Genomic DNA, 110,897 nt, shown 5'->3' on the forward strand with positions numbered 1-110,897 from the left:
GACGCCCGTCGCCGTCTCGTTCTGGGTGGTGAGCACAGCCTTGATCTTGTGCTCCTTGTCGGCCTTCAGGATGTCGTGGAAGGTCTCGACCGGAACGCCCTCGCCCCACTCGCACTCGACCACCTGGGTGTCGAAGCCCATGCGCTGGCACATGTCGGCCCAGAGCAGCGAGAACTGGCCGAACGTGGAGATCAGCACCTTGTCGCCCGGGTTGAGCGTGTTGGTGAGCACGGCCTCCCAGCCGCCGGTTCCGGACGACGGGTAGATGAACGCCTGGCCGGTCTCCGTCTTGAAGACCTTCTTCAGATCCGCGAAGAGCGGCAGCGTCAGCTTCGGGAAGTCCGGCGAGCGCATGTCCTCCATGGGGAGGTTCATGGCCATGCGCACCTCGTTGGGGACGTTGGTCGGGCCGGGGATGAAGAGACCGGGATGATACCGCATGGCGTTCCTCGATGACGTGGCCTAAGACAGAAACCGTCGTTCCGGGACGGCACACAACCGGGCCGTCGGACGGGTCCTTGTTCGTAACGCGACCATGGGCACCGGCATTACCGATGAAAACGGCAAGAATGTTTATACGGGCATGAGGTGGGGTAATGGCTTCGCTGCGGCGCACACTTCCTCCGGTGAACAGCCTCGTGATTTTCGAGGCCGCCGCGCGCCACCTCAACTTCACGCGGGCCGCCAGCGAGCTGGGTTTGACGCAGGCCGCCGTGTCCCGCCAGATCCAGGCGCTGGAGGCCTCCCTGGGGGCCCCGCTGTTCCAGCGGCAGGCCCGCGGCCTGACCATGACCAAGGACGGGACGCGACTCCATTACGCAGTCACCATGGGCCTGGAGTACATCGCCACCGTCTGTGTCGACATCCGCCGGCGCCGCGGACCGAAGGACCTGACCGTCTCCTCTTCGGTGACCTTCGCGTCCTACTGGCTCGTGGCCCGGCTCGCCAATTTCCGGGCCGCCCATCCCGACGTCGACCTGCGCCTCGTCGCCTCCGCTCCGGTCTCGGACCTTGTCTCCGCCGGGATCGACGTGGCGATCCGCTACGGCTCGGGCCAATGGCTGGGGGTCGTCTCCGAGCGGCTCTTCGGTAACGAGATCTGGCCGGTCTGCTCGCCGAAATACATGGTGGGCCGCGAGCCCCTGAAATCCGCCGAGGAGCTCCTCGACGAGACCCTCCTCCACCTCGGCGCCTTCGACCGGAACTGGGTCACCTGGGACCACTGGTTCAAGGCGCTCGGCGTCACCATGCGGCCGACCAAGCGTGGATTCACCTTCGACAACTACTTGATCTTGCTGCAGACGGCGATCCGCGGGGAGGGCATCGCGCTCTGCGGCCAGCGCCTCGCCGAGGACTTCATCGCGCGCGGCGACCTGATCCGCCCGATCGAGACGGCGCTCGTCTCCGACAACGCCTTCTATCTCGTCTATCCGACCGACGTGCCCCTCTCCGACAGCGCCCAGCGCTTCCGGGACTGGATCCGCGCAGAGGTGCGCTGACAGCCGGGCCAAGGCCCGGCGACGGGGCCCGGAGGGGCGGTGCGAAGAGATTGGCGAGTGCCCGTTTTGGTCGGTGGAACCGCCGTGAGCCGGTTGGCCGAGAACCCGGCCCGTCCGTCCGACCGCTTCGGGAGGGCGTCGCCGACCGGCGGGAACGTTCGCTCCCGCGCCCGTCGGGCGTCGTCTCGGAGCCCCGCCGCCCCCAAGGGAGTCCGGCATCGCCCGTCTCTGGGTTCCACGCCCAGACCGCCCAGGGCCTTTCGGATCGAAGGCAGCCGACCGACGCCCGGTGGAGCGCGGCGACCCTGTTCCGGAAGTTGCGCCACAGCCATGAGCCGCGCTCATGGCGACGCACCCGCCCTGCCGGCAGGCGGGGCGACGCGGATCCCGAACCATGAAGCAACTCAGACGCGCACAAGGCGGCACATTGGAACATCATCCTGCCGCGCCTCGTTGGGATCACCTATGCGACATCTTGGCAGGACCTTTTCGGCCAGCCCTGCTGCCCTAGTTTCTTCGGCACTGCACAACGGAGTTGTCAGAGAAATGACTGCCCGGACCGAAGTCATGGACGATTTGCCGCGCCCCGGACGCTGGTGGATGCTGGCCGCCTTCGTGGCGTTGACGCTCTTGTTGGGCTTCCTCGCGGGCCTCGCGACCCAGCCGAAGATCCCGACCTGGTACGCCTCCCTGCAGAAGCCCTGGTTCAACCCGCCGCCCTTCGTCTTCGCGCCGGTCTGGACGATCCTCTACGTGATTATCGCCTGGGCGGGGTGGCGGATCTGGGAGAAGCCGGCGAGCGCGGCGCGGACGCGCGCGCTCTGGGTCTATGCCGTGCAACTCGCGCTGAACCTCGCCTGGTCGCCGGCCTTCTTCACCGCCGAGAGCCCGCTCCTGGGCATGGTCGTGGTCATACCCCTCTGGCTGTCGGTGCTCGCCAACATCCTGGCCTTCCGGCCTCTCGACCGCGCCGCCGCGCTGTCCCTGCTGCCCTACCTGGCGTGGGTCAGCTTCGCGGCCCTGCTGAACGGCGCCATCCTCGCCCTGAACTGACCCCTCAGCTCGCCTTCTCGAGGAAGGGCGAGAGCAGGTCCGGCGTCGGCCCGGCGAGGAGCGCGTCGCCGATCGACGTGTGGTCGAGCAGGTCGACCTGGGCGTCGTAGATCTTCGCGAAGACCCGACGCAGCTCGCAGCGCGTCTCGTCCGCGCAGTCCTCGCAGCGCCGGTAGGCGGTGCGCGACAGGCAGGGGAGCGGCGCCACCGGTCCGTCGATCAGGCGCAGCACCTGGCCGAACGAGACGGTGGTCGGGTCCTTGATGAGCGTGTAGCCGCCCTCGCGCCCGCGCCGGCTGCCGACGATCCCGGCGCGCTTGAGGTCGAGGAGGATCTGCTCCAGGAAGCTTTGCGGGATCGATTCCCGGCTCGAGATCTCGCGGGCCTGCAGGCTCGCCCCGTGCCCTTCGCGGGCGAGGGCGATGAGGGCCTTGAACGCGTACCGGGCCTTCTGCGAAATCATGGGCTTGGCAATCCAGCAGGTCTTTGGGGCGAGCTACACCGAACGCCCGCCCGGGTCAAAGCATTCGAGCCTTGCCGCCCGAGAATAGGTGCCGGCGGGTTCATTTTTCCCGAACGTCGAGGCAAATCCGCATGTCGAAGCGCAATCTGGCCCGTATCGCCGTGTTCAGCGGCTCCAATTTCGGTCGCGGCGAGGACTACAGGGCGGCTGCGGCCGAACTCGGGCGGGAAATCGCCCGTCGCAAGATGGAGATCGTCTACGGCGGCACCCACAAGGGCCTGATGGGCGTCGTCGCCGATTCGGCGCTCGCCGCCGGCGGCTCCGTCCACGGCGTGATCACCGAGCGCCTCCTCGGCAAGGGCCATCTCCACCCCGGCCTGACCTCCCACGAGGTGAGCGCCCACATGCGCGCCCGCAAGGCCCGCATGGCCGACTGCGCCGACGCCTTCGTGGCGCTCCCCGGCGGCATCGGCACCCTGGAGGAACTCGCGGAGATCTGGACGCTCAACCAGCTCGGCGACATGGACAAGCCGCTCGGGCTCCTCGACACAGCCGGCTACTGGCGGCCCTTCATGGGCTTCATCGACCACATGATCGCCGAAGGCTTCCTCCCCGGCGCCCACCGCGGCTCGATCGTCGTCGAGGCCGACCCGTCCCGCATGATCGAGGCCCTCGCCGCGGCCGAGGCCATCACCGTCCCGAAGTGGATGTGAGTGGCCTGTCACTCCAGGAGGCATTCCGGAACGATAATGCATACGGAACGATCTCGGAATCGCGCGGCGGGGGCACTAGTCTGACCGGCGCGCCGAACCTTCAGGTCGAGTGACTCGAGGGGCGGCTGGACCCGAACCGGAACCCGCCCGTGATGAGAGCCATCGCCGTCGCCGACGCCCTCCTGGGCCCCGAGTACCGGGCCTCAGGCCCCGTCCGCATCGCCGTCGAGGACGGCCGGATCGACTCCGTCACGCCCCTCGTGGCGCCGCCTCCCGGCCCACGCCGGCTTGCCCTTCCGGCCCCTGCGGATGCCCACAACCACGGCCGCCCGCTTTCGACCACCTCTTTCGCAGCCTCCGGCAAGCCGTTGGAATCCTGGCTCATCCGGCTCGCCGCCATGCCGTCGATCGACGCCCGGATATCGGCTCTCGCCTTCTTCGGCCATGCCGCCCTCGGCGGTGTCGGCGCGGTGATGATGCACCAGACCCGACCCTCGGGCCGGCTGCCGCTGCCGCAGGAGGTGCGCACCATCGCGGACGCCGCCGCCGAGGTCGGCATCCATTGCGCCTATGCGGTCTCGGTGCGCGACCGCAACCCGCTCGTCTACGGCCCGACCGAGGAGGCGACCGGCGCCCTGCCGCCCGCCTCGCGCGCCGCGGTCGAACGCCTGTTCCGCAGCCCCGACCTCTCGCCGTCCGACCACGTCGCCCTCGTCGAGGAGGTCGCCGCCGCCGCCGAACGTCCGGGCTTCTCCGTCCAGTTCGGACCCAACGGCATCACCTGGTGCACGCCGGCGCTCCTCGAGGCGATCGCCGAGGCCTCGGCCCGGACGGGCCGGCGCGTGCACATGCATCTCCTCGAGACCAGGTATCAGCGGGCCTGGGCCGACCGCCATCATCCGGAGGGCGTCGTCGCCTTTCTCAAGTCGATCGGCCTGCTGTCCCCGCGCCTGACCCTCGCCCACTGCGTCTGGGTCCGGCCGGACGAAGTGGAGATGATCGCCGAGGCTGGCGCGACCATTTCGGTCAACACGGCCTCCAACCTCGTGCTCGCCTCGGGCATCGCCCCGGTCGCGACCATGGTCGGCACCGCGGCCACGGTCGCGCTCGGCCTCGACAACTCGGCCTTCGACGAGACCGACGACGTCTTCCACGATCTCCGCCTGTTCAAGCACCTCCACGCCGGCTGGGGCTTCGAGGACGTGGTCACGGCGCCCGGGGCCCTGCGCTTCGCGGCGGCGAACGGACGCCGGTCGCTCGGCCTGCCCGGCTCGGGCGTCATCGCGGCAGGCGAGCCGGCCGACCTCGCGCTGCTCGACCTCGACGCGCTGGACTGGGATTCGATCCTGCCGGTCCCTCCGATCGAGCTCGTCTTCACCCGTGCCACCAAGGCGCACCTCGCCGAGCTGATCGTGGCCGGCCGCACGGTGGTGGAGGACGGCAGGCTGGCGGGGCTGGATATTGCCGCGATCGAGCGCGAGGTGCGCGCCGCCTACCGCGCCGGCCTTCCCGACCGCGGCGACTTCCTCGCGGCCTGGGGAGACCTGGAGCCGGCGCTCGCCCGCTTCTACCGGGAGCGCCTCGGCTGCTGCTAGACGACGGAAAACGGGCCCGGTCAGGGATCCGGGCCCGTCTTCAGGTGGGGTTCGCGCCGGGAGGAGGGGAGCGCGTCGCCCCGGAAACCTCAGTGGCAGACCTTCTTCCAGTACTGGTTGCCGTAGTAGTCCTCGACCAGCACCTTCTTGCAGACCGGCACGTAGACCGGCTCGGCCGGGACGACGTAGGTCGGGCCGTAGTAGGGCTGGGCGTAGGCCGCGCTGGCCGCCACGCCGCCGAGGATGAGGCCGCCGACGAGGCCGCCCACGAAGGCGCCGCCGCGGGCTTCGGCCTGGGTCGTGGTGCCGACCGTGGCGGTGGCGAGCGTGAGGGCGGTGAGGGCGGCGGCGGTGACCTTGGCGAACATGGCTCGTGTCCTGGGTTAGTCGGGGCCGGCTCTGGGTCCCCGTCGTTTCGATGATCCGAGACTAGACGCCCGCTCATGCACCGAACCCGAACGCCCCTTGCAGACTCCGTTCATGTCGGGGGCCACCGATCACGCCTCCGTGATCGCGCGTCAGGCCTTTCGGAGCGAAAGGGGGCGTCCGCCACGCTGCCGCCGCAAGCCCGGCCCTGAATGCGGCCCCCTGGAGGACTATCCTTGACCATCGCCGCCGCGGCCCCCTTCGCTCGCTATCGCCCGCCGGCCCCGGAACCGCTCGAGCGGCCCCTGGGTACGCTGGCCTTCCTCCGCGCCCTGACCTCCAACCCGCTGAACGTCTGGACGCGGCAGGCCTACGAGGAGCCTTTCGTCGACCTGCCCGGCAACGTCATCGGGCCGCGCCTTCTCGTGAACGATCCGGAGGCGATCCGCCGCATCCTGGTCGAGAACGAAGGCAATTACCTGCGCGACGATCTCCAGTTGCGCATCCTCAGGAGGACCATCGGGCTCGGCCTCTTCACCGCCGAGGGCGCAGCCTGGCGGGCCCAGCGCAAGGTCGTCGCCCCGCTGTTCAGCGCGCGTGCCGTCTCCGGCTTCCTGCCCGCCATGGCGGCCGCCGCCGAGGCGGGCATCGAACGCCTGTCCGCTTCGCCCGACGGGACGGTGCTGGACGTCGCTGAGCAGATGAGCACGATCGCGCTCGACGTCCTGGAGCGCACGCTCTTCCGCGACGGTTTCCGGACGCCGCTCGCCGAGGTCGGGCGGCATTCGAAACGCTTCGTCGACGGCGCGGGGGCGGTCACCATCCTGGACGTCCTCGGCCTGCCCGAGTGGATCCCGGGTCTGCGCCTGCTCCGCGTCCGCTCGGACCAGCGCGCCCTGTCGGCGATGGTCGACCGGATGATCGCCGCGCGCCGGGCCGCGCCCCCGAAGCCGGACGGGGAGGGGCCCGAGACGCGCGACATCCTCTCCGCCCTGCTCGCCGCTGCCGACCGGGAAACCGGCATCGGCCTCTCCGAGCGCGAGGTGCGCGACAACGTCCTGACCTTCATCGGCGCCGGCCACGAGACGACAGGCTATGCCCTGTCCTGGGCCCTGTTCCTGCTCTCCGGCGCCCCGGACGTCCGCGCCGCGGCCGAGGCCGAGGCCGACGCCGTCCTTGGCTCCGACCGGGAGGCCCCCGCGGGCATCGCCGACCTGCCGCTCGTCCGCGCCGTGATCGAGGAGTCCATGCGGCTCTATCCGACCGCGCCCTTCCTCAGCCGGGTCGCCCGCCAGGACGATGTCATCGGCGGACGGCCGATCCGCGCGGGCAGCCTCGTCCTGATCGTTCCCTGGCTCCTGCACCGCCATCGCCGCCTCTGGTCCGACCCGGACGTCTTCGACCCGGGCCGCTTCCTCCCGGACCGGCGCGAGAGCGTGCCGCGCTTCGCCTATCTCCCCTTCGGCGCCGGCCCGCGGGTCTGCATCGGCTCCGCCTTTGCGCTCCAGGAGGCGACCCTCGTCCTCGCCCGAATCCTTTCCCGGTTCCGGTTCGACCTCGCGCCCGGCCACGTCATCGAGCCGGTCCAGCGCATCACGCTGAGGCCCCGCGGCGGCATGCCGATGATCTTGAGGCACCGGGCCGCGCCGACATCGGGCCTTGCCGGAGCGGACACGCCGCGATAGCCCTCCCGCCGCGGGTTCGCGACGGAGCGGCATGCCATGACGGTCCTCGACACGATCGTGATCGGCCTCGGCGCCATGGGCGCGGCGGCCCTCGACCATCTGGCCCGGCGCGGGCAGCGCGTGCTGGGCCTCGAACGCTTCGGCCCGGCGCACGACCGGGGCTCCTCGCATGGCCGCTCCCGCGCGATCCGGCTCGCCTATTTCGAGGACCCCTGCTACGTGCCGCTGCTCCGGCGCGCCTACGAGAATTGGCGCGACCTGGAACGGCGGACCGGCACGGCCCTCCTGACGGTCACCGGCACCCTGGAGATCGGCGCGCCGGACAGCGAGGTCGTCGCCGGCTCGCTCGCATCCTGCCGCCAGCACGCCCTGGCGCACGACCTGCTCGATGCCGCCGCCCTGCGCTCCCGCTGGCCCGTCTTCGAGCTGCCGGGTCACTACGTCGGTCTCCTGCAGCCCGAGGGCGGCTACCTGCTCCCGGAGGAGGCCATTCGCGCCAGCCTCGCGGCCGCGACCAGGGCCGGCGCCATCGTCCGCTTCGACGAGCGCGTCCTCGGCCTGGAGCCCCGTCCCGGGCACGTGGTCGTGGAGACCGGGCAGGGGACCTACGCGGCGGGCCAGGTCGTGGTCGCGGCCGGCGCCTGGGCGGGCGGCCTCGTCCCCGGTCTCGCCCCGTTCCTGCGCCCGACCCGGCAGGTGCTCGGCTGGTTCCGCCCGCGAGACCTCGCCCCCTTCGCCCTCGGCCGCCTCCCGGTCTTCATCGTCGATGATGGACCGGAAGGCGATCATTACGGCTTCCCGGCCTTCGAGGACGCGTCCGTGAAGATCGCCCGCCACGGCCACCTGGACGAGGTCATCGACCCGGAGGCGCCGTGCGCGGCGCCCTCGGCGGCGGACGTGGCGGTGCTCCGCCGCTTCCTGGCCCGCCGCATGCCCGCGCTCGACGGCGAGCCGGTCCGCCTGGCGACCTGCACCTACACCGGCCTGCCGGGCGGCTTCTTCCTGATCGACCGCGCCCCGGCGGACGAGCGCATCCTGGTCGCCTCGCCCTGCTCCGGGCACGGCTTCAAGTTCGCGAGCGTGGTCGGGGAGATCCTGGCGGACCTCGTGGCGCAGGGCCGGACGGCGCAGCCGATCGCACCCTTCTCCTGGCACGCCATGGCGGCGCGCGCCTGCCTCGAGACCCTGACGGATCCGTAATCTGTCCAAGCGGACAGCCCCGGATCGCGCCATTCCGCATGGCGCGAGGCGCGCGCCTGCTGCACTCTGATATCAGTCGCCGCGTCGGCGCTGCTGTCCGGGCACCCCCGCGGGCGGCCTCTCTGAAAGGGGAGCGAAATGTCCCCCTGTTCCCGTTGCCGCTACCGACCGCGCTGCATCCGCTACGGCTGGCTGTCGCCGTCCGGGTTCTGGTTCGAGAGCCACGTGGTGATCACGCCGCTTCCCGGCTGCCGGGGTTTCGAGGAAAGCGGCGCCGATATAGCCACGCGCTTCAGAGAGGTGGTCCGGTCGCCGCCCCAACTCGGCTGCTGACTGACCGTTGCCTGTCCGAAATGCGCTCTCGCGCGGAACCATCCGCCAGGGTCGAGGTTGACCACCCGGCGGCCGGGCCCGGCCGGATGGACCGCGACCGGTCCTCCGCGCCCGCATATCGGCCGCGGCAGGCGGGGCGCATCCCGCCGTTTGGTTCTCGGAGCCCGGCGCCGGCCTAACGGACCGGGACGGACAGGAGACATCCAATGCAGCAGCGGACCCTCATCATCGCCGGCGTGGTGATCGCCGTCCTGGTCGTCCTCTTCCTGGCGATCGGCCGCGACACGACCACGACGGCGACGCGCACCGACGTGCCGCCCAACCCGACCACCTCGGCGGCGCCGCCCTCCACCACGAACGTTCCCGGTACACCCGGCGCCACGGGCGCGGGCACGCCGACCACCGGCACGGTTCCGGCCCGGCCGCCGGCGACCAGCCAGTAAGCAACGGAATCGCAGCTTTCCGAAGGAAAACGGGCGGCCGAAGGGCCGCCCGCCGCATTTTGGATGCCGCCGTGGCGGTCAGGCCGCCTTCACCTCGCTCAGGAACCCGTCGACCTCCCGGCTGACCTCGGCCGACCGGGATGCGAGGTCCCGGGCCGCGTCCAGGACCGCGGAGGCCGCCCTGCCGGTGGCGTCCGCATGCTGCCGGACGTCCCCGATATTGCCGCTCACCGTCCGGGTGACCGCGGAGGCCTGGTGGACGTTGCGGCCGATCTCCTTCGCCGAACGGCCCTGCTCGTCGATGTCGGCGGCGATCTCGCCCGCGATCCGGTTCAGCTCTCCGATCACCTCGCCGATCGACCGGATCGCGATGACGGCCTCGCCGGTCGCCGTCTGGATATCGCCCACCTGCGCGGCGATCTCCTCCGTGGCCTTCGTGGTCTGGCCGGCCAGCGCCTTCACTTCGGCGGCGACCACCGCGAAGCCGCGCCCCGCCTCGCCGGCCCGGGCGGCCTCGATGGTGGCGTTGAGGGCGAGGAGATTGGTCTGGCCAGCAATGTCGTTGATGAGCGCGATGACGTTGCCGATCCGCTCCGCGCTCTGCGACAGCTGCTGCACGCTGCCGTCCGTCCGCCGGGCGTCCTCGACCGCGCGCCGCGCCATGGCGGCGGATTCCCCGACCTTCGCCGCGATGGCGTCGATCGACCGCGACAGTTCCTCCGAGGCGTCGGCCACCGCCGCCACGTTCGCGGAGGTCTGTTCGGCCGCGCTGCCCACTTCCATGGCCTGCCGGTTCGTCGCATCCGCCGTGTGGCTCATGGACTGCGCGGAGTGCTCCATGCCGGCCGCCGCCGTCCCGAGCGCGGCCGTCAGGTCGGCCATGCGGGCTTCGAAGCGGCGTGCCAGGCCGTCCAGCCGCTGCGCCCGCCGGACCTTCGCGTCTGCCTCCGCGGCGGCCGCCTGCTCGGCCTCCGCCTTGGCCCGCAGGGCCGCGCGGAAGGTCTTGAGGGTCGCCGCGATGGTGCCGATCTCCGTCCGGGGCGCCATGTCGGGGACGGAGACGTCGATGTCGCCTTCCGCGAGCCGGCGCATCGGGTCGATGACCGAGCGCATGCCGGCCCCGATGCTGCGGATGAAGAGCACGCCGCCCGCGAGCGCCAGCAGGGTGGCGCAGCCGATCATGACCGCGATCGTGAACGAGGCGTTCTCCGAGCTGGCGAGGAGGGTCAGGCTCGCCTCCTGGGCCCCCCGCGTCTTCAGCGCAGCGATGTCGTCGAGCGCCTTGAGGGCCGCCAGCATGGCGGGCGCGGCGGTCTGGTTGTAGAGCGCGCCGGCCGCCTCCTTGGCGAAGGCGTTCGAGTATTGCAGGATCTGGGGAACCGTGCCCGAATAGGTCGACCAGCCCGTCTCGAAGCGCCGGAAGGCCGCGCCGGTCTCGTCGCCGCCCGCGTAGGTCGGCGCCAGGGCCCGGGCCTTGTCGAGCCGCGTGATCGCGGTGCCGAACGCCGCCTCCGCGGCTTTCATGTCGTCCATGTCGGTCGCGATGATGTGCCGGAACACGGCGCTCCGGGCGTCCCCCGCCGCACTCTGCAGGTCGTTCGCCCATCCGAGCCCGGGCAAGAAGCTGCCCTGAAGGTCCGCCACTCGGTGCCCGACCGCGCGAACGCCGGCAAGATTCACCGCGCCGATCGCCAGCAGGCACAGAACGAAGGCCGAAAACGCCGCGACCAGACGCGCCTTGATGGACAGAGCCGTCATGGTTCCTCCCGAGAAACCCCATTATGATATTCAAATGTGACAGCTGCAGGTTAAGTTTCCCCAAAACGTTGAGAGGCCCATCGGGACGCGTCACACTTGGTGCGACCGTCGGCAACACCGGAACCCACAGGCGGGCCTCGGCATTTGTCCGGAGCCGAAGCTGGAGGGTCACCATGGCGAAATACGCAATTCACGTCGTTCCGGCCGACGAGGGCTGGGTGGTCAGGCGGGGAGGGGAGGTCGCCCCGGTCGCCGCCTACCCGAACAAGGCCGCGGCGCTGGCGGCCGGCCGCGAGCTCGCCAAGGCCGAGAAGGTCGAACTTGTCGAGCACGGCCGCGACGGCCGGATCCAGGACAGCGACAGCTTCGGCAACGACCCGCGCGCCATCAAGGGCTGACGGGCCTCTCGCAGGGCCGCCGTGACTTGGCCGGCGTCGGGCGGAAACTACGCCCCCGTCCGATGCCGTGCTTGCCTAAGGTCTTGCGGTCGTCTATCAACCCGACCCGGACGGCCTCGTGGCGGAGTGGTTACGCAGCGGACTGCAAATCCGTGTATCCCGGTTCGATTCCGGGCGAGGCCTCCAAATCTCTGATTTATAATTGAAATTTACGCCAGCTCCGACTGCGCGATCACCTCACCCCTCCAGCACCAGCTCGACGCCCCCCTCCTCCAGGATCGCCCGGGAGCGCGGGAAGGCCGCGCCCCAGACCGGGTCATCGAGGGCGGGGGCGGGGGAGACGAGCCGGGTGATGCCGGACTGGACGATTGCCCGGGCGCAGTCGATGCAGGGGAAGAACGTGCTGGCGATCGTGGCGCCGGCGAGGGCGCGCCCCTGCCGCGCGGCCGCGAAGATCGCGTTGCGCTCGGCGTGCTCCATCCAGACGAACCGCCCGTCGCCCTCGTGCCGCCAGTCGAGGTCGGCGACCCCGCGGGGAAACGTGTTGCAGGCCGCGATCGGGCCGCCGCCGTCGCACAACAGGACGGCCGCCCCGACCTGCCGGACGCGATTCGGGCTGCCGCCCGCGGCGGCCCTGGCCAGGTTCATCAGTTCGTCGAGCGTCATCGCGCGTTCCCCCGTCTCGCCCCAGCATCCCCGCCCGCCGGACCCATCGTCAACCGCACGTGGCAGGGTCGGGCGGAGCAAAGAATCGACAGCTGGCTGACTTTTCATCGCGTGCGATAATTTCGAACGGATCTCTCGAAACTTGATTGTATGGCGCACGCCCGACTGGTGCTTCACTGCCCCCGGCGGCCCCGGTGGCGGCCGTTTCCAAAGCACGGGGGGGTAGCGTCGTGGCACTCATCGATCGTCGTCACCTGATCAAGGGCGCGGGTGCGGTCGCGGCCGGCGCCGCGGGGCTCGGCCCGCTCCTCACCATCGGGGCCACGGCCCAGGGCAAGCCGGTGCTGAACCTGCAGCTCGGCTGGCTCCTGTCCGGCAACCAGCTCGGCGAAGTCTGCGCCAAGGCGCTCGGCTACTACGACGCCGAGGGGCTCGACCTCAAGTTCCAGCCCGGCGGCCCGAACATCGACGGCGTTGCGGTCGTCGCCGCCGGCCGCTTCGAGGTCGGCCAGGTCTCGTCGAGCCCGTCGCTCATGCTCGCGGCCTCGCAGGACATCCCCATCAAGTGCTTCGCCACCGGCGCCCAGGTCCACCCCTACACCTTCTTCTCCCTGAAGAAGAACCCCGTGCGGGAGCCGAAGGACCTGGTCGGCAAGAAGGTCGGCATCCAGGCGACCGGCGTCATCCTGCTCCGCGCCCTCCTCGCCAAGAACAAGATTCCCGAGAAGGACGTGACCATCGTGACGATCGGCGCCGACATGGCGCCCTTGATGACCGGCCAGGTCGACGTCGTCACCGGCTGGCTCACCAACACCACCGCCCTCAAGGTGCTCGGCGACCAGCGGGTCGAGATGCGTCTCTGGGACACTGGCGTGCGGCTCTACGCGCTGCCCTACTACGCCACCGCAGACACCATCGCCAAGCAGGGACCGGTGCTCGGCAAGTTCCTCACCGCCACCGGCAAGGGCTGGGCCTACGCCCGGGAGAACCCCGAGAAGGCGGTCGACTTCCTGGTCAAGGAGTTCCCGAACCTCGTCAAGGCGGACGAACTCGACGCGGCCGCCATCATGCTCCAGTACGCCTTCTCGGAGAAAACCAAGACCGAGGGCTGGGGCACCATGGACCCGGCCGTCTGGCAGGACCAGATCGCGCTCTACGCCGAGCTCGGCCAGTTCTCCAAGCGCGTGCCGAAGCTCGAGGAGGTCATGACGATGGAAATCCTCAAGGCGACCGCCGATTCCCGTCCGAAGGTCGGCTGAGGCGGCCGGCCCCATGGCTTCCCCCGCCGTTGACTGCCGAGACCTGTCGGTCCGCTTCATCAGCGAACGGCGCACCGTGACCGCGCTGGAATCCGTGTCCTTCTCGGTCGAGCCGGGCGGCTTCACGAGCCTGCTCGGCCCGTCCGGCTGCGGAAAGTCCACGCTCCTCCGGGTGGTGGCCGACCTGGTCGCCCCCTCCGAGGGCCGCGTCGCGGTCCTCGGCACCAGCCCCGAGGAGGCCCGCAAGGCGCGCGCCCTCGGCTTCGTCTTCCAGGACGCGGCGCTCCTGCCCTGGCGGACCGCGCTGCAGAACGTCGAGCTGCCGCTCGAGGTCGGCGGCCGGCGCGCCCTCGCCCCCGGAGCCGCCACCCCGCGCGAACTCCTCGCCCTCGTCGGCCTCGCCGGCTGGGAGAACAGCTTCCCGCACGAGCTCTCCGGCGGCATGCGCCAGCGCGTGTCGATCGCCCGGGCGCTTCTCGGCGGCCCGCGGCTCCTCCTCATGGACGAGCCCTTCGGGGCGCTCGACGAGATCACCCGCGACCGCCTGAACGGCGAGCTGCGCCGCATCTGGGCCGAGACGGGCACGACGATCCTGTTCGTCACCCATTCGGTCTACGAGGCGGTCTTCCTCGCCGAGCAGGTGCTGGTGCTCTCCGCCAACCCCGGCCGCGTCGCCGCCCTCGAGACCATCGGGCTGCCCCGCGACCGGGATCTCTCGATCCGCGACACCGCGGAGTTCGTGGCCATCGCGGCGCGCCTGCGCGCCCATCTCGGGAGCGCCCATTGAACTCCGCCCCGGACAACGCCGCCTTCCTGGCCCGCGCCGAGACGATCCGCCTCGCCGAGGAGGCCTTCCTGGCCGATCTCAAGCGGGCGCGCCTGAAGCGCCGCATCCTGCCGGCCGCCGGCATCGCCGCCATGATCGCCACCTGGGCGCTCCTGGTCTACGTCCTGAAGGTCCCGCCCTTCGTCGCCCCCTCGCCGCAGCTCGTCGGGGTGACGCTCGTCTCCCGCTTCGACGTCCTGATGACGAACCTGCTGCCGACCGCGATCGAGGCCGTCTCCGGCTTCCTGCTCGGCAACCTGGCCGCCATCGTGATCGCCACCGTGTTCGTCCACAAGAAGTCCATGGAACAGGCCTTCTTCCCCGTTGTGGTGCTCATCAACACCATCCCGGTCGTCGCCAAGGCCCCGATCCTCGTCCTGCTGCTCGGCAACGGCATGGAGCCGAAGATCGCCATCGCGGCGCTGATCTGCTTCTTCCCGACCCTCGTCAACATGGTGCGCGGGCTCGAATCCGTGAACCCGCAGTCGCTCGAGCTGATGAAGGTGCTCTCCGCCTCGAAGTCGGAGATCTTCTTCAAGCTGAGGCTCCTGAACGCCGTCCCCTATCTCTTCTCGGCCCTGAAGATCGCCGCCTCGACAGCGGTCATCGGCGCGATCGTCGGCGAGTGGATCGGTTCCACGACCGGCATCGGCGCCCTGATCATCCAGTCCACCTACAATTTCGACAGCGCCATGCTGTACGCGACCGTGATCGTCGGCTCGGCCTTCTCGGTCCTGTTCTTCCTCGCCATCTCGCTCGCCGAGCGCCTCGTGGTGCGCTGGCAGCCGCCCGTCGCGACCTGACCGGCCGATCCGAACGCCCCAACCGACACGGGAGAGACCCATGCCGCCTCTCGACCTCATCCCCGAATCCCCGGGCTCCGTCCCGGTCGTGGCGCGCGCCGACGTGGTCGTCGTCGGCGGCGGCCCGGCCGGCTTCGCGGCGGCGGTCGCGGCGCGGCGCGAGGGCTGCTCGGTCGTCCTGATCGAGCGCTACCCCTATCTCGGCGGCCTCGCTTCCGGCGGCATGGTCCTCGTGCTCGACGACATGAACAACGGCCAGGAGGTCACCGTCACGGGCCTCTGCATGGAGATGATCGAGCGGATGGCCCGCATCGGCGCCGCCGTCTATCCCCCCGTGGAGGACCGCCGCCAGGGCTGGGACGTCTACCGCACCTGGGCGCCCTGGGGCCTCTTCGACTTCCGCACAGACTCGAAGCCGAACGCCATCGTGATGGCCGCCGCCTTCGACCCGGACGGCTGGAAGCGGGTCTCCAACGAGATGATCGTCGAGGCGGGCGTCGACGTGCGCCTGCACTCGTGGTTCTCCAAAGCGATCGTCCGCGACGGCCGGATCGCGGGCGTGATCTGCGAGACCAAGGCTGGCCGCCAGGCGATCCTTGGCGATGTGGTGATCGACACCTCCGGCGACCTCGACGTGGCCGCCGCGGCGGGGGCGAAGTTCACCGACGGCGCCTATATGGTGACGACGGTGTTCCGCCTCGGCGGCGTCGACACGGAGGCCGCCGAGCGCTTCCGCTACGAGGATCCGGACGCCTTCGCCAAGGTCGACAAGCAGGCGAAGCGCACCATCGGCGGCTCCTGGGACCGCTGGTGGCTGAAGACCCCGCTGCCCGGCATCGTCTGGTGCAACTGCCCGCACATGACCGGCCTCGACGCCATGAAGGTCGAGGACCAGACCCGGGCCGACTTCGAGGGCCGCCGGCGCATCTACGCGCTCGTCGACTTCGTCCGCGCCAACATGCCCGGCTTCGAAAGGTGCTACGTGGTCGACGTCGCCCCGCAGCTCGGCGTCCGTCAGACGCGCCTGCTGGAGGGCGAATACGTGGTCACCAAGGACGACGTGAACCACCGCGTCCACTTCCACGACACGGTCGCCCGCGGCCGCGACTACTACACGCCCTACCGCGCCATGCTGCCCAAGGACGTCGACGGCCTGCTGGTCGCCGGCCGCCACTATTCGGCGACCGAATCCGCCCAGAAGCTGTCGCGCGAGATCCCGCCCTGCATGTCCATGGGCCAGTCCGCCGGCGTCGCCGCCGCGCTCGCCGTCTCCGCCGGGATCGCGCCGCGCAGGGTCGACCCGAAGGCGATCTGCGCCCGCGTCCGCGCCCAGGGCGGCGACCCCGGCGACATCCCCTCCGACAACGCCCGCATCATGGAGACTGCCGCGTGAGCGCTCCCGCCGACCTGCCGCTCTCCGGCATCCGCGTCGTCGATTTCACCCAGGTCATGATGGGGCCGGTGGCGACTCAGATGCTTGCCGATTACGGTGCCGACGTCATCAAGATCGAGAAGCCCGGCACCGGCGACCTGTCCCGCACCGCCTTCCCGAACGACCCTGCGGGCCTGCTCGGTCCCGTCTACTGCTCGCTCAACCGCAACAAGCGCTCGATCGTGCTCGACACCCGCTCGCCGGAGGGCCGCGAGGCCGTGCTGCGGCTGATCGGGACCGCCGACGTGGTGGTCAACAACTTCCGCGCGGGCGTCATGGAGCGGCTCGGCTTCGGTTACGAGGAGCTGGCGAAGCTGAACCCGCGCCTGATCTACGCGGTCGGCACCGGCTTCGGCCTGGTCGGCCCCTATGCCCACAAGGGCGGCCAGGACGTGCTGGCGCAGGCCATGTCGGGCGTCATGCACCGGCGCTCGGACGCGCACCTGCCGCTCTCCATCTACCCGACCACCTTCGCCGACTATTCGGCCGGCATGCACCTCGTCCAGGGCGTGCTCCTCGCCCTCCTGCAGCGCGAGAAGACGGGCAGGGGACAGCGCATCAGCGTCTCGCTCCTCGATTCCATGCTCGCCGCGCAGACCCAGGAGGCGGCCGCCCACCTGATGCGGGGCCGCGAGGTGAACTGGGGCGCCATGCCGCTCTCCGGCGTCTTCGAGACGACCGACGGGGCGGTGGTCCTCGTCGGCGCCTTCAAGGCCAACCCCTTGCGCGACATCTCCGCCGCACTGGAAATCGACGACCTGTCCCAGGACCCGCGCTTCACCGCCCATCCCGAGCAGGTCGCCAATAAGGCGGCCCTGCACGCGATCTTCCGCGCCCGTTTCGCGACCAACACGACGGCCCACTGGCTCGGCCGCCTTGAGGCCCAGGACCTTCTCTGCGCGCCCGTCCGGACGCTCGCCGAGGCGCTCGCCGACGAGCAGACCGCGATCAACGGCATGGTCATGGAGGCGGACGGCGCGGTCGAGCGGATCCGGGTCGTCGGCTCTCCCGTCCACATGGAGGCCGCGCCCGTCACGATCCGCCTCCCGCCCGCCCATCTGGGGCAGCACACCCGCGAGATCCTCGATGAGATCGGTCTCGGCGCGGCACGGGCGGCCGAGTGATGCCGGTCCGCTTCGAGATCCTCGACCATGTCGCCCGGGTGACGATCGACCGCCCCGAGGTCCTGAACGCCGTCGATGCGGCCACCGAGCAGGAGCTGGATCGGATCTGGTCGGCCATCGAGACCGACCGGTCGGTGCGCGTCGTCGTGCTCACCGGCGCTGGCGACCGCGCGTTTTCCACCGGCGCCGACATGAAGAACAGCGGCGGCTCGTCCGGCCTCGACTACTGGGCGGCGGCCCGGCCGAACGGCTTCGGCGGCATCGCGCTCCGCCAGACCCTGGACGTGCCCGTGATCGCCCGGGTCAACGGCCACGCGGCCGGCGGCGGCTTCGAGATGGTGCTCGGCTGCGACATCGTGGTGGCCGCCGAAGAGGCGACCTTCAGCCTGCCCGAAGCCCGCGTCGGCCGCATGCCGCTTGACGGCGGCATGACGCTCCTCCAGCGCCAGATCCCGTTCCGAGCCGCGATGGGCATCATGCTGACCGGACGGCGCGTGAAGGCGCCCGAGGCCCTGGCGCTCGGCATCGTCAACGAGGTCGTGCCGCGCGCCGACCTCGACGCGGCCACCCACCGCTGGGTCGCCGACGTGCTCGCCTGCGCGCCCCTGTCGATCCGGGCCATCAAGCAGACCGTCCGGCGCACCGCCCATCTCACCGCCGCGGAGGCGCAGGGCCAGCGCCTGCCGGCGCTCGTCGAGGCGCTCCGCTCCGAGGATGCGGAGGAGGGGGTCCGCGCCTTCCGGGAGAAGCGCAAGCCGGACTGGAAGGGACGCTGAGAGGCGCGATAAGCTCGGCGTTCCCTTCCGGTGACCCGCCCAGGACGCCATGCTGCACGCCGCCGCGCTCTACTACTTCCGCGAAGTGGCCCGCGTCGGCTCGATCCGCAAGGCGGCGAGCGCCCTCAACGTCGCGGCGAGCGCGCTCAACCGGCAGATCCTCAACCTCGAGGCAGACTTGGGCACCGCGCTGTTCGACAGGGTGCCGGGCGGCATGCGCCTCACCGTGGCGGGCGACCTGCTGCTCCGCCACGTGACCGACACGCTGCACGACTTCGACCGCCTGCGCGTCGCCATCGACGATCTGAAGGCCGCCCGCACCGGCCACGTCGCGGTGGCCGCGGTGGACAGCCTTCTGGTCGACTTCCTGCCCCGCGCCATCCACCGCTTCCGCGCCGACTTCCCGGCCGTGACCTACACCGTCATGGCCGTGCAGCCGCCCGAGGTGGCGAGCCTCGTCGCCTCCGGCGAGATCGACCTTGGCTTCACCTTCGTCGGCAAGGTCCCCGGCTCGCTCCACTTCATGGCCGAGATCTCCGCACCGATCGGCGTCGTGATGCGGGCCGACCATCCGCTCGCCTCGCGCATGGTCATCGAGTTCGACGAGGTCGCCCGCTATCCGATCCTGACCCAGTCCGGGCCGCTGCCGAGGGGCGCCGACGTGGACGAGGCTTTCGGCACCTTCAAGAACCAGCTCAGGCCGACGATCCAGTCGAACTCCATCCAGATGCTGAAGCTCGCCATCATGCTCAACATGGGGCTCGCCTTCTTCACCCGGCTCGGCTTCCTGCACGAGATCGAGCAGGGCGACCTCGCCTGGCGCCCGCTCGCCTCGGCGGCCATCAACACCTTGCGGCTCGGGCTGCTGGTCTCCCCCCACCGCGACCTGAGCCCGGCGGCCCAGCAGCTCGCGCGCCGGCTGTCCGAGGACCTGCACAAGTTCGCGGCGATTTGACCGGTGTGCCCGGGCGGCCGCCCCCGGCGGCGTGCCTCCCGTCTCCGCCCGATTTCCTACTTGTCCGCGCCCGGACCGGGGGCTAATGATCCCCGCGCCGGGCCCGCGCCGCGCCTGAAGCGGCCGGGACGATCCGCCGAGCCGGGGGACCTCATGACGAATTTCGCCAAGGCGCGCAGGACCATGGTCGACAACCAGCTGCGCACCAACGACGTGACGGATCTCCGCATCCTCGACGCCTTCGACGCGCTCCCGCGGGAGCTCTTCGTGCCGCGCGCTCTCGCCCCGCTCGCCTACATCGACGAGCACCTGCAGGTGAAGGCCGGCCCGCCGCCGCGCTACCTCATGCAGCCGGCCCCGCTCGCCCGGCTCATCCAGCTCGCCGCCGTCCGCCCGGGCGAGAAGGTGCTCGTGGTCGGCGCCGGCACCGGCTACGCCGCCGCGCTCCTGGCCCGCCTGGACGCCAAGGTGATCGCGCTCGAGTCCGATCCCGATCTCGCCGCCGAGGCCCGCAAGGCGCTGGCGGTGGCCGGCGCGGCGGACGTCGAGGTCGTGACCGGCCCGCTCGCCGAGGGCGTGCCCGCCGCGGCGCCCTTCGACGTGATCCTGCTCGACGGCTCCGTCGAGGTGCTGCCCGAATCGCTCGGCCGCCAACTCGCCGAGGGCGGGCGCCTGGTCGCCGTGGAAGGGCGCGGTCTCGCCGGCAAGGCGCGGATCTGGATCCGGACCGGCGACGAGATTTCGCCTCGCATGGCCTTCAATTGCGCGGCCCGCCCGCTGCCCGGATTCGAGAAGGTTCCGGCCTTCGAGTTCTGAGCCGGGCGACAAAAATCAGGATCTACATGCCCTTACGGAACGCGGTCGATCCGCCGGCGCGTGCCGGGCCGAAACGTCTCGGCCGGACCTGTCGCCCACTGTTGCGTGAGGGCCGCACTGCATCAGATTTGTCTTTGCCCCCCGGCCCTTGAGGCGGCATGGCGTCCCCGATGATGCTACAAATCGGGGCGCCTTGGAATCGATGCGTTCGGACTCTGTCGAACGGACGGGAGTTGGGCACTTGAAGGTTAAGCGGTACCTCCAGTCCGGCGTGTTGGCCCTCCTCATGGCCGGGACGTCCGGTTCGGCCATGGCGCAGACGCTTCTGGACGCGCTTTCCCTCGCCTATTCCAACAACCCGGACCTGAACGAGCAGCGCTCGCGCACGCGCTCGGCGGACGAGAACGTCAACATTGCCCTGTCCGGCTACCGTCCCCAGATCAACCTGAACGCCTCCTCGGTCTGGACGTCCAGCCGCACCAACCGGTTCACGAACGCGCCGGGCAAGACGACGCCCCCGCTCGACGTCAGCGCCGACACGAGCGGCCTCCAGCGGAACATCCAGCTGAGCCTGGTCCAGCCGATCTTCTCGGGCTTCCAGACGACGAACTCCGTGAAGCAGAACGAGGCCGCCGTGCTGGCCCAGCGGGAGTTCACGCGGAACACCGAGCAGCAGATTCTCTTCGATGCCGGCACGGCCTTCATGGACGTGATCCGCGACACGGCCCTGGTCGGCCTGCAGGAGACCAACGTCAAGTTCCTCACCGAGCAGGTCCGCGCGGCGCGCGACCGCTTCGCCGTCGGCGAGGGCACGCGCACGGACGTCGCGCAGGCGGAGGCCCGCCAGCAGCTCGCCGTCTCGCAGCTGAACAGCGCCCGCGCCCAGGCCAACTCGAGCCGCGCCCGCTTCCGCCAGGTGATCGGCGTCGAGCCCGGCCGGCTGACCGGATCCGTGCCGTTCGAGAGGCTTCTCCCCAAGAACGGCCCGCAGGCGGTCGACATCGCCCAGGTCCGTCACCCCGCGATCCTGGCGGGCGTGCACAACATCGACGTCGCCTCCTTCAACATGAAGGTGATCGAGGGCGACCTCCTGCCCCAGGTCAACCTGCAGGGCGCCGTGTCGCGCACGCTGAGTGAATCCAATGCGACGGGCAGCCTCCAGCCCGGACGCACGCGCTCGAACACCAACAACGCCCAGATCGGCATCAACGTCACGGTGCCCATCTACCAGGGCGGCGCCGAATACGCCCGCGTCCGGAAGGCCAAGGAAGACCTCGGCACGGCGCGGATCCAGCTCGACTCGACGCGCGACTTCGTCCGCCGCACCGCGATCGCCGCCTTCGGCCAGTATGAGGCCGCCGGCGCCTCGATCATCGCCGCCCGCGCCCAGGTCGAAGCGGCGCGCCTCGCCCTCAACGGCGTCATCGAGGAGCAGCGGGTCGGCCAGCGCACCACCCTGGACGTCCTGAACGCCCAGGCCGAACTCATCGACGCCCAGGTCAACCAGGTTCTCGCCGAGCGCAATCGCGTGGTCGCCGCCTTCGCGCTGACCGCCGCGATCGGCAAGCTGGACGCCGAGAACCTGAGCCTCAAGGTCGTCAAGTACGATCCGGTCCAGCACTACGACGCCGTCCGCGACAAGTGGTTCGGCCTGCGCACGCCTGACGGGCGCTGAAGGGCCGCAGCCGTCGCCGGGTCCGGGCGGCCGCCGGCTCGGGCCCTCTCGCCCGCGTGCGGGAAGCCCGGCCGCTTGGCGATCGGGCCGGAAACCGTTCACACCATTGGGAAAAAAGCGCCCGCCGCCCGGGTCCGCTCCGTTTCGGACCCGTGACGGCGCCTGTATGGTGCGACGACCCGCCGATTCGGCCACCGGATGCCGAATCGGCCGGGCTTGCGGACCTGCGGTCGAGGGAGACGGGTATGGCGAAGACGCAAGCGCAGGAACCCTCGATGGAGGAGATCCTCGCCTCCATCCGCCGCATCATCGCCGACGAGGAGAAGCCCACCCCCGCCCCCGATCCGGCCCCCGACGACGACGGGGAGCGCATCTCCGAGGAGGATCTCGACAAGCTCTTCGCCAGCGCCGACGAACCTGAGCCGGAGCCCGAGGAGGACGAGGCCGACGTCCTCGATCTCACCGAGGAGAGCATCGAGGAGCCCGCCGCCGCGATGGCGCTGGAGGACGAGGACCTCGCCTTCGCCGAGCCCGAGCCCGCCCCGGCGCCCCCGCCGCCGCCGCCGAAGCCGGCCCCCGTCCGCGCCGAGGTCCCGCCGCCGCCCCCGCCGCGCCGTCCCGAGCCGGAGGCCCCGGTCGGCCGGATCCTGTCGGACCAGACCGGTCAGGCCGTCAGCGCCGCTTTCGAGAACCTCACCCACATGCTCATCGGCCGCAATCCCCGCACCCTCGAGGACGTCGTCCAGGACATGCTCCGCCCCATGCTGCGCGACTGGCTCGACCAGAACCTGCCCGGCATGGTGGAGCGGATGATTCGCGCCGAGATCGAGCGCGTGACGCGCGGACGCTGAGCCCGCCGTCGGGCCGCCGCCGCCGGTTGACACTCGCGCCCCCGTCTGCCTTATCGGACGCCTCGAAACCACGCCCGGAAGCCGCGCGTGCCGCGGCGCATCGCGAGTAGACGTTCATGCTGGAGAAGACCTTCGACGCCGCCGCCGTGGAGCCGCGGATCGCCGCCGCCTGGGACGAGGCCGGCGCCTTCAGGGCGGGGGCCGGCGCCGAGCCGGGCGCGTCGACCTACTCGATCGTCATCCCGCCGCCGAACGTCACCGGCTCGCTCCACATGGGCCATGCGCTCAACAACACGCTCCAGGACATCCTCTGCCGCTTCGAGCGCATGCGCGGCCGCGACGTCCTCTGGCAGCCCGGCACCGACCACGCCGGCATCGCCACCCAGATGGTGGTCGAGCGCCAGATGTTGGAACGCCAGGAGCCCGGCCGCCGCGAGATCGGCCGCGAGAGGTTTCTCGAGAAGGTCTGGTCCTGGAAGGCGGAGTCCGGCGGCGCGATCGTCAACCAGCTGAAGCGCCTGGGCGCCTCCTGCGACTGGTCGCGCGAACGCTTCACCATGGACGAGGGCCTTAGCCGCGCGGTCCTCAAGGTCTTCGTCGACCTTCATCGCAAGGGGCTGATCTACCGCGACAAGCGGCTCGTCAACTGGGACCCGAAGCTGCTCACCGCCATCTCGGACCTCGAGGTCCAGCAGGTCGAGGTCAAGGGCAACCTCTGGCATTTCCGCTACCCGGTCGAGGGCCGCGTCTTCGATCCCGAGGACCGGTCGACCTACATCGTCGTGGCGACCACGCGCCCCGAGACCATGCTCGGCGACACCGCCGTCGCGGTCCACCCGGAGGACGAGCGCTATCGCGACCTCGTCGGCCGGTACGTGATCCTGCCCCTCGTCGGCCGCCGCATCCCGATCGTCGCCGACGAGTATTCCGACCCCGAGAAGGGCTCCGGCGCCGTCAAGATCACCCCCGCCCACGACTTCAACGACTTCGAGGTCGGCCGCCGCCACGGCCTGCGCCTGGTCAACGTGATGACCGTCGAGGGTGCCATCGACGTCGCCAACAACGTCGACTTCCTGCAGGACCTGCCCGTCAACGCCGAGCTGATGGAGACCATCGCGCGCGTCGAGGGCCAGGACCGCTTCGCGGCCCGGAAGCGCATCGTCGAGCTGATGGAGACCCGCGGCCTGCTCGAGAAGATCGAGCCGCACACCCACATGGTCCCGCACGGCGACCGCGGCGGCGTGCCGATCGAGCCCTACCTGACCGACCAGTGGTACGTCGATGCCGCGACGCTCGCGAGGCCCGCCATCGCGTCCGTCCGCGAGGGCCGCACCGTCTTCGTGCCGAAGACCTGGGAGAACACCTACTTCCAGTGGATGGAGAACATTCAGCCCTGGTGCATCTCCCGCCAGCTCTGGTGGGGCCACCAGATCCCCGCCTGGTACGGGCCGGACGGCACGGTCTTCGTCGAGCTGTCGGAAGCCGACGCGCTCGCCGCCGCCGAGAAGCACTACGGCGCGCCGACGCCTCTGAAGCGCGACGAGGACGTCCTCGACACCTGGTTCTCCTCCGCCCTCTGGCCCTTCTCGACCATGGGGTGGCCGGACCGGACGCCCGAGCTCGCCCGCTACTACCCGACCTCGGTCCTCGTCACCGGATTCGACATCATCTTCTTCTGGGTCGCCCGGATGATGATGATGGGCCTGGAGTTCATGGGCACCGAGCCGTTCCGGGACGTCTACATCCACGCCCTCGTCCGTGACGAGAAGGGCGCCAAGATGTCGAAGTCGAAGGGCAACGTCATCGACCCGCTCGACCTCGTCGACGAGTACGGCGCCGACGCCCTGCGCTTCACCCTCGCCGCCATGGCGGCCCAGGGCCGCGACATCAAGCTCGCCACCTCCCGCGTCGCCGGCTACCGCAACTTCGCCACCAAGCTCTGGAACGCCGCCCGCTTCGCCGAGATTAACGGCTGCGTGATCGCCTCCGACTTCGAGCCGCTTGCCGCCGAGGACACGATCAACCGCTGGATCGCGGTCGAGCTCAATCGCGCCGTCGCCGAGGTCACGGCCGCCCTGGAGGCCTACCGCTTCAACGACGCCGCCGGCGCCGCCTACCGCTTCGTCTGGAACACCTACTGCGACTGGTACCTGGAATTCGCCAAGCCGGTCCTGCAGGCCGAGGGCGACAGCCGCTCGAAGGCCGAGACCCGTGCCACGACCGCCTATGTCCTCGACGAGATCCTGAAGCTGCTCCACCCCTTCATGCCCTTCATCACCGAGGAGCTCTGGGCCGAGAAGGCGAAGGAGGCGGGGCTGAAGCGTCCCTCTATGCTCGTCACCACGCGCTGGCCGAAAGCCGGCGTGACCCGCTCCGAAGCCGCCGACGAGATCAACTGGCTCGTCGACCTCGTCACCGAGATCCGCTCCGTCCGCGTCGAGATGAACGTGCCCGTGGCGAGCCAGATCCCCCTCGTGCTGGTCGGCGCCGGTCCCGTGGAGCGGGCCCGCGTGGCGACCCACCGGGCGGTGATCGAGCGCATGGCCCGCATCGCCTCCATCGGCTTCGCGGACGAGCCGCCGGCCGCCTCCGCCCAGATCGTCCTCGGCGCCACGACGGCCTGCCTGCCGCTGGAAGGCGTCATCGACTTCGCGGCCGAGCGCACGCGGCTCGACAAGGAGCTGAAGAAGCTCGCCGACGAGGTCTCCCGCATCGACGCCAAGCTGAACAACCCCTCCTTCGTGGCCCGCGCGCCCGAGGAGGTGGTCGAGGAGAACCGCGAGAAGCGCGAGGAGTACCTCGCCCGCCGCGCCAAGGTGGAAGAGGCGCTCGCCCGCCTCGGGTGAGCGCCGTCCGGCGCGGCCTCACAGGCCGGCCGGTCCCGCCTTCAGGGCGCGGATCATGCTGCGCGCCAGTTCCTGTTCGCCGATGAGCACCGTGTCGCTGCCGAGCTTGGCCAGATAGTCGGCTGCCTCGGTGCTGTGCGCCCGCGCGATCACCGTCACGGCCGGGTTGGCGGCCTTGGCGGCTTCCACCAGATGTCCCGCCTCGAAGGCGTCCGGGATCGCCGACACGAGGGTGCGCGCACCCGCCAGGTTGAGCCGCTCGAGCAGCGCCGTCTCCCCGCAGGCGCCCGCATAGGCCTCGATGCCCCGCGCCTTCAGGGGTTCGAGCCGGAGCGGCTCCTCGTCGACCACCAGGAACGGCACGCCCGCGGCCGCCAGCTCCGCGGCGATCTCCGACCCGACCCGGCCGTAGCCGACCAGGACGGCGTGGCCGCTCAGCGCGGTCGCCGGTTCCGCTTCCACGGCGGGAGCGGTGGCGGCCGGCGCTTCGGCCGGCGCCTTCGGCCGGCCGCCCGCCGCATCCGGGGCCGTCAGCCGGTCGAGCGCGAAGAAGAGGAGGGGGTTGATCAGGATGGACAGGATGGAGCCCGCCACCACCAGGTCCCGCGCCGCCTCGGGCACGATCTCCAGGTTGACCGCGAGCACGATGAGGATGAAGGAGAATTCGCCGATCTGCGCGAGGCTCGCCGCGATCGTCAGCGCCGTCGCGTGCGGGTGCCCGAAGGCGCGCACGATCAGCCAGGCGGCCAGCGACTTGCCGAGCACGATGATGAGGACCGTCGCCGCCAGCGCGGCCGGGTGCGTGGTCAGGATCGCCGGATTGAACAGCATGCCCACCGAGACGAAGAACAGCACCGCGAAGGCGTCGCGCAGCGGCAGCGTCTCCCGGGCGGCCTGGTGGCTGAGCTGGGATTCCGCCAGCACCATGCCTGCGAAGAAGGCGCCGAGTGCGAATGAGACGCCGAACAGGTTGGCCGAGCCGTAGGCGACCCCGAGCGCGATGGCGAGGACGGCGAGGCGGAAGAGCTCGCGCGAGCCGGTATGCGCGACATAGTGCAGGATCCAGGGGATCACCTTGCGGCCGACCACCAGCATCAGGGCGACGAAGAGGCCGACCTTCACGGCGGTGAGCAGCAGGGTGGCCCACACCGTCCCGACCCCGAAAGCCGCGACGAGCCCGGCGTCGGCGCCGGCCGCCGCCTCCGGCGACGCGCCGCCGAGGAGCCCGGAGAGGGGCGGGATCAGGACGAGCGTCAGGACCATGACCAGGTCCTCGACGATGAGCCAGCCGACCGCCACGCGGCCGCGTTCCGTCTCGATTTGCCGCCGCTCCTGCAGCGCACGAAGCAGCACCACCGTGCTGGCGACCGACAGCGACAGGCCGAACAGCAGCCCCGCGCCCCAGCTCCAGCCGAGCCAAAACGCGAGCCCCATCCCGAGCAGGCTCGCCACCGCGATCTGCCCGATCGCGCCCGGAATCGCGATGGCCCGGACGGAGAGGAGATCCTTCAGCGAGAAATGCAGCCCGACCCCGAACATCAGCAGGATGACGCCGATCTCCGCCAGCTCGACCGCGAGTTTCTGGTCCGCCACGTAGCCGGGCGTGAACGGCCCGACCACCACGCCGGCCGCGAGGTAGCCGACGATCGGCGGCAGCTTCAGCCTCTGCACCGCGAGCCCGAGCGCGAAGGCGAGCCCGAGACCGATCGCGATGGTCGAGATGAGCGGCGTGTCGTGCGGCATGGGCTCTCCGTCCGCCGGGGCGGCCGTTCGGACTGTCAGGGATCGGTCATAGTCTGGGACCGTTCGAGACCACATCCCGGCGGCGCGGGCAAGGGTTCTGCCGTGCTAATCTGGCGCGAACACGACGAAGCCCGGAGGTGCCGGTGTCATCGGGGTTGATCGATCATGTGCGCGAACTGGCCGAGACGGTCGGCGGCCTGCGCTTCCGCCGCATGTTCGGCGGCTGGGGCGTCTTCTGCGAGGCCGGCATGTGCGGCATCGTCAGCGGCGACGTGCTCTTCCTGAAGATCGACGAGGCGAGCGTCGGCCGGTTCGAGGCCGAGGGACTGGAGCCCTTCTCCTACGCCACGAAGAAAGGCCGGCAGACGATCGACACCTACCGCCGCGCTCCGGAGCGGAGCCTGGACGATCCGGACGAGTTCGCGGAGTGGATGCGTCTGGCTGTCGACGCCACCGCCCGAAAGGCCGAGGCGAAGGCCTCGAAGGGCCGCGCCGGCTCCCCGCGTCGAGGCGGCCGCTTGGCGGGACCGCCGCTGTGATTCGGCCGCTGGACATGACAAAGCCGGGCGCGGGCCCGGCTGCGACACGACCGGCGGGACGGCTCAGGCGACGTGCAGGTCGAGCTTGACGTCCGGATCTGATTCGCAGCGCACCAGGTTCCGGCCCGCGCGCTTCGCCGCGTAGAGGCACGAGTCGGCCCGCTCGACCATCTCCTGGCTGGTATCGCCGGGCCGCCAGACGGCCACGCCGACCGAGATGGTGATCCGGCCGAGGTTCTCGCCCGTCGAGCGCTTGACCAGTTCCTTGGACATCACGGACTGGCGGATGTGCTCGGCGACCACCACGCCCTGGCGCAGGTTGGTGCGCGGCAGGATGACGGCGAACTCCTCGCCGCCGTAGCGGCACGCGATGTCCTGGCCCTTGACGTTCTGCTTCACCGCCAGTGCCACGAGGCGCAGCACCTGGTCGCCGGTCTGGTGGCCGTAGCTGTCGTTGAACTTCTTGAAATGGTCGATGTCGGTCAGGAGCAGCGCGAAGGGCTGGTCGGCCTGTTTGGCCTCCATGCAGGCCCGCTCGATCGAATGTTCGAAGTGCTTGCGGTTGGCGAGCGTGGTCAGCTCGTCCGTCAGGCTCTCGTAGCGGATCGCCTCCAGGCTCTCCTGGAGCTCGGCGATCTGGCGGCGGCTGTCGGCGAGCTGCCGCTCGAGCTGGCGGTTGGCGTGCTCGGTCTTCTTGGTGACCGACATCAGGCTTTCGACGACGTGCTTCACCTTGGCCTGGTCGACGTCGCCGGCGAGTTCGCGGGTGGCGTCGTCCAGGGACGAGCGATAGCCGCTCGTGGTCTGGATGGAGGAATCGAGCATCGACATCACGCTGCCGATCTCGCCGGAGAGCTTGCCGCCCACCTCCTCGATCCGCTCGCCGAGCCGGCTGGGGCTGACGAACTGGTCGTAGACCGTGCCCACCTCGGCGGTGGTCAGCCGGCCGCGGGACCGGATGATCTCGTTGATGGCCTTGTTCAGGGAATGATTGAAGCCGGCGGCGTACGTGTACCAAAGCTCGTAGTGACGAGGATAGGCGGGCACCTCGTTCTTCTTCAGGTGGCCGAGCGCGGCCTCCCCGTAAACGATTGTGCGCCGAAAGTCGTCTTGCTCGCTCATGTCCACCCTCGCGCCGGATTTGAAGGCAGCAGCGCCCTTGGTGCAGGCCGTCTCCGGTCTGACCCGACGGTAGCGGGGATGGCTTAAATCCGGGTTAAGGGAGCGAAAGCGCTTGCGGTTTTCACGCTTCCGGTTCGGCGAGCATAAAGCAAACCGGCATTCGATGATAGACGTAACACCGTATAACCATTCGATATAATTTCAGCCCGCGGATCGCACCGGCCTCGTGGGGCGAAGCAGGAACGCGGGCACGTGATCTCCGAGCCCGACCGCCGAGGACTCCTCGGACTCGCGCCGGTCCGGACGGGAATAACGAGGCTCCTGCCGGGGCGAACGGGGCTCGGTCCGGGGTTGGCGGGGCTCCGCGCGCGGCGCGCCGGCCTGGACCGGCTGCTGGTCGCGTTCTCCCGCCGGCTCGGTGCGCTCGGGGCGACGCTCGCGCGGCGCCCGGGTCTCCGTACCCCGTTCGCGGTTGGCGCGGCCTTCGCCGGCGCCCTTGCGGGAGTCCGCGCCGCGGGTCCGTCCGGCTTCGCGGTCGCGACCGCCGCGGCGGCCGTCCGCGCTGCGCCGGCGTGGTTCGGAACTGCCCTCGGATGCCGGCTCGCCGGACCACTCCAGCGTCTGGTTGGTCAGGCGCTCGATGGCCGAGACGTGCTTCTTGTCGAGGTCGGTGACGAGCGTGATCGCCATGCCGAAGCGCCCGGCACGCCCGGTGCGTCCGATGCGGTGGACATAGTCCTCCGCGTGGACCGGCACGTCGTAGTTGAAAACGTGGCTCACATCGGGGATGTCGAGGCCGCGCGCGGCGACGTCGCTCGCCACCAGGAGCGTGATGCGGCCAGCGCGGAACCCGTCCAGCGTCGCCATGCGGGCGCGCTGGTCCATGTCGCCATGGAGCGCGCCGACGTTGAAGCCGTGCTTCTCGAGGCTCCGGTAGACGATCTGCACGTCGCGCTTGCGGTTGCAGAACACGATCGCGTTCTTCAGGTCCTGCGCGTCGCGCACCAGCCCGCGCAGCACGTCGCGCTTCTCGTGCGCCTCGCGCCCCGCGGCGACGAGACGCTGCGCGACCGTGGTGGCGGTGGTGGCCGGCCGGGCCGTCTCGATCCTGACCGGATTGCGCAGGAACGTATCGGCCAGCCGCTGGATCTCCGGCGGCATGGTGGCCGAGAACATCATGGTCTGCCGCGTCGCCGGCAGCATCTTGCAGATCCGCTCGATGTCCGGGATGAAGCCCATGTCGAGCATCCGGTCGGCCTCGTCGATGACGAGGATCTCGACGCCGTTCATCAGGATCCGGCCGCGCTCGAAGAGGTCGAGCAGGCGCCCGGGCGTGGCGATCAGCACGTCGACGCCGCGGTCGAGCTTCTTGACCTGCTCGTCAAGCGAGACGCCGCCGATCAGCAGGGCCACGGTCAACTTGTGGTTGATCCCGTACTTGTTGAAGTTCTCCTCGACCTGCGCGGCGAGTTCGCGCGTCGGCTCGAGGATCAGGGTCCGCGGCATGCGCGCCCGGGCACGGCCCTTCTCGAGCCGTGTCAGCATCGGGAGCACGAAGGAGGCGGTCTTGCCGGTTCCCGTCTGGGCGACGCCCACCACGTCCTTCTGTTCCAGGACGATCGGGATCGCCTTTGTCTGGATCGGCGTCGGCGTCGTGTAGCCGGCGGACGTGACGGCGGAAAGGACCTTCTCGGAAAGACCGAGATCGGAGAAGGTGACGGTCTGAGGCGCCTGTTGCGCCTCCGTGGCAGTGTCGTTGATGGTCATCGTATCCGTTGCTGCATCGCCCCGACCGGCGCCGGAACCGGCTGCGGTTCGTTTCGTTTTCGCATGCGAGGGGCGATCCGCAGAGTTCATGATGCAGTGCGAAAGGCTCCCGGAACATACGGTGCGAAACCAAAAAGTCAATGTCGAAACGCCCGAGGCGTGAACTCGATCCCGATTTCGGCGGCGATTTCTTCGCCGACTTCGACCAACATCGGGAGCCGCCTGATTTCGGAGAGGTCTGCCTTGTCGAATCTTCCGCTTCTCATGATCCCCGGCCTCAACTGCACCGCGTCCCTTTGGTCGGAGCAGATCGATGCCCTCGGCGCCGGGCGGACCCTCGTGGTCGCCGACCAAACCGGCCACGATTCGATGGCGGGGCTCGCCGCCTCGATCCTCGCCGACGCCCCGCCGCGCTTCGCGCTCGCCGGCCTCTCAATGGGCGGCTACATCGCCTTCGAGATCCTGCGCCAGGCCCCGCACCGGGTGGAGCGCCTCGCCCTCCTCGACACCCAGGCGCGCGCCGACACCGACGAGACCCGCCAGTCCCGCCGCCAGCAGATCGAGATCGCCTGGAACGGCGGCTTCGCCCGCATCCCCGACCTGCAGCTCCCGCGCCTCCTGTCGGAGCGGGGACGGGCCGACCCCGCGCTGGTCGCCCTTGTCCGCCGGATGGCCGAGGCCACGGGCCGCGACGGCTTCATCCGCCAGCAGTCGGCGATCCTCGGCCGCCCGGACTCCCGCCCGGACCTCGCCCGCATCGCCTGCCCGACCCTGGTCCTGGTCGGCGAGCAGGACGCCATCACGCCGCCCGATCTCGCCCGCGAGATGCACCAGGGCATCCCGGGCAGCCGTCTCGTCGTCGTGCCGGGCGCCGGCCACCTGTCGACGCTCGAGGCCCCCGAGCCGGTCTCGACCGCGCTCGGCCAATGGCTGGACGCCTGACGGGCGGGGGAGGGCCTGCGCGGGCCCGCGCGGGCCCCAGGCTTCAGTTGCCGGCCTTCTGGAACGTGTAGTCGCCCGGGGCCTTGACGATCGCCTCGTAGGTGCCCTCGGCCGCGCCGCCACCTTCGAGATCGAAGGTCAGCACCAGGCGGTCGCCGTCCATCTCGACCGTGGTCTCCTTGACGTCCGCCCCGAGTTCGAAGACCTCCGCGATCTCCAGGCTCGCCTCCACGGACGGCCCGGCCTGCGTGTAGGCGATCCACTGCACATAGAAGCGGGCCCGGATCTCGGTCGTGCCCGAGCGTGTCACCACGATCCGGTAGGCGCCCGCCTTGCCGGAGGTCGACCACTCGCCGACGAGCCGCATCTCCTCCACCTCGGCCGGGATCTGCGCGATCCGGTCGGAGGCCGGGTCCGCCCGGCCGGGCTGAGCGGCCGCGGCAAGGAGGACGAGGCCGAGGAGGGTGCGTCGGATCATGGGCGGGACCGTCTCTGAAGGCGGCGGATTCGCCGCGCTGGTTTCCGGGCCGGACACGTGAAGACCAGATGAACGGCCATTTCAAGACGGGTTCAAGGCCCGCGCCCCAGGATCGCCACAGTCAGATCCGGGAGACCCGCCATGACCCTCGACCGCGCCCAATGGGGATTGTCCCTCGTCGTCGCGCTGTTCATGACGATCAAGATCGCCGGCCGCCTCTGGGCCCTCGCCCCCGAGGCAAGCCCGGCCATCGTCCTCCTCCACTACGCCGCGCTCGCCGTCTTCCTTGCCGGCGCCATCGCGGCGGGTTTCCTCTTCGTGGAGAGAATCATGCTAGGCCAGCACCCTAAGAGGAATTCGCGTTAAGAGATGGACGGAGAGACCTCACTTCATTTCTCGAGTCTACTCAAACCTTTGCGGTCGAGCTCCAGCGCTGCACCCGTGCTATCGAGCCGGAGCTTAGATGCAGACCCTAGTATCGCCGAGGCAAGGTGGTCCGCTGCGTTTAGTTGAACGGCCTCTGAACTCTGCGGCGTCCGACGGAACAAGTCGTGTGTTATGCCTGTCAATAATGCTTCGGGTATGTCGCTCTGGCGTGCCATCTGCCATTCCAGCGCGGACTCTATCGCCCAACTTGCGCGGTCAATGTCGATCTGCGTTTGTCTAACAACAAACTCAGCTTCGGAGTTTCTCTTGAACCATTCATTCTGCCAGCGAAGATAAAATCCCAACAAGCTCACGAGCACAGCAAAGGCAAGAAGCGAGCGAAGCATGAGCCATCCAATCATGACTAGATCTCGGTCGCGTTCCTGTGAGAGGTACTCATGAACATCCCAGAAACTAAAAATCATTGCACATGCTGATATGCAAATAAAGATGAAGCATGTTATGGTGATAGGGGTCCGAAGACCGACTGTATCTTTACTGAGGGCGAACTTAGAAACCTGAGCTTCCAGAGCAGATTTTATATCCTTCCGGATTTCACGTCTTGCATGAGTATTAGTTCTATCATCTACTTGCCTTCTAATTGCTTCGAGTTCCGATCGCTGAGCCTCAAGCCTGATATTTTGTTCTTCATGCCTCGCTAAAAGTGAAGCGCGTTCAGCTTCGAATTCAGTACTGAGTCGCCTTCGTTCCTGTTCGAGAGTGTTGATGTTATCGACAAGCAACGTATTGTATTTTTCAATTATAGACAGTTGAGTGGCTTCAAGAGCCTGGATCGTTGAACTTACGTTGAGCGTATCAATCTTTCCCTTGTTAGAAGCAAATGCATACTTACCTATTTCCTTATGAGCAAACAATAGAAATGCGAACAGCTGCTCTCGATTCTCAGGTTGCACCCCCCCCATTCTGAGGGGAATTGTGGATCCAATTAGTGTTAACTCTATCAAGAATTGAGTCCGCGTTACTTGTCCTCGCAATCGTGAAAGTAAACCCCGGAACCTGCAACTGCGCTTGATGAATTGCCGAAGAAGAGGGGTGAGCAATCAACATTTCAACTTCAGCACTGGAGAGGCTTATTGATTCAGGGTACCCTTGGACATAAATTGAAGCCGATAGAAGTGGGAATTCCGCAATAGACGCCCTTAGGAATCGAATTATTGAACGATCGTCCAGTCGCGGCACGTGGTAGGTATTGTCACTCAAGAATAGACCCCCTCAGATATCCAGATCGAGATCGCTCGCGAAGGCGGCTTTTTCGGTGATGAAGGCGAAGCGGGCTTCGGGCTTGTTGCCCATCAGGCGCTCGACGGAGTCCTTGGTCGCGTCCTCCTGGCCCTCGATGACCTCGACGCGCAGGAGCGTCCGGGTCTTCGGGTCCATGGTGGTTTCCTTGAGCTGGAACGGCATCATCTCGCCGAGGCCCTTGAAACGGCCGATCTCGGGCTTCTTGTTCCTGAAGACGGACGCCATGAGCTCGGCCTTGTGGGCGTCGTCGCGGGCGTAGACGGTCTTGGAGCCGTGGGTGATCCGGTAGAGCGGCGGCACCGCCAGATAGAGATGGCCGCGCCGGATCAGGTCCGGCATCTCGCGGTAGAAGAAGGTGATGAGCAGCGAGGCGATGTGGGCGCCGTCCACGTCCGCGTCGGTCATCACGATGATCTTGTCGTAGCGCAGGTCCTCCTCGCGCCAGGCCTTTCCGACCCCGCAGCCGAGCGCCTGCACCAGGTCGGCGAGCTGCTGGTTGGCGCCGAGCTTGTCGCGCGTCGCGTTGGCCACGTTGAGGATCTTGCCGCGGAGCGGCAGCACCGCCTGCGAACGCCGGTCGCGCGCCTGCTTGGCCGAGCCGCCGGCCGAATCGCCCTCAACGATGAAGAGCTCCGACCCCTGCGCGGCCGTGTCCGAGCAGTCCGCCAGCTTGCCGGGAAGGCGCAGCTTGCGGATCGGCGTCTTGCGCAGGATCTCCTTCTCCTGCCGCCGTCTAAGCCGCTCGTCGGCCCGCTCCAGCGACCAGTCGAGCAGCCGGTCGGCCTGCGCGCGCGAGCCCGCGAGCCAGTGGTCGAAGGCGTCCTTGATGGCCGTGTCGACGATGCGCAGGGCCTCGGCGGTGGCGAGCTTGTCCTTGGTCTGGCCGACGAACTCCGGCTCCCGGATGAAGACCGAGAGCATCGCCCCGGCCGTCGTCATGACGTCCTCGGCGGTCAGGATGGCGGCCCGCTTGTTGCCGACCAGATCCGCATAGGCGCGCAAGCCCCTGAGCAGCGCGACCCTGAGGCCCTGCTCGTGCGTGCCCCCCTCCGGCGTCGGCACCGTGTTGCAGTAGGAGGAGACGAAACCGTCGCCGGCGAACCAGGCGACCGCCCATTCGACCGCGCCGTGGCCCGAGGTCTTCGCCGTCCGCCCCGCGAAGACGTCGTCGACGGCGAGCCGCTCGCCCTTCAGCTTCTCCGCCAGGAAGTCCTTCAGGCCCCCGGGAAAATGGAAGACCGCCTTGTCGGGCGTCTCGCCGCCCGCCACCAGCTCCGTCGGGCAGGACCACCGGATCTCCACCCCGCCGAAGAGATAGGCCTTCGACCGCGTCATCCGGAAGACCCGTGAGGGGTCGAACTTCGCCGCCGGCCCGAAGATCTGCGGATCGGGGCGGAAGCGCACGGTCGTCCCGCGCCGGTTCATGACCTCGCCGAGCTCCTCGAGCCCGGTCACCGGATGCCCGCGCGAAAAGCGCTGCCGGTAGAGCCGACGGTTCTTGGCGACCTCGACCTCGAGGCTCTCGGACAGCGCGTTGACCACCGAAACGCCGACCCCGTGCAGGCCGCCCGACGTCTCGTAAGCCTTGCCGTCGAACTTGCCGCCCGAATGGAGCATCGTCATGATGACTTCGAGCGCCGATTTGCCCGGATACTTGGGATGCGGGTCGACCGGAATGCCGCGACCGTTGTCCGAGACTGTCAGCGTCCCGTCCGCCTCCAGCCGCACGTCGATGAAGCTGGCATGGCCCGCCACGGCCTCGTCCATCGCGTTGTCGATCACCTCGGCGAAGAGGTGGTGCAGCGCCTTCTCGTCCGTACCGCCGATATACATGCCGGGCCGCCGGCGCACCGGCTCGAGCCCCTCCAGGACCTCGATGTGGGAAGCGTTGTACTCGGCCTCCCCGGGCGTGCCGGACCGCATCGGAACCGCCCGCAGGGGCTTCGGCGCGGGCGCGGCCGGACGCGGCGGGGCCTCCGGCTCGGGGAGCTTCGCGAAGAGGTCTTGGGACTTGGCCATGGGGCTCCGGTCGGACGGCGTCATGGGCGGGTGCTACCACGAATCGCCTGTGATTGTCTCACGGATCAGAGCGCGCCGCGACCAAAATGTTCCGGTTCCGTTCCTGTGGGTCCGCTGCGGATCGTCGGCGCGATCCGGCACCGGGAGCGGGCCGGAGCGCCCCGTCTCGCGCCGCGCGCGATCAGGCGAGGCGCTCCGCTCGGCGCGAAGGCGCTGCCCGGCCTCAGCCGTTGAGCGCGGACGTCGCCGGCATGGCGATCCGGCTCGCCGCCGGGGCACGGCGCGTGTGAGCGGTGACGATCGCGGCGAAGACCAGCATGGCCGAGATGGTGACGAGCGAGCCCGCGATGGCGACCGGTTCCCCCCAGGGCTTCGACAGCACCGCCCCCGCGATCCCCGGCGCGATCAGCACGAGGCCTGTCGTCGCGAGCCCGAGATGCAGGCCCGCCGCCTTGCCCTCCGCCGCCGGCACGACCTTGTAGAAGAGGCCCGCCAGGAACATCGACACGAAGCCGACGAGATTGATATGGGCGTGGACGGGCGCGAGGCTGTGGTCGTGCGAGGCCCCCATGACGATGCCGAGGCCCATGCCCGTGAGGGCCGCGAGCACGCCGAGGCGCAGGAACCAATTCCCGATCATGTACACTTCCTCCGATTGGCCCGGCGCCGGATCGAACCGGCGCCGCTCCCCTGACCATCGGGAGGGCGCGGAATAGCCGCCGCCCCGGAGAGGCGCAAGGCCTTCCGCGGCGGCGAGGGTATCACGATCAGGTGTGGCGCGCGTGATCCCGGTTTCAGGTCCGCTTCTTCAGGAACCACAGCGGCTCGAACGGCTTGCCGGGATCGAGCAGGAACGTGCCCGGCATGGAGCGGACGGCGCCCCGGCTGTCGAAGGCCGGCGAGAGCTTCAGCCGCCGCGGATTGGCGTTGAGGCGGTCGATCGTGCGGATGAGCGAGCCCTCCTCGGCGTGTGTCCGGCCGACCGCCTCGGGCTCCGCGTCGAGGTGCTCACCGAGCAGGCGGTCCCGGATGGCGGCGATGCGCCGGCGGGTCGCCGGGCTCGTCCCCTCGATGGCGATGTCGCATTCCGTGTCGAGGCCGACCGAACGGTTGTTCAGGTTGGACGACCCGATCCGGAGTAGGAGGTCGTCGACGACGACCACCTTGGCGTGCACGTGGATCGGGCACTCCGTCTCCTCCCGCCCGGGCGAGGACGGGTAGAAGACGCGCAGCCGGTCGTGGCGGTCGTGCCGCCTGAGATGCCGGATCAGGCGCTCGCCGTTGATGCCCATCACGAGCTTCTCGAAGAAGCCGCGTGCGCAGAAGGTCAGCACGACCACCACCTCCGGGCCGTCCTCCCGCTTCAGGTGGTCGACCAGGATGTCGCGGATGTAGCGGGCCGTCAGGTACTGCGCCTCGATGTAGATGGAGCGGCGGGCCGCCCGGATCGCCTCCGCGGTCAGGAGTGCCGCCTCGCGCACGGGCTCGTGCGGCCCCCAGGCGGGATGCGTCCGCGCGATGCCGATCGGCTCGCGCAGGAATTCCGGCTCCACGCCTTCCGGCCAGATCCCCGGGTTCCGGACGGGTGCCGGCACGACCTCGCCGGTCGCGATCCGCCAGCGCTCCCGCGCCAGGTCGCCGAGCGCCACCGCCGCCGGGCCGTCGACGACGGCCTGCACGTCGTGCACCGGCCCGTAGGCCTTGCCCTCGTAGGTGACGCGGCGCGGGTCGTCGGCCTCGTGCCGGCAGCTGTCCCAGCGCCGGACGGTCAGGTCCATGCCGCCCACGAAGGCGAGGCTGTCGTCGATGGCGACGAGCTTCTGGTGATGCGCGGCGTAGATCGGGTGCTTGGAATCGAGCCGCACGCTGATGCGCGGGTGGTCCTGCCAGGGCGCCCCGATGAGGAGCGGCAGGGGCGCGCCCGGCGCGTGCACGACCGCGACGCTCCAGACCAGGATCCGCACCTCGAGCTCCGGATGGTCCTCCACGAGTGAGCGCAGGAGGTCGCCGAGCGCGGGCGCGTCCGGCTCGGGCCGCAGCGTGATCTTGCCATCGAAATCCCAGCCCAGGATCGTGATGGACCGGCGCGCCTGCCGCAGCGCCGTGTCGAGGGCGGCGAAATAGGCCTCCGCGTCGACCAGCACGGCGGCCCTGTCGGCCTCCTCGAGGCGCCAGCAGGTCTCGCCGGGGCGCAGGATCCGGTGCGGCTCGCGCCGCTCGTCCTGAACCTCGGAGATGCCGCCGAGGATCGCGGTCTCGGTCTCGCTCAAACGCCGCAGCATGCCGGCTCGCCTCGCATTCATGCCTTCCACCGAAGGACGCGCCCACCGGGACGGGGGCGTTCCCGCGCGCAGCCCAAGCGGACGACGCGCGGGAATCGAATGCGTAACGGCCGCTAAGGTTCCGCCCGGCCAAGGACTTGGCCCGGGCAGAGCCCTCACAGCATGGCGGCGACCAGCGGGGCGACCTCGTGGGTGCCGCGCCAGATCATGTCGAGGGCCACGTAGAGGATCACGGCGAGACCCACATAGGCGATCCAGCGATGCTTCTGCAGCAGCTTGGCGATGAAGCTCGCCGCGATGCCCATCAGCGCGATGGAGAGGACGAGGCCGAAGACCAGCACCCAGGGATGCTCGCGCGCCGCGCCGGCCACCGCCAGCACGTTGTCGAGCGACATGGAGACGTCGGCGACGACGATCTGCCAGGCCGCCTGCGCGAAGGTCTTCTGCGGCGCCCCCGGTGGGCCCGCCGCGATCGTGCCGTCGGCGTTGATGTCGACATCTTCCAGCGCCTCCTCGGCGTCGACCTCCTCGGCATGGGTGGTGCGCAGCTCGCGCCACATCTTCCAGCACACCCAGAGGAGCAGGATGCCGCCGGCGAGCAGGAGGCCGACGATCTGGAGGAGCTGGGTCGTCAGGCCGGCGAAGACGATGCGCAGGCCGGTGGCGGCCACGATGCCGATCAGGATGGCCTTGTTGCGCTGCTCGCGCGGAAGCCCGGCGGCGGCCAGGCCAATCACGATGGCGTTGTCGCCGGCGAGCACCAGGTCGATCATGATGACCTGGAGAAAGGCGGAGATTACTCCGCTCGACAGGATTTCGGACATGGGTCGTACCTCTCCACACGGAATCGCGTCGGGGAGAGGCCCGGCGGGCCGGGGAGGGGAGAGGTCGGCGACACCGTCGGCGCGCGGCGGGAGGGCCCGCGCGCGGAAGGAGCCATGTCGACCCGTCCGTCGAACCGGATACCTGTCGGGCCACTCCACAATGGATCCAGTCCGACATCGCAGCGCCGACGTCGTCGGTGCGCTGCCAGAGGGGCCCGGCCTGGTGACCTTCAGATAGCGGAACGTCGGCCCGGCATCAAGGGTTCCTGACAGGATCGTCAGGCGATTGTCAGCGCCGTGACATGATTGACACGGCGGTAACCTTGCCAAGCGGTTGCGCATGACAGCGAGGGGCCGACGCCGCATCCTGCCGGCTCGCCGCCGAGGATCCCCGATGACCGACCACGCCGCCCGGATCGCCCGAGCCGCTCTCGCCCGCAGCCTTGCCGCCGAGGCGCCGCCCCCGGTGCCCGCCGCGGCCGTGGCCGCCGCCGCGCGCAAGGCGGCCGCCAAGCCCGCGGCGGCCGAGCGCCTGCCCGGGCTCGACGGCCTGCGCGTCGTCGCCGTCCTGGCCGTGGTCGCCTTTCATCTCCTCTTCCGCGGCCCGGTCTCCGGCTGGACCGGCGTCCCGTTCCCCGCCGTGGAGGGGGTCGCGGCCTACGGCTATGCCGGCGTCGACCTCTTCTTCGTCATCTCGGGCTTCGTCATCGCCTGGTCGTCGGAGGGCCGCAGCCCGCTCGCCTTCGCCCGGGCGCGCCTCCTCCGCCTCTGGCCGGCCTTCGTGGTCTGCATGACGGTCACCGCACTGGTGCTGGCGCTGGCGCGCGACCCGAATTTCCCCATCGGCCCCGCCATGTGGGTCGCCAACCTGATCTTCCTGCCGCAGCTTCTCGGGCAACCCTTCGTCGACGGCGCCTATTGGTCGATCGTCACCGAACTGACCTTCTACGGCTGGGTGTTCCTCGCCATGGCGCTCGGCCTCTGGCCGCGCCGGATCGCCGAGATCGGCCTCGTCTGGCTGGCCGTCTCGCTCGTCAATCTGTTCCTCGGCTCGGCCATTCTGGACCGCCTGTTCCTGACCTCCTTCGCGGGCGAGTTCCTGGGCGGCGTCGTCCTCTACCGGATCCGCGCCGAGGGCCAGAAGCCAATCCTGCTCGCCCTGCTGACCGCCTCGGTCTTCGTGGCGGTCGTCCACTCGGTGCCCTATTCGGGCGGCCTCGACCGCCTCTACGGCTTCAAGGCCGACCCCGCGGCCGTGGTGCTGGTCCATTTCGCGATCTTCGGCCTCGTCGCCGCCGCGGCCGCCGCCCGGGTGCCGGCCCGCCTGGCCGGCCTGACGCTCGCCGCCGGCGGCGCGACCTATCCGGCCTATCTTCTCCATCAGAACATCGGCTACGTCCTGATCGACCGCCTCGTCCCGGCCGGCGTGCCCGGCCCGCTCGCGGCCCTCCTCATCACCGCGGGCGTCTTTGGCCTCGCCTGGGTCGTCTGGGCCCGCATCGAGCCCGCCGGCCGACGCCTGCTCGCCCCGATCCTCGACCGCGCGATCGCCCGCCTCCCGGCCGCCATCGGCGGCGGGCGCTGACGCCGCTCTCCCGCCCCTCGACCGGAAAATCTCCTCCCGCGCCCGCTTCGGAATTGCGGGCCCGTCACGGGCCTGCAACACTCCGGGGATAACGAAAACATGACGCGTGGAGGAGACCACCCATGACCCGAGAAGCCCAGATTCCGATCTCCGTGCAGGCCGAGGAAGGCGAGGACCGCGGGTCCAACGCCTCGGCCAACCCGACCATGGGCGACATGATCGCCGAACGCTTCAGCCGTCGCGACCTGATGCGCGGCGTGCTCGCCGTCGGCGCCATCACGGCGACCGTCAGCCCCCTCGCGCTCGCGGCCGGCCGCGCCGAGGCCCAGGCGAGCGCGACGCCGAGCTTCGACTTCAAGGAGGTCGCGGCCGGCAGCGACGACAAGCATTATGTGGCCGACGGCTACGACGCCGACATCCTGATCCGCTGGGGCGACCCGATCTTCCCCGATGCGCCCGAGTTCGATCCGCTCGCGCAGACCGCGGAGAAGCAGAAGCGCCAGTTCGGATACAACAACGACTTCCTCGGCTTCATACCGCTCGACGCCTCGGGCGACCGGGGCCTCCTCGTCGTCAACCACGAGTACACGAACGAGGAGCTGATGTTCCCGGGCGTCGGCATCCAGGACACCAAGGAGAACAACTTCAACAAGACCACCAAGGAAATGGTCGACATCGAGATGGCGGCCCACGGCGGCTCCGTGATCGAGATCCGCCGCACGGGCGGCAAGTGGCAACTCGTTCGGGACTCCCGCTACAACCGCCGCATCACCGCCGAGACCGAGATGTCGATCACCGGGGCGGCGGCCGGCTCCGATCGCATGAAGACCAAGGCCGACCCGACCGGCACCAAGGTCTTCGGCATGTTCAACAACTGCGCGGGCGGCGTGACCCCCTGGGGCACCTGGCTGACCTGCGAGGAGAACATCAACGGCTACTTCTGGGGTCAGATCGCCGACAGCCACCCGGAGGCCAAGGCGATGAAGCGCTACGGCGCCCCCGGCAACCGCTACGCCTGGGGCAAGTACTACGACCGCTTCGCCGCGGAGAAGGATCCCAACGAGGTGAACCGCTTCGGCTGGGTCGTGGAGATCGACCCCAGCGATCCGACCTCCGTCCCGAAGAAGCGGACCGGCCTGGGCCGCTTCAAGCACGAGGGCGCCGGCAACGGCCTGGCCAGGGATGGGCGCTTCGTCGTCTACTCGGGCGACGACGAGCGCTTCGAGTACATCTACAAGTTCGTCACCGAGGGCAAGGTGGACACCGCCAACCCGGCGGCCAATCGCGACCTGCTCGAGAAGGGCACGCTCTACGTCGCCAAGTTCGCCGCCGACGGCACGGGCCAGTGGCTGCCGCTGGTGCACGGCCAGGGCCCGCTGACGGCCGCCAACGGCTTCCGCGACCAGGCCGACGTGCTCATTGAGGCGCGCAGCGCCGGCGACGCCCTGGGCGCCACCAAGATGGACAGGCCGGAGGACATCGACGTCAACCCGAAGACCGGCAAGGTCTACGCTATGCTGACCAACAACAACCGCCGCAAGGACGATCAGGTCGACGCCGCCAATCCGCGCTCCGACAACCGCTTCGGCCACATCATCGAGATCATGCCGGACGGCGGCGACCACGCCGCGACGACGTTCCGCTGGGAGATCCTGGTCAAGTGCGGGGACCCGTCCGTCGCCAAGGTCGGCGCCACCTTCTCGTCGGCGACAACCAAGGACGGCTGGTTCGGCATGCCGGACAACTGCGCGATCGACAGCCGCGGCCGCCTGTGGGTGGCGACCGACGGCAACGACTCCAAGCAGACCGGCCGCAACGACGGCCTATGGGCGATGGAGACCGAGGGCGCCGCGCGCGGCACGTCCAAGTTGTTCTTCCGCGTTCCCAACGGCGCCGAGATGTGCGGCCCCTACTTCACCCCCGACGACACCACGCTCTTCCTCGCCGTCCAGCATCCCGGCGAGAGCGAGGACGAGAAGAACCCCGGAACCTTCGAGAACCCCTCGACGCGCTGGCCGGACTTCAAACCGACCATGCCGCCGCGGCCGAGCGTCGTCGCGGTGACGAAGCGAGGGGGCGGCCAGATCGGCTGACCACGCCGCCGGATGGTGGACGCGGGGCCGCGCCCGGGGTGCTCCCGGCGCGGCCTTTGCGCTATGATGGACCCCGACGGCAGTCCCGAGGGAGCGGCCGGAGTGGCGGCCCCCGCGACGATCGCCGAGGGGAGGGCTGCGTCATGTCGCAGGACCCGGACGTCCGCCGTTCGGAGCTGGAGCGCGCCATGGTGGCGTTCGGGGAGGCCTGGGCGCGGGGCGACGCCGCCGTGCTCGAGGATCTGCTCTCTCCCACCTACACCCATGGCGACTACCTGGGCGGGTCCCAGGGGAGGGCGGACTGGCTCGCCTATGCCGCCGGCCGGACCCGGCTGCACACCACGCTGGCGTTCCGGGAGGTCGAGATCCGCTTCGTCGGCATGGTCGCGGTCGTTACCGGCATCAACGACATCACCTACCGGGCGTCCGGCTCCGCCTCCGTCGAAACCCAGTCTGTGCGGTTCACCCAAGTCTGGGTGGAGAACGGCGGGCGCTGGCTGCGCGAGGCCTTCCAGGCGACCCGGATGCCCGCTCAGGCCTGACGCTCGGCCGCCCGGCGCTGCGCGGCCCGGCGCACCTCCAGGATGAGGAACAGGATCGTGCCGATGGCCAGCGGAACGACGAAGTAGACGAGCCGGAACACGACCACCGCGCCGATCACGTGCGCGGACGGGATGAGGGTCGTCACGACGCTCTCGATGATGCCGAGTCCGCCGGGCACATGGGTCACGAGGGTGGCCACGTTGGCGAGCACGTACACGGAGGCGACGCCCAGGTAGGGCGCCTCGCCCACGGCCGCGAGCGCCTGGTGCAGGCAGGCCGCCACCAGGGCGAAGTTGACCGTGCCGACCGCCACCTGCGCCGCCGCGATCCGCAGGCGCGGGACCTCGAGCGTCCAGCGCCAGAGCCGAATCGGCCGGGGCCTCAGCGCCGCGACCCCGATGTAGAGCGCCGGCACGACGAGGCAGGCCGCACCGACGAGGCGCGACGTCGAGGGCGGCAGTTCGGTGACCCGTTCGGCGAGCCAGGGATCGGCCAGGAGCGCGATGCCCGCCAGGACCGCGAGCCCGAGACCGACCGTCATCCCGCAGAAGACGACGAGCTTGGCGACCTCGGAGAGCCGGAGCCCCCAGCGCCGGTAGAAGCGGTAGCGGATCGCCCCGCTCGACAGGCCGGCGAAGCCGATCGAATGGCCGAGCGAAAGGCTGACGAAGGAGGCCAGCGCCGTCCGGCGGTAGGGCAGCCGGTGGCCGATGTAGCGCACCGCCAGCGCATCGAAGAGCGTCAGGCAGGCGTAGCTCGCCGCGGCGAAGCAGGCTGCCAGCCCGAGCCGGCTTAGCGGGATGGCCGCGACCGCGTCGCGGATCTGGTCCCAGCCGTACTGGGCGAAGGTGCGCCGGATCAGCCAGATGCCGAGTGCCAGCGCGGCGACGAAGAGGAGCCGCGTACCCCAGATCTTCCAGGCCGGCTTCGGCGGCGGCGCGGGATCGCCGTCGTCCGCCCCGGGTGCCTCGGCCCCCGCCTGCGTCCACTGGATCGTCTGCCTGGCGGGCGCGGCGGCACGGGGCCGGGTCTGGACGTTCACGGGTCACCCCTCGCGTGATGGCCGGCCGCCGCAGGAGCGCGGCCGGCCTTCCACCGAGAACCCGGGCGCGGCATGCCGGTTCCACGTCCGGCGGCCCGCGGCACACGCCACCGGTTCAGGCCTAGAGCCTCGAACCAGCCTCGAGCGCCGCTTCAGGAACCGGGTCCAGGCGACTCCCGGCACTGCGCTTCCCCGGGGCGGGCACGAGCCCGAGGTCGATGACGAGCGGCAGGTGGTCCGAGGCGAGCCGGGCGAGCGGGCTGGAGAAGACCTCGGCCTTCGCCACCGCGACGGGCCCGCACGTGAAGGCGTGGTCGATGCGCAGAAGCGGCAGGCGGCTCGGGAAGGTCGCCCGCGCCCTGCCGGCCCCGGGGACCGTCTGGACGTCGGCAAAGCGGGCCGCCAGCGTCCGGTAGGTGCGGCCCAGCGGCGGGGCGTTGAAGTCGCCGACGAGCAGCGTCGGCTCCCGGCAGTGCGGATGGCCCAGCCAGTCGGGGCCGAGGAGGGCCGCGACCTGCGCCCGCTGCTCGGCCGGCACGAGCCCCAGGTGGGTGTTGATCATCTGCAGCTTCGCCCCGTCCACGTCGACCTCGACCCAGAGCGCGCCGCGCGGCTCCGCCCTGAAGCGCGCCCCGAAACTCCAGCCGGGCAGGGCGTCCGCCTTGACGAGCCGCAGCGCCCGCGTCGACAGGATCGCGTCGCCGTAGGCCTCCTCGACCACCCGCAGCGCCGGGTGGAAGGCGACCTCCATGCCGAGCTCGAGGGCGATCGCCTCCGCCTGGTCGATCCGGCCCGTGCGCCGGCGCCCCACGTCCAGCTCCTGCAGGGCCACCACCTCCGCGCCCGTCTCGGCGATCACCTCGGCGATGCGGCGCGGGCTCAGAACGCCGTCGGTGCCGATGCAGCTGTGGACGTTCCAGGTGGCGATGCGGACGGGGGTCATGCGGCTCGTGGTCTCTCCGGGTTGGCCAGGGCAGAACGATCGAGGCCGCCTCCGGTTCGCTCCCCGCGCTCAAGCGCAAGCCGGCAGCACGAAGGCCGCGAGCGCGTTCCAGGCGACCGCCAGGAGCGCCAGGAGCGCGGCGCCGCGGGTGACGCGGACGACGAAGCGCCCCGTCTCCGGGTCGGTCGTCCCGCGTCCGCCGGCGCCCGCGAAGGCCGCGATGGAGAGAAGCGCCGCGGCGGCGGCCAGGGTCGCGCCGGCCACGATCGCCTGGACCGCGGAGAAACCGCCCACGGGCGGGCCGCCGCCGTGGAACGTGCAGAGGATCGTGTTCGCGGCGTAGATCGCCCCGAAGTGCAAGCCCCAGACGATCAGGCCGCCGAGGAGCAGGGTCGCGCGTCCGAGGAAGCCCATCGCCGTCCCCTCAGGCCAGGAGCCGGGCCACGCCGTGCACCAGCGCGAGCCCGGCGAGCCCCTGCGCGGTCGCGGTGTGCCAGAGCAGCATCGTGCAGTCGTAGGTCGCGCGCCGGCTCCGGTCGAGCCGCGACGACAATCCCCGGGCCGCGACGAAGCCCGCCATGAGCGCCAGCACGGCGGCCAGGAAACCCTGCAGGGTGGAGATCGTATAGACGGCGGCCCCGTAGCTCGACGCGTCGGGCCTCAGCCCGCTCTGCCAGTGCCCGGCGACCTCCGCCGCCACGCCGAGCGCCGGCCAGGGCGCGGCGGCAAGCATCAGCGCCGCCGCTCCGCCGGCCCGCAGGCGGGGCCGGGCCGGCAGCAGGCGCCCGGCCAGGACCACGATCGCGCTTCCCGCCAAGAAGGCGCCGGCGGAGAGGACGGGCCAGAGCGGGTCTGCCCGCGTCGTCCCGGGCGGGGGCCAGCGGCCCGGATTGGCCGTCCAGAGATAGAGGTAGGTGGCGACCACGCAGGCGAAGATCATGCCCGAGACCACCATGAGCACCATCATGGCCCACCATGCGTGGCTGACCGGTCCGGTCGCCTGCACGGGGATGCGGATGCCGCCCCCGATGTCGACCGGCGGATGGTAGGGGCCCGGGTCGCAGTCCCACATCCAGACCATCACCGACACGATCGCCAGGACCCCGCACGCGAAGGCCGGCACGGTGAGCTGCACGGTCAGGCCGAGGAAGAAGGCGGCCGTGAAGACGGCGGCCAGGAAGGACGCCCAGCTCGGCCCCGGCAGGGCCAGGATGTACTGCGGGCGTGCCTCGACCGGGCTGGTGACGATCGTCTCGCGCCGGCCCGTGGCCGACCCGGGCAGGTAGTGGTGGCCGGCCTCGACCTCGCGGGCGAGGGACGGGCGGTCCCACACGGGCTCGCGGCTCGCCACGTGGGGGATAGAGCGCGTCTGGTAGTCCTCCGAGGGCAGCCACTCGAGCGTCCCGGCACCCCAGACGTTGCCGGCCCGGCGCCCGCCGAAGGGTCGGAAGTTCAGCACCGCGTCGAGGAGGAAGACGGCGACGCCGGCCGCGATCAGGAAGGCACCTCCCGTGGAGATGAGGTTCAGCGTCCCCCAGCCGACCTCCGGAATGTAGGTGTAGACCCGCCGTGGCATGCCGGCGAGGCCCGTCAGGTGCATGGTGAAGAAGGTGACGTTCACCCCGACGAACATCAGCCAGAATGACGTCTTCCCGAGCGTCTCCGACAGGGGCCGCGAGGAGACGACCGGCGCCCAGTAGTAGAAGGCGGCGAAGAGCGGAAAGACCATGCCGCCGATCAGGACGTAGTGGAGATGCGCGACGATGAAGTAGGTGTCGTGGACCTGCCAATCGTAGGGCATCATCGCCACCATCACGCCCGTCAGGCCGCCGATGACGAAGATGAACAGGAAGCCGAGCAGGAAGAGGGTCGGCGTCGAGTGCCCGAGGCGGCCGGCCGCGATGGTGGCGATCCAGGCGAAGATCTGGACCCCGGTCGGCACCGCCACCGCCATGCTGGCCGCCGAGAAGAATCCGAGCGAGAGGGTCGGCAGCCCGGTCGCGAACATGTGGTGCGCCCAGAGCCCGAAGGAGAGGAAGCCGGTGCCGAGAAGCGCGAGCACCACGAGCCGGTAGCCGACCAGCGGCACGCCCGCCAGGGCCGACACCATCATGGAGACCATCCCGGCCGCCGGCAGGAAGATGACGTAGACCTCCGGGTGCCCGAAGAACCAGAAGAGGTGCTGCCACAGGATCGGGTCGCCGCCCTTGGCCGCGATGAAGAAGGGCCAGCCGAAGGCGCGCTCCAGCTCGAGCAGCAGCGTGGCGACGATCACGGCCGGGAACGCCACGACGATCATCATGGCGAAGACCAGCATGGACCAGGCGTAGATGGGCAGCTTGTCGAGGGACTGTCCCGGCGCCCGGGTCTTCAGCACCCCGACGATGATCTCGACCGCCCCGGCGATCGCCGAGATCTCGATGAAGCCGATGCCGAGGAGCCAGAAGTCCGCGTTGACCCCGGGCGAGTAGTCCTTCGAGGTCAGCGGCGGGTACATGAACCAGCCGCCGTCCGGCGCCAGCCCGAAGAAGAGGCTGGCAAAGAAGGCGAGCCCGCCGATCGCGTAGGCCCAGAATGCGTAGGCCGACAGGCGCGGGAAGGGCAGGTCGCGCGCCGCCTGCATGTTGGGTAGGAGCAGGACCCCGAACGCCTCCACCACCGGCACGGCGAACAGGAACATCATGACCGTTCCGTGCATGGTGAAGAGCTGGTTGTAGGTCGACGCGCCGACGACGTCGAGGCCCGGCTGGGCGAGCTGGACCCGCATCACCAGTGCGACCACGCCTGCGAGCACGAAGAAGAGCAGCGCCGTGCCGATGTAGAGGAGGCCGACGAAGGTGTTGTTCACCGCCGAGAAGGCCCGCCAGCCCCGCGGCCGTGCCCAGACCCGCGCGAGGGCCTCCACTTCGCCGGCCGGCCGCGGCCCCGGGTTCGGAAGCGGCATGGCCCGCTCCCGCAGGCCCGGCTCGGCGCGGACCGGGATGCCGAGGCGCGCGTCGGTCATTTCAGGCTCTCCAGGTAGGCGGCGAGGTCCCGCAGCTGCCGCCCCTCCAGCCGGTCGTAGGACGGCATCCGGTTGCCCGGCTTCAGGTGCTGCGCCGAGGCGACCCAGCCGGCGAGCGTGCCCGGATTGCGCGGGAAGGTCCCGGCCGCGATCGTCGTGCGGCTGCCGAGCCGGGTGAGATCCGGCCCGACCGTCCCCGCCGCCTCGGTGCCCCGGACCGTGTGGCAGGCCCCGCATCCCTGCACCTGGAACAGCGCCGCCCCGCGCCGCTCCGCCTCGGTGACGGGCGCGGCGGCGTCCCCCGCGGACCGGGCCCACCAGGCCTCGAACGCCGCCGGCTCCAGCGCCACCACCGTGAAAGCCATCAGCGCATGCTGGCCGCCGCAGTACTCCGCGCACTGGCCGCGGTAAATCCCCGGCCGGGACGCCGCGATGCGGAAGCGGTTGGTGCGGCCCGGGATCATGTCGAGCTTGCCGGCCAGGCTCGGCACCCAGAAGGAATGGATGACGTCCGCGGTGTTCAGCACCACCTCGACCGTCGCCCCCGCAGGCACGTGGATCTCGTTCGCGTCGGCGAGCCGGACCGCGCCCTTGGAGTCCAGGTAGGCGACCCGCCACCACCATTGCTCCCCGGTCACCTCGACCCGCAGCGCCGGCGCTCCCGTGACGACAAGGTCGCGCGCGAGCGACAGCCCGTGCCAGAGGAGAGCGGAAAGGACGACCACCGGGAAGGCGATGCCGAGCCCGAGCACGAACCATTCATTCCCCGGCGCCCGCTCGTCCGAGCGGATCAGGATCGCCCCGATGGTCAGGATCGCCACCAGCGCGAAGATGCCCACTGCTCCGGTGGTCATCAGCCAGTGCAGGTCCGCGACCGCCCGCGCCTCCGGTCCGGCCGGGTCCAGGGCCGATTGCGCGCCCTTGCAGCCCGGCAAGGCCAGCAACACCGCCCCGGCCGCCGCGGCCCGGGCGCCCCGTTGGGAGAGAAGCCGTGCCTGCGCCCGCGCCGCGCCCCTCACTTCAGGGTACCCAGGAAGGCGGCCACGTCCCGCGCCTCCTCGCCGCTGAGACCGATCCGCGGCATGCCCGTGGCCGGCACCAGCGCGGGCGGATCCTCGACGAAGCGTGCGACCGTCTCGGGCCGGTTCGGCAACTGGCCCGCCAGGAGCGGCCGCGCCGCGAAGCCGTCGAGCGGCGGCCCGACGATGCCCCTGGCGCCCGCCACGCCCGGGATCCGGTGGCAGACCCCGCAGGCGACCCGTTCGACGACGGCGCGCCCGCGTCCCGCGTCCCCGAAACCGCCGGCAGGCTGCGCCGCCGCTGGCGGGCTCGCCAGGGCGAAACCGCCGAGGATCAGGATGGCCGCGCCGCGCCGCGTCGGGTGTCGGGCCACGGCGGTCAGTTCCCGGACGCGGGGCCGGCGGCCGGTTGGGGCGGACGGTCGCCACGCAGGCCGGACGCGCCGCCCCCGGGCAGGAGCGGCGGCTTTTCCCCGGACGACCCCGTCGCCCCCGTCGGGCCCCGTGCCGCCTCCGAGGCGACGGGGGCGGCCCCCACCCCGGCGGGGGCGGGCGCAATGGCGGCATAGTAGGCCGCCACGGCCCGGATCTGATCCTCCGAGAGAGCCGTGGAGACCTGCTTCATCACGTCGAGCGCGTCGCCGCTGCGCCGCCCCTCCTTCCAGGCGCGCAACTGCGCGGCGAGGTAGGCGGCCGGCTGGCCGGCGAGGGCGGGCGAGACCGGCGCCATGCCGATCCCGTTCGGGCCGTGGCAGCCCGCGCAGGCCGCCACCCCGCGTGTCGGGTCCCCGGCCGCCGCGAGCGCGCCGCCTGTCTGCAGGAGATCGGCCGGCGCGGCCGCCGCCGCCGGATGCCCCGCGCCCGTGGCAGGGGCGACCGCCGCGTACCAGGCCGCCACGGAGGCTCGTTCCGTCTCGCCGAGCGCCCGCGCGACCGGGGTCATCACGTCGTTCCGGCGCAGCCCGGAGGCGTAGTCGCCGAGGGTCTTGTAGAGGTACCAGCCGCTCTGCCCGCCGATGCGCGGGACGCCGCCCGACGCGTCCGCCGCGCCGTCCATTCCGTGGCACTGCACGCAGGCCGGCTGCCCCTGGTCCATGCCGGACCCGAGGGCGACCATCTGCCCGCGGGCGATCGCCGGGTCTCCGGATTGGCCCGCCACCGGAGCCGCGGCGGCAGCCAGGGCGGCGGCCGCGAGCCCGACCGTCAAGCTGCTGCGCATGGTCGATCGCCTCGTCATGGTGCCCATGCAGCCTCTCATGCCTGCACCAGCGGTCGCGGGTTCTTCAGGTAGTCCCCGGTGATCGCCTGGAGTGCCCAGTAGGTGAGCGATCCGACGGTGCCGGTCGGGTTGTAGCCGGCGTTCTGCGGGAAGGCGGAGGCGCCCATGATCCAGAGATTGTGCAGGTCCCAGCTCTGCAGGTAGCGGTTCACCACGCTGGTCCGCGGGTCGGTTCCCATGATCGCGCCGCCGCTGTTGTGGGTCGTCTGGTAGGGCGCGATGGAATAGTGGTCGGCGAGCCAGGAGACCGAGATGGACCGACCTCCCATGGCCTGCCCGATCTCGCGCATCTTCCCCGTGAGGTGCCGCGCCATTAGCCGGTCGTTGTAGGGGAAGTCGAAGGTCATCATGCCCAGCGGCTGGCCGTAGGCGTCCGTATAGGTCCGGTCGAGGCCGAGATGGTTGCCAGGGTGCGGCGTCGAGGAGCCGTGCAGGGACAGGGTCACGGTCGAGTTGTAGTGGCGCGCCACCGCCTCCTTCCAGGCCCGGCCCCAGCGCGGGGTCCCGTCCGGGACCGGGTGGTGGTTGATCGGTCGGCCGGAGGTCTGGTTGGCCGCGATGTAGCCGCCGCCGACGAAGCCGAGTCCGGAATGGTCGAAGCTGCCGTTGTTCCAGTCGTCGATGACCGTGCCGAGCGCCCCGGCCCCCATGTAGGGGTTGATGCGCTGCGTCCCGTCGTAGAAGACGCTGACCGCCGTCATGGTCTGGTAGCTGTAGTTGCGCCCGACCGTGCCCTTCCGCGTTGCCGGGTCGTAGGGCTCGCCGATGCCGGACTGGAGCAGCAGGATGGGGTTGTGGTGCGCGAAGGCGCAGAGCACGACCATGCCGGCTGGCTGGAAGACCTCGCGCCCCTGGGCGTCCACATAGGTGACGCCGGTCGCGATCCGGGCGTCCTTGTCGTGCTCGATGCGGATGACGTGGCTGCGCGGCCGGATCGAGAAGTTCGAATTCTTCATCGCCGCCGGCAGAATGGCGATCTGGGGGCTCGCCTTGGCGAAATGCTCGCAGCCGTAGGTCTCGCAGTAGCCGCAATACATGCAGGGCTGCATCTCCGCCCCGTACGGGTTGGTGTAGGCCCTCGTCTGGTTCGCGGAGGGCATCGGGAACGGGTGGTAGCCGAGGCCGGAGGCGGCGTCGGCGAAGAGCTTGCCGGACAGCGGCTGCTTCATCGGCGGGTTGGGATAGTCGTTCTGCCGCGGCCCCTCGAAGGGATTGCCGCCCGCCCGCGTCTCGCCCCGGAGGTTCCCGGCGAACCCGCCGATCCCGCAGACCTTCTCAAAGAAGTCGTAGTGCGGCTCGAGCTCCTCGTAGCTGACGCCCCAATCCTGGATCGTCACGTCGTCCCCGACATGGTCCTTGCCGTAGCGTTCCTCGGTCCAGGACTTCAGGCGGAACCACTCGGGCTGGAAGCGCCAGGTCTGCCCGTTCCAGTGCACCATCGCGCCGCCGACGCCGTCGGCCGGCAGAAAGGAGCCGAGCTGGCGCATCGGCAGCGCCTCCTGGCCGACGAAGTTGCGGAAGCTGAGCGTCTGGGTCGCCGCGTTCTGCATCAGAGCGTAGCGGATCGAGTATTTGAGTTCGTCGTGCATGGACGGCGACTGGAAGTCCGGGACGGTGTCCCGCATCGGTCCGCGCTCGAGCGCCACCACGGTCTTGCCGGCTTCCGCGAGGTGCTTGCCGACGATGGCCGCCGTCATGCCCCCGCCGACCAGCACCACGTCCACCTCCTTCATCCTGATCGGCATGCCGCTCTCCTTCAGGGTCGCCCGGCGCCGGTCGGGGCGGGCATGTGGGACGCGTGCGCCTTGAGGTGCGCCTCGCGCGCCGCCGTGTTGCCGATGCCGATCGGCTCGCGCCGGTACTCGTGGCCGTGGACGTCGACGAGGTCGACGAACTGCGCGTAGGCGCCGGGGAAGCCCACCATCCGCCAGCCCGCCATGCCGCGGTTCCCGCCATAGGCCGGATCGGCGAAGAAGCCCTCGATCGTGTTGGCGAGCAGCGTCTCGAAGAAGACCGCCGAAGGAAGGGAGGGCAGGGCGATTCCGCCGGTCTCCAGCTTGCCGAGGACCTCGTCCATGACGGGTTCGCCGAGGTCCCAGAACTCCTTGCCCCCGTAGGCCTGCCGGCAGTGCTCGCCGATCTCTCCGATCGCGATCCGGTAGAGCTCGGCGGGCGTGAAGCGGAGCTGGTAGCCCTGCTCGGGCGCCGCCTCCGGCTTCCAGGGTCCCTTGAGATACATGCGGTCGCCGGCGCCCCAGGCGCTCGCCAGCTGCCGGTCGATGAAGAAGAGAACCCCCGCGTCCGCCGCGCCCGGCCAGCGCGGATCCTTCGGGATCAGCCGTTCGGCCGCCGCCTCGACGAAACGCGCCTCGGGGTCCGTGAAGAAGAAGAGGACCCGGTCGCCGTCGGCAGGCTCGGCCACCGGAGGCTGCGTCTGCGCCGCCGCGGGGCCCGCTGCCGCCGCCGCACCGGCCGCACCGGCCACCTTGAAGAGGTCGCGTCTCGACAGGGTCTCGCTCACGATGCCACTCCGAAACAGAGAAGAAATTCGTCTACTTGCCCGTCACCTTGGCGAGGCAGTCGGCCTCCGCCGGCGTGCCCGCCAGCCCCTTGCAGAGATCGGCGCCGGGAAGCGGCGGGAGATCGGTCAGTCCCAGCTTGGCGCTCGCGGGCTTCGGCCCGCTGTTGCCGAGCGTGGTCCCGGCGCTCGTGTTGGCCCCGACATGGACGGCGCCGCCCCGGCTGATCCCGCCGGCGCCCGGCTGCTGCGAGAGCTGGTCGGCGGATTGGTTGCCCTGCGCGACGGCCGCGCCCGCCCCGCCGAGGACGAGCCCGGAAAGGACGATGAGGATCGCGGGGAAAGTCGGCCGGGTGCCGGTCATGGACGGTCTCCTTGCCGTTGGCCCGCCGGCGCGCCGCTGGCAGCGGTTCGGTTGCCGGCCGCCTCCGGAACCACGGCCGTGATCGCCGCCACCCCGGAGACGGAGCGCGGGGCGGGTGGCAGGCTCGCGAAGTAGCGGGCGGCCGCGGACACGTCGCGGTCGTCCATGCGCCGGGCTATGCCGGCCATCACGCCGGCCGGATCGCCGCCGCGCCGGCCGGCCTTCCAGGCCTGGAGCTGGCCGCGCAGGTATCCCTCGTGCTGGCCCGCGAGGGCGGGAACGAGCGGCGCCAGGCCGGCCCCGTCCGGCCCGTGGCAGTTCTGGCAGGCCTGGACCCCGTGCTCGGCGGCACCGATGGAGGACAGCACCGCTCCCCGCTGGACGAGGCCATAGTCCTCCGGGCCACCGGCCGGGCGCGCGGCCGCCCCGGTCGGCCCCGGCCCCGTCGGGTCCTGGGTCGCGTAGTGGACCGCGACGTCCCGCCGCTGCTGCTCGGTCAGCGCCTTGGCGATCGGCGTCATGATCTCGTTGGGCCGAACGCCGGAGGCGTAGTCGGCGAGCGCCTTGTAGAGGTAGGTCGCCATCTGGCCGTCGAGCCGCGGGAAGCCGGCTGCGGGATCGCCCCGGCCCTCCAGCCCGTGGCAGGCCAGGCAGGCCTGACGCTGCCCGCCCGGCCCGGCCCCGACCACAACGCCCCGTCCGCGGCCGGGGTCCGCGGGCGCCGTCCCGGATTGGGCACCGGCGACGCCCGTGGCGACCGCGAGCAGCAGGCCGGCGACCGTCACGCGCGGAGGGCGATAGGGCATGGGTCGGCACTCCCGCTCGCGGTCCGGAGCCTTGTGCCGACCTCGTGCCGGCACCTTCGTCCTGCCGCCGAACGAGGACCCGCCCGGGTTGTTCCGTCTCCCGGGCCGTGACCAGGAACAAGCGCGCCGGCCGGCCGTTCCTCCGCTGCACGCCGGCTTGAGGAGGCTTCCATACCCGCATCCGAACCGCTTCCCGGGCCGGCCGCCGTTCCCGCACCGCCCCCCGCCGCCCACCCCCGCGACGAGATCGCCTTCGTCCGCAAGGCCCTGATCGTGCTCGGCGTCTTCGCCCTGGCGCTCGCCGCCTGGCAGGTGCGCGAGAGCCTCCTCCTCGCCTTCGCGGCCGTGGTAGTCGGTGTCGTCTTCGATGCCGCTGCGGTCCCGATCTGCCGGCACACGCGCCTGCGTCGCCGCTATGCCCTGATCGCGGCGGTCCTTCTCGTCATCGGCATGGTCGCGCTCCTCGCCGTCCTGGTCGGTGCCCAGGTGAAGAACCAGCTCGGCGAGTTCGGCCAGCGGCTGCCCGACGTGGTGCGCTACCTGGAGACCCAGCTCGGCATCTCCCTGCCGGCCCTCAACGGCAGCGGCGGTTCCCTGCAGGACCAGCAGGGCGGCGCGGTCGCGGACCTCTCCAAGACGCTGATGGGGCAGATCACGACGCTCGGCACCATGGTCTTCGCGAGCGTCACGAACCTCGTCCTGGTGATCGTCGGGGGCGTTTTCCTCGCCGTCGACCCCAGGATCTACAAGGCGGGGCTGGTCAAGCTCTTCCCGCCGGAGCGCCACGAGCGCATCGAGGACGCCCTCGACACATGCGGCCGCGCCCTGAAGCTCTGGCTTCTGGCGCAGGTCATCGCCATGGGGGTGGTCGGCACCCTGGCGGGCCTCGGCACCTGGTTCCTCGGCCTGCCGGCGCCCGTCGCCCTCGGCATCTTCGCGGGGCTGGCCGAGTTCATCCCGGTCGTCGGTCCGATCGCCGGCGCGGTCCCGGCGGTGCTCCTCGCGCTCACCATCGACATGTCGACCGCGCTGTGGACGCTCGGCCTCTTCGTCGTCATCCAGCAGCTCGAATCGAACGTCATCACCCCGATCGTCCAACTCCGGCTCGTCTCGATCCCGCCCGCGCTGCTTCTCTTCGCCGTCATCGCCTTCGGGACCCTCTTCGGTCCGATCGGCATCCTGGTCGCCGCCCCGATGACCGTAGTCGCCTTCGTGCTCGTGCAGAAGCTCTATGTCCGCGAGACCTTGGGCGAACCGGTGAAGATCCCGGGTGAGCAGAAGGCAGGGGGCTGAGCGCCCTCGGCTCAGCCTTCGGGCGCGGCCAGCCGGGCGACCAGCGCCGTCGCGGCGTCCAGTTCGTCCCGGTTCACGCTGTGGCCCATGCCGGGATAGATCCGCTCGTCGACCGCCGCCCCGCCGGCGGCGAAGACGCCCGCCGTCTCCTTCACCCGCGCGAGCGGAATGTGCGGGTCGACGTCGCTGCAGCCGAGCAGGACGGGCGTCCCCTCGAAGGAGGCGGCCGCGGGCCAGGTCGTCCCGGGCGGGCCGATGAGCCCGCCGGAGAGCCCGATCAGCCCGCCATAGCGCCGCGGGTTGCGCGCCGCGAACTCGAGCGCCAGGCAGGCGCCCTGGCTGAACCCGCCCAGCACGATGCGCTCCGCCCCGATCCCTTCCGCCTCGACAGCGGCCACGAGCCCGCCGACGACCGCCAGCGCCGAGCCGAGCCACGGCTCGTTGCGCTCCACCGGCTCGATGAAGCGGTAGGGGTACCAGGTTCGCCCCTGCGCCTCGGGCGCCAGGAAGGCGATGCCCGGGGCGGCGAGGTGGCGCGCCAGATCCATCATGTCGGACGCGTCGGCGCCGCGTCCGTGCACGAGGATCACCGCCGCCGAGGCGGCCCCGAGGGGCGCGCCGGCGGTGTGGACGGCGAGGCCCCGGTGGGGCCCGGTGACTCCGATCGGCTGGACCATGGCGTCCTCCTTCAGAGCGGCTTGAGGTTCGCCTCGATCGAGGCCCGCCGCGGCTCCAGGAACGGCGGCAGCGACAGTGCCTCCCCGAGCGTCTCCATCGGCTCGTCGGCCGCGAAGCCGGGAATGTCCGTGGCGATCTCGAACAAGATGCCGTTCGGCTCCCGGAAGTAGAGCGAGCGGAAGTAGTAGCGCTCGACCTCGCCCGAGGACGGCACGCGGAAGCCGCGCACGCGGTCGGTCCAGCCCCGGAGGCCATCGTAGTCGGGTGTCCGGAACGCGACGTGATGGACGCCGCCCGCCCCGTCGCGCGCCGGCGGCAGGTCCGGTTCGACCGCCACGTTGAGCTCCGCCCCGGCGCCGCCCGGCCCCATGGTGAAGACGTGCACCGGCCCCGTGAAGTCGGCGTCCCGGTGTTCCGCCCCGCGCGTCATCGCCATGACGCGGGTCAGCAGCACCTCGGTCGGCGCCAAGTCCGGGACGCTGAGCGTGATCCGCCCGAGCCCGCGCAGCTGGTGCTCGCCCGGCACCGGGCTGCGCGACCAGGGATGCGCCACGGAGGCGTCGTCCGCCACCAGCTCCAGCCGCTGCCCCTCCGGGTCCTCGAAGGTCAGCGAGGGCCGGCCCCGCCGCTCGGCGACGTCCCCGGTGGGGACGCCGAGACCGGTCAGCCGGTCGCGCCACCAGCCCAGGCTGTCCGGCGCCACCCGGAAGGCGGTCCGCACGATCGAGTGCGTGCCGCGCCGCGCCGGGCCGACCGGCCAGTCGAAGAAGGTGATGTCCGAGCCGGGGGTCGCCTCCCCGTCGCCGTAGAAGAGATGGTAGGCGCTGGTGTCGTCCTGGTTGACGGTCTTCTTGACCAGCCTCAGGCCGAGCACGCGGGTGTAGAAGTCGAGATTGCCGGATGCGTTCGCGGTCACCGCCGTAAGGTGATGAATTCCGCCCAATGCGAGGTCCATGGCAGCCTCCTGCCGTTGTTGTCGGCCGACATATCGGCTCGTTCCGGAAAATGGCAACTTGATGGATTGTTCGCGCCGGTCGAACGATCGCCCCTTGTCGGCGCGGCTTGCCGGCCCCCGCCGGCCGTGGTCTGCTTCCGGAAAACACCGGGAGGCGCAGGATGCCGGATTTCTCGATCGTCGACGCCCATGTCCACCTCTACGATCCGGCCCGGCTCTCCTATCCGTGGATGGCTTCCGTCCCGGCCATCGACCGCCGCATGCTGCCGGCCGACTACGACGCCGCCCGCGCACCCGTCGAGGTCGACCGCATGGTCTTCGTCGAGGTGGCGGTCGCCCCGGGCGCGCATCTCGACGAGGCCCGCTTCGTGCGCGACCTCGCCGAGGGCGAGACGCGGATCGCGGGCGTGGTCGCCCATGCGCCGGTCGAGAAGGGCAGGGCGGTCGAGGAGGACCTTGACGCGCTCATGGACCTCGGCCGGCTGCGCGGGATCCGCCGCCTGATCCAGGACGAGCCCGACGCCGGGATCGTCCTCGCGCCGGACTTCCTGGAGGGTGTCCGGTCGCTCGCGGCCCACGACCTGACCTTCGACCTCTGCATCCGTCACTGGCAACTCCCGGAGGCGATCGAGCTCGTCCGCCGCTGCCCGGAGGTGCGCTTCGTCCTCGACCACATCGCCAAGCCCGGCATCGCGGAGGGCCTGCGGGAGCCCTGGGCCGCGCAGATCGCCGAACTCGCCCGCCTGCCCAACGTGGTCTGCAAGGTCTCCGGCGTGATCACCGAGGCCGGCCCGGCCTGGACCGTCGCGAGCCTCAGGCCCTACGTCGAGCACGTGATCGAGTGCTTCGGTTTCGCCCGCTGTCTCTACGGCAGCGACTGGCCGGTCAGCGAGCTGTCGCACCGCTACGTCCAGTGGGTCGAGGCCCTGGACGCCATCCTGGCCGGGACTCCGGAAGCCGACCTGCGCCGCTTCTGGCGCGAGACGGCGATCCGCACCTACGGATTGACCTGACCCCTCACGGGCATGTCATCGCGCTTCAAGAGAGTTCATGTGCTCGGCGCGACCGGCCGTGAGACGATGGCTCGGTCAGGGAGCCGACCCATGTCCATCGAAACCGAACTCGCGGCGCTGGTCGCGAAGGCGCAGGCGGGCGATCGCACCGCCTACGAGAGCCTGCTGAAGAGGCTCGCCGCCGATCTGCGCGGCCACGTCCGCCGTCTCCTCTCCCGTGCCGGCCCCGGCCAGGCCGCGGACGCGGAGGACGTCTTGCAGGAGATCCTCATCGCGGTGCACACGCGCCTGCACACCTACGATCCGTCGCGCCCGGCATCGGCCTGGGTCCACGCCATCGCCCGCCACAAGGTGATCGATCACCTGCGCGCCGGCGCCCGTTCCCGCGGCGCGGTTCCGCTCGAGGCCATCGAGGAGGTCGTCGCTGCCCCGGCGGGCGCCCCCGGGGCCGACTTCGACGCCGCCCGGGTGCTGGCGGCCCTGCCGGGGCCCCTGCGGGCGCCCTTCGCCGCGGTCAAGCTCGAAGGGCACTCCATCGCCGAGGCCGCCGCCGCTCACGGCATGACCGAGACGGCCCTGAAGGTCGCCATCCACCGCGGCATGCGCCGCCTTTCGGCGATCTTCGCCGGATGAGACGCCCCCGCTCCGCCGGCCCCGGTCATGGCGGCCATTTTAATGCCGTCTCGAAGCCCTCAAGCGAGATCCCAGCGTGCGCACCGAAGACCTGATCTCGACCCTCGCCGCCGCCCACGGGCCGGTCGACCGGCACCGCACCCGCCGCCTGGTGCTCGGTGCCGCGCTGGTCTCCTTCGCGGTCGCGGGCGTCGCGGTCGTGCTGCGTCTCGGTGCCCGGCCCGACCTCATGCAGATCCTGGCCGAGCCGCGCGCCGCCGCCAAGCTTATCTTCGCCGTCGGCGCGGTCCTCGCCGCCCTCTGGTCCGTGCTGCGTTTGTCGCGGCCCGGCGCCGAGCTCTCCGAGACCGCCGCCGTCCTGGCGCTTCCCTTCGCTTTCGTGCTGAGCCTCGCCGCCCTGGAACTCTCCTGGAGCCCGCCCGAGGCCTGGCCGGCGCTCGTCTTCGGCGCGAGCTGGAGCTACTGCCTCACCTCGATCCCGCTCTACGCCGTCCTGCCCTTTGCCCTCCTCGTGCTGACGCTGCGCGAGGCCGCGCCCACGGACCTGCGCGGCGCCGGCTTCGCCACCGGCGTTCTCGCCGGCAGCCTCGCCACGCTCGCCTACGAACTGCACTGCACCGAGGACGCCATGCCCTTCGTGGCGGCCTGGTACGCCGGGACGATCGTCGCCATCGGGGTCCTCGGCGCGCTAGTCGTGCCCCGCGTCGTGCGCTGGTGAGCCCTCGCTGTCGCCGAAGCGCCACCTGATGACGGACCCGGCACAGTCCCCATGCCCTCCGTCGCACTAGGCTCGACGCTCGACAACCATGAGGGCCGCCCCGGCCCCGAGGAGGAGCCGTCATGACCGACATGCCCGAAGCCGGTGCCCGCGAGGGCCGCCGCGGACGCGAGGCTCGCCGCGCCGCCCGTTCGGCCCGGTCCGGCGTGTCGGTGCCCTACATCACCCGCAACCTGCCGCTGACCGAAGTCCTCTCCGAGGAGGGGCTCGCCCTCATCGAGCACAATGCCGAGACCCTGATGGAGGAGATCGGCCTCGAGTTCCGCGACTATCCCGCCGCGCTCGAGCGCTTCCGCCAGGCCGGCTGCGACGTCCGCGGCGAACGCGTGCATTTTCCCCGCGGCCTCGCCCGCAGCCTGATCCGCACCGCGCCGCAGGACTACGTCCAGCACGCCCGCAACCCCGAGCGCAGCGTCCACATCGGCGGCAAGGACACCGTCTTCGCCCCGGTCTACGGCTCGCCTTTCGTGCACGACCTCGACCAGGGCCGCCGCTACGGCACCATCGAGGACTTCCGCAACTTCGTGAAGCTCGCCTACCAGAGCCCCTTCATGCACCATTCGGGCGGCACGGTGTGCGAGCCCGTCGACCTGCCGGTGAACAAGCGCCACCTGGACATGGTCTACGCGCATATGCGCTATTCCGATAAGCCGTTCATGGGCTCGGTCACGCATCCGGAGCGGGCGAAGGACACGGTCGCGATGGCCGAGATCTTGTTCGGCGCGGAGTTCCTCCAGTCGAACACGGTGGTCACCTCGCTCATCAACGCCAATTCGCCGCTCGTCTGGGACGCCACCATGCTGGGCTCGGCCGAGGCCTACGCCCGCGCCAACCAGGCCTGCATCATCACCCCCTTCATCCTGTCAGGCGCCATGAGCCCGGTGACGGTCGCCGGCACGCTGACGCAGGTCCTCGCCGAGGTGCTCGCCGGCGTCAGCTTCACCCAGCTCGTCCGCCCGGGCGCGCCGGTCATCTTCGGCACCTTCGTGTCGACCCTCTCCATGCAGTCCGGCGCCCCCACCTTCGGCACCCCCGAGGCCAGCCTCGCGATCTACGGCGCCGCCCAGCTCGCCCGCCGCATGAAGCTTCCCTTCCGCACCGGCGGCTCCCTCTGCGCCTCCAAGGTCCCCGACGCCCAGGCCGCCTACGAGAGCGCCCAGACCCTGATTCCGACCATCCACGCGGGCACCAATTTCGTGCTCCACGCCGCCGGCTGGATGGAGGGCGGCCTTGCCTCGTCCTACGAGAAGTTCGTCATGGACTGCGACCAGCTCGGCATGATGCACGTGCTGGCCAAGGGCATCGACCTCTCGGACAACGGCCAGGCGCTCGCGGCCTTCCGCGAGGTCCCCCCCGGCGGCCACTTCCTCGGCTGCGCCCACACCCAGGCGAACTTCGAGACCGCCTTCTACCGCTCCGGCATCGCCGACAACAATTCGGTCGAGCAGTGGATGGCCGAGGGCAGCCAGGACGCCGCCCAGCGCGCCAACAAGATCTGGAAGAAGATGCTCGCCGACTACGAGGCCCCGCCGCTCGACCCGGGCATCGACGAGGCCCTGCAGGCCTTCATGGCGAAGAAGAAGGCGAGCATGCCCGACGCGACGCACTGACGGGCGTCGCTCAGGCGGTGGCGAGCCGCCCGGGCCGCCCGCGCGTCAGGATGAAGGCGGCGATGGCCACGTTGGCGAGGTTCCAGCCGATCCCGTTCAGGAACGCCGCCGCGTAGCTGCCGGTGAGGTCGTAGATCGCCCCCGACAGCCAGCCGCCGAAGGCCATGCCGACCAGCGTCGCCATCAGGACGAGGCCGACCCGCGACCCGGCTTCGCCGGCCGGGAAATACTCCCGCACGATGATGGCGTAGCTCGGCACGATGCCGCCCTGGAAGAGCCCGAACACCGCCGACACCACGTAGAGCGACGTGAGCCCGTCCGAGAAGAGGTAGAGCACGAGGGCGACGCCCTGCATGACCGAGCCGATCATCAGGGTCGCCACCCCGCCGATCCTGTCCGCGACGAAACCCGAGGCGATCCGGCTGACGATCCCCAGCCCGAGCATCAGCGACAGCATCTCCGCCCCGCGCGCCATCCCGTAGCCGAGGTCGACGCAGTAGGCGACGATGTGCACCTGCGGCATCGACATCGCCACGCAGCAGGCGAGCCCGGCGGCGACGAGCAAGGCCTGCATCTGCCCGGCCGAGAGCCCCAGCGCCGAGAGGCGCCCCGCGGCCGAGAGCGCGCCGGTCGGCGCCGGCTGTTCGGGCGGCTTCGGCCGCAGCAGGAGCGCCAGCGGCAGCATGGTGGCAAGGCAGAAGAGCCCGATGCCGATCTGCGTCGACCGCCAGCCCGAACCCGCCATGAAATGCTGGATGACCGGAGGCCAGAAGGTGCCCGCCAGGTAGTTGCCCGAGGCGCAGAGCGCGACCGCGAGGCCGCGCCGCGCACGGAAGAACATCGACACGTCCGCGAGCAGCGGCCCGAACGTCGCCGAACTGCCGAATCCGATCAGGAGGCCCTGGATCGCCGCGAACTGCCACAGCGTCCCGGCGAAGCCCGACAGCACGTAGCCGGTCGCCAGGCTGACGATGCCGCCCATGACCGGGCGGACGATCCCGTAGCGGTCGATCAGCCGCCCCATCAGCACGCCGCCGATGGCGAAGCCCGCCATGGTCATGGTGTAGGGGAAGGAGGCGGCCCCACGCGCGACGCCGAACTCGGCCTGGACCGCCGGCAACACCAGGACGACCGACCACATCCCGACCCCGCCGATCGTCGACAGAACGAGCGCGACCGCCAGCCTGAACCAGGCATAGCTGTCGTCGAAGCCGGCGGCCTGGGTGCGGAACATGGTTGGACTCTCCGGGCGCACCGCCCTCGCCGGTGCTTCCTCCCTTGATGACAGGCGTCGGCACGCGCCACAAGCACCCGGCACATCCCTGACTTGACCGCTCCGCCGGGACCTTGTCCGTTCGGCCGATGCCCGACCTCGTCCTTCCCGACCTGTTCGTCCGACTGTCCCTCGCGCTCGCCATCGGTTTCTTGGTCGGCGTCGAGCGCGGCTGGAAGGATCGCGCCGAGGTCGAAGGCGGACGCACCGCGGGCCTGCGCACCTTCTCGCTGGTCGGCCTCTCCGGCGGGCTCGCCGGGGCCCTCCACAGCGTCGGCCTCGGCCCCGCCGCGATCCTGGTCCTGGGCGGCGGCGCGATCGGCGCGGTGCTGCTGTTCAAGTGGCGCGAAAGCGCGGCGGACGGATCCCATTCGGTGACCACGCCGGTCGCCGCCGTGGTCGTGTTCGGCCTCGGCGTCCTTGCCGTGCTGGGCGACATGAGGGCCGCCGCTGCCGCCGGCGTCGCCACGGCCGCGCTCCTGGCCCTGAAGCCGGTCCTGCACGGCTGGCTGCGCCGGCTGACCTGGACGGAACTCCGCGCGAGCCTCGTCCTCCTCGCCATGACGGTCATCGTCCTGCCGATCCTGCCGGACCGCACGCTGGATCCCTGGAACGCGCTCAACCCGCACGACGTCTGGGCCATGACGGTGCTGATCGCCGCGCTGTCCTTCGCGGGCTACATCGCCGTCAAGCTGGCGGGCGAATCACGCGGGATCCTGTTCGCCGGCGCGGCCGGCGGCCTCGTCTCCTCGACCGTCGTGACCCTCGACAACGGCCGCCGCGCCGCGGAGGCGCCCGCCCTGGCCGCGCTTCTCGCGTCCGGCACGGCGGCGGCCGGCGCGGTCTCGGTCTTCAAGGTACTCTCCATCGCGCTGCTGCTCGCGCCCGGACTGGCGCCGATGCTCGGACCGGCGCTCGGCGGCGCCGGAGCGGCCTTCCTGGCCGGCGCCGCCGTCCTCTACCGCCGCAGCGCCGCGCCCGCGCCCGCGCAGGCCGACCGGAACGGCTTCGCCAACCCGTTCGAGCCCCTAGCCGCCTTCCGGTTCGGCCTCTTGCTCGCCGGCGTGCTGGCCGTCTCCAAGATCCTCGCCGACAACGCCGGCCCGGCCGGATACCTCGCCTTCGCGGCCCTGTCCGGCTTCGCCGACATCGACGCCGTGGTGCTCTCGGCCGGCCGGATGGCGGGGACGTCCCTGACGATGGATACCGCCGCCGCCGCGATCCTCTGCGCGGTCGGGGCCAATATCGTGATGAAGACCGTCTATGCCTTCTGGATCGGGGGCAGGGGCTACGGCCGCCTGATCCTCGCCGTTTCGCTGGCTGCGGCCGGGCTCGGCGCGGTCCTGTTCCGGGTCTTCGCCCCGGTCCTGTGAGTGCTGCGATACACCGCGCCATTGCGTCCTTCGGCCAAGTTGCGGGACGGCGGCGAAGCGCCTAGAACCCTTGCGCTTTCCGGACAGAAGCGAGCGGGGCAGGCCAGACATGTTCAAGAAGATCCTGATCGCCAACCGCGGCGAGATCGCCTGCCGGGTCATGAAGACCGCCAGGCGGATGGGCATCCGCACCGTCGCGGTCTATTCGGACGCCGATCGGGACGCCGTGCATGTCGAGATGGCCGACGAGGCGATCCACATCGGCCCGCCCCAGGCCGCCCAGTCCTACCTGCTGATCGACAAGATCGTGCAGGCCTGCCTCGACACCGGCGCCGAGGCCGTCCACCCAGGCTACGGCTTCCTTTCCGAGCGCGCCGCCTTCCCGGTGGCGTTGGCCGAAAAGGGCATCGTCTTCATCGGCCCGAACCCGCGCGCCATCGAGGCGATGGGCGACAAGATCGAATCGAAGAAGTTCGCCAACGCCGCAAAGGTGTCGACCGTGCCCGGCCACCTCGGCACCATCGAGAGCACCGACCACGCCGTCGAGATCGCCCGCCAGATCGGCTACCCGGTGATGATCAAGGCCTCGGCCGGCGGCGGCGGCAAGGGCATGCGGATCGCCTGGAACGACGCGGAGTGTCGCGAGGGCTTCACGCTGTCCCGCAACGAGGCGGCGGCGAGCTTCGGCGACGACCGCGTCTTCGTCGAAAAGTTTATCGTCGACCCGCGCCACATCGAGATCCAGGTGCTCGGCGACAAGCACGGCAACGTCGTCTACCTCGGCGAACGCGAGTGCTCGATCCAGCGCCGGAATCAGAAGGTCATCGAGGAGGCCCCGTCGCCGCTCCTCGACGAGGCGACCCGCCGCGCCATGGGCGAGCAGTCGGTCGCCCTCGCCAAGGCCGTGAACTACGACAGCGCCGGCACCGTCGAGTTCGTCGCCGACCAGAACCGGAACTTCTACTTCCTGGAAATGAACACGCGCCTCCAGGTCGAGCACCCCGTCACCGAGCTCGTCACCGGCATCGACCTCGTCGAGCAGATGATCCGTGTCGCCGCCGGCGAGGAACTGTCGATCCGGCAGAAGGACGTGACCCTCACCGGCTGGGCGGTGGAGAGCCGCATCTACGCCGAGGATCCCTTCCGCAACTTCCTGCCCTCCATCGGCCGTCTGGTCCGCTACCGGCCGCCGGAGGAGGGCTCGGACGGCGAGATCACGGTCCGCAACGACACCGGCGTCGTCGAGGGCTCCGAGATCTCCATGTTCTACGACCCGATGATCGCCAAGCTGGTGACCCACGGCCCGACCCGCCTGGAGGCCATCGAGGCGCAGTCCGACGCCCTCGACGCCTTCGTGATCGACGGCATCCAGCACAACATCCCCTTCCTGACGTCGCTTCACCACCATCCGCGCTGGCGCGAGGGGCGGCTGTCCACCGGCTTCATCCGCGAGGAATACCCGGACGGCTTCGGCGTCCGCGCCGTCGACGAAGCCGCCAAGCCGCTCCTGGCGGCCGCGGCGGTCGCCATGGAGGTCATCCGCCAGGACCGCCTGGAAGCGCTCCCCGGCCGCTTCCGCCCGGCCACCGGCGAGGTCCGCCGCGACTGGCTGGTCAAGCTCGACAAGGACTACATCCCCGTCTCCGTCACCGAGGGCTTCGCCTCCGTGCCGCTCGAACTCGACATGGTGATCGGCGACGCCGAGACGGCCGTCAGCGTCGTCTCCCGCTGGCAGCCGGGCGAGGCCCTGTGGACCGGCCAGGTCGGCCACCGCGAGGTGACCATCCAGGTCCGTCCCGTCCCCAACGGCGCGGAACTGCGCTACCGCGGCATCTCCTGCATCGCCAAGGCCATGACGCCGCGCATCGCCCGCCTCGACAGGCTGATGCCCGAGAAGGCGCCGCCGGACACCTCCCGCTTCCTCCTCTGCCCCATGCCCGGGCTGGTCGTCTCCATCGAGGTCGCCGAGGGGCAGGAGGTCAAGGCCGGCGAGACGCTCGCCGTGGTCGAGGCCATGAAGATGCAGAACGTGCTCCGCGCCGAGCGCGACCTGACCGTCAAGGCCGTCAAGGCGAAGCCTGGCGACAGCCTGGCTGTCGACGCGGTGATCATGGAATTCGCCTGATCGGCAGCCGGCGCGCGCCCGTCGGAGGGCGCGCGCGACTAGGCCGTGCGTTTTGGTACCCTGCTACTGCCAAGCTTTACACCCGTACCCGCGTCGCCGATCTTCGGGCCCGTCGTCCAACCTTGGCCGGGAGGGATCCGTGACCGATCGCGCCATCGCTTCGAAGCCGCTCGACGTGCTGGTCGGGATGAGCGTCGGGCTCGAGCCCACGCCGCAGGATGCGGAGGCCGTCGCGGTTCTCGTCCGCCTCGGCCTCGCGGCCCGCGAAGGGTCCGGCCGGCCGCCGACCATCACCACCAAGGGCCGGGCCTGGGCCGAGGCCTTCCAGTGACGTCGTCCCCCGCCGCCGTTCAGTCCGGATCGCGCGACATCAGCGCGCCTGCCGCCAGCCCGATCGCCAGCGCGCCGTAGACGAGCCCGATCGAGCGGGGTGGCAGGACCGTCTCCCAGCCCGGTGTGACCCGCCGCGGCACGACGCCGTAGTCGACCACCGCCGCCACCAGTGCCATCAGCGCCGCGTCCCGCAGGTCCGTGCCGACGCTCCGCGGAGGCCGCGCGCCGCGCCAGGCCTCGAAGATCGCCGCCCAGAACATCCCCGAGCCGAAATGCGTCGCCGCGCCGACCCCCGTATGGGCGAGGTCGGCCTCCCGGATCCGTCCCGCGCCGTCGCCGTTGAGCCAGTGGCTGGTCGAATTGGTCGGCTGCAGGGCGCCGGCCCCCTCGGAGCGGGCGAGCTGGGCCGCGGCGGCGGCACTGGTGAGGCTTGCGAGCGTTCCGGTGACCGCCGTCCTGAGACCGAGATCGACGAGGTTCATGGGGCGCGTCCTCCGTGGTGTCGGCCCGTGAACGTCCCGCCTCCCTCGCGGTTCCGCAACGAACCTTTCCGGCCCCCTCATGCGTTGTTCCTGTCGAGCGGTCGGGAGGGCGGACATGCGCAGCGTGGCGAAGGTGATGGCCGCCGGCCTGATCGGGCTCGGGGCGGCGGTCTGGACGGTGGAGCCGGCCGGCGCGCAGTCCGTGGTGCGCCGCCTGGGGCAGGACCTCGGCCTCGTGCCGCCCGACAAGCCCGCCCGCAAGGCGCCCCGCCGCCCGCGCGCCGCGCCCCGCCCGACCGTTGCGGCCCCGGCGTCCCCGGCGCCGCAGGCGAAGCCGGAGACGAGAACCCAGGCCGCGATCCCGGGCGCGCCAAGACCGAAGCCCGACGAGACGCCGGACCGGCCGCCCGAGCCCGCCGGGTTGCCCGCCGCGCCACAGGCCAAGCCCGCACAGGCGCCCCCCCAGCCGGAGGCCGGCCAGTCTCCGGCGGCGCCGGAGGGCGGCAAGGAACCCGACGCGACGCGTCCGGTCCCGCCGCCACCCCCGCCACCGCCCGAGCCGATCGTCCTCACCGACGGGGAGGCGCAGGCCTGCCTGGCGCGGCTCGCGGCCCTCGGGGTGGAGGCGAAGCCCTTGCCCCCGATCGAGGCGGACAACGGCTGCAGCGTGCCGGCGCCGCTGGAGGTCCGCTCGGTGGGCGCCGGGATCGCCCTCGCGCCGCCAGCCGTCACGGTCTGCCCCATGGCCGAGGCGCTCGCCCTCTGGGCCCGCGACGTCGCCGCGGAATCGGAAGCCGCCTTCGAGACGCGCCCGAAGTCGCTCTCCATCGGGACGTCCTACCAGTGCCGGCCGCGCAACGGCCGGTCCGGCGCCAAGCTGAGCGAGCACGGCATCGCCAACGGCGTCGACATCGCCGGCATCCGTCTGGAGAGCGGGCCGGCCTTCGACGTGGCGCGCGTCGCCGACGAGGACGACGGCCCGACGGCCCGATTCGCCCGCGCCGTCCGGGCGCGCGCCTGCGTCCATTTCACCACCGTCCTCGGGCCGGGGACGGACCCGTCCCACGAGACCCACCTTCACCTCGACCTCGCCCGGCGGCGCAACGGCTATCGGATCTGCCAGTGAAGCGGACCCTTTGAGGGGCCGCGGCGTTGGTCATCACCATCCAGCAGCGCCCGAGGTTCGCCGATGATTGCGTTGAGAAGCCTGCCCGCCCTTGCCGTCGCGATCGCCCTGGCCCTGGGAGGCCCGGCGCTCGCCGCCGACCGCCTCACCCTGGAGTCGGTCAACGAAGCGGCTTTCCGGCCGCTGCCGAAGGAGTCCAAGGATCCGCTGCCCCACCTGGTGAAGCTGCAGGTCCTCCTCGACCGCGCCCTGGTCTCGCCCGGCGAGATCGACGGCCGCGACGGGGAGAACACCCGCAAGGCGATCGACGCCTATGCCCGCCTGGAGAAGCTCGGCGGCAACGGCGATCCCGCCCGCGACGTCTTCGAGGCGCTGAGCCGGGAGGACGGTGAGCCGGTGCTGGTCCGCTACCGCATAACCGACGACGATGTGCGCGGCCCCTTCGTGACCGAGATCCCCGACAAGATGGAGGAGCAGGCCGGCCTCGATCGGTTAGGCTACCGCTCGCCCCGCGAGATGCTGGCCGAACGCTTCCACATGTCCGAGGGCCTCCTGTCGGCGCTGAACCCGGGTACGCGCTTCGACGAGCCCGGCCGGGAGATCGTCGTCGCCGCCGTCTCCCCCTTCGATCCCGACCGCAAGCCCGAGATCCCCGCCGAAGCCGACCGGGTCACCCGAATCGCGGTCACCAAGGGCGAGCGGCGGCTCTATGCCTACCGGGCCGACGACAGCCTCGCGGCCATCTTCCCCGCCTCCATCGGCTCGACCGAGAAGCCCGCACCGGAGGGCGGCGCCACGGTGACGGCGGTCGCCCGCAACCCGACCTACACCTACGATCCGAAATTCGCCTTCAAGGGTGTCGGCGCCGACCGCAAGTTCACGATCAATCCCGGCCCGAATAATCCGGTCGGGGCGGTCTGGATCGACCTCGACGTGCCGACCTACGGCATCCACGGCACGCCCGAGCCCGGCAAGGTCGGCAAGAGCTACTCCCACGGCTGCATCCGCCTGACCAACTGGGACGTCGAGCGCCTCGCCCGGCTGGTCGGCAAGGGCACCCGGGTCGAGTTCCTCGACTAGCGCGGGCCGGAAGGATTGCACGGTCGGGGATGGACGGTCGCCGCCAAGGGATTGTACATCTTCATGATCGGCGATCCGACGTCTCGGGGAGAGGCGGCGGAGGAGCGCCGGTTCGGGAGGTGGCGATGTCGGGTTCGAAGTGGCTGACGGGGGTCGCGGCGGCGGTCCTCGGGCTCGTGGCGGCGGGCGCCGCCGGCGCGAAGGAGATCAAGGTCTGCCTCATCGCGGGCAAGACCGGTCCGCTCGAGGCCTATGCCAAGCAGACCGAGAACGGCTTCATGATGGGCCTCGAGCACCTGACCAAGGGCACCCTTCAGGTCGGAGCCGACAAGATCACGGTGCTCGTCAAGGACGACCAGCTGAAGCCCGACCGGGGCAAGAGCCTGCTCGAGGAATGCTACGGCGACGACAAGGCGGACCTCGCCGTCGGCACCACCGGCTCGCCCGTCGCGCTCGCCATGCTGCCCGTCGCCGAGGAGTTCAAGAAGGTCCTGATCGTCGAGCCGGCGGTCGCCGACTCCATCACCGGCGAGAAGTGGAACCGCTACGTCTTCAGAACCGGCCGCTCCTCGACCCAGGACGCCTACGCGGCGGCCGCCGCGATCCCCGACGGCGAGGTCGCGATCGGCATGATGGCCCTCGACACCGCCTTCGGCCGCGACGGCGTCGCCGCCTTCCGCGAGGCCCTCGCGGCGATCCGGCCCAAGGCGAAGATCGTCGCCGAGGAATACGCGGCCGGCAACACGGCCGACTTCGCCCCCTTCGCCGAGCGCCTGTTCGGCGCGCTCAAGGACAAGCCCGGCAAGCGCATCATCGGCTTCATCTGGGCCGGCGCGCATCCCATGGCGAAGTTCGTCGACATGAAGCCGGACCGGTTCGAGATCATGCTCGCGCCCGGCGGCAACCTCCTGCCCGTGATGGCCTCCTGGAAGCAGTTCGCCGGCGCCGAGGGCGGGATCTACTACTATTACGACTTCCCGAAGAACGCCCAGAACGACTGGCTCAAGGCCGAGTACCAGAAGCGCTACAACGCGCCGCCGGACTTCTTCGTCGCCGGCGGCTTCTCGGCCGCCGCGGCCGTGGTGGCCGCCCTGACCAAGGCCGGGTCGACCGACACCGAGAAGCTCATCGCCGCCATGGAAGGGCTGAGCTTCGAGACGCCGAAGGGCACCATGACGTTCCGCGCCCAGGACCACCAGGCGCTCCAGGAGATGTACCACTGGCGCATCAAGAAGGGCGCCACCGACACCGACATCCTGGACCTCGTGGCGACGATCCCCGCCAAGGATATGCCGGTCCCGGTCCGCAACAAGCGCTGACGGACCCCGACCGCACCCCTCCGGCGCCGGCCTTGCCGGCGCCGCCGGCCGTCCGCCACGCCAGGGAAGGCCCATGCCCGTCCTCGAGACCCAGGACCTGACCATCCGCTTCGGCGGCCACGTGGCGGTCGACGGCGTCACCGCCGCCTTCGAGGCCGGCACGCTGACCGCCATCGTCGGTCCGAACGGGGCGGGCAAGACGACCTTCTTCAACCTCGTCTCCGGCCAGCTCAAGGCGACCGCGGGCCGAGTCGCCCTGAAGGGCCGCGACCTGACCGGGCTCGGCGCCGCCTCCCGCGCCCGGGCGGGCCTCGGCCGCGCCTTCCAACTGACCAACCTCTTCCCGAACCTCTCCGTGCGCGAGAACGTCCGCCTCGCCGTGCAGGCCCGGGCCGGGGGAGGGGCCGCCATGCTGAGCCTCGCCCGCGCCCATCGCGACTGGATCGCCCGGGCGGACGCCGTCCTGGCCGAGGTCAATCTGTCGGCCGTCGCCGGCTCTCCCGCCGCGGCCCTCAGCCACGGCGACAAGCGCAAGCTGGAGGTGGCGATCCTCATGGCGCTCGAGCCCGAGGTCTACATGTTCGACGAGCCGACCGCCGGCATGTCGGTCGACGAGGTCCCGGTCGTGCTCGACCTGATCCGCCGCCTGAAGGCGCGCGGCGACAAGACCATCCTGCTGGTCGAGCACAAGATGGACGTGGTCCGCTCCCTCGCCGACCGCATCGTGGTGCTGCACCAGGGGCGCCTCGTCGCCGACGGCGAGCCGGCCGCCGTGATCGCCTCGCCCATCGTCCAGGAGGCCTACCTGGGCGTCCCGGCCGGCCCCCGGGAGGCCGCCTGATGGCCGCGCTGCTCCTCGTCCTCTCCGGCGTCCACACCCATGTCGGCCAGTACCACATCCTGCAGGGCGTCGACCTGACGGTGCCCGAGGGCGAGCTCACCGTCCTCCTCGGCCGCAACGGTGCCGGCAAGACGACCACGCTCCGGACCGTCATGGGCCTCTGGCGCCCGAGCCGGGGCACCATCACCTTCGCGGGCCGCCCGGTCGGCGGGCTCGAGACGCCCGACATCGCCCGCGCCGGCATCGCCTACGTGCCCGAGAGCATGGGCATCTTCGCCGACCTCACGGTGCGCGAGAACATGATCCTCGCCGCCCGCGAGGGCCCGCCGGACCCGCGGCGCCTCGACTGGATCTTCGGCTTCTTCCCGGCGCTGCGGACGTTCTGGGACTTCCCGGCCGGCGTCCTCTCCGGCGGCCAGAAGCAGATGCTCTCGATCGCCCGCGCGATCGTCGAGCCGCGCCGACTGATCCTGGTCGACGAGCCCACCAAGGGCATCGCCCCGGCCATCATCGAGAGCATGATCGGCGCCTTCCGGGAGCTGAAGCGCGGCGGCACCACGATCCTGCTGGTCGAGCAGAACTTCCGCTTCGCCGCCAGCCTCGGCGACGGCGTCGCCGTCATGGACGACGGCCGCATCGTGCATGCCGGCCGCATGGCCGACCTCGCCGCCGACCCGGCGTTGCAGACGCGCCTGCTCGGCCTTTCCCTCGAAGCCCACCAGTGAGGCGGCCCCGATGACCGAGACGACCGCCGCCCCGACCGAGGCCCTGCCGAGGCTCCCGCAGGACCGGCTGCCGCTCCTGCTCGTCCCCGCGCTCGCCGCCGGCGCGTTCCTGCTGGTCCGCGACCCGACCACCTGGATCACCCTGACGCTCGCCGGCCTCGCCATGGGCATGATGATCTTCGTCATCGCCTCGGGCCTGACCCTCGTCTTCGGCCTGATGGACGTCCTCAACTTCGGCCACGGCGCCTTCATCTCGGTCGGCGCCTACCTGGCGCTGACGGTGCTGGGCCCTCTCTCCGGCTGGATGCAGGCCGACAGCCTGGCCCTGAACCTCTCCGCCCTGGCGCTCGCCGCCGTCGCCGCCATGGCCGGCACGGCGGTGCTCGGCGTCGTCTTCGAGCGCGTCATCGTGATGCCGGTCTACGGCCAGCACCTGAAGCAGATCCTGGTCACCATGGGCGGGCTGATCGTCGCCGAGCAGATGATCCACGTGATCTGGGGCGGCGACCAGAAGGCCATGGCGCTCCCGGCCGGTCTGCGCGGCGCCATCGTGGTCGGCGACGTCGCCATCGAGAAGTTCCGGCTCGTCGCCGTCGTGGTCGGGCTCGCGGTCTTCGCCACCATGATGCTCGTCCTCAACCGGACGAAGCTCGGCCTCCTGATCCGGGCGGGCGTCGAGAACGTCGAGATGGTCGAGGCGCTCGGCTACCGGGTGCGCCGCCTCTTCGTCCTCGTCTTCGCGGCGGGGTCCGCGCTCGCCGGCCTCGGCGGCACGCTCTGGGCGCTCTACCGGGAGACGCTGACGGCCGCGCTCGGCTCGGAGGTGATGGTGCTGGTCTTCATCGTCATCATCGTCGGCGGCCTGGGCTCGGTCGGCGGCTGCTTCCTGGGCGCGCTCCTGGTCGCCCTGACGGCGAACTACGTCGGCTTCCTGGCGCCGAAGGTGGCGCTCGCCTCCAACATCCTGCTCATGGCCGCCGTCCTGCTCTGGCGACCGAGCGGGCTCTATCCCGTGGCGAAGCGGTGAGGGCAGGGACATGACCCTCCTCTCCGGCGACCCGCCCCGCTCGCGCCTCCTCGCCGCGATCCTCCTCGCCATCGTGGCGGCGCTCGCCGCCGCGCCGTTTCTCTTCCCCGGCGCGCAGGCGCTGAACACGGCCGCCAAGATCTGCGTCTTCGTGGTGCTGGTGGCGAGCTACGACCTGCTGATCGGCTATGCCGGCATCGTCTCCTTCGCGCACACGATGTTCTACGGCATCGGCGGCTACGGCGTCGGCCTCGCGCTCTACGGCTGGGGGGCGACCTGGAGCGCGGCCGCGGGCGGCTTCGTGCTGGCACTCGGTCTCGGGATCCTGCTCGCGCTCGTCATCGGCCTCTTCTCGCTGCGCGTCCGGGCGATCTTCTTCGCCATGATCACGCTGGCGGTCGCTTCCGCCTTCGCGATCCTCGCCTCGCAGCTCTCCGCGCTCACGGGCGGGGAGGACGGCCGCTCCTTCCGGGTGCCGCCCGAACTCAGGCCGGCCTTCAAGCTCCTGGAGGACCCCGTCCTGGGGCTGGAGGTCAACGGCCGGGTGCTCGCCTACTACGTCCTGTTCGCAACCGCGGCGGCGCTCGTCCTGCTGGCGCTGCGGATCGTCAACTCGCCCTTCGGCAGCGTCCTCAAGGCCATCCGCGAGAACGACTTCCGCGCCGAGGCGCTCGGCTACCGGACGGTCGTCTACCGCACGAAGGTCAACTGCATCGCGGCCGCCATGGCGGTCGCCGCCGGCGGCCTCAACGCGCTCTGGCTCCGCTACACGGGCCCCGACACGACCCTCTCCTTCGCGATCATGCTCGACATCCTGCTTATGGTCGTGATCGGCGGCATGGGGACGCTCTACGGCGCCGTCATCGGCGCCACCCTCTTCATCCTGGCACAGACCTACCTGCAGAAGCTGATGGCCCTCGGCGCCGCCGCCACCGAAGGCCTGCCGCTCCTGCCGCACCTCATCCACCCGGACCGCTGGCTCCTCTGGCTCGGGGTCCTCTTCGTGGCGAGCGTCTATTTCTTCCCGACCGGCATCGTCGGCCGCCTCCAGGGCGGCAACGCCCGGGAGGATTGAACGAGGGCGGCGCCTGGCAGGGCCCGACGCCGTGCAACTCCCTCCGGTTCAGCCAGGCCCGCCGCGGCCGGTGTTACCCACCACCGCGTCCGCCTTCGGCCGAGCCACCGCCGCCCTCGGCCGATCCGCGTCCGCCTTCGGCCGATCCGCCGCCGGTATCGCCGCCGTGGCCGCCTTCGGCCGATCCGCCGCCGGTATCACCGCCGTGGCCGCCTTCGGCCGATCCGCCGCCGGTATCACCACCGTGCCCGCCTTCCGCCGATCCGCCGCCGGGTTCGCCGCCGTGGCCACCTTCGGCCGATCCGCCACCGGTATCGCCGCCGTGGCCACCTTCGGCCGATCCGCCGCCGGTGTTGCCGCCGTGGCCGCCTTCTGCCGAGCCGCCGCCAGTGCCGCCACCGCCGGTGCTGCCGCCGCCGGTGCTGCCGCCGCCGGTGTTGCCACCGCCGGTGCTGCCCCCACCGGTGCCGCCACCTCCGTTGCCGGAGTTGCCGATTCCGATGCCGCCGCGGCCCGAGCCGGACGACGACGTGCGCTGTCCAGCGGTCGACAGGCCGAAGTCAGGGTTGTCTCCGCCGGGCATGTGGGCGCAGAAGGCGGCGTTGCGCCAGGCGTCCGCGCCACAGAAGGTTCCCGTAGCGGCCCGGATCAAGGGCAGCCCGGCGCCGGGATTCGCCAGGGAGTCGGCCATGAGGGTGGCGGACCCGCCAACCTGTCCGGGCAGGGCCCCGGCTGCTCCGGGAAGAAGCAGGATGAGAGAAGGAGCCGTCAAAACGGCCATGGACAGCGAATTCAACTTCCTCACGATGGTCATGGACGCCTCCTTGTTCTAGGTAGCGGAAGAACTCCCTACATAGCTGCGGGTTCATGACTTGCCGGACGAAGTCGAATGGAGCGAACGGCAGGACGAACGGCAGGACACGCTCCGCACGATGACCGGTCCAGCAGATCATCGAGACCTGGGCAGCGGCAACTCTGTCAGGTCCGCGTGGCATACCGCGCTCGAAGGTCGGCCCGGAACGCTTTGAAGCCTTGTAAAAAATCCGGAGTTGGGCCTGTCGGCGGGAATGACCGGGTCACCGGTTGCGTCCGCCCCGGTTGCGACTTGCAACCGCCCCCGCTCCAGCAGCGGAAGGTCCTCGGCGGCCGGGTCGGCGCAGCCTCTACGGGTGAGGTCGGATTGATCACATTTTAGTCACATCGAGACGACCGTAAGTTTGGAACAAGGCCTCGACCCGCTGGACGGTGAAGGCCCGGGGACGCGGACCGGTCAGCGGCGCCCGGAGGCGACGTCGCGCACGATGACCTGGACCTCGAAACGCCGCCCGTTGCGCTCCACCACCAGGGTCATGGACCCGCCGATCCCGACGCTGGTCATCACCCGCCTGAGGTCCTGGAGTCGCCGTACCGGGCGCCCCTCGGCCGCCACGATGATGTCGCCGAGGCTCCCGGTCGCCTCGTCGATGCCGCGCAGGCCCGCCCGCTCCGCCGGCGACCCCGGCTGCGTGCGCACGACCACCAACCCGGCGATGCCGAGCCTCGCCGCCACCGCCTCGTCCCCGACCACGATGCCGATGCCCGGCGTCGGCGCCCGCCCGGTCCGGATCAGCTCCGGCACGATCCGGTTGACCGTGTCGACGGGAATCGCGAAGCCGATGCCGGCCGACGCCCCGGACGGCGAGAAGATCGCCGTGTTCACGCCGATGAGCCGCCCGCTCGAATCGAGCAGCGGCCCGCCGGAATTGCCCGGGTTGATGGCCGCGTCGGTCTGGATGACGTCGGTCAGCTCGGCGCCGCCGTCGGTCGGCAGCTGCCGCTGCAGCGCGCTGACGATCCCGGTCGTGAGCGTCTGGTCGAGGCCGAAGGGATTGCCGATGGCATAGACGCTCTGCCCGACCTTCAGCCCGGTCGAGGACCCGACCGCGAGCGGGGGCGGCGGGGTGGAAACCCGGCCGGGCGCCAGGACCGCGAGGTCGTTGTCGGGCGCGAGGCCGACCACCTCCGCGTCGACGATCTCGCCGGAGGAGAAGCGGATCCGCACACGCCGGGCGTTCTCCACCACATGGTTGTTGGTGACGATGTGGCCCGCCGCGTCCCACACGAAGCCCGTGCCGGAGGCCGAGCGGCCGCCGCCCTCGGCCGGTGCGAAGCTGGTGGCGGCCTCCGCGAAGACGTGAACGACGGAGGGCGAAACCTTCTGGAAGAGCTCGATCGCCGCCCGCTCGCCCGCGCCCAGCTCGGCCGCCGGCGTCACCGGCCGCGGCTGCTCGGCCGAATAGAGCCACCGCGCCACGTAGGGCTCGGCCGTCAGCGCGGTGAGGACAACCAGGAGGACGACGACGGTCCAGCGGGTGAAGCGATCCATGGTGGAGGCTCTCGCGGTCGGGTGCGGGCCGGCGTAAGCGCGTCGACCGCCTGTCCGTTCCCGCTGCGCCCGCGCTTCAGGCCGGCTCGAACGGGATCTCGATCGCCGAGCGCCGTTCGAGCCAGTGCGGCACGGGCAGGCCATGGGAACGCAGGAAACCGGGGTCGAAGAGCTTGGACTGGTACCGGGTGCCGTAGTCGCAGAGGATCGTGACGATCGTATGCCCGGGCCCGAGCTCGCGCGCCATGCGCACCGCGCCCGCCACGTTGATGCCGGACGACCCGCCGAGGCACAGGCCCTCGTGCTCCAGGAGGTCGAAGACGATCGGAACGGCCTCCTCGTCCGGGATGCGGAAGGCCATGTCGGGCGTGAAACCCTCCAGGTTGGCGGTGATGCGGCCCTGGCCGATCCCCTCGGTGATCGAGGAGCCCTCGGCCTTGAGCTCGCCCGCCGTGTACCAGGAATAGAGCGCCGCGCCGTGCGGGTCCGCGAGGGCGATCTTCACGTCCCGGGAGCGCTCGCGCAGGCCGGCCGCCGTGCCGGCGAGCGTGCCCCCGGTGCCGACTGCGGCGACGAAGCCGTGGATCCGGCCCTGCGTCTGTTCCCAGATCTCCGGCGCCGTGGTGCGGATGTGGCCCTCGCGGTTGGCCACGTTGTCGAACTGGTTCGCCCAGATCGCCCCGTTCGGCTCGCTCTTCGCCAGCGCGTCGGCGATGCGGCCCGAGATCTTCACGTAGTTGTTCGGGTTGCGATAGGGCACGGCCGGGACCTCGACGAGGTCGGCGCCGCAGAGCCGGAGCATGTCCTTCTTCTCCTGGCTCTGGGTCTGCGGGATCACGATCACGGTACGGAATCCCATAGCATTCCCGACCAGCGAGAGGCCGATGCCGGTGTTGCCCGCCGTGCCCTCCACGATCACCCCGCCGGGCCGCAGTGCGCCGCGCCGCACGGCGTCCTCGATGATGAAGAGGGCCGCCCTGTCCTTGACGGACTGTCCCGGGTTCATGAACTCGGCCTTGCCCAGGATCTCGCAGCCGGTCATCTCGGAGACCCGGCGGAGCCGGATCAGCGGCGTGTTGCCGATCGCCGCCACCATGTCGGGCTTGATGCTTCCTGTCGCCACGGCCGCTCTCCTCCGGCGCTGATCCACGTCTCGCCCGGGTTTATCGGCACGACGACTTGCATTATCAAGGCACGGGCTTGCGCTGACCGGCACCGGTCGGAGAATTTCCTTCACTGCAAGGTCAAAGCCGGGCCATTTTCGCGGCGGACCGACAGGATCGCATGTCGACGCCGCGGAGCCGGGCAGGCATGATGATCCATAGAAGCAGCGGTTTCGTAAGGGAACGTACTGATGCCCGTGAAGTGATCCGCATTGATCTCGGGACCGTAAGAAATTTCTAGGAAAGACCGGCGGCCCGTGTCGCCTGTACGGAAAGCGGCGAATGACCACGACGACCAACTCCTTCGATGCGATTCTGGCCGGCTATGCCGGTGGCACCCTTCCGGAACCCGCCAGGGTCCTGGTCTCCTCGCATCTGGAGCTCTCCGGACGCAATCGAGGCTACGTGCGCGACCTCGAGATGCTCGCAGGCTTGGAGCTGGAGGCGATCGCGCCGGTGCCCCTCAAGGGTCGTGACGAGAAGCTCGCCCGCATCTTCGCCCTGGGCGAGGCCTTGGAGCCACGCCCCGCGAGCAGGCCACGCGCTCCGCTCTCCGGGTCGCGCCTCCCGCGGCCCCTGGCCGAATTCCTCGGCCGCGACGTGGACGCCATCCACTGGCGGACGCTCCTCCCGGGCGTGCGCGAGTTCAAGGTCGGCAAGCGCGACGGCTGCGAATCGACCATGTACTGGATCCGCGGCGGCAAGCCGATTCCCTCCCATACCCACGAGGGCATGGAGCTGACGCTCGTCCTCGAGGGCGCCTTCTCGGACACCTCCGGCCGCTACGGCCCTGGCGACGTTTGCCTCGCCGACGACGAAGTCGACCACAAGCCGATCGCGGAGGCCGGTGTCGACTGCCTCTGCTTCGCGGTCACCGATGCTCCTCTGCGCCTGACCGGCCCGATCGGTCGCCTCCTCGCCCCCTTCCTGCGCTGAGCCCGCGCCCTATGGCGATCAGGCCGGCGGCCCCGGCCGATGGAATCGCCTGGGTGACGGGCGCGAGCTCGGGCATCGGCCGTGCCGTTGCCCTGACGCTGGCGCGTGACGGCTTCCGGGTCGCGGCGAGCGCACGTGGGGCGGAGGCCCTCGCTGAGCTTGCGGCCGAAGCCGCGTCCGCGGGGCTTTCCGTCGAACCCTTTCCGCTCGACGTCACCGACCCGACGGCCGCCGCGGCGGTGGTCGCCCGGATCGAGGCCGAGGCCGGGCCGATTGCGCTCGCCGTCCTGAACGCGGGCATCTATCTGCCGGTCTCCGGCGACACCCTGGACCCGGAGGCGTTCCGCACGAGCTTTCGGGTGAACCTCGAAGGCACCGTCAACACCCTTGCGCCCGTCTTGGCGCGCATGCGTGAGCGCGGCCAGGGTCAGATCGCGATCGTCTCCTCGGTCGCGGGCTATCGCGGATTGCCCACCTCGGCCGCCTACGGCGCCACCAAGGCGGGCCTCATCAACATGGCCGAGAGCCTGAAGTTCGATTGCGACCGGATGGGCGTGAAGCTGCAGGTCGTCAACCCGGGCTTCGTCGACACCCCCGCCACGCGTAGGAACGAGTTCCCCATGCCGGCTCTGATGCCGGTAGATACCGCCGCCGAGCGGCTCGTCCTCGGGCTCGCTTCGGCGTCCTTCGAGATCACCTTCCCGCGCCGCTTCACCTGGTGGCTGAAGCTCGGCCGCATACTGCCCTACCGCGCCTACTTCGCGCTGGCCAGCCGGATCATGGGCACGCGGAACTAGGATCCGGCGCCGCGGCCCGGCTGTGGGGCGCGTGTCATGCGGAGCCCTTCCTCTCCTGCTCTTTCAGGTGCGCTTCGATCTCCGCGCGCAGGCGGGCCTGCTCCTGGGCGCCGATGGGGAAGTTCCACATCAGGGCGACGGCGATCAGCTTCAGGACGACCGGCACCCAGGCATAGAGGATCGCGAGGGTCCACAGCGCCTGCGGGGTCTGCTGGACCGGCTCCGTGGAGCCCTGGCCGTTGCGGCTGTTGCGCGCGCTCGGGCTGCCGGCCTGGTCGGGGACGGGCGTGCGGGGGAGGGCGAGCGGTGCCTCGGGGCCGGGCGGCTGCACCTGCTGGAGCTGCTCGACCGGTGTCACGGTTCGCTTCGCCTCCGTCTTGAAGCCCATCGCGCCGAGGGCGACGAGGCTGAGGCCCATGGCGACGGAGAGTGCGATCTTGGTCGCCAGCGCCCAGATGGCGAAGTAGAAGCCCGTGTGCTGCTCGCCCGAGCGCGCCGTGTCGACGTCGATGACGTCCGCCTGGATGGACGGCGGCAGCATCAGGTCCGCGCCGACGGCGAGGCCCGTGAACAGCATGATCACGCCGAAGAGATAGACCGAGTTCGGTCCGATCTGGTGCTGGCCGATGAGCGGCGTCCACGCGAAGGCCGCGCAGGCCACGATCATGGCGACGCACCACGCGCGGTGCTTGGAGGTGCGCTTGGAGAGCCACAGCCAGAGCGGCGTCGAGAGCACGCCGAAGAGGAAGTAGAGCAGGAGGAACAGCCGCTGCATCTCCTCCGTGCCGTGCAGATAGTCGCGCACGAAATAGAGGATCAGCACCCCCGGGATGCCGTTCGCCATGTAGGAGAGCGCGAAGGCGGCGAGCAGCCTCAGGAACGGCTTGTTCGAGCCCATCCCCTTCAAGCTCGCGAAGAACTTGAGCGGATGGTGGGTCGTGTCCTTGGGCTCGGGAACGACCATGACGGTGCCGAACGCGAAGAGCGGCAGTGTGACGCCGACCAGCACCGACAGCGCTATCAGCACCGGTCGGTCGCCGTGGTGGCCGAGCACCGTCAGCACGAAGGGAAGCCCGGTCGCCACCAGCGTCCCGAGCACCACCATGACCTCGCGGGCCGCGAAGATGCGGTTGCGCCCGTAGTAGGTGGGCGAGGATTCGGCCGCCCAGGACTGGTGCGACAGGCTGAGCGCCGTGTAGCCGAGCGACAGCATGGCCGAGAAGACGAAGAGCCAGCCGGTCCAGAACCAGGTCTGGCTCACGTCCACGTTCGGGAACGGGTTGAAGACGAGGAGCGCGCCGATCGTCGTCGGGATCGCGGCGACGCCGAACCAGGTCCGCCGCCGCCCCCAGCGGGTCTTGATGTGGTCCGCGCCGTAGCCGATCAGCGGGTCGAGCACCGCGTCGATCAGCCGGACCGCGAAGAGGATGAAGCCCGTGGCGAACAGGCCGAGGCCGACCGTCTCGGCATAGTATTTCGGGACGATGATGACGAAGGGCAGCTGAAAGGCCGCCACCGGCAGCGCCGGCAGCGCGAAGGCGATGAGGCGGGCGAAGCTCAACTCACGGTCGGCGGCCGGAGCCTGACCTTTGACGGGCATGGGGGCGTTCATCAGGTCAAGTTACCTCAGTCGCCCCTCGTGTAGACGAGTTGGCGCACGTCGATGTTGCCGGAGCGGAAGCCTGCTTCGCAATAGTGGAAATAGTACTCCCAGAGACGCTTGAACCGATCGTCGAATCCGAGCGGGACGATCCGGGGCCACGCGTCCCAGAACCGCTGCCGCCATTCTGCGAGGGTCCGGGCGTAGTCCTGCCCGAAGATCTTCTCCGATGTCAACACGAGACCCGCCTTGCGTCCGAGGGCGGCCATGTGAGTCGGCGTCGGCAGCATGCCGCCGGGAAAGATGTAGCGCTGGATGAAGTCGGGCGTGCGACGGTAGGAGTCGAACAGGCGGTCCTGGATCGTGATCACCTGCAGCCCCGCCACCCCGCCGGGCTTCAGCGTTTCGCTCAGGCGGTCGAAGAAGGTCGGCCAGAACTTCTCCCCGACCGCCTCGAACATCTCGATGGAGGCGATCCGGTCGAATCGGCCCTCCACGTCGCGGTAGTCCTGCAGCCGCACCTCGACCTTGTCGCCGAGCCCCGCCCGCTGAATCCGCGCCGCCGCGAAGTCGTACTGCTCCCGGCTGATGGTCAGCGCCGTGACCTTGCAGCCGACCTCGCGTGCGGCGAACTCGGCGAATCCGCCCCAGCCGCAGCCGATCTCCAGCACCGAGTGGCCGGGCGCGAGCCGCGCCAGCTCGGCGAGCGTGCGATACTTCTTCAGTTGCGCGCTCGTCAGGTCCTCTTCGCGCCCGTCGTAGACGGCCGACGAATAGGTCATCGTCGGGTCGAGCCAGAGCTCGTAGAAGCGGTTGCCGAGGTCGTAGTGCGCCGCGATGTTGCGCCGGGAGCCCGTGCGGGTGTTGGCGTTGAGCCAATGCCGGAAGCGCAGGAACAGCCGGATCGGGAGGCTCGCGGCGAGATCCTCGATGATGATCTCGTGGTTGAGGCAGAAGAGCTCCAGGAAGGCGGTCACGTCCGGGCTCGACCAGTCGCCCTCCAGGTAGCTCTCGTGGATGCCGAGGTCGCCCGCGGTCAGCGCCCGCGAGATCACCGCCCAGGTCCTCAGCCGCACCTCCGCCTCCGGCCCGGCCTCCGGGCCCGCGATGCGGAAGCGCGATCCTTCCGGCGTCTGGATCGTCAGGGCCCCGCGCCTGAGCCTCAGGGCCGCCGCGAAGCCGGCGCGCGCGGCGCGTGGTAGTCCCCGCGTGGCGGTGGCCAGGTTGGCGTGGGTCAGCGCGACGGTCGCGGCAGGCGTCATCGGTCGTCTACCTCCTCAAACCCGGGACGGGGCAGCCCCGTCCTCCGCCCATACCACGTCGCGGTCCGTCCCGGCGCCCGTCCGCCCCGGACCGACCACCCCGTCGCCGACGCTGACCGGCGCGGGCGCCGCGGGTTTGGAGAAGAAGGGCACCCCCTTCAGCCAGAGCCGCGCCGCCTCGAAATGGATCGCGCCGATGATCTTCAGCGTCACCCAGGGAATCCGCAGGAATGATCGGACGAGCGCGGCGGACGTCAAGGGCTCGATGGAGGCTTGATAGGTCGCGGCGAGCAACGGACCGTCCGCGTCGGTCTCCAGGATGCGTATCCTGAGTGAGCGGCCGGGCGGCAGCACGCGGAAGAGGTAGCGCATCGCCATCGGCAGGAAGGGCGAGACATGGAAGAGCTTCGCCCGGGACTGGCGGATGCCTTCCGGTCCCTCCTCGCCGGTCCCGACCGGCGCGAAATAGGTGTGGCGCTCGCCGAAGGTGTTGCGCACCTCGTAGACGAGCGCCACCGGCCTGGCCCCTCCGCCGAAACAGAAATAGACCGAGAGCGGATTGAAGACGTAGCCGAGCACCCGCGGCGAGGCGAGCAGCAGCACCCGCTCGGGCCGCTCCGACAGACCCGCGGCGGCGAGCCCGCGGTCGATCCAGGGACGCAGCGGCGAGCCGTCCGCCGGTCCGTGGTCGCGCTCGTGGAGGGAGAAGAGGTTGAACCGCCCCACCGAGAAGAGGCGCGAACGCCGGTTCGCCTCGTCCAGCCGGTCGATGTCGACGAGGAGGGATGCGATCGTGTAGGCGAAGCGGTGCCCGACCGGCTTCAGCCGGGCGTGCATCACCGGCCCCTCGCACAGCGAGACCGCCTCCGCCGGCGGGCTGCCGTTCTCCGCCGCCGTGGTCGGGACCCGGTGGATGCCCCCCGGCATGGTCATTCCGCAGCCTCCAGGACCCGCTCGCGCAGCCGCCAGGGTACGGCGGCCCCGAGCCGCTCCGCCACCGCGAGGCCGGACAGCAGCCCGTCCTCGTGGAAGCCGTAGCCCGTCCAGGCGCCGCAGAACCAGGTGTTGCGCCGGCCCTGGATCTCGTCGAGCCGCCGCTGCGCCACGATCGCGGAGCGATCGTACTGCGGATGGTCGTAGGAGAAGCGGGCGAAGACGAGGCCCGGGTCCGGCTGCCGGTCGGCCGGCGGGTTGAGGGTGACGAAGAGCGGGAAGGCCGCCGGGATCCCCTGCAACGCGTTCATCCAGTAGGTAACGCAGACGTCCGAGAGGGTCTCGGGCCGCGACGGCTGGGTCAGCACGTTCCAGGAGGCCCAGGCGCCGCGCCGCCGCGGCATCAGGTTGGCGTCGCGATGCAGGATCGCCTCGTTCGGACGGTAGCGGACCGCTCCGAGGATCTCCCGCTCCGCCGGGGACGCGTCCGCCAGCGTGCGCAAGGTCTCGTCCGTGTGCGAGGCGAAGACGATCTGGTCGAACCGCTCCGTCCGGCCGGTCGTGTCCGTGACCGTCACGCGGTTGTCCGCGCGTTCCACCCGGACCACCTCCGCACCCGTCCGGATCCGGTCGGCGAAGGGGGCCGTCAGCTTCTCCACGTAGCTCCGGCTGCCGCCCGCGACCGTGCGCCAGAGCGGCCGGTCCATGTGGATGAGCCGGTGGTTCTCGAAGAAGGTCACGAAGGATGCTGCGGGGAAGTTCAGCATCTGGTCCTGCGGCGTCGACCAGATCGCCGCGCCCATCGGCACGATGTAGTCGGAGACGAAGCGCCCGCGGAAGCCGCGTGCCTCCAGCCAGTGGCCGAGCGAGGCGTCGCCGATCAGGCCAGCCTCCCGATCCGCCGTCGCGGTGCGGTTGAAGCGCAGGACCTCGCGCAACATCCACAGGTGCGAGGGCGAGAAGATCGAGCGCTTCATGGCGAAGAGCCCGGAGAGGAGCGGCTCGCCGCCCTTCCACTCGCGCTTGCCCCCGTCGACGGACACGGCGAAGCTCATGTCGCTCGGCTGCGTGACGACACCCAGATGGTGGAAGAGGGCGGTCAGGTTCGGGTAGTTCAGCTCGTTGTAGACGATGAAACCGGTGTCGACCGGGATCCGGCGGCCGTCGTAGTCGATCTCGACCGTGTTGGCGTGCCCGCCGGCGCGCGTCTCCTTTTCGTAGACCACGATCTCGTGGTCGCGATGGAGCGCCCAGGCGGCGGCGTTGCCCGAGATGCCTGTTCCGACGACGGCGATGCGCATGGAGAATTCGATCCTTTCGGAGGCGGGAGGCCGCGGTCAGGCCGCGTCTTGGTCGGACTTGAGTGTTTCGAAGGCGGTGAGCGCGCGGTCGCGCCCCTGATTGAGGTCGACGACGGGAAGCGGATAGTCGCGCCCGAGCCGCAGGCCGGCCGCCCGGAGCACCTCGGCGGGCGCCTCCCAGGGGCGGTGGACGAAGCGGGCGGGCAGGCGGGCGAGCTCGGGCACGTGGCGGCGCACGTAGCTGCCTTCGGGATCGAATTTCTCGCCCTGGAGGACCGGGTTGAAGACCCGGAAATAGGGTGCCGCGTCCGCGCCCGAGCCGGCCACCCACTGCCAGGAGGCCGCGTTGTTGGCCGGGTCGGCGTCGACCAGCGTGTCCCAGAACCAGGCCTCGCCGGCTCGCCAGTCCTGCAGGAGGTGCTTTACCAGGAAGGAGGCGACCACCATCCGAACCCGGTTATGCATCCAGCCGGTCGTCCAGAGCTGCCTCATCCCCGCGTCGACCAGCGGAATGCCCGTGAGCCCCCGCTGCCACGCCCGCAGAAGCCCCTCGTCGCGAGCCCAGGGGAAGGCGTCGAAGCGGCGCTGGAAGTTGACCGTGGCGAGATCGGGCCAGTGATGCAGCAGGTGCCAGGCGAATTCGCGCCAGCCGATCTCGGACAGGAACTTGTCGACATGCCGCCGGGCCGGGCGCCTCGGCCCGTCCTCCGCTGCCAGCAGCGCGGCCGCGCGCAACTGGAACGGCGAGACCTCCCCGAAGGCGAGATGCGGCGACAGGCCCGAGGTGGACGGCCGGTCGGGCCGGTCCCGCTCCTCCGCATAGGCGGCGAGCCCCGTCTCCAGGAAGGCCGCGAGCCTCGCATGCGCGCCGGCCTCGCCGGGCGTCCAGGTGTCCCTGAGGCCGCCCGCCCAGTCGGGCTTGCGCGGGGTGAGGCTCCAGTCCTCGAGCGCCTCCCCGTCCACCGTCCCGGTCCAGCCGGCGAGCGCAGCGGGGACGGGGAGGGGCGCCCGCGGTTCCTCGGCGGCCTGCGCGGCGCGCCAAAAGGGCGAATAGACCCGGAACGGCTCGCCGGCCCGGGTTTTCAGCGTCCAGGGTTCGTGAAGGAGGTTCGCCTGATGGCTGGCGACCTCCAGTCCGCGGGCCGCGAACGCCGCCTTGAGCCCGGCGTCGATCTCCCGAGCCGCGAGCTCGTAGCGGCGGTTCCAGTGCACCGCGCACGCCCCGACCGCCTGCGCGACCGCCGGCACCACGGCGCCGGCCGCCCCGCGCCGGAGGATCAGCCGGATGCCGTGCCGGCCGAGCTCCGCGCCGAGGGCCGCCAGCGAATGATGGAGCCACCAGCGACGCGCGCCGCCGAGCCGGCGCAGCCCGGGCGAGGCCTCGTCGAGCACGTAGAGCGCCGCCACCGGCCGGCCGCCCGCGGCGGCCGCCGTCAGGGCGGGATTGTCGGCGAGCCGGAGATCATCGCGGAACCAGACGAGGGCCGGGCCGCGTGGATCTTCGGTACGGGACGAGGAAGGCATGGACGCGCGCGACCCGATGCGACGGAGGAGACGAACTTGGGCATGTTACGTCAGTCCGGCGTCAGCGGATCAAGCGAAGCGCGTCACCGTTCCCCGAACGTCAGTGCACGGCGCCGGTCGCCGGCTCCGCATCGAGCCGGGTCGTCGCCGCCTGCGCGGCCATGAGTTCACGGGCGACGATCAGCTTCTGCACCTCCGTCGCGCCTTCGTAGATGCGAAGCGCCCGGATCTCGCGGTAGAGCCGCTCGACCATCTCGCCGGACACCACCCCCCGTCCGCCGAACAGCTGCAGGGCTCCGTCGATGACCTGCTGGGCCATCTCGGTGGCGGTCATCTTGGCCATGGCCGCCTCGCGCGTCGCGCGCTTCTGCTGCACATCGCGCGTCCAGGCCGCCCGGTAGGTCAGCAGGGCCGCGCCGTCGATCTGGGTCGCCATGTCGCCGAGCCGCGCCTGGGTCAGCTGGAAGTCGCCGAGGGTCTGGCCGAACATGCGCCGCTTGCCGGCATGCGTCAGCGCCTCGTCGAGCGCCCGCCGCGCGAAGCCCAGCGCCGCCCCGGCGACCGACGCCCGGAAGATGTCGAGGGTGCGCATGGCGATCTTGAAGCCCTCGCCGGGCGTGCCGACCAGCCGGCTCGCCGGCAGCCGACAGCCGCGGAAGCTGAGCCGCGCCAGGGGGTGCGGCGCCATCGTGGCGATCCGCTCCGCGATGCCGAAGCCGGGATCGTCGGGCAGCACGATGAAGCAGGAGAGGCCGCGCGTTCCCGGCGCCTCGCCGGTCCGCGCGAAGACCGTGTAGACGTCCGCGATGCCGCCGTTGGAGATCCAGGTCTTCTCGCCCTCCAGCACGTAGCCGTCGCCGTCGCGCGTCGCCGTCGTCGCGATGGCGCCCACGTCCGACCCCGCCTCCGGCTCGGAGAGCGCGAAGGCGGAGATCCACTCGCCCTTCGCCACCTTGGGCAGCACCGCGCGGCGCTGCTCCTCCGACCCGGCGAGGCTGATCGCCCCGGTCCCGAGACCCTGCATGGCGAAGGCGAAGTCGGCGAGCCCATCCCAATACGCGAGGGTCTCGCGGGTCAGGCAGACGAGGCGGGAATCGATCGCCTCCGTCAGCCCGCCATAGGCCGCCGGCACGCAGAGGCGCAGCATGCCGACGTCCCCGAGCCGGCGCACCAGCGCCCGGCAGGCCGCGTCCGGGTCGTGGTGGTCGATGGCGAGGAGCCCGCCCGCCGAGATCCACTTGTCGAGCGCGGCGATGATCTCCCGGTGGCCCGGCGAGAAGAACGGCCAGTCGAGATGGTCGCGGGACGGGCTCATGGGGCAGCTCCTCGGGCGCGTTCGGATCGCCCTTCCATAACGCGTCGCCGCCGGGCAGGCCAGCCGGCGCCCGAGCCCCTTGCGGCCCCGCCCCCCGCGGCGATAAAGCATTCCCCGGCGGGCCCGGCCCGCCGCCGGTCCGGCGGGCGGTTAGTTCAGTGGTAGAACGCGGGTTTTACACACCCGGTGTCGGGAGTTCGATTCTCTCACCGCCCACCAGACCCGCCCCGCACTGTCGCCGCGCACGGTAAGTTGACGCCCTCGGCCCCGCCAACATGCCAGTATGACTGGCGGCGTTCGGCGCCGGGCGGCCGCTCTTGCCTTTTTCCGTTTGTTGGCGATTCAGCCGGGTGTTTCATGTCCGTGGGATTGTTGAAGACGGGCCAGCTGCTCTCCGTCGGCAGTCGTGGCGCCGAGGTGATGCGGGTCCAGCGGCTTCTCAACCTTTACCCGCCGTCCGCATTCCCGGACCTCAAGCCGGACGGCATCTTCGGTGAGCGCACCCGCAAGCGGGTCGTCGAGTTCCAGACGAACGTGGGCCTGCGGGCCGACGGGATCGTCGGTCCGGTGACCGTGCGGGCCCTGTGCATGACGCTTCCGGAGATGCGGGCTTTCGCCGAATCCTACCGCCAGATTATCGAGGAGGCCGGTGCCGGGGGCGAGCAACTCGCCGTCTACGATCGTCAGATCAACGCCAACATGAATGCCCTGACGCCGGTTGCGGCGGTCCAGGTCGTGGTCGTGGTAGGACTGGTTCTCGCGGTCATCATCGTCTTCTATATCGCGATGCTGAACCTTCTTCCGGAGCACCAGCGTGCACACCGGGAGTTCGCGAAGGTTGTCGAGCGAAAGATCGACGAGCTTAGGGAAATCCTGAATCTTCCGACCCCGCTGGAAGCCGCAAAGTCGATCGTCGAGAACGTTCGAGAGACGGTCAAGGAGTTCATCGAGACCCTGAAGCGCAATAGGCTCAACTGCAACCAGACTCCCGAAAAGCTCCTGGAGTGTCAGAAGGAAAGCATGGCCGTCGCGGTGGCGACCCAGAACCTCCTGCACAAGCTCGAGCAGCTGACGTTCATTGGCAGCCGCGGCTTCAAGCTGGACGATCTCTTGACCGGGATCCTGGTCTCCGTAGCTGCGCTGGTGAAAGCCTATTCGGATCTCGGCCGCTGCCTGGAGTGCGATCACATCATATTCTAGGGGGTCCTACTGCCGCCGACCTTGCCCGAAAACGTCGAACCTCCCCGCATTGACTTCGTTACGGCATGGGGTACACCCATGCGCGGGGGTACTCGGGCTCCTTGGAGGGTGTCTCAATGAAGAAGTTGATCCTTGTCGCCGGCCTCGCGCTGGGGGCTTTCGCGGCCGCTCCGGCGTCGGCACTGCCGGTCGCCAAGATCACCGGCGCCGAAAGCGCACCGCGCGCAGACTCGGTCGCCTGGTACTGCAACGGGAAGGGACACTGCGTCCAGGGCGTGCGCCCCGGCTACGTCGTGCGCCAGGGTTGGGCGCCGACCTGCGTCGGCGACTACTACTGGGACGGCTATCGCTGCGCCGTCCGGATCCGGCCCGCGCCGGTCGTCGTGGTGAAGCCCGCCAAGCCGGTCGTCGTGGTCAAGCCCGCGCCGGTGGTGGTGAAGCCCGCCGTCAAGGTGAAGGTCTACTGATCCGTCCTACCCGACAGGATGGTCGCGGGGCGCCTTCGGGCGCCCCGTTTTGTTTCGCCCGCCGGGAACGTCACGCGGTTCCGTCTTGTTCTTCATGTTGCGCTGCACAATATCGGATGCCAGCATGGCGGCGAGGTGGACGATGCTGGATGGAACGCTCCTCGACGACGCGTCGGCCGGACGGGGCGGCACGCTGACGGCCGTGCCGGACTTCGGGGCCAATCCGGGACGCCTCGGGATGGTGCTGGCGCTTCCCGCCGGGATCGGCACGGAGCCGGTGCCCCTGGTCGTCGTCCTGCACGGTTGCCTGCAGACGGCGGCCGCCTACGACCGGGCGAGCGGCTGGTCCGCGCTCGGCAGCCGCCACGGCTTCGCGGTGCTCTATGCCGAGCAGCAGAAGCGCAACAACCCGAACCGCTGCTTCAACTGGTTCCTGCGCAGCCACACCACGCGCGGTTCCGGCGAGGCCGCCTCGATCCGCCGCATGGTCGAGCATGCCGGGGAGCGCGCGCCCATCGATCCCGCCCGGATCTACGTCACCGGCCTTTCGGCCGGCGGCGCCATGGCGGCGGCCCTGCTGGCCGTCTATCCGGACGTCTTCGCGGCGGGCGCGGTGGTGGCCGGCCTGCCGTTCCGGGCGGCGACGACCCTGCGCGGCGCGGTCGACGCCATGGCCAACGGCACGGGCCGCAGCCCCGAGGACCTGGCCCTCGCCGTGAAGGGGGCGAGCCCGCACGGCGGCCCCTGGCCCCGGCTCGCCGTCATCCACGGCGACGCGGACCGCACGGTCGCGCCCGCCAACGCCGAGGACCTCGTGGGGCAGTGGCGCGCCCTCGCCGGACTGCCCGACCGGCCCACCCGCGAGCAGGCGGCCGGCGCGCTGCGCCGCCGCGTCTGGCAGGGAGCGGACGGCGTCGCCCTGCTGGAGGATCTTCGCATCGCCGGCCTCGGCCACGGCGCGCCGACCCTCGGCCCCGCCGCCGGCCCGTTCTTCCTCGACGCCCCCGCCTCCGCGACCCACGAGGCCGCCCGCTTCTTCGGACTGCCGGTATCGCCGCCCGAGGCCGCGCCCGCCCCAGCGCATGCGGACCTGCTCCACCGGGTCGGCGGCTTCCTGCGCCGGCTCCTCAGCCGATCCTCCTGATCGCGTCGCCGCCTAACCCGATATCAACCCGCTGGCGTTAGGATCCCGTCACGACACGAAACAGAAAGTGATTGTGCAGCGCGGCGCGGCCTCCGCTATCCCTTGTCGAGGGGGCGGGACCGGACGGAGGAACGGATCATGTGCGGTATCGTCGGGATCGTCGGCAACGTGCCGGTCGCGCCTCTGCTGGTCGACGCGCTGAAGCGCCTCGAGTACCGCGGCTACGATTCCGCCGGGGTCGCCACGCTCGAGACGGGCGGCGTCCTCGCCCGACGTCGGGCGGAAGGCAAGCTTCGCAACCTCGAGGCCAAACTCGCCGCCTCGCCGCTCGGGGGCCTGATCGGCATCGGCCATACCCGCTGGGCCACCCACGGCGCCCCGACCGAGGCGAACGCCCACCCGCACGCCACCGACAAGGTCGCGGTCGTCCACAACGGCATCATCGAGAACTTCCACCAGCTCAAGGACGAGCTGAAGGCCAAGGGCCGCGTCTTCGCCTCCGATACCGACACCGAGGTCATCGCCCACCTGGTCACGGTCGAGCTGGAGCGCGGCCTTTCGCCCGTCGACGCGGTCGGGGGCGTGCTGAAACGCCTGACCGGCGCCTTCGCGCTCGCCTTCCTGTTCCCCGGCCACGACAACCTGCTGATCGGTGCCCGCCGCGGCTCCCCCCTCGCCGTCGGCCACGGCCAGGGCGAGATGTATCTCGGCTCCGACGCCATCGCGCTCGCCCCCTTCACCGACCAGGTCACCTACCTGGAAGAGGGCGACTGGGTGGTCGTCACCCGGCAGGGCGCCACCATCCGCGACGAGAACGACACGGTCGTGCAGCGGCCCATGGTGGTCTCCGCCGCCACGGCCTTCATGGTCGACCGCGGCAACTACCGCCACTTCATGGCCAAGGAGATCCACGAGCAGCCCGACGTGATGGGCCGCACGCTCGGCCAGTATCTCGACTTCGGCACCGGCCGCACCCGCCTGCCGGCGCTGCCCTTCGACTGGGCGCGCCTCGACGGCATCACCATGTCGGCCTGCGGCACGGCCTTCTACGCCGGCCTCGTCGCCAAGTACTGGTTCGAGCGCTTCGCCCGCCTGCCGGTCGACATAGACATCGCCTCGGAGTTCCGCTACCGCGAGACCCCGATGAAGCGCGGCGGCCTGGCGCTGTTCATCTCCCAGTCCGGCGAGACGGCCGACACCCTGGCGTCCCTGCGCTACTGCCGCGCCCAGGGCCAGCACATCGCTGCCGTCGTGAACGTCACGACCTCGACGATCGCCCGCGAATCCGACGTGGTGTTCCCGACCCTCGCCGGGCCCGAGATCGGCGTCGCCTCCACCAAGGCCTTCACGTGCCAACTCGCCACACTCTGCGCGCTGGCCGTCGCCGCCGGCCGGGCGCGCGGGGTGCTCTCCGATGCCGACGAGGCGAAGCTCGTCCAGGCCCTCGCCGAGGTGCCGCGCCTCGCCGCCCAGGCCCTGCGCCTGGAGGTGCAGATCGAAAGGCTCGCCCGCCGGATCTCCAAGTCCCAGGACGTCCTCTATCTCGGCCGCGGGACGAGCTATCCGCTCGCGCTCGAAGGGGCCCTGAAGCTCAAGGAGATCTCCTACATCCACGCCGAGGGCTACGCGGCCGGCGAACTGAAGCACGGCCCGATCGCCCTCATCGACGAGAAGATGCCCGTCGTCGTGATCGCCCCCCACGACCGGATCTTCGAGAAGACCGTGTCCAACATGCAGGAGGTCGCCGCCCGCGGCGGCCGCATCATCCTGATGACAGACCCGAAGGGCGCCGCGGAGGCGACCATCTCGGCGGTCGAGACGATCGTGCTGCCCGAGATGCCCGCGACCGTCACGCCGATGATCTACGCCATCCCGATCCAGCTCCTCGCCTACCACGCCGCCGTCCTGATGGGCACGGACGTCGACCAGCCGCGCAACCTCGCCAAGTCGGTGACGGTGGAATAGCAGAATCCTCGGCAGACGCGCCGAGCCGGGCGTCCGCGCTTCCTCTCTATGCGGACGCCGTTCGACGCCCCATCTTTTGCAGCGCGAGCAAGGTCGCTAGCATGACGGGCCGGAGCCGGGGACGGGAAGCGCGCATGGTTGAGGACCACCAGCGGCCGAGCGCGATGGCGCAGCTGCGCAACAACTTCGTGACCGGGATCGTCGTCATCGGCCCGCTCGCGATCACCATCTTCCTGGCGCGCTGGTTTCTGGAATGGGTCGACTCCACGGTCAAGCCGCTGATCCCGGCCGCCTGGAACCCGGACAGCTATCTCCCCTTCGCGGTGCCCGGCTTTGGCCTGATGGTCGCGCTCATCGGCATCACCATGCTGGGGGCCATGACGGCGAGCCTGATCGGCCGCTCGCTGATCTCCTACGGCGAGCAGCTCGTCGACCGCACCCCCTTCGTCCGGCCCGTCTACAAGACCATCAAGCAGGTCTTCGAGACGGTCATCTCCAACCGAGCCAACAGCTTCTCCCAGGCCGGCCTGATCGAATGGCCGCGCAAGGGGCTCTGGTCGATCGTCTTCCTGTCCGCGCCCGCACGCGGCGAGATCGCCGACAAGCTCGGCCCGGACGAGGACTACGTGACGGTGTTCATCCCGACCACCCCGAACCCGACCGGCGGCTACATTATGTTCGTCCCGCGGCGCGACGTGCGCATCCTCGACATGTCGGTGGAGGACGCCGCCAAGCTCGTCATCTCCGCCGGCCTCGTCATGCCGGAGGAGCGCGCCCGCCTCACCGAGGCCGGCACCGCGCGCGTGGTCGACCCGGTGCTCTGAGGTCCGCCCGCGTTTGCCTGCCCGCCTCCTCCCTGCTAGAGCCCTCGCCCGACCTCCCGAGCCCCGACGAGCCGCGCGATGCCCCGTCTGAACGACCGCCCCCTCCGGGCCCTGCTCGTCGACCTCGACGGCACCCTGACCGACCCCTTCGACGGGATCACCCGGTCGCTGCGCCATGCCATGCAGGCGCTCGACCGCCCGCTGCCCGAGGCCGAGGACCTCTCCTGGGCGATCGGCCCTCCGCTCCTTGAGAACATGCGCCGGCTGATGCCCGAGGCCGACGAGGCGACCCTCTGGGCCGGGGTCGCCGCCTATCGCGAGCGGTACGGCCGGATCGGCAAGCTGGAGAACGCCGTCTACGCCGGCATCCCCGAGGCGCTGGACGCGCTGCGCGCAGCCGGGCTGGCCCTCCACCTCGCCACCTCGAAGCTCGAGCCGCACGCTCGGGACATCCTGGAGCACTTCGGCCTCGCCCCCCGCTTCGCCTCCGTGCACGGCTCCAAGCCGGACGGCAGCCACGCCGTGAAGGCGGAGCTCATCGCCCACATCCTGGAGGCCGAGGGGCTCGACGCCGGCGCCGTCGCCATGTTGGGCGACCGCAAGCACGATGTCATCGGGGCGGGCCGCCATGGCATCCCGACCATTGGCGTCGCCTGGGGCTATGGCGGTCCTGCGGAACTCGCGGAGGCCGGAGCGGCTCTGATCGTCGACGACCCGGCGGCCCTGGTCGCCGCGCTCGTCGCCCCCTGAGGGCGCCGGACCGGGCGGCGGGTCAGAGGTAGAACGGCTCCGGCACGCCCCGCAGCCTTCGGATGCAGGCGTCGAGCGCATCCGGGAAGAAGGGCTTTTTCAGGTAGCCGTCGCGTCCCACGGCCGCCGACCGCCTTTCGATGGTCGTCTCGTCCTCGCTCGACACGATGATGACCTTCGTGTCGGGAGAGATGCCACGGATGCGTCTCAGCGTGGCGGTTCCGTCCAGGCCGGGCATGTTCAGGTCCAGCACGACGATGTCGAACCGGGACTTGTTGAATTGCGCCAGCGCGAATTGCCCGTTGCTCGCCTCGCGCGACTCGTTCGGGAATGCGCTACGCGACAGGACCTTGAGGATCACCTTCCGGGTCGCCGCCGAATCGTCGACGACCAGGACCCGGATCGGCTTGCCCAGGACGGACTGCACCTCCATGAGACGGCCGAGGTCATCCGCCCGGATCGGACCCGACACGATGTCGTAGCCCCTGAGTGCCCTCAGGACCTCGACGTCACGGGCTCCGGGCGCACGGCATAGGCCGACCAGGACGCCGCTCGGGTCCTCGGCCCTGAGTGCGGCCACCGGGTCGAGGTTGCCGAGCGAGGTGTCGACCATGATCATGTCGAAGCTCTCGCGAGCGATCGCCTCGGCGAGCATTCTGGAGTCCCGGGCCTCGACCAACTGCAGCGGCCGCCCCCGGCGCCGTCCATACTCGGTCAAGGCGCCTCTGACGTCGGCGGCTTCGCTCGGGTCGGCGACGAGGACACTCAAGGTCAAGGGCCGGACCCATGGACCGTCGCCTAAGCCTCGCGCTTTTTGACTTGGTTCCATGCGCAAGTTCATTCGATGAGAGATTGTGAAATATACTAACATGAATGAATAAAAGAACAGGGTATTGCGAATGACAGCAAGATCTATTCGAGGAAAACCGATATGTGAATACGTAAATGCAAACATTGTATGGAGGATGCATGAAATCCGGGAAGCATGAGATGGCAGCATCGAGGCGTGTCGTCGTGGTCGGACGCGTCCAGGGCGTGGGGTACAGGGAATGGACCCGCAGGACAGCATCTCGGCTCGGCGTTTCGGGCTGGGTGCGGAACCGCCGGGACGGCAGTGTCGAGGCTCTCCTCTCCGGGGAGGCGTCCGCCATCGAACGGATGCTGGAGGCGATGCGCGCGGGCCCGCCCGCGGCCTGCGTCGACGGCCTGACGTCCGAGCCCTCGGACGGCGACGGCCGGATCGGCTTCGACATCCTGCCGACCCATTGAGCCAGGCGTTCAGCGCGCCGTCGGGCCGAAGAGGAGCTCGAACTCCTCGCGCAGGATCATGTCCACCTCGGGCATCGAGACCGGAATGCCGAGGTCGGCGAGGCTGGTCACGCCGTAGCCCCGGATCCCGCAGGGCACGATGCCCGAGAAATGCTCCAGGTCCGGATCGACGTTCAGGCTGATGCCGTGGAAGGTGACCCACTTGCGGATCCGGATCCCGATCGCCGCGATCTTGTCCTCCGCGGCCACGCCCGGGGCGATCTCCGCCTTGTCCGGCCGCGGCACCCAGACCCCGACGCGGTCCTCCCGCCGGAAGCCCCGGACGTGGAACCGCCACAGGACCGCGATGATCCACGCCTCCAGGGTGGCGACGTAGAGGCGGACGTCCTGCCGCCGTCGCCGGAGGTCCAGCATCACGTAGGCCACCCGCTGGCCGGGCCCGTGATAGGTGAACTCGCCCCCGCGTCCGGTCCGGTGGACGGGGAAGCGCCCCGGGGTGACGAGGTCCTCCTCGCGCGCGCTGGTGCCGGCGGTGTAGAGGGGCGGGTGCTCGAGGAGCCACACCTGTTCCGGCGCGCCGTCCGCGATGGCTTGCGCGCTGCGCTCCATCTCCGCCGTGGCGTCCTCATACGCGACCGGCCCGTCGCTGACCCGCCAGGCGACCGGCGCGCCCGGGACGGACGGATGGAGCCCCGGCGTCGTCAGGCCCGTGCCGCGGACGGGCAGGGGGCTCGCTGCGGTCTCGTTTACCATTCGCTAACCATGCCGCTGCAAGGTCGTGGACATCGGACCCGGCCCGGGCTCGCGGCCGCGGCCCCCGGACGGGCAGCGCAGGGAACACGAGATGACGCCTTTCGACAATATCTCCATCGACATCTCGGTGCAGCTCGGCACGACCCTGATCCCGATCCACCAGCTCCTGCGCATGGGCCGCGGTGCGGTGATCGAGCTCGATGCCACCGAGCACGAGGAGGTGCAGATTCTGGCCAACAACGTGCCGGTCGCCACGGGCCAGGTGGTGCTGAAGGGCGACCGCATCGGCGTGTCGATCACCGAGGTCCTGTTCCGCTCGCCCACCATGCGCCCCAAGGAAACCGTGCGCCGGCTGTGAACTCCCGGCCCCGGGCATACTTAGGGCTTGCCCCCGGGAATCCCATTTGTTAGAGAGGCGCCACCTCGGGGCCGCCCGGCTCCAACGAGGTGCACGAGCGGTCGTGGCGGAATTGGTAGACGCGCTAGCTTGAGGTGCTAGTGGGTAACACCGTGGAGGTTCGAGTCCTCTCGACCGCACCATTCCTCCCTCGCCCCGGGGCCCTGGCCCGACGGGACGGGTGGCGGAAGCCCGAGGCGGCAGCCGGCCCGTGAGCGCCGAGGTACGCGCCTTCCGACGAGACCCCCGATAGAGAGTGGTTCGAACGGAAGCTTAGCCCGCCTTGTGCGGAGCGGGCACGATGTGCACGACCTTGTAGCCGCGCTCCTTGAGCGCGCGCAGGAGCGGCGCGACCATGCCGGCCGTGTGGGCATGCGTGTCGTGCAGCAGCAGGATGCCCCCGCCGCGCTTGTCGAGCCGCCCCAGAACCTGGGCGAGCAGGGCCGAGGACGTGGTCGGGTTCCAGTCGGAGCCCCACAGGTCGGCGCCGAACACCCCAACGTCCATGCCCTTCAGCCAATCGGAAAGGGCCGGCGTGGGCGCGAAGCCGGGGAACCGGAAGAACGGCGTGGCCGGCCGGGCGCCGCTTCGGCCGAGCAGGATCCGGTCGACCGTCTGCCAGCCCGATTCGATGTCGGCACGGCCCGCCTCGAAGCCGAGCGTCGTCATCACCGGATGCGTCATGGAGTGGTGCGCGACCGTATGCCCCGCCGCCTCGATGCGCCGCAACTGATCGGGGTGGCTGGCCGCCTGCCGGCCGACCACGAAGAAGGTCGCCTTCACGCATTCCGCCTCGAGGGCTGCAAGGACGGCGTCCGTGGTCCTGCCCGCCGGCCCGTCGTCGAAGGTCAGCACGACCTCCTTGGGGCCGAGCGGAAGCGTTCCGGGATAGCTCTTGGTGCCGACAAACAGGCCGCCCGCCGTGTCGACCGGAAGGGTCCGGGCGGTCCCGAGCGCGTCCTCGCGACAGGTGGCCGCGGAGGCCGACGGTCCGGCCGATAGCGCCGCCGCGAAGGCGAGGACAGCGAGCGCGGTCGGGGCACCACGAAAAAGGGCTCCCGCACGCGAGAGCCCCGTATGCGTCGGTCTCACGGCTGCGGTCACCACAGGCCGATGGCCGAACCGAAGCCCCGGAAGGCACCGGCCGTGGAGGCGAACCAGCCCTCGTCCGACGGCGCGGACGATGTCGGCGCCGCGCTCGTCACCGCCTTGACGGCGTTGGAATCGTAGGCCGGAAGCGGCTCGGAGGTGGTCCTGCCGGTGCGGCCCTGGGCGTTCTCGGCCAGCTGCCGACCCGCGTCGAAACCCGCCACCGTCCGCTCGGCCACCGGCGCCGCCGTCGGCTGCGGGATGACGCCCGCCACCGAATGCCCCGACAACGCCGGCGGCTTCTCCTTCGGCACCAGGTGCACGACCTTGTAGCCGCGCGCCTTTAGCTCGCGCAGGAGCTGCGGCATCATGGTCGCGGTCGAATCCTTGGTATCATGCAACAGCAGGATGCCCGAGTTGCCGGCCCGATCGAGGTCCTTGAGCGCGAACTCCATCACCTTAGGCGCGTCGTAGCCGCGCACCCAGTCGTTGCCCGTCGCATCCGCCGCGAACACGCCGATGTTGAGCCCGTTCAGCCACTCGTTGATCGTCCGGGAATTGAAGAGGCCCGGATAGCGGAAGAACGGCGTCGCCGGCTTGTCCCCGGCCTGCCCGTAAAGAATCGTGTCGACCGTCCGCCAGCCCGACGTGATGTTGTCCTTAGCCCAGTCGAGTGGCCGCTTCACCATGTCCAGCGGATGCGTCATGGTGTGGTAGCCGATGGTGTGGCCGGCGGCCGCGACGCGGCGCAGCTCTTCCGGATAGGCCTTCGCCATCTGGCCGACGATGAAATACGTGGCCTTCACGCATTCCTTCTGGAGGGCTTGCAGCACCCGCTCCGTGTTCCGCGGCACCGGGCCGTCGTCGAAGGTCAGCACGACCTCCTTCGGCTCCAGCGGCAGCTTGCCGGAGTAGAGCTGGCCGAGATAGAGGCCGTCCTTGGTGTCGACCTCCAGCACGCGCGACACGCCGAGCGCGTCCGGGTTCGTGCAAGCCTCCGCATAGGGCTTCGAGACATGCTCGTGCACCGGCGGCACCGGCTGTGCCGTCTTGGCCGCGATGGCCGCCGCGAGGCGCGCCGAGGCGGGCACCTTCTGGGCGGGCGATACGGTCTTGGCTGGCTTCGTGCCGGCGGCCGGCGCCGGGGCACCCGGAGCGGCGGCCTGCCGGACCGGGGCGGGCTTCGCCGGCTTCGGCTTCTGCGGTGTCGCCGACCCGGTCGTGGCCGGCGCCGTCTGCACCGGAGGCGCGGCCTGGGCGGCCGCGGGCTTCGCCGGCGTGCCGATCGGCTTGGGCGGGATCGGCGTCTCGGCGGTCGCCTGGCGAACCGGCGCGGCCTGGGGCTGGGCGGGCGCGAGCGACAGCGGGGCCGTCTGCGCGAGCGCGCCGGCACCCGCGACGCCGGTCGCCACGGCGGCGCCGACCGCGATCCCGAGTGACAGCGAACGCCGCCGGCCCCGTCCCGATGAATGACGCATACGCTGCTCCCCCGCCGGGACCCCCCGGCCTCCAGCCTCGACGCACGGCCTCTTCCGTGCCGTCAAGACCCAGTCATCATGGACTGCTCTTCTACCGGAATCTTGTCGATTCTGCGATAGAGGAGCGCTGAGCTTCCATTAACCACAATAGGCGTCCAATCCTGACCGCGCGGTTAACGGCGGTCCAGGCGCGATCAGGAGGTTCACCGGAATTGCGGCCGATTGTGCTTTTTTCTCCACGCGATACCGGATAGACCTCGTGCGGGTCCGAGGCGCGCCGCTCCGGCCCGTCCCGCCCATCGCGAAACCCGGTTCCTTCCCGAGGCGAGGCCCCCGTGAGCCTTGACGAGATGCGAGACCTGCCGGGCGAGGCCGCCCCCGTCGCCGTCGTCCCCGAGCCCCGGGACGAGGACGGCAACCTTCGGCACGACTTCGTCGAGGCTGTCCGCGCGGCCATCGAGGCCGAGGACGTGACGCGCCTGAAGGCCTTGGCCGGCGACCTCTACGAGGCCGACCTCGGCGACCTCGTCGAGGCCCTGGAGCCCGACCTCCGGCCCGAACTCGTCCGACTGCTCGGCGCCGACTTCGACTTCTCCGCCCTCCTCGAGATGGACGAGGGCGTCCGCGTCCGCCTGATCGAGGACCTCCCGCCCGAGACGGTCGCCGAGGGCGTCCGCGAGCTCGAATCGGACGACGCCGTCTACATCCTCGAGGACCTGGACGCGGAGGAGCAGGAGGCGATCCTCGACCAGATCCCGATGGCCGAGCGCCTCCAGCTGGAGCGCAGCCTCGACTATCCGGAGGAATCCGCCGGCCGTCTGATGCAGACGGACTTCATCGCGGTCCCGCCCTTCTGGACCGTCGGCCAGACCATCGACTACTGCCGCGAGACGGACGACCTCCCGGACGACTTCTACGAGATCTACGTCGTCGACCCGACCTTCAAGCTGGTCGGCTCCGTTCCGCTCGACCGTCTCCTCAGGGCCAAGCGCCCCGTGAAGATCGCCGAGCTCGCCACCGAGGAACTCCTGACCGTCGAGGCGACCGAGGACCGCGAGGAGGTCGCCCGTCTCTTCGAGCTCTACAACCTCATCGCGCTGCCCGTCGTCGACGGCTCCGGCCGCCTCGTCGGCGTGGTCACGGTCGACGACGTCGTCGACGTCGTCCGCGAGGAGGCGGAGGAGGACCTGCGCGCCCTCGCCGGCGTGGGCGACGAGGAGATTTCGGACACGGTCGTCGACATCGCGCGCGGCCGCTTCTGGTGGCTCCTCGTCAATCTCGGGACGGCCTTCCTGGCCGCCTCCGTGATCGGTCTCTTCGAAGGCACGATCGCCCAGATCGTCACCCTCGCGGCGCTCGCCCCGATCGTCGCCAGCCAGGGCGGCAACGCGGCCACCCAGACCATGACCGTCTCCGTCCGCGCCATCGCGACCCGCGAGGTCGGCCGTCTGAACCTCGTCCGCTTCGTCATGCGCGAGGTGCTCGTGGCGGTCCTGAACGGCCTCGCCTTCGCTCTGATCGTGGGGGTCGCCGTCTTCGCCTGGTTCCAGAACCCCGGCCTCGGCCTGGTGATCGCCGGCGCCATGGTGGCGAACCTGATCGCCGGGGGCCTCGCCGGCGTCCTGGTCCCGATCGTCGTCGACAAGCTCGACGGGGACCCGGCCGTCGTCTCCGGCGTCTTCGTCACGACGGTGACCGACTGCGTCGGCTTCTTCGCCTTCCTCGGCCTCGCCACCTGGTGGTTCGGGCTGGGATAGGTGGCGACGGCTGAATTTGTGCGGGGAGGCGAGTCTGGCCTACAGTTGCCGAACGAGGATCCCATGAACGCGAAGCGAAAACGAGTGATCACCATCGAGGTCGACGAGGATCTGGCTGCGAGGCTGGAGGCGGCGGGCGAGACCGTACCGGGCTTCCTGGACCGGCAGTTGCGGCGCTACGTTCCGCCTATGGCCGATCCTGACGCGTCTCGAAGGTGGGCCGAGGAGAACCGTGACGCCCTCGAGGCTCACGAGCGGTTCATCGAGAGATACGGCGTCTTCTCGGAAGCGATGTCGAAGTTCCGATGAGACAGTTCGAAGTCTTTCCGAATCCCGACAAGAACACAGAGGAAGTGATCCCGTACGTCGTAGTCCTTCGACACGACCGATTTGCCGACATCCCTCTCGTCCTGATTGCTCCGCTGATCGACTTCCGTGAAAGGCGACCCTATCCCGAATTGTGCCCTGTCGTAACCATAGCCGGTCGCGTCTGTTTCGTGGCGATCACCGACATGGCGTCGATTTCGCCAAGACATCTCGGCCGTCCGGTCGCTTTTATCCAGGCCGAGCACGAGCGCATCCTCCGGGCTCTGGACCTGTTGATCTGCGGCTTCTGACGAGCTTGTCCTTGCTTTGGCGGCTGCGACGGGGCACTGGTCGGCCGACGTCCATCGGGAGCCCACCCATGCCTCTCTCCGCCGAACTCAAGTCCGCCCTCATGCAGGTCTCGACCGCGACGGTCACCACGGTGCTCCTGAAGAAGGGCATACGCCGGAGCTACATGCGCGGTCCGATGCCCTACGCGGGCGGCGAGACCAAGATCATCGGCGAGGCCTTCACGCTGCGCTTCGTGCCCATGCGCGAGGACCTGGCGACCCCGGAGAGTTGGGCCTCGCCGACCTCCACCCGCGCAGCCATCGAGGCGATGCCCGAGGGCTGCATCGCGGTCGCCGACGCGATGGGCGTGCGCGACGCCGGCATCTTCGGCGACATCCTGGCCGAGCGCATGAAGGTCCGGGGCGTCACCGGCCTCGTCACCGACGGGGTCATGCGGGACGGCGCCGGGGTCAAGTCCACCCACCTGCCGATCTGGTGCGCGGGCGTCGCCGCCCCGGCCTCGGTCGCCGGCCTGACCTTCGTCGGCTGGGATCAGCCCATCGCCTGCGGCGGCACGGCCGTCTTCCCCGGCGACGTCATCATGGCCGACGGCGACGGCGTCGTGGTCATCCCCAAGGCGCTCGTCGAGCCGGTCGCGGAGGCCGGCCTCGAGCAGGAGTTGTTCGAGGGCTGGGCCCACATGGAGGTCCGCAACGGCGCCGCGCTGCCCGGCCTCTATCCGCCCAACGACGAGACCAAGGCCCGCTACGCCGCCTGGCGCGCCAAGCGCGGCTGAGCCGGGCCGGAGAGGCGCGGACCGGCATTTGCCGCCGCCCTCGGCTTCCCTTAAGACTTGTCCGCTATACGGGGTCGACAGGGCGCGCTCGCGTGCCTACATGCTGGGTCCGACCTTCCCGTCGCTTGCCACCGGATGCCGAGAATGATCCTGACGCCGAAGACCTACTGGTACACCCGCATGGACGACGAGGAAGAGGAGGAGAAGACCAAGACTCCCCAGTCCGTCCCCGTCGACAAGCACCTCTTCGAGGCGCGCAACGTCCTGATCACGGGCACCATCACGCAGGAACTGGCCCGCGACGTCGCCGCCCGGCTGCTGGCGCTGAGCCACGTCAGCAAGGCACCGATCAACGTCATCGTCTGCTCGCCCGGCGGCCACGTCGAATCGGGCGACATGATCCACGACATGATCCGCTTCATCGCGGCCCCGGTCCGCATGATCGGCGTCGGCTGGGTCGCCTCGGCGGGCGCGCTGATCTACATCTCGGTGCCGAAGGAGCGGCGCTTCTGCCTGCCCAACACGCGCTTCCTCCTGCACCAGCCGTCCGGCGGCGCCGGCGGTCCGGCCACCGACATCGAGATCCAGGCCCGCGAGATCATCAAGATGCGCGATCGCCTGAACAGGATGTTCTCCGACGCGACCGGCCAGCCGATCCCGAAGGTCGAGCGCGACACGGACCGCGACTACTGGATGGGCCCCGACGAAGCGATCGCGTACGGGCTCGTCAACAAGATCATCAACTCGGTCGACGACCTCGTCTGAGGTCGGGCCGAAGGCGGCTTCAGGGGGCGCCGGCCGGCGACGGCTCGGCGCCCTTGTCATGTCCCGCGGTCGGGCGCCGCCCTGAGGCGGCCGGTGCTGCGGGACGGCAACGGACCCGAAAGACCGGACCCGCGCGCGCCCCATGTTCTTCGTCCTCTCCAAGATCGGCTTTTTCCTCGTCCGTCCGGTCCACCTGCTGATCGCGCTTCTGGCCGTCGGCGCGGTCCTGGAACGCACCCGCCTCGCGAAGGCGGGGCGCCGCATGGTGGCCGCGTCGGCCGTTCTCTTCGTCGTGCTCGGCTTCACCCCGCTCGCCGACATGGGCCTCTCCGTCATCGAGGACCGCTTCCCGGCGCCTGGCCGCCTCGATCCGCCGCCGGACGGCATCGTGGTGCTCGGCGGGGCCCTCGACGTCCGCCTCAACGCCGCCCGCAAGGGCTTCGTCGCCCTGAACGAATCGGCCGAGCGCATGACCGAGGTCGCCGCCCTGGCGCGGCTCTACCCCGAGGCGAAGATCGTCTTCACCGGCGGCAGCGACGAGATCTTCCCCGGCGAGCTGACCGAGGCGGAAGCCGCGCGCACCCTCTTCGAGAGCTTCGGCATCCCCGCCTCCCGCATCGTCCTCGAGGACCAGTCGCGCAACACCTGGGAGAACGGCGTCTTCACCCGCCGCATCGTCGACCCGAAGCCCGGTCAGCGCTGGCTCCTGGTCACCTCGGCCTGGCACATGCCCCGCTCCGTCGGCATCTTCCGCAAGGCCGGCTGGACCGGCATCGTCGCCTATCCGGTCGACTACCGGACGCGCACGACCGGGACGCTCCCCTGGCTGCCGAACCGGGCGCTCGACATGTTCCTGAACCTCGAGCTCCTCGCCAAGGAGACGATCGGGATGGCCGTCTACTGGATGACAGGCCGCTCCGACGCGCTCTTCCCGGCCCCTTGATCAGCCCTCCGCGGCTGCCTTGGCGCGCGACAGGTACTGCCGGCGCAAGAGGACGAGCAGGATGAAGGTCGTCGTGCCGATCAGCACCCAGGCGTTCACGAACCAACCCAGGAACGCGATCGAGAAGAAGAAGGCGCGCAGGCCCCAGTTGAAGTGGCGCGCCGCGATGATCTGCATGTCCGCGGCCCGCGCGGCCGCCTTCTCCGCCGCCGCCTGGTCGGCGAAGGGCGGCAGCGGCACGGCCCCGATCAGGATCGCGGAATAGTTGAAGAGCCGGTAGGCCCAGCCGAACTTGAAGAAGGCGTAGCCGTAGATGGCCGCCAGGATCAGCACCTTCAGCTCGATCTCCTCCCGCCTCGGCCCGACGTGGATGGGCAGGTCCCGGAACACCTCGACCAGCCGGTCCGCCTGGCTGAGCAGCGTGAAGGCGGCACCGATGGCGATGAGCGAAGTGGAGGCGAAGAACGCGGTCCCGTTCTGCAGCGAGCCCATGATCTGGGTGTCGATGATCCGCACCTCGCGCTTCAGCATCTCCCGCATCCAGGCCCGCCGGTGCTCCTCCATGGCCCGCGTCAGCGACGACCGGCCGTAGGGGCTCGAATCGGTCAGCCATCCGAAGCCGAGCCAGGCGGCGGAGAACCAGAGGAGGGCGATGAGGTCGAGATGGCCGAGGTCGAACATGCCGGCGAGAGTGGCAGCGCCCGCGCCGGGAGGGAAGGGCGGGGCTGCGGGGTTCGCGTTGCCACGAGCCGCGGCCCCCGGCATTGTGCGCCGACCCGTTCCCCGCACCGGCCGAATGCCATGTCCGCCGCCGCCCCCTATGCCGATGTCGAGCCCGATGAGATCCGGGACCGTCTCGCCGCCGTCGCGGCCGAGGAGGACGCGCGCGTCCTGCTGGCGGTCGAGTCCGGCAGCCGGGCCTGGGGCTTCGCCTCACCCGACAGCGACTGGGACACCCGCTTCGTCTACACGCGGCCGCTCCGGGCCTATCTGAGCCTCGATCCGCCCCGCGACGTCGTCGAACGGCCGCTCGACGCCCGTGGCATCGACCTCGCGGGCTGGGACGTCCGCAAGGCCCTGGTCCTGCTCCTCGCCTCCAATCCGACCCTGCTGGAGTGGCTGCACTCGCCGATCGCCTATGTGGATGACGGCCGCTTCCGGCCCGCGGCGCTCGACCTCTTCGCCCGCTTCGCCTCCCGCCGCGCGCTCGCCCACCACTATCGCTCCATCGCCCGGACCCATTGGAGCCGCAGCCTGGCGACCGGCGAGGAGGTCCGGCTGAGGCGCTATTTCTACGTCGTGCGCTCCGTGGCCGCGCTCGCCTGGGTCGCCGCCGGGCGCGACCTGCCGCCCATGAACCTCTTCGAGCTCCTCGACGGCTCGGACCTGCCCGCAGACGTCCGCCGGGACCTCGACGACCTGCTGGCGCTCAAGACGTCGCTGCCCGAGTTCGGCGACGGGCCGCGCCGGCCGGCGCTCGACCGCTACATCCTGGACGTCGTCGAGCGGGTCGACCCCGCCGCGATCGACGACCGCGCCGAACTGCGCCCGGCCTTCAGGGCCGAGGCCGACACGTTGTTCCGCACCCTGATCGGCTTCGAGGACTGAGGGAGGCACCCATGCCGCAACGAATCACAACCGGTTACAAGGCCTTGCTGGAGACCGCCGAGCGCGAGGTCGAGACCCTGTCGGTGGACGAGGCCGCCGCGCTCGCTGGCCGCGACGACGTGGTCTTCGTGGACCTGCGCGACCCGCGTGAGCTCGAGCGCGAGGGCCGCATGCCGGGCGCGTTCCATTGCCCGCGCGGCATGCTCGAGTTCTGGATCGACCCGGCGAGCCCCTATCACAAGCCGGTCTTCGCCGAGGACAAGCGCTTCGTCTTCTTCTGTGCCGGCGGCTGGCGCTCGGCGCTCGCGGCGAAGACCGCCAAGGACATGGGGCTGACCCCGGTCGCCCACGTGGCCGGCGGCTTCACGGCGTGGAAGAAGGCCGGCCGTCCGGTCGAGGGCGCAAAGGGCTGACCGCGGCCTCCTGAGCCACGGCGCCGATCCGTTGCAGGTAGCCCGAGCGGAGGTCGGGCCGGTCGCGGAAGATGCGGGCTTTCCGCCGCAACGGCCGCAGCCGGGCCGAGAGATCGCAAAGCCGGCAGAGTGCGACACTCACGAACCCGCGGACCGTCGTGCGGCGCCGCAGCGCCTCCAGGCGACGCATCTCGTCGCGGACGCCCGCCGCCCGGTGGGCGGCGACCTCGAGTCGGACCCGATTCAGATCGTGGGCGGCGAAGTATCTGTTCGAATCCTCGTGCAGAGTCGCGGGGTCGCCGTGGGGTACCAAGGCCCAGCCGCGGGCCATCTTGGCGTCGAGTTCGCGCCGGGACTTGACCGCGTAATGGAACACCGCCCCGCCGCCGTAGCGAACCGCCTCGGTCTTCGCGGTCCTCCGATCGAGCCGGACCGGGGTCCCGTCGGCATGAACGACCAGGCCCTCCCGCACCGGCGGACGATGCAGGTGGATGGCGCGGATCGCCCGGGTTCTGGTCGCCGACTTGATCGAACGGTTGACCTCGTCCCGCTCGTCCCCGGCATGGAGGAAACGCTCGATCACGAGGCCCTCGCCCGGTTCCTTGCGCCCGGAACTGCCGAAGCAGCGCCAGTTGAAGACGACCTGGGAGACGTCCGGCGCGACCCTGTCGAGGAAGGCACCGACCGGCTCCGCGCCGTCCAGGACCAGGAACTCGTCGAGGTCCAGGAAGACGACCCAGTCGCTTCGTGCCATGGCGAGGGCGCTCGCATAGGCATGGAACTGCGGGCCGATGTCCGGTGGATCCGGTTGGCGGCGCAACTCGACGACGCCGGCCCTGGCGAGACCGGCGAGCAGCGCGGGACCCTCGTCGGTGCTGCCATTGTCGAACAGGATGATGCGTTCGAAGCCGGCGAGCCGGTGGAAGGCGATCCACTCGAGGAGATACGGGGCCTCGTTCTTGAAGCAGGTCGCGAGCGTGCAGGAGGCCATGGATACCGAAAGGGTTGGTCGCTCCCGCATCGTAGACATGACCTAGCGGAATATCCAAACCTCGCTTGCGGGTCACGACCGGTGAGCGCAGCTGATGGACGGGTTCACGCTTTCGCGTTGGACGGATCCGACAAGCCTGTGGGATCGTTGAGTTCGTCGACCCATTCGCCTGAGGAACCCCATGCAGCTCGTCATCGCCAACAAGGCCTATTCGTCCTGGTCGCTCCGGCCCTGGCTGGTGGCCCGGCATTTCGGCATCCCCTTCGAGGAGGTCCAGGTCCTCCTGGACCAGCCCGACACGTCCGAGCAGATCCGCAAGTACTCGCCCTCGGGCCGGGTGCCCTGCCTGATCGACGGCGATACGGCGATCTGGGAGTCCCTCGCCATCATCGAGTATCTGGCCGAGTCGGCCGCCGACAAGGCGATCTGGCCGGAGGACCGGCAGGCGCGGGCCGTCGCCCGCGCGATCTCCTGTGAGATGCACGCCGGTTTCCAGGCCCTCCGCTCCGCCTGCCCGATGAACCTCAAGAAGCGCTTCGCCTATCGCGACTGGGGCCGTCCGGCCGCCGAGGACGCCCTGCGCATCGTCGACCTCTGGCGCGACGCCCGCAGCCGGTTCGGCGCCGGCGGGCCGTTCCTGTTCGGCGCCTTCAGCGCCGCGGACGCCATGTACGCCCCCGTCGTGACGCGCTTCGACACCTACGGCTGGCCGGTCGAGCCGGATACGCGCTCCTACATGGACGCCGTGCTGGCCCTGCCGGCCTTCGTGGAATGGCGGGCCGTGGCCGAGAAGGAGCCCTGGATCGTCCCCTCGGACGAGATCGAGTGAGACGATCCGACCGGGACCGGGCTTCCCCTGGGGCCGCACCTTGCCTATGACGACGCCATGAAGCGTCTGATCCTGCACATCGGCAGCCCGAAGGCCGGTTCCACGAGCCTGCAGCGGTTCCTGACGGCGAACCGGCCGGTCCTCGCCCGGATCGGCGTCGACTACCCGGACCTGCCGGGCGACGAGAGCCCGCCCCACTGGCTGCGCCAGGCCTTCGAGGCCGACGAGGCGGACGCCCGCGCCGCCTTGGACGCCCTGGGCGCGGCGATCCGGGGCGCCAGGGGCGACGTCGTCGTCCTGTCCAGCGAGGGGCTCTCCGGCATCGCCGAGGCCCATGCGCCGGCCGAACGCATTCGTCGCCTGGCCGAGAGCGAGTGGAAGGTCGCCGTCGACGTGGTCGCCTTCGTGCGGCCGCAGCACCTCTTCCTGAACTCTTCCTACGCCCAGCACGTGAAGACGCTGGTGACCGCCGATCGCTTCCGTCCCTTCCTGCGCCGCATGATCAACGACCGCCGCTTCGACGTCGGACGCGTCTACGGCCCCTGGCACGCGGCGTTCGGCCCGCGCTTCCACGCCATCCCCTTCACGGCGCGCGAGCTCGCCCGGGGGCTGGAGCGCCGCTTCTTCGACGAGGTCGGGCTCGGCGCCCGCCTCTCGGGCCTGAACGACCTGGAGCCCGCCGCGCCCTCCAACCCGAGCCCGGGTCCGATCGCCGTGGAGGTCCATCGTCGCGTCGCCGCGGCGGGCGGCCGGGCGCGTTTCGGCCCGCGCCTGCGCCAGGCGCGCACCTACCTGCACCGCCGGGGTGTCGCGCTCGGCTGGGACCGCGAGCGCTTCTCGGGCCTCGACGGCGACGTGGTCGAGGCGGTGCGCGGGGCCTTCCGCCAGCGCAACGAGGCCTTCGCCATGCGCCACTGGGCGCGGCCCTGGGAGACTGTCTTCGCGGCCGACTACGACCGCGCCTTCGCGTCGAACGAATACGACCTCGACGCCGTTGATCCGGAGCGCGAGAAGGAGATCGCCTCGGCGGCCGGCGAGGTCCTCGCGCTCTACGCCGCGCCCGACACGCTGGCCGACCGGATCGGCCGGCTCATCCGCAGGGTGGTGCGGTGAAACGCCTGGTGGTGCATATCGGCAATCCCAAGACGGGCTCCACGAGCCTGCAGAACTGGCTCGCCCAGCACCGCGACCGCCTGGCCGAGGCCGGCTTCGCCGTTCCGGTCATCAATCCGCGCATGGACGCGACCGGCCACCGCGGCCTGGCCCTTGCGCTCGAGGGCGCCGCCGACCGGGACGCCGCCGAGAACTTGGTCGGCCGCCTGGAGGCGACCCTCGCGTCCACGCCCTGCGATACCGTCCTGGTCACCGCCGAGAGGCTGCAGGGGGCGGACCCGCGCGCGCGTGTCCCCGACCGCATCGCCGGGATCGCCGCCCGGCACGGCTTCCGCCCGCTCGTCATCGCCTTCGTCCGGCCCCAGCCGGCCTATCTCAATTCCTTCTACGCCCACGATGTGCGCCGGCTCTTCACCCCGCTGCGCTTCCGCCCCTGGGTCGAACGCGCCATGACGGACCGGCGCTACGACTACGATCGGCACTACCGCCAGTGGACCGACCGGCCGGACATGGACTTCGTGCCTGTCCCCTTCACGGGTGCGGAACTGGCCGTCGGCCTCGAGCGCCGCTTCCTCATGGCCGCGGGCCTGTCCGACCGCCTGGAGATGCTGGCCGACCTTCCCTCCGCGACCAGCGCCAACGAGGCTCCGGGCCCGCTCACCGTGGAGGTCTACCGCCGGATCGCCGCCCGCTCCGGGCGCAGCCGCATCGGCGAGGCCTACCCGGATGCCCGCCGCGTCATCCAGGCGGAGACCGACCGCCTCGGCTGGAACCGCTCGCGCTTCTCGGGCCTCGACCCTGATCTCGCTGCCCGCATCGAGGCCCGCTTCGAGGCCGGAAACCGCGCCTTCGCCGAGCGTCACTGGGGCCGATCGTGGTCGGAGGTCTTCGCCCGCGACAGGATCCGCCCGCCGAGCCGCAACGAGGTGGACCCCGAAACCCTCGACCCCCGCTACGGCGCCGAGATCGAGGACCTCGCGGAAAGCATCCTGGAACGCTTCGGCCGTCCGGAGCGGATGGTCGAGCGGCTGCGCCGGGCGCTGCGCCGCGGCGGCTAGGGCCTCGCCGCAGCGGACCGGACCGCCCCGGCGGGACGGTGGACAAGTCGGCGCCGCCCCGTTGACGGCGGCCGGCCCTTGGCGCTTTCTCGCAGCCATGACCCTGCACCTCATCAAGCTCTGCGTGGGCTGCGACAGCGTCCAGGACCTCACCGACTGGGTCGACGAGCGCCTGGCCGACCGCCGCCGCCGCGGCCTGGAGCCGGTCCACGTCCACCGCACCCGGCAGATGCCGAAGCGCCGGGACGACATCCTGGACGGCGGGTCCCTCTATTGGGTCATCAAGGGCTCGATCATGGTGCGCGAGCCCATCCTGGACCTCCGGGCCGTCACCGACGAGGCCGGCGTCCCCCATTGCGACATCGTCCTCTCCGGCGAATTCCACGGCGTCGAGCCCCGCCGCTGCCGCCCCTTCCAGGGCTGGCGCTACCTCGATCCCAAGGAAGCCCCTCACGACCTCCGCTCCGCCGGCGCCCGCGACCTGCCCCCGGAGTTCGTCAAGGAACTCGCCCTTCTCGGCCTGCTCTGAGCCAGCCATCCGAGGACAGGGCGGGCACCGCCGGTATACGCCCGGCGCTCTGCACGCTATGCTGCGCCCCAACATCCACGGGAACGCCCACCGGTGACACGGCGCCTTGCCTGCCTTCTCGCTGCCGCCTCATGGCTCCTGCCGGCCGTACCGGCAATGGCCCAGTGCGTGCCGGCGTCCGTGGCGCGCAACAACCCGGCCTTCTCGTCCACCGCCGCGACCGGCGCCCGCGACGCCTGCGCGCCGAAGCCCCAGGCCCGCGCCAAGCCGAAGCCGGCGCGACCCGAGGAAAGGACCGTCTCCGGTCTGGATCTCATGGAAAAGGAAGGCGCCGCCAAGGCCCCGACCGTGACCCGCGACGCCGAGGGGCGGACGGTGACCCGCGTCGGCGACACGGAGATCCGCTTCGGCGGCTATGTCCGCACCGACGTGATCGTGAGCTCCGGTAGTGGCCGCTACCTCAAGTCCCGCTGAAGCCGCCCTGCGGAAGTGACTCGCCGGATTCGCGAATCGATCCGGCGCCAGGGCCAACACCGGCCCCGCTTCACACCGCGCAATTGTCGATCAGCCGCGTGCGGCCGAGCCAGGCGGCGGCCAGCACCCGCTGCGGCCCGTTGCCGGGCGGTCCGAGGGTCGCCGCGTCGCGCACCTCGATGTAGTCGATCTTGCCGAAGCCGACCGCCCCGAGGCGCGTCTGCGCCCGGTCGATCGCCCGCTCCACCGGCCCGCCGGTGCGCGCCGATTCGGCGACGTCCCGCAGGACCTGGTGCAGCACGGGCGCCCGGGAGCGCTCGCGCGGGTCGAGATAGGCGTTGCGGGACGACATGGCGAGCCCGTCCTTCTCGCGCACCGTCGGCGCACCGACGATCTCGACCGGCATGCCGAGGTCGCGGACGATCTGACGGACCACGCAGAGCTGCTGGTAGTCCTTCTCGCCGAAGACGGCGACGTCCGGCCCGCAGGCGTTGAGGAGCTTCGTCACCACGGTGGCGACACCCTCGAAGAAGTGGGGGCGGAAGTCCGTCTCGAGCCCGACCGCCGCCCCGCCGGTGACGACCTTGGTCGAGAAGTCCGGCGGATACATCTCGCCC

General features: G+C 70.5%; 109 protein-coding genes and 3 tRNA genes (2 of these 112 only partly in view). 67 read left to right on the forward strand and 45 right to left on the reverse strand.

Going from position 1 to position 110,897, the window contains the following annotated elements:
* Positions 1-441: the beginning of an aminotransferase class V-fold PLP-dependent enzyme gene (locus WBG79_RS10230; protein ID WP_337357003.1), read on the reverse strand. The gene continues 750 nt to the left of window position 1, outside the view; only the first 441 of its 1,191 coding nucleotides appear in the window; the start codon lies at positions 439-441; the stop codon falls past the left edge of the window.
* Positions 442-596: 155 nt separating this feature from the next.
* Between WBG79_RS10230 and gcvA the strand changes: the two genes are divergently transcribed.
* Positions 597-1,499, forward strand: coding sequence for a transcriptional regulator GcvA (gene gcvA, locus WBG79_RS10235; protein WP_337357004.1), 903 nt, complete (start codon positions 597-599; stop codon positions 1,497-1,499).
* A 567-nt stretch (positions 1,500-2,066) separates the two neighbouring features.
* Entirely contained in the window at positions 2,067-2,552 is a 486-nt protein-coding gene (locus tag WBG79_RS10240) for a TspO/MBR family protein (RefSeq protein ID WP_337357005.1), read from the forward strand.
* Positions 2,553-2,556: 4 nt separating this feature from the next.
* Here the strand turns inward: WBG79_RS10240 and WBG79_RS10245 are convergent, their stop codons facing one another.
* Positions 2,557-3,015: an RrF2 family transcriptional regulator gene (locus tag WBG79_RS10245; protein ID WP_337357006.1), complete on the reverse strand. Its 459-nt coding sequence runs from the start codon at positions 3,013-3,015 to the stop codon at positions 2,557-2,559.
* A 131-nt stretch (positions 3,016-3,146) separates the two neighbouring features.
* Between WBG79_RS10245 and WBG79_RS10250 the strand changes: the two genes are divergently transcribed.
* On the forward strand, positions 3,147-3,728 hold the full coding sequence (locus WBG79_RS10250) for a TIGR00730 family Rossman fold protein (protein ID WP_337357007.1): 582 nt from the start codon (positions 3,147-3,149) through the stop codon (positions 3,726-3,728).
* A 152-nt stretch (positions 3,729-3,880) separates the two neighbouring features.
* A complete protein-coding gene (locus tag WBG79_RS10255; RefSeq protein ID WP_337357008.1) occupies positions 3,881-5,323 on the forward strand; it encodes an amidohydrolase family protein in 1,443 nt (480 codons plus the stop codon).
* 89 nt (positions 5,324-5,412) lie between these two features.
* Here WBG79_RS10255 and WBG79_RS10260 read toward each other — a convergent pair whose 3' ends face one another.
* Complete coding sequence (locus WBG79_RS10260) at positions 5,413-5,691, reverse strand: hypothetical protein (RefSeq protein ID WP_337357009.1); 279 nt, start codon at positions 5,689-5,691, stop codon at positions 5,413-5,415.
* 234 nt (positions 5,692-5,925) lie between these two features.
* Between WBG79_RS10260 and WBG79_RS10265 the strand changes: the two genes are divergently transcribed.
* The 4 genes from WBG79_RS10265 (at position 5,926) to WBG79_RS10280 (ending at position 9,350) form a co-directional block, all read left to right on the forward strand.
* Complete coding sequence (locus WBG79_RS10265; RefSeq protein ID WP_337357010.1) at positions 5,926-7,374, forward strand: cytochrome P450; 1,449 nt, start codon at positions 5,926-5,928, stop codon at positions 7,372-7,374.
* Positions 7,375-7,410: 36 nt separating this feature from the next.
* On the forward strand, positions 7,411-8,574 hold the full coding sequence (solA, locus tag WBG79_RS10270; protein ID WP_337357011.1) for an N-methyl-L-tryptophan oxidase: 1,164 nt from the start codon (positions 7,411-7,413) through the stop codon (positions 8,572-8,574).
* A gap of 138 nt (positions 8,575-8,712) precedes the next feature.
* Complete coding sequence (locus tag WBG79_RS10275; RefSeq protein ID WP_337357012.1) at positions 8,713-8,907, forward strand: hypothetical protein; 195 nt, start codon at positions 8,713-8,715, stop codon at positions 8,905-8,907.
* 206 nt (positions 8,908-9,113) lie between these two features.
* Complete coding sequence (locus tag WBG79_RS10280; RefSeq protein WP_337357013.1) at positions 9,114-9,350, forward strand: hypothetical protein; 237 nt, start codon at positions 9,114-9,116, stop codon at positions 9,348-9,350.
* Positions 9,351-9,428: 78 nt separating this feature from the next.
* Here WBG79_RS10280 and WBG79_RS10285 read toward each other — a convergent pair whose 3' ends face one another.
* Positions 9,429-11,108 carry a methyl-accepting chemotaxis protein gene (locus WBG79_RS10285; protein WP_337357014.1) on the reverse strand — a complete coding sequence of 560 codons (1,680 nt, stop codon included), beginning with the start codon at positions 11,106-11,108 and terminating at the stop codon, positions 9,429-9,431.
* A 173-nt stretch (positions 11,109-11,281) separates the two neighbouring features.
* Between WBG79_RS10285 and WBG79_RS10290 the strand changes: the two genes are divergently transcribed.
* Together WBG79_RS10290 and WBG79_RS10295 are read left to right on the forward strand one after the other, a co-directional pair.
* Positions 11,282-11,506: a DUF2188 domain-containing protein gene (locus WBG79_RS10290; protein ID WP_337357015.1), complete on the forward strand. Its 225-nt coding sequence runs from the start codon at positions 11,282-11,284 to the stop codon at positions 11,504-11,506.
* A gap of 112 nt (positions 11,507-11,618) precedes the next feature.
* Positions 11,619-11,692, forward strand: a tRNA-Cys gene (locus WBG79_RS10295).
* A 51-nt stretch (positions 11,693-11,743) separates the two neighbouring features.
* Here the strand turns inward: WBG79_RS10295 and WBG79_RS10300 are convergent.
* Complete coding sequence (locus tag WBG79_RS10300; protein WP_337357016.1) at positions 11,744-12,172, reverse strand: deoxycytidylate deaminase; 429 nt, start codon at positions 12,170-12,172, stop codon at positions 11,744-11,746.
* A gap of 230 nt (positions 12,173-12,402) precedes the next feature.
* Between WBG79_RS10300 and WBG79_RS10305 the strand changes: the two genes are divergently transcribed.
* From WBG79_RS10305 to WBG79_RS10355, 11 genes are all read left to right on the forward strand, one after another.
* On the forward strand, positions 12,403-13,431 hold the full coding sequence (locus WBG79_RS10305; RefSeq protein ID WP_337357017.1) for an ABC transporter substrate-binding protein: 1,029 nt from the start codon (positions 12,403-12,405) through the stop codon (positions 13,429-13,431).
* Positions 13,432-13,444: 13 nt separating this feature from the next.
* Positions 13,445-14,218, forward strand: a complete 774-nt coding sequence (locus tag WBG79_RS10310) for an ABC transporter ATP-binding protein (protein WP_337357018.1) — start codon at positions 13,445-13,447, stop codon at positions 14,216-14,218.
* Complete coding sequence (locus WBG79_RS10315; RefSeq protein WP_337357019.1) at positions 14,215-15,060, forward strand: ABC transporter permease; 846 nt, start codon at positions 14,215-14,217, stop codon at positions 15,058-15,060. The genes WBG79_RS10310 and WBG79_RS10315 overlap by 4 nt, the downstream gene beginning before the upstream one ends.
* A gap of 40 nt (positions 15,061-15,100) precedes the next feature.
* Entirely contained in the window at positions 15,101-16,453 is a 1,353-nt protein-coding gene (locus tag WBG79_RS10320; RefSeq protein ID WP_337357020.1) for an FAD-dependent oxidoreductase, read from the forward strand.
* Positions 16,450-17,616, forward strand: a complete 1,167-nt coding sequence (locus WBG79_RS10325; protein WP_337357021.1) for a CaiB/BaiF CoA transferase family protein — start codon at positions 16,450-16,452, stop codon at positions 17,614-17,616. The genes WBG79_RS10320 and WBG79_RS10325 overlap by 4 nt, the downstream gene beginning before the upstream one ends.
* Entirely contained in the window at positions 17,616-18,392 is a 777-nt protein-coding gene (locus WBG79_RS10330) for an enoyl-CoA hydratase-related protein (RefSeq protein WP_337357022.1), read from the forward strand. Before WBG79_RS10325 ends, WBG79_RS10330 begins: the two co-directional genes overlap by 1 nt.
* 49 nt (positions 18,393-18,441) lie before the next feature.
* A complete protein-coding gene (locus WBG79_RS10335) occupies positions 18,442-19,347 on the forward strand; it encodes a LysR family transcriptional regulator (protein WP_337357023.1) in 906 nt (301 codons plus the stop codon).
* A gap of 153 nt (positions 19,348-19,500) precedes the next feature.
* Positions 19,501-20,163 (forward strand): protein-L-isoaspartate O-methyltransferase family protein, encoded by a 663-nt coding sequence (locus WBG79_RS10340; RefSeq protein ID WP_337357024.1) that lies wholly within the window; start codon positions 19,501-19,503, stop codon positions 20,161-20,163.
* 241 nt (positions 20,164-20,404) lie between these two features.
* On the forward strand, positions 20,405-21,838 hold the full coding sequence (locus WBG79_RS10345) for a TolC family outer membrane protein (RefSeq protein WP_337357025.1): 1,434 nt from the start codon (positions 20,405-20,407) through the stop codon (positions 21,836-21,838).
* Between the two features lie 245 nt (positions 21,839-22,083).
* The gene (locus WBG79_RS10350) at positions 22,084-22,689 is read left to right on the forward strand and encodes a PopZ family protein (RefSeq protein WP_337357026.1); all 606 of its coding nucleotides are present in this window, start codon (positions 22,084-22,086) and stop codon (positions 22,687-22,689) included.
* Between the two features lie 116 nt (positions 22,690-22,805).
* A complete protein-coding gene (locus WBG79_RS10355; RefSeq protein ID WP_337357027.1) occupies positions 22,806-25,535 on the forward strand; it encodes a valine--tRNA ligase in 2,730 nt (909 codons plus the stop codon).
* 18 nt (positions 25,536-25,553) lie between these two features.
* On the opposite strand, the gene ybaL is transcribed toward WBG79_RS10355, so the two are convergent.
* The gene (ybaL, locus tag WBG79_RS10360) at positions 25,554-27,278 is read right to left on the reverse strand and encodes a YbaL family putative K(+) efflux transporter (protein WP_337357028.1); all 1,725 of its coding nucleotides are present in this window, start codon (positions 27,276-27,278) and stop codon (positions 25,554-25,556) included.
* Positions 27,279-27,421: 143 nt separating this feature from the next.
* Between ybaL and WBG79_RS10365 the strand changes: the two genes are divergently transcribed.
* Positions 27,422-27,817, forward strand: a complete 396-nt coding sequence (locus WBG79_RS10365; RefSeq protein ID WP_337357029.1) for a TfoX/Sxy family protein — start codon at positions 27,422-27,424, stop codon at positions 27,815-27,817.
* Positions 27,818-27,880: 63 nt separating this feature from the next.
* Here the strand turns inward: WBG79_RS10365 and WBG79_RS10370 are convergent, their stop codons facing one another.
* Both WBG79_RS10370 and WBG79_RS10375 read right to left on the reverse strand, forming a co-directional pair.
* The gene (locus WBG79_RS10370; protein WP_337357030.1) at positions 27,881-28,939 is read right to left on the reverse strand and encodes a diguanylate cyclase; all 1,059 of its coding nucleotides are present in this window, start codon (positions 28,937-28,939) and stop codon (positions 27,881-27,883) included.
* A gap of 201 nt (positions 28,940-29,140) precedes the next feature.
* Positions 29,141-30,706: a DEAD/DEAH box helicase gene (locus WBG79_RS10375; RefSeq protein WP_337357031.1), complete on the reverse strand. Its 1,566-nt coding sequence runs from the start codon at positions 30,704-30,706 to the stop codon at positions 29,141-29,143.
* A gap of 243 nt (positions 30,707-30,949) precedes the next feature.
* Between WBG79_RS10375 and WBG79_RS10380 the strand changes: the two genes are divergently transcribed.
* Entirely contained in the window at positions 30,950-31,648 is a 699-nt protein-coding gene (locus tag WBG79_RS10380) for an alpha/beta fold hydrolase (protein WP_337357032.1), read from the forward strand.
* Between the two features lie 43 nt (positions 31,649-31,691).
* On the opposite strand, the gene WBG79_RS10385 is transcribed toward WBG79_RS10380, so the two are convergent.
* Positions 31,692-32,126: a hypothetical protein gene (locus tag WBG79_RS10385; RefSeq protein ID WP_337357033.1), complete on the reverse strand. Its 435-nt coding sequence runs from the start codon at positions 32,124-32,126 to the stop codon at positions 31,692-31,694.
* Positions 32,127-32,267: 141 nt separating this feature from the next.
* Between WBG79_RS10385 and WBG79_RS10390 the strand changes: the two genes are divergently transcribed.
* Positions 32,268-32,492, forward strand: a complete 225-nt coding sequence (locus WBG79_RS10390; protein WP_337357034.1) for a hypothetical protein — start codon at positions 32,268-32,270, stop codon at positions 32,490-32,492.
* A 23-nt stretch (positions 32,493-32,515) separates the two neighbouring features.
* Here WBG79_RS10390 and WBG79_RS10395 read toward each other — a convergent pair whose 3' ends face one another.
* The 5 genes from WBG79_RS10395 to WBG79_RS10415 form a co-directional block, all read right to left on the reverse strand.
* The gene (locus tag WBG79_RS10395) at positions 32,516-33,466 is read right to left on the reverse strand and encodes a hypothetical protein (RefSeq protein ID WP_337357035.1); all 951 of its coding nucleotides are present in this window, start codon (positions 33,464-33,466) and stop codon (positions 32,516-32,518) included.
* A gap of 319 nt (positions 33,467-33,785) precedes the next feature.
* Positions 33,786-35,834 (reverse strand): DNA topoisomerase IV subunit B, encoded by a 2,049-nt coding sequence (gene parE / locus WBG79_RS10400; RefSeq protein WP_337357036.1) that lies wholly within the window; start codon positions 35,832-35,834, stop codon positions 33,786-33,788.
* 223 nt (positions 35,835-36,057) lie between these two features.
* Entirely contained in the window at positions 36,058-36,474 is a 417-nt protein-coding gene (locus tag WBG79_RS10405) for a hypothetical protein (RefSeq protein ID WP_337357037.1), read from the reverse strand.
* A 154-nt stretch (positions 36,475-36,628) separates the two neighbouring features.
* Positions 36,629-38,116 (reverse strand): phospholipase D-like domain-containing protein, encoded by a 1,488-nt coding sequence (locus WBG79_RS10410; RefSeq protein ID WP_337357038.1) that lies wholly within the window; start codon positions 38,114-38,116, stop codon positions 36,629-36,631.
* Between the two features lie 155 nt (positions 38,117-38,271).
* The gene (locus WBG79_RS10415) at positions 38,272-38,940 is read right to left on the reverse strand and encodes a TerC family protein (protein WP_337357039.1); all 669 of its coding nucleotides are present in this window, start codon (positions 38,938-38,940) and stop codon (positions 38,272-38,274) included.
* 394 nt (positions 38,941-39,334) lie between these two features.
* Between WBG79_RS10415 and WBG79_RS10420 the strand changes: the two genes are divergently transcribed.
* The 3 genes from WBG79_RS10420 to WBG79_RS10430 all read left to right on the forward strand — a co-directional run bounded on the left by WBG79_RS10420 (position 39,335) and on the right by WBG79_RS10430 (position 43,160).
* A complete protein-coding gene (locus WBG79_RS10420; RefSeq protein WP_337357040.1) occupies positions 39,335-40,525 on the forward strand; it encodes an acyltransferase family protein in 1,191 nt (396 codons plus the stop codon).
* Between the two features lie 122 nt (positions 40,526-40,647).
* A complete protein-coding gene (locus WBG79_RS10425; protein ID WP_337357041.1) occupies positions 40,648-42,618 on the forward strand; it encodes a PhoX family protein in 1,971 nt (656 codons plus the stop codon).
* Between the two features lie 143 nt (positions 42,619-42,761).
* On the forward strand, positions 42,762-43,160 hold the full coding sequence (locus tag WBG79_RS10430; RefSeq protein WP_337357042.1) for a nuclear transport factor 2 family protein: 399 nt from the start codon (positions 42,762-42,764) through the stop codon (positions 43,158-43,160).
* Here the strand turns inward: WBG79_RS10430 and WBG79_RS10435 are convergent.
* The 11 genes from WBG79_RS10435 to WBG79_RS10485 all read right to left on the reverse strand — a co-directional run bounded on the left by WBG79_RS10435 (position 43,151) and on the right by WBG79_RS10485 (position 54,136).
* Positions 43,151-44,074 (reverse strand): lysylphosphatidylglycerol synthase domain-containing protein, encoded by a 924-nt coding sequence (locus WBG79_RS10435; RefSeq protein ID WP_443147450.1) that lies wholly within the window; start codon positions 44,072-44,074, stop codon positions 43,151-43,153. The genes WBG79_RS10430 and WBG79_RS10435 overlap by 10 nt on opposite strands.
* A 250-nt stretch (positions 44,075-44,324) precedes the next feature.
* Positions 44,325-45,146: an endonuclease/exonuclease/phosphatase family protein gene (locus WBG79_RS10440; RefSeq protein ID WP_337357044.1), complete on the reverse strand. Its 822-nt coding sequence runs from the start codon at positions 45,144-45,146 to the stop codon at positions 44,325-44,327.
* Positions 45,147-45,215: 69 nt separating this feature from the next.
* Positions 45,216-45,560, reverse strand: coding sequence for a hypothetical protein (locus tag WBG79_RS10445; RefSeq protein ID WP_337357045.1), 345 nt, complete (start codon positions 45,558-45,560; stop codon positions 45,216-45,218).
* Positions 45,561-45,570: 10 nt separating this feature from the next.
* Positions 45,571-48,090, reverse strand: coding sequence for a cbb3-type cytochrome c oxidase subunit I (locus WBG79_RS10450; RefSeq protein WP_337357922.1), 2,520 nt, complete (start codon positions 48,088-48,090; stop codon positions 45,571-45,573).
* 56 nt (positions 48,091-48,146) lie between these two features.
* Entirely contained in the window at positions 48,147-49,097 is a 951-nt protein-coding gene (locus tag WBG79_RS10455; RefSeq protein WP_337357046.1) for a cytochrome c oxidase subunit II, read from the reverse strand.
* A gap of 68 nt (positions 49,098-49,165) precedes the next feature.
* The gene (locus tag WBG79_RS10460; protein ID WP_337357047.1) at positions 49,166-49,543 is read right to left on the reverse strand and encodes a c-type cytochrome; all 378 of its coding nucleotides are present in this window, start codon (positions 49,541-49,543) and stop codon (positions 49,166-49,168) included.
* Between the two features lie 5 nt (positions 49,544-49,548).
* On the reverse strand, positions 49,549-50,388 hold the full coding sequence (locus tag WBG79_RS10465; protein WP_337357048.1) for a c-type cytochrome: 840 nt from the start codon (positions 50,386-50,388) through the stop codon (positions 49,549-49,551).
* A 35-nt stretch (positions 50,389-50,423) separates the two neighbouring features.
* Positions 50,424-52,193: a GMC family oxidoreductase gene (locus WBG79_RS10470; RefSeq protein ID WP_337357049.1), complete on the reverse strand. Its 1,770-nt coding sequence runs from the start codon at positions 52,191-52,193 to the stop codon at positions 50,424-50,426.
* Between the two features lie 11 nt (positions 52,194-52,204).
* Positions 52,205-52,969 carry a gluconate 2-dehydrogenase subunit 3 family protein gene (locus WBG79_RS10475; RefSeq protein WP_337357050.1) on the reverse strand — a complete coding sequence of 255 codons (765 nt, stop codon included), beginning with the start codon at positions 52,967-52,969 and terminating at the stop codon, positions 52,205-52,207.
* Positions 52,970-53,000: 31 nt separating this feature from the next.
* Positions 53,001-53,330 carry a hypothetical protein gene (locus tag WBG79_RS10480; RefSeq protein WP_337357051.1) on the reverse strand — a complete coding sequence of 110 codons (330 nt, stop codon included), beginning with the start codon at positions 53,328-53,330 and terminating at the stop codon, positions 53,001-53,003.
* Complete coding sequence (locus tag WBG79_RS10485) at positions 53,327-54,136, reverse strand: c-type cytochrome (protein WP_337357052.1); 810 nt, start codon at positions 54,134-54,136, stop codon at positions 53,327-53,329. Before WBG79_RS10485 ends, WBG79_RS10480 begins: the two co-directional genes overlap by 4 nt.
* A 273-nt stretch (positions 54,137-54,409) precedes the next feature.
* On the opposite strand from WBG79_RS10485, the gene WBG79_RS10490 reads away from it, so the two are divergent.
* Complete coding sequence (locus tag WBG79_RS10490; RefSeq protein WP_337357053.1) at positions 54,410-55,429, forward strand: AI-2E family transporter; 1,020 nt, start codon at positions 54,410-54,412, stop codon at positions 55,427-55,429.
* Positions 55,430-55,440: 11 nt separating this feature from the next.
* On the opposite strand, the gene WBG79_RS10495 is transcribed toward WBG79_RS10490, so the two are convergent.
* Both WBG79_RS10495 and WBG79_RS10500 read right to left on the reverse strand, forming a co-directional pair.
* Positions 55,441-56,106, reverse strand: a complete 666-nt coding sequence (locus WBG79_RS10495) for an alpha/beta hydrolase (protein WP_337357054.1) — start codon at positions 56,104-56,106, stop codon at positions 55,441-55,443.
* 11 nt (positions 56,107-56,117) lie between these two features.
* Positions 56,118-57,062, reverse strand: coding sequence for a ring-cleaving dioxygenase (locus WBG79_RS10500; protein ID WP_337357055.1), 945 nt, complete (start codon positions 57,060-57,062; stop codon positions 56,118-56,120).
* Positions 57,063-57,223: 161 nt separating this feature from the next.
* On the opposite strand from WBG79_RS10500, the gene WBG79_RS10505 reads away from it, so the two are divergent.
* The 4 genes from WBG79_RS10505 to WBG79_RS10520 all read left to right on the forward strand — a co-directional run bounded on the left by WBG79_RS10505 (position 57,224) and on the right by WBG79_RS10520 (position 61,096).
* Positions 57,224-58,075 carry an amidohydrolase family protein gene (locus WBG79_RS10505; RefSeq protein ID WP_337357056.1) on the forward strand — a complete coding sequence of 284 codons (852 nt, stop codon included), beginning with the start codon at positions 57,224-57,226 and terminating at the stop codon, positions 58,073-58,075.
* A gap of 90 nt (positions 58,076-58,165) precedes the next feature.
* Positions 58,166-58,708: a sigma-70 family RNA polymerase sigma factor gene (locus WBG79_RS10510; protein WP_337357057.1), complete on the forward strand. Its 543-nt coding sequence runs from the start codon at positions 58,166-58,168 to the stop codon at positions 58,706-58,708.
* Between the two features lie 76 nt (positions 58,709-58,784).
* Positions 58,785-59,426, forward strand: coding sequence for a DUF1109 domain-containing protein (locus tag WBG79_RS10515; protein WP_337357058.1), 642 nt, complete (start codon positions 58,785-58,787; stop codon positions 59,424-59,426).
* Positions 59,427-59,548: 122 nt separating this feature from the next.
* Positions 59,549-61,096 carry a trimethylamine methyltransferase family protein gene (locus tag WBG79_RS10520; RefSeq protein ID WP_337357059.1) on the forward strand — a complete coding sequence of 516 codons (1,548 nt, stop codon included), beginning with the start codon at positions 59,549-59,551 and terminating at the stop codon, positions 61,094-61,096.
* 10 nt (positions 61,097-61,106) lie between these two features.
* On the opposite strand, the gene WBG79_RS10525 is transcribed toward WBG79_RS10520, so the two are convergent.
* Positions 61,107-62,330 (reverse strand): MFS transporter, encoded by a 1,224-nt coding sequence (locus tag WBG79_RS10525; protein ID WP_337357060.1) that lies wholly within the window; start codon positions 62,328-62,330, stop codon positions 61,107-61,109.
* Between the two features lie 128 nt (positions 62,331-62,458).
* On the opposite strand from WBG79_RS10525, the gene WBG79_RS10530 reads away from it, so the two are divergent.
* From WBG79_RS10530 to WBG79_RS10540, 3 genes are all read left to right on the forward strand, one after another.
* Positions 62,459-63,742 carry an MgtC/SapB family protein gene (locus WBG79_RS10530; RefSeq protein ID WP_337357061.1) on the forward strand — a complete coding sequence of 428 codons (1,284 nt, stop codon included), beginning with the start codon at positions 62,459-62,461 and terminating at the stop codon, positions 63,740-63,742.
* Between the two features lie 109 nt (positions 63,743-63,851).
* On the forward strand, positions 63,852-65,867 hold the full coding sequence (locus WBG79_RS10535; protein WP_337357062.1) for an acetyl/propionyl/methylcrotonyl-CoA carboxylase subunit alpha: 2,016 nt from the start codon (positions 63,852-63,854) through the stop codon (positions 65,865-65,867).
* Positions 65,868-66,006: 139 nt separating this feature from the next.
* Positions 66,007-66,198: a hypothetical protein gene (locus WBG79_RS10540; RefSeq protein ID WP_337357063.1), complete on the forward strand. Its 192-nt coding sequence runs from the start codon at positions 66,007-66,009 to the stop codon at positions 66,196-66,198.
* A 19-nt stretch (positions 66,199-66,217) separates the two neighbouring features.
* Here the strand turns inward: WBG79_RS10540 and WBG79_RS10545 are convergent, their stop codons facing one another.
* Positions 66,218-66,682, reverse strand: coding sequence for a hypothetical protein (locus WBG79_RS10545; RefSeq protein ID WP_337357064.1), 465 nt, complete (start codon positions 66,680-66,682; stop codon positions 66,218-66,220).
* 115 nt (positions 66,683-66,797) lie between these two features.
* Here WBG79_RS10545 and WBG79_RS10550 point away from each other — a divergent pair, with 115 nt between their 5' ends.
* The 7 genes from WBG79_RS10550 to WBG79_RS10580 all read left to right on the forward strand — a co-directional run bounded on the left by WBG79_RS10550 (position 66,798) and on the right by WBG79_RS10580 (position 73,875).
* On the forward strand, positions 66,798-67,808 hold the full coding sequence (locus WBG79_RS10550; protein WP_337357065.1) for an extensin-like domain-containing protein: 1,011 nt from the start codon (positions 66,798-66,800) through the stop codon (positions 67,806-67,808).
* Between the two features lie 63 nt (positions 67,809-67,871).
* On the forward strand, positions 67,872-68,888 hold the full coding sequence (locus WBG79_RS10555) for a L,D-transpeptidase (protein ID WP_337357066.1): 1,017 nt from the start codon (positions 67,872-67,874) through the stop codon (positions 68,886-68,888).
* A gap of 125 nt (positions 68,889-69,013) precedes the next feature.
* Complete coding sequence (locus WBG79_RS10560) at positions 69,014-70,207, forward strand: substrate-binding domain-containing protein (protein WP_337357067.1); 1,194 nt, start codon at positions 69,014-69,016, stop codon at positions 70,205-70,207.
* A gap of 73 nt (positions 70,208-70,280) precedes the next feature.
* Positions 70,281-71,048, forward strand: a complete 768-nt coding sequence (locus WBG79_RS10565; RefSeq protein WP_337357068.1) for an ABC transporter ATP-binding protein — start codon at positions 70,281-70,283, stop codon at positions 71,046-71,048.
* Positions 71,048-71,773 carry an ABC transporter ATP-binding protein gene (locus WBG79_RS10570; RefSeq protein ID WP_337357069.1) on the forward strand — a complete coding sequence of 242 codons (726 nt, stop codon included), beginning with the start codon at positions 71,048-71,050 and terminating at the stop codon, positions 71,771-71,773. The genes WBG79_RS10565 and WBG79_RS10570 overlap by 1 nt, the downstream gene beginning before the upstream one ends.
* A 10-nt stretch (positions 71,774-71,783) precedes the next feature.
* Positions 71,784-72,800, forward strand: a complete 1,017-nt coding sequence (locus WBG79_RS10575; RefSeq protein ID WP_337357070.1) for a branched-chain amino acid ABC transporter permease — start codon at positions 71,784-71,786, stop codon at positions 72,798-72,800.
* Positions 72,801-72,810: 10 nt separating this feature from the next.
* Complete coding sequence (locus tag WBG79_RS10580; RefSeq protein ID WP_337357071.1) at positions 72,811-73,875, forward strand: branched-chain amino acid ABC transporter permease; 1,065 nt, start codon at positions 72,811-72,813, stop codon at positions 73,873-73,875.
* Positions 73,876-73,948: 73 nt separating this feature from the next.
* On the opposite strand, the gene WBG79_RS10585 is transcribed toward WBG79_RS10580, so the two are convergent.
* From WBG79_RS10585 to WBG79_RS10595, 3 genes are all read right to left on the reverse strand, one after another.
* Complete coding sequence (locus WBG79_RS10585; protein WP_337357072.1) at positions 73,949-74,689, reverse strand: hypothetical protein; 741 nt, start codon at positions 74,687-74,689, stop codon at positions 73,949-73,951.
* Positions 74,690-75,145: 456 nt separating this feature from the next.
* On the reverse strand, positions 75,146-76,240 hold the full coding sequence (locus tag WBG79_RS10590; protein ID WP_337357073.1) for a S1C family serine protease: 1,095 nt from the start codon (positions 76,238-76,240) through the stop codon (positions 75,146-75,148).
* A 76-nt stretch (positions 76,241-76,316) separates the two neighbouring features.
* Positions 76,317-77,336: a cysteine synthase A gene (locus WBG79_RS10595; protein WP_443147451.1), complete on the reverse strand. Its 1,020-nt coding sequence runs from the start codon at positions 77,334-77,336 to the stop codon at positions 76,317-76,319.
* Positions 77,337-77,685: 349 nt separating this feature from the next.
* Here WBG79_RS10595 and WBG79_RS10600 point away from each other — a divergent pair, with 349 nt between their 5' ends.
* Positions 77,686-78,339, forward strand: a complete 654-nt coding sequence (locus WBG79_RS10600; protein WP_337357074.1) for a ChrR family anti-sigma-E factor — start codon at positions 77,686-77,688, stop codon at positions 78,337-78,339.
* 11 nt (positions 78,340-78,350) lie between these two features.
* Positions 78,351-79,136 (forward strand): SDR family NAD(P)-dependent oxidoreductase, encoded by a 786-nt coding sequence (locus WBG79_RS10605; protein WP_337357075.1) that lies wholly within the window; start codon positions 78,351-78,353, stop codon positions 79,134-79,136.
* A 34-nt stretch (positions 79,137-79,170) separates the two neighbouring features.
* On the opposite strand, the gene WBG79_RS10610 is transcribed toward WBG79_RS10605, so the two are convergent.
* The 6 genes from WBG79_RS10610 to WBG79_RS10635 form a co-directional block, all read right to left on the reverse strand.
* Positions 79,171-80,736 (reverse strand): MFS transporter, encoded by a 1,566-nt coding sequence (locus tag WBG79_RS10610; protein WP_337357076.1) that lies wholly within the window; start codon positions 80,734-80,736, stop codon positions 79,171-79,173.
* Positions 80,737-80,762: 26 nt separating this feature from the next.
* Positions 80,763-81,998: a cyclopropane-fatty-acyl-phospholipid synthase family protein gene (locus WBG79_RS10615; protein WP_337357077.1), complete on the reverse strand. Its 1,236-nt coding sequence runs from the start codon at positions 81,996-81,998 to the stop codon at positions 80,763-80,765.
* Positions 81,999-82,013: 15 nt separating this feature from the next.
* Positions 82,014-82,925 (reverse strand): DUF1365 domain-containing protein, encoded by a 912-nt coding sequence (locus tag WBG79_RS10620; RefSeq protein ID WP_337357924.1) that lies wholly within the window; start codon positions 82,923-82,925, stop codon positions 82,014-82,016.
* A 2-nt stretch (positions 82,926-82,927) separates the two neighbouring features.
* Positions 82,928-84,232 carry an NAD(P)/FAD-dependent oxidoreductase gene (locus WBG79_RS10625; RefSeq protein ID WP_337357078.1) on the reverse strand — a complete coding sequence of 435 codons (1,305 nt, stop codon included), beginning with the start codon at positions 84,230-84,232 and terminating at the stop codon, positions 82,928-82,930.
* A 36-nt stretch (positions 84,233-84,268) separates the two neighbouring features.
* On the reverse strand, positions 84,269-85,756 hold the full coding sequence (locus WBG79_RS10630; RefSeq protein WP_337357079.1) for a cryptochrome/photolyase family protein: 1,488 nt from the start codon (positions 85,754-85,756) through the stop codon (positions 84,269-84,271).
* Between the two features lie 100 nt (positions 85,757-85,856).
* Positions 85,857-87,071, reverse strand: a complete 1,215-nt coding sequence (locus WBG79_RS10635; protein WP_337357080.1) for an acyl-CoA dehydrogenase family protein — start codon at positions 87,069-87,071, stop codon at positions 85,857-85,859.
* Between the two features lie 144 nt (positions 87,072-87,215).
* Here WBG79_RS10635 and WBG79_RS10640 point away from each other — a divergent pair.
* The 7 genes from WBG79_RS10640 (at position 87,216) to WBG79_RS10670 (ending at position 93,421) form a co-directional block, all read left to right on the forward strand.
* A tRNA-Val gene (locus tag WBG79_RS10640) sits at positions 87,216-87,290 on the forward strand.
* Positions 87,291-87,428: 138 nt separating this feature from the next.
* Positions 87,429-88,271: a peptidoglycan-binding domain-containing protein gene (locus tag WBG79_RS10645; RefSeq protein WP_337357081.1), complete on the forward strand. Its 843-nt coding sequence runs from the start codon at positions 87,429-87,431 to the stop codon at positions 88,269-88,271.
* Positions 88,272-88,387: 116 nt separating this feature from the next.
* On the forward strand, positions 88,388-88,738 hold the full coding sequence (locus tag WBG79_RS10650; protein ID WP_337357082.1) for a hypothetical protein: 351 nt from the start codon (positions 88,388-88,390) through the stop codon (positions 88,736-88,738).
* Positions 88,739-88,880: 142 nt separating this feature from the next.
* A complete protein-coding gene (locus WBG79_RS10655) occupies positions 88,881-89,882 on the forward strand; it encodes an extracellular catalytic domain type 1 short-chain-length polyhydroxyalkanoate depolymerase (RefSeq protein ID WP_337357083.1) in 1,002 nt (333 codons plus the stop codon).
* Positions 89,883-90,020: 138 nt separating this feature from the next.
* A complete protein-coding gene (glmS, locus tag WBG79_RS10660; protein ID WP_337357084.1) occupies positions 90,021-91,847 on the forward strand; it encodes a glutamine--fructose-6-phosphate transaminase (isomerizing) in 1,827 nt (608 codons plus the stop codon).
* 134 nt (positions 91,848-91,981) lie between these two features.
* Positions 91,982-92,671 (forward strand): DUF502 domain-containing protein, encoded by a 690-nt coding sequence (locus WBG79_RS10665; protein ID WP_337357085.1) that lies wholly within the window; start codon positions 91,982-91,984, stop codon positions 92,669-92,671.
* Between the two features lie 78 nt (positions 92,672-92,749).
* Positions 92,750-93,421: an HAD hydrolase-like protein gene (locus WBG79_RS10670; RefSeq protein ID WP_337357086.1), complete on the forward strand. Its 672-nt coding sequence runs from the start codon at positions 92,750-92,752 to the stop codon at positions 93,419-93,421.
* Positions 93,422-93,443: 22 nt separating this feature from the next.
* On the opposite strand, the gene WBG79_RS10675 is transcribed toward WBG79_RS10670, so the two are convergent.
* Complete coding sequence (locus WBG79_RS10675; RefSeq protein WP_337357087.1) at positions 93,444-94,196, reverse strand: response regulator; 753 nt, start codon at positions 94,194-94,196, stop codon at positions 93,444-93,446.
* A gap of 215 nt (positions 94,197-94,411) precedes the next feature.
* Between WBG79_RS10675 and WBG79_RS10680 the strand changes: the two genes are divergently transcribed.
* Positions 94,412-94,690 carry an acylphosphatase gene (locus WBG79_RS10680; RefSeq protein ID WP_337357088.1) on the forward strand — a complete coding sequence of 93 codons (279 nt, stop codon included), beginning with the start codon at positions 94,412-94,414 and terminating at the stop codon, positions 94,688-94,690.
* A 9-nt stretch (positions 94,691-94,699) separates the two neighbouring features.
* Here WBG79_RS10680 and lipB read toward each other — a convergent pair whose 3' ends face one another.
* Positions 94,700-95,443, reverse strand: coding sequence for a lipoyl(octanoyl) transferase LipB (lipB, locus tag WBG79_RS10685; protein ID WP_337357089.1), 744 nt, complete (start codon positions 95,441-95,443; stop codon positions 94,700-94,702).
* A 91-nt stretch (positions 95,444-95,534) separates the two neighbouring features.
* Between lipB and WBG79_RS10690 the strand changes: the two genes are divergently transcribed.
* Positions 95,535-95,801, forward strand: a complete 267-nt coding sequence (locus tag WBG79_RS10690) for a FliM/FliN family flagellar motor switch protein (protein WP_337357090.1) — start codon at positions 95,535-95,537, stop codon at positions 95,799-95,801.
* Between the two features lie 97 nt (positions 95,802-95,898).
* Positions 95,899-95,983 (forward strand) — tRNA-Leu (locus WBG79_RS10695).
* Positions 95,984-96,113: 130 nt separating this feature from the next.
* Here the strand turns inward: WBG79_RS10695 and WBG79_RS10700 are convergent.
* Both WBG79_RS10700 and WBG79_RS10705 read right to left on the reverse strand, forming a co-directional pair.
* Positions 96,114-96,932, reverse strand: coding sequence for a polysaccharide deacetylase family protein (locus tag WBG79_RS10700; RefSeq protein ID WP_337357091.1), 819 nt, complete (start codon positions 96,930-96,932; stop codon positions 96,114-96,116).
* Positions 96,933-96,940: 8 nt separating this feature from the next.
* Entirely contained in the window at positions 96,941-98,407 is a 1,467-nt protein-coding gene (locus tag WBG79_RS10705; RefSeq protein WP_337357092.1) for a polysaccharide deacetylase family protein, read from the reverse strand.
* 350 nt (positions 98,408-98,757) lie between these two features.
* Here WBG79_RS10705 and mgtE point away from each other — a divergent pair, with 350 nt between their 5' ends.
* From mgtE to WBG79_RS10735, 6 genes are all read left to right on the forward strand, one after another.
* Positions 98,758-100,164 (forward strand): magnesium transporter, encoded by a 1,407-nt coding sequence (gene mgtE, locus WBG79_RS10710; RefSeq protein WP_337357925.1) that lies wholly within the window; start codon positions 98,758-98,760, stop codon positions 100,162-100,164.
* A 63-nt stretch (positions 100,165-100,227) separates the two neighbouring features.
* Positions 100,228-100,473: a type II toxin-antitoxin system CcdA family antitoxin gene (locus WBG79_RS10715; RefSeq protein ID WP_337357093.1), complete on the forward strand. Its 246-nt coding sequence runs from the start codon at positions 100,228-100,230 to the stop codon at positions 100,471-100,473.
* Positions 100,470-100,781, forward strand: coding sequence for a CcdB family protein (locus tag WBG79_RS10720; protein ID WP_337357094.1), 312 nt, complete (start codon positions 100,470-100,472; stop codon positions 100,779-100,781). Before WBG79_RS10715 ends, WBG79_RS10720 begins: the two co-directional genes overlap by 4 nt.
* A 68-nt stretch (positions 100,782-100,849) precedes the next feature.
* Complete coding sequence (locus tag WBG79_RS10725) at positions 100,850-101,557, forward strand: ribonuclease activity regulator RraA (RefSeq protein ID WP_337357095.1); 708 nt, start codon at positions 100,850-100,852, stop codon at positions 101,555-101,557.
* A gap of 144 nt (positions 101,558-101,701) precedes the next feature.
* Positions 101,702-102,322, forward strand: a complete 621-nt coding sequence (locus WBG79_RS10730; protein WP_337357096.1) for an ATP-dependent Clp protease proteolytic subunit — start codon at positions 101,702-101,704, stop codon at positions 102,320-102,322.
* Between the two features lie 142 nt (positions 102,323-102,464).
* Positions 102,465-103,265, forward strand: coding sequence for a YdcF family protein (locus tag WBG79_RS10735; protein ID WP_337357097.1), 801 nt, complete (start codon positions 102,465-102,467; stop codon positions 103,263-103,265).
* Here the strand turns inward: WBG79_RS10735 and WBG79_RS10740 are convergent, their stop codons facing one another.
* The gene (locus tag WBG79_RS10740) at positions 103,266-103,946 is read right to left on the reverse strand and encodes a DUF599 domain-containing protein (RefSeq protein WP_337357098.1); all 681 of its coding nucleotides are present in this window, start codon (positions 103,944-103,946) and stop codon (positions 103,266-103,268) included.
* Between the two features lie 120 nt (positions 103,947-104,066).
* On the opposite strand from WBG79_RS10740, the gene WBG79_RS10745 reads away from it, so the two are divergent.
* Both WBG79_RS10745 and WBG79_RS10750 read left to right on the forward strand, forming a co-directional pair.
* Positions 104,067-104,873: a nucleotidyltransferase domain-containing protein gene (locus WBG79_RS10745; protein ID WP_337357099.1), complete on the forward strand. Its 807-nt coding sequence runs from the start codon at positions 104,067-104,069 to the stop codon at positions 104,871-104,873.
* 11 nt (positions 104,874-104,884) lie between these two features.
* The gene (locus WBG79_RS10750; protein ID WP_337357100.1) at positions 104,885-105,286 is read left to right on the forward strand and encodes a rhodanese-like domain-containing protein; all 402 of its coding nucleotides are present in this window, start codon (positions 104,885-104,887) and stop codon (positions 105,284-105,286) included.
* Here the strand turns inward: WBG79_RS10750 and WBG79_RS10755 are convergent.
* Complete coding sequence (locus WBG79_RS10755) at positions 105,237-106,316, reverse strand: glycosyltransferase family 2 protein (RefSeq protein WP_337357101.1); 1,080 nt, start codon at positions 106,314-106,316, stop codon at positions 105,237-105,239. The genes WBG79_RS10750 and WBG79_RS10755 overlap by 50 nt on opposite strands.
* Before the next feature lie 142 nt (positions 106,317-106,458).
* Here WBG79_RS10755 and WBG79_RS10760 point away from each other — a divergent pair, with 142 nt between their 5' ends.
* The 5 genes from WBG79_RS10760 (at position 106,459) to WBG79_RS10780 (ending at position 110,280) form a co-directional block, all read left to right on the forward strand.
* Positions 106,459-107,106, forward strand: coding sequence for a glutathione S-transferase family protein (locus WBG79_RS10760; RefSeq protein WP_337357102.1), 648 nt, complete (start codon positions 106,459-106,461; stop codon positions 107,104-107,106).
* A 57-nt stretch (positions 107,107-107,163) separates the two neighbouring features.
* A complete protein-coding gene (locus WBG79_RS10765; protein ID WP_337357103.1) occupies positions 107,164-108,219 on the forward strand; it encodes a hypothetical protein in 1,056 nt (351 codons plus the stop codon).
* Complete coding sequence (locus WBG79_RS10770; protein ID WP_337357104.1) at positions 108,216-109,277, forward strand: hypothetical protein; 1,062 nt, start codon at positions 108,216-108,218, stop codon at positions 109,275-109,277. Before WBG79_RS10765 ends, WBG79_RS10770 begins: the two co-directional genes overlap by 4 nt.
* Before the next feature lie 97 nt (positions 109,278-109,374).
* Positions 109,375-109,806 carry a DUF1489 family protein gene (locus tag WBG79_RS10775; RefSeq protein ID WP_337357105.1) on the forward strand — a complete coding sequence of 144 codons (432 nt, stop codon included), beginning with the start codon at positions 109,375-109,377 and terminating at the stop codon, positions 109,804-109,806.
* 93 nt (positions 109,807-109,899) lie between these two features.
* Positions 109,900-110,280 carry a hypothetical protein gene (locus WBG79_RS10780; protein WP_337357106.1) on the forward strand — a complete coding sequence of 127 codons (381 nt, stop codon included), beginning with the start codon at positions 109,900-109,902 and terminating at the stop codon, positions 110,278-110,280.
* A 70-nt stretch (positions 110,281-110,350) separates the two neighbouring features.
* Here the strand turns inward: WBG79_RS10780 and panC are convergent, their stop codons facing one another.
* Positions 110,351-110,897, reverse strand: partial view of a pantoate--beta-alanine ligase gene (gene panC, locus WBG79_RS10785; protein ID WP_337357107.1) — the 3' portion only. The gene runs 320 nt beyond the window's last position; only the last 547 of its 867 coding nucleotides appear in the window; the start codon falls outside the window, past its right edge; it ends in the stop codon at positions 110,351-110,353.

Source organism: Prosthecomicrobium sp. N25, assembly GCF_037203705.1.
Taxonomy (GTDB): Bacteria; Pseudomonadota; Alphaproteobacteria; order Rhizobiales; family Ancalomicrobiaceae; genus Prosthecodimorpha.

Excerpts from the sequence above, each read along its gene's own strand:
- gcvA (WP_337357004.1), top strand. The coding sequence starts at position 597 with ATGGCTTCGCTGCGGCGCACACTTCCTCCGGTGAACAGCCTCGTGATT.
- WBG79_RS10240 (WP_337357005.1), top strand. The coding sequence starts at position 2,067 with ATGGACGATTTGCCGCGCCCCGGACGCTGGTGGATGCTGGCCGCCTTC.
- WBG79_RS10245 (WP_337357006.1), bottom strand. The coding sequence starts at position 3,015 with ATGATTTCGCAGAAGGCCCGGTACGCGTTCAAGGCCCTCATCGCCCTC.
- WBG79_RS10250 (WP_337357007.1), top strand. The coding sequence starts at position 3,147 with ATGTCGAAGCGCAATCTGGCCCGTATCGCCGTGTTCAGCGGCTCCAAT.
- WBG79_RS10255 (WP_337357008.1), top strand. The coding sequence starts at position 3,881 with ATGAGAGCCATCGCCGTCGCCGACGCCCTCCTGGGCCCCGAGTACCGG.
- WBG79_RS10260 (WP_337357009.1), bottom strand. The coding sequence starts at position 5,691 with ATGTTCGCCAAGGTCACCGCCGCCGCCCTCACCGCCCTCACGCTCGCC.
- solA (WP_337357011.1), top strand. The coding sequence starts at position 7,411 with ATGACGGTCCTCGACACGATCGTGATCGGCCTCGGCGCCATGGGCGCG.
- WBG79_RS10275 (WP_337357012.1), top strand. The coding sequence starts at position 8,713 with ATGTCCCCCTGTTCCCGTTGCCGCTACCGACCGCGCTGCATCCGCTAC.
- WBG79_RS10280 (WP_337357013.1), top strand. The coding sequence starts at position 9,114 with ATGCAGCAGCGGACCCTCATCATCGCCGGCGTGGTGATCGCCGTCCTG.
- WBG79_RS10285 (WP_337357014.1), bottom strand. The coding sequence starts at position 11,108 with ATGACGGCTCTGTCCATCAAGGCGCGTCTGGTCGCGGCGTTTTCGGCC.
- WBG79_RS10290 (WP_337357015.1), top strand. The coding sequence starts at position 11,282 with ATGGCGAAATACGCAATTCACGTCGTTCCGGCCGACGAGGGCTGGGTG.
- WBG79_RS10300 (WP_337357016.1), bottom strand. The coding sequence starts at position 12,172 with ATGACGCTCGACGAACTGATGAACCTGGCCAGGGCCGCCGCGGGCGGC.
- WBG79_RS10310 (WP_337357018.1), top strand. The coding sequence starts at position 13,445 with ATGGCTTCCCCCGCCGTTGACTGCCGAGACCTGTCGGTCCGCTTCATC.
- WBG79_RS10320 (WP_337357020.1), top strand. The coding sequence starts at position 15,101 with ATGCCGCCTCTCGACCTCATCCCCGAATCCCCGGGCTCCGTCCCGGTC.
- WBG79_RS10330 (WP_337357022.1), top strand. The coding sequence starts at position 17,616 with ATGCCGGTCCGCTTCGAGATCCTCGACCATGTCGCCCGGGTGACGATC.
- WBG79_RS10335 (WP_337357023.1), top strand. The coding sequence starts at position 18,442 with ATGCTGCACGCCGCCGCGCTCTACTACTTCCGCGAAGTGGCCCGCGTC.
- WBG79_RS10340 (WP_337357024.1), top strand. The coding sequence starts at position 19,501 with ATGACGAATTTCGCCAAGGCGCGCAGGACCATGGTCGACAACCAGCTG.
- WBG79_RS10350 (WP_337357026.1), top strand. The coding sequence starts at position 22,084 with ATGGCGAAGACGCAAGCGCAGGAACCCTCGATGGAGGAGATCCTCGCC.
- WBG79_RS10355 (WP_337357027.1), top strand. The coding sequence starts at position 22,806 with ATGCTGGAGAAGACCTTCGACGCCGCCGCCGTGGAGCCGCGGATCGCC.
- ybaL (WP_337357028.1), bottom strand. The coding sequence starts at position 27,278 with ATGCCGCACGACACGCCGCTCATCTCGACCATCGCGATCGGTCTCGGG.
- WBG79_RS10370 (WP_337357030.1), bottom strand. The coding sequence starts at position 28,939 with ATGAGCGAGCAAGACGACTTTCGGCGCACAATCGTTTACGGGGAGGCC.
- WBG79_RS10375 (WP_337357031.1), bottom strand. The coding sequence starts at position 30,706 with ATGACCATCAACGACACTGCCACGGAGGCGCAACAGGCGCCTCAGACC.
- WBG79_RS10385 (WP_337357033.1), bottom strand. The coding sequence starts at position 32,126 with ATGATCCGACGCACCCTCCTCGGCCTCGTCCTCCTTGCCGCGGCCGCT.
- WBG79_RS10390 (WP_337357034.1), top strand. The coding sequence starts at position 32,268 with ATGACCCTCGACCGCGCCCAATGGGGATTGTCCCTCGTCGTCGCGCTG.
- parE (WP_337357036.1), bottom strand. The coding sequence starts at position 35,834 with ATGGCCAAGTCCCAAGACCTCTTCGCGAAGCTCCCCGAGCCGGAGGCC.
- WBG79_RS10405 (WP_337357037.1), bottom strand. The coding sequence starts at position 36,474 with ATGATCGGGAATTGGTTCCTGCGCCTCGGCGTGCTCGCGGCCCTCACG.
- WBG79_RS10410 (WP_337357038.1), bottom strand. The coding sequence starts at position 38,116 with ATGCTGCGGCGTTTGAGCGAGACCGAGACCGCGATCCTCGGCGGCATC.
- WBG79_RS10415 (WP_337357039.1), bottom strand. The coding sequence starts at position 38,940 with ATGTCCGAAATCCTGTCGAGCGGAGTAATCTCCGCCTTTCTCCAGGTC.
- WBG79_RS10420 (WP_337357040.1), top strand. The coding sequence starts at position 39,335 with ATGACCGACCACGCCGCCCGGATCGCCCGAGCCGCTCTCGCCCGCAGC.
- WBG79_RS10425 (WP_337357041.1), top strand. The coding sequence starts at position 40,648 with ATGACCCGAGAAGCCCAGATTCCGATCTCCGTGCAGGCCGAGGAAGGC.
- WBG79_RS10430 (WP_337357042.1), top strand. The coding sequence starts at position 42,762 with ATGTCGCAGGACCCGGACGTCCGCCGTTCGGAGCTGGAGCGCGCCATG.
- WBG79_RS10440 (WP_337357044.1), bottom strand. The coding sequence starts at position 45,146 with ATGACCCCCGTCCGCATCGCCACCTGGAACGTCCACAGCTGCATCGGC.
- WBG79_RS10445 (WP_337357045.1), bottom strand. The coding sequence starts at position 45,560 with ATGGGCTTCCTCGGACGCGCGACCCTGCTCCTCGGCGGCCTGATCGTC.
- WBG79_RS10450 (WP_337357922.1), bottom strand. The coding sequence starts at position 48,090 with ATGCCGCTTCCGAACCCGGGGCCGCGGCCGGCCGGCGAAGTGGAGGCC.
- WBG79_RS10465 (WP_337357048.1), bottom strand. The coding sequence starts at position 50,388 with ATGCGCAGCAGCTTGACGGTCGGGCTCGCGGCCGCCGCCCTGGCTGCC.
- WBG79_RS10470 (WP_337357049.1), bottom strand. The coding sequence starts at position 52,193 with ATGCCGATCAGGATGAAGGAGGTGGACGTGGTGCTGGTCGGCGGGGGC.
- WBG79_RS10480 (WP_337357051.1), bottom strand. The coding sequence starts at position 53,330 with ATGACCGGCACCCGGCCGACTTTCCCCGCGATCCTCATCGTCCTTTCC.
- WBG79_RS10485 (WP_337357052.1), bottom strand. The coding sequence starts at position 54,136 with ATGCCCTATCGCCCTCCGCGCGTGACGGTCGCCGGCCTGCTGCTCGCG.
- WBG79_RS10495 (WP_337357054.1), bottom strand. The coding sequence starts at position 56,106 with ATGGTCCAGCCGATCGGAGTCACCGGGCCCCACCGGGGCCTCGCCGTC.
- WBG79_RS10500 (WP_337357055.1), bottom strand. The coding sequence starts at position 57,062 with ATGGACCTCGCATTGGGCGGAATTCATCACCTTACGGCGGTGACCGCG.
- WBG79_RS10505 (WP_337357056.1), top strand. The coding sequence starts at position 57,224 with ATGCCGGATTTCTCGATCGTCGACGCCCATGTCCACCTCTACGATCCG.
- WBG79_RS10510 (WP_337357057.1), top strand. The coding sequence starts at position 58,166 with ATGTCCATCGAAACCGAACTCGCGGCGCTGGTCGCGAAGGCGCAGGCG.
- WBG79_RS10520 (WP_337357059.1), top strand. The coding sequence starts at position 59,549 with ATGACCGACATGCCCGAAGCCGGTGCCCGCGAGGGCCGCCGCGGACGC.
- WBG79_RS10525 (WP_337357060.1), bottom strand. The coding sequence starts at position 62,330 with ATGTTCCGCACCCAGGCCGCCGGCTTCGACGACAGCTATGCCTGGTTC.
- WBG79_RS10530 (WP_337357061.1), top strand. The coding sequence starts at position 62,459 with ATGCCCGACCTCGTCCTTCCCGACCTGTTCGTCCGACTGTCCCTCGCG.
- WBG79_RS10535 (WP_337357062.1), top strand. The coding sequence starts at position 63,852 with ATGTTCAAGAAGATCCTGATCGCCAACCGCGGCGAGATCGCCTGCCGG.
- WBG79_RS10545 (WP_337357064.1), bottom strand. The coding sequence starts at position 66,682 with ATGAACCTCGTCGATCTCGGTCTCAGGACGGCGGTCACCGGAACGCTC.
- WBG79_RS10550 (WP_337357065.1), top strand. The coding sequence starts at position 66,798 with ATGCGCAGCGTGGCGAAGGTGATGGCCGCCGGCCTGATCGGGCTCGGG.
- WBG79_RS10555 (WP_337357066.1), top strand. The coding sequence starts at position 67,872 with ATGATTGCGTTGAGAAGCCTGCCCGCCCTTGCCGTCGCGATCGCCCTG.
- WBG79_RS10560 (WP_337357067.1), top strand. The coding sequence starts at position 69,014 with ATGTCGGGTTCGAAGTGGCTGACGGGGGTCGCGGCGGCGGTCCTCGGG.
- WBG79_RS10565 (WP_337357068.1), top strand. The coding sequence starts at position 70,281 with ATGCCCGTCCTCGAGACCCAGGACCTGACCATCCGCTTCGGCGGCCAC.
- WBG79_RS10570 (WP_337357069.1), top strand. The coding sequence starts at position 71,048 with ATGGCCGCGCTGCTCCTCGTCCTCTCCGGCGTCCACACCCATGTCGGC.
- WBG79_RS10575 (WP_337357070.1), top strand. The coding sequence starts at position 71,784 with ATGACCGAGACGACCGCCGCCCCGACCGAGGCCCTGCCGAGGCTCCCG.
- WBG79_RS10580 (WP_337357071.1), top strand. The coding sequence starts at position 72,811 with ATGACCCTCCTCTCCGGCGACCCGCCCCGCTCGCGCCTCCTCGCCGCG.
- WBG79_RS10585 (WP_337357072.1), bottom strand. The coding sequence starts at position 74,689 with ATGACCATCGTGAGGAAGTTGAATTCGCTGTCCATGGCCGTTTTGACG.
- WBG79_RS10590 (WP_337357073.1), bottom strand. The coding sequence starts at position 76,240 with ATGGATCGCTTCACCCGCTGGACCGTCGTCGTCCTCCTGGTTGTCCTC.
- WBG79_RS10595 (WP_443147451.1), bottom strand. The coding sequence starts at position 77,336 with ATGGTGGCGGCGATCGGCAACACGCCGCTGATCCGGCTCCGCCGGGTC.
- WBG79_RS10600 (WP_337357074.1), top strand. The coding sequence starts at position 77,686 with ATGACCACGACGACCAACTCCTTCGATGCGATTCTGGCCGGCTATGCC.
- WBG79_RS10605 (WP_337357075.1), top strand. The coding sequence starts at position 78,351 with ATGGCGATCAGGCCGGCGGCCCCGGCCGATGGAATCGCCTGGGTGACG.
- WBG79_RS10610 (WP_337357076.1), bottom strand. The coding sequence starts at position 80,736 with ATGCCCGTCAAAGGTCAGGCTCCGGCCGCCGACCGTGAGTTGAGCTTC.
- WBG79_RS10615 (WP_337357077.1), bottom strand. The coding sequence starts at position 81,998 with ATGACGCCTGCCGCGACCGTCGCGCTGACCCACGCCAACCTGGCCACC.
- WBG79_RS10620 (WP_337357924.1), bottom strand. The coding sequence starts at position 82,925 with ATGCCGGGGGGCATCCACCGGGTCCCGACCACGGCGGCGGAGAACGGC.
- WBG79_RS10625 (WP_337357078.1), bottom strand. The coding sequence starts at position 84,232 with ATGCGCATCGCCGTCGTCGGAACAGGCATCTCGGGCAACGCCGCCGCC.
- WBG79_RS10630 (WP_337357079.1), bottom strand. The coding sequence starts at position 85,756 with ATGCCTTCCTCGTCCCGTACCGAAGATCCACGCGGCCCGGCCCTCGTC.
- WBG79_RS10635 (WP_337357080.1), bottom strand. The coding sequence starts at position 87,071 with ATGAGCCCGTCCCGCGACCATCTCGACTGGCCGTTCTTCTCGCCGGGC.
- WBG79_RS10645 (WP_337357081.1), top strand. The coding sequence starts at position 87,429 with ATGTCCGTGGGATTGTTGAAGACGGGCCAGCTGCTCTCCGTCGGCAGT.
- WBG79_RS10650 (WP_337357082.1), top strand. The coding sequence starts at position 88,388 with ATGAAGAAGTTGATCCTTGTCGCCGGCCTCGCGCTGGGGGCTTTCGCG.
- WBG79_RS10655 (WP_337357083.1), top strand. The coding sequence starts at position 88,881 with ATGCTGGATGGAACGCTCCTCGACGACGCGTCGGCCGGACGGGGCGGC.
- glmS (WP_337357084.1), top strand. The coding sequence starts at position 90,021 with ATGTGCGGTATCGTCGGGATCGTCGGCAACGTGCCGGTCGCGCCTCTG.
- WBG79_RS10665 (WP_337357085.1), top strand. The coding sequence starts at position 91,982 with ATGGTTGAGGACCACCAGCGGCCGAGCGCGATGGCGCAGCTGCGCAAC.
- WBG79_RS10670 (WP_337357086.1), top strand. The coding sequence starts at position 92,750 with ATGCCCCGTCTGAACGACCGCCCCCTCCGGGCCCTGCTCGTCGACCTC.
- WBG79_RS10680 (WP_337357088.1), top strand. The coding sequence starts at position 94,412 with ATGGCAGCATCGAGGCGTGTCGTCGTGGTCGGACGCGTCCAGGGCGTG.
- lipB (WP_337357089.1), bottom strand. The coding sequence starts at position 95,443 with ATGGTAAACGAGACCGCAGCGAGCCCCCTGCCCGTCCGCGGCACGGGC.
- WBG79_RS10690 (WP_337357090.1), top strand. The coding sequence starts at position 95,535 with ATGACGCCTTTCGACAATATCTCCATCGACATCTCGGTGCAGCTCGGC.
- WBG79_RS10705 (WP_337357092.1), bottom strand. The coding sequence starts at position 98,407 with ATGCGTCATTCATCGGGACGGGGCCGGCGGCGTTCGCTGTCACTCGGG.
- mgtE (WP_337357925.1), top strand. The coding sequence starts at position 98,758 with ATGCGAGACCTGCCGGGCGAGGCCGCCCCCGTCGCCGTCGTCCCCGAG.
- WBG79_RS10715 (WP_337357093.1), top strand. The coding sequence starts at position 100,228 with ATGAACGCGAAGCGAAAACGAGTGATCACCATCGAGGTCGACGAGGAT.
- WBG79_RS10720 (WP_337357094.1), top strand. The coding sequence starts at position 100,470 with ATGAGACAGTTCGAAGTCTTTCCGAATCCCGACAAGAACACAGAGGAA.
- WBG79_RS10725 (WP_337357095.1), top strand. The coding sequence starts at position 100,850 with ATGCCTCTCTCCGCCGAACTCAAGTCCGCCCTCATGCAGGTCTCGACC.
- WBG79_RS10730 (WP_337357096.1), top strand. The coding sequence starts at position 101,702 with ATGATCCTGACGCCGAAGACCTACTGGTACACCCGCATGGACGACGAG.
- WBG79_RS10735 (WP_337357097.1), top strand. The coding sequence starts at position 102,465 with ATGTTCTTCGTCCTCTCCAAGATCGGCTTTTTCCTCGTCCGTCCGGTC.
- WBG79_RS10740 (WP_337357098.1), bottom strand. The coding sequence starts at position 103,946 with ATGTTCGACCTCGGCCATCTCGACCTCATCGCCCTCCTCTGGTTCTCC.
- WBG79_RS10745 (WP_337357099.1), top strand. The coding sequence starts at position 104,067 with ATGTCCGCCGCCGCCCCCTATGCCGATGTCGAGCCCGATGAGATCCGG.
- WBG79_RS10750 (WP_337357100.1), top strand. The coding sequence starts at position 104,885 with ATGCCGCAACGAATCACAACCGGTTACAAGGCCTTGCTGGAGACCGCC.
- WBG79_RS10755 (WP_337357101.1), bottom strand. The coding sequence starts at position 106,316 with ATGTCTACGATGCGGGAGCGACCAACCCTTTCGGTATCCATGGCCTCC.
- WBG79_RS10760 (WP_337357102.1), top strand. The coding sequence starts at position 106,459 with ATGCAGCTCGTCATCGCCAACAAGGCCTATTCGTCCTGGTCGCTCCGG.
- WBG79_RS10765 (WP_337357103.1), top strand. The coding sequence starts at position 107,164 with ATGAAGCGTCTGATCCTGCACATCGGCAGCCCGAAGGCCGGTTCCACG.
- WBG79_RS10775 (WP_337357105.1), top strand. The coding sequence starts at position 109,375 with ATGACCCTGCACCTCATCAAGCTCTGCGTGGGCTGCGACAGCGTCCAG.